At 49.8% G+C, this 81,530-nt stretch carries 73 protein-coding genes; 33 read left to right on the top strand and 40 right to left on the bottom strand.

Features of this window, described 5'->3' with window-relative positions; translation table 11 throughout:
- Nucleotides 1-369: 369 nt before the first annotated feature.
- The 6 genes from H6F86_RS18335 (at nucleotide 370) to H6F86_RS18310 (ending at nucleotide 6,491) form a co-directional block, all read left to right on the top strand.
- Nucleotides 370-867, top strand: coding sequence for a DUF2231 domain-containing protein (locus tag H6F86_RS18335; protein WP_190450158.1), 498 nt, complete (start codon nucleotides 370-372; stop codon nucleotides 865-867).
- On the top strand, nucleotides 864-1,460 hold the full coding sequence (locus tag H6F86_RS18330; protein ID WP_190450157.1) for a DUF2231 domain-containing protein: 597 nt from the start codon (nucleotides 864-866) through the stop codon (nucleotides 1,458-1,460). Before H6F86_RS18335 ends, H6F86_RS18330 begins: the two co-directional genes overlap by 4 nt.
- 139 nt (nucleotides 1,461-1,599) lie before the next feature.
- Nucleotides 1,600-2,589: a cytochrome c oxidase subunit II gene (locus H6F86_RS18325; RefSeq protein ID WP_190450156.1), complete on the top strand. Its 990-nt coding sequence runs from the start codon at nucleotides 1,600-1,602 to the stop codon at nucleotides 2,587-2,589.
- Nucleotides 2,590-2,664: 75 nt separating this feature from the next.
- Nucleotides 2,665-4,374 carry a cytochrome c oxidase subunit I gene (gene ctaD / locus H6F86_RS18320; RefSeq protein ID WP_190450155.1) on the top strand — a complete coding sequence of 570 codons (1,710 nt, stop codon included), beginning with the start codon at nucleotides 2,665-2,667 and terminating at the stop codon, nucleotides 4,372-4,374.
- Nucleotides 4,371-4,979: a heme-copper oxidase subunit III gene (locus tag H6F86_RS18315; RefSeq protein ID WP_190450154.1), complete on the top strand. Its 609-nt coding sequence runs from the start codon at nucleotides 4,371-4,373 to the stop codon at nucleotides 4,977-4,979. The genes ctaD and H6F86_RS18315 overlap by 4 nt, the downstream gene beginning before the upstream one ends.
- A gap of 9 nt (nucleotides 4,980-4,988) precedes the next feature.
- Complete coding sequence (locus H6F86_RS18310; protein WP_190450153.1) at nucleotides 4,989-6,491, top strand: GMC family oxidoreductase; 1,503 nt, start codon at nucleotides 4,989-4,991, stop codon at nucleotides 6,489-6,491.
- Between the two features lie 45 nt (nucleotides 6,492-6,536).
- Here H6F86_RS18310 and H6F86_RS31635 read toward each other — a convergent pair whose 3' ends face one another.
- From H6F86_RS31635 to H6F86_RS18300, 3 genes are all read right to left on the bottom strand, one after another.
- Entirely contained in the window at nucleotides 6,537-6,851 is a 315-nt protein-coding gene (locus tag H6F86_RS31635) for a helix-turn-helix domain-containing protein (RefSeq protein WP_199305363.1), read from the bottom strand.
- A 6-nt stretch (nucleotides 6,852-6,857) separates the two neighbouring features.
- Nucleotides 6,858-7,235, bottom strand: a complete 378-nt coding sequence (locus tag H6F86_RS31630; protein ID WP_199305362.1) for a Crp/Fnr family transcriptional regulator — start codon at nucleotides 7,233-7,235, stop codon at nucleotides 6,858-6,860.
- Between the two features lie 63 nt (nucleotides 7,236-7,298).
- Complete coding sequence (locus tag H6F86_RS18300; RefSeq protein ID WP_199305361.1) at nucleotides 7,299-7,778, bottom strand: response regulator; 480 nt, start codon at nucleotides 7,776-7,778, stop codon at nucleotides 7,299-7,301.
- Between the two features lie 431 nt (nucleotides 7,779-8,209).
- On the opposite strand from H6F86_RS18300, the gene H6F86_RS18295 reads away from it, so the two are divergent.
- Complete coding sequence (locus tag H6F86_RS18295) at nucleotides 8,210-8,953, top strand: hypothetical protein (RefSeq protein WP_190450152.1); 744 nt, start codon at nucleotides 8,210-8,212, stop codon at nucleotides 8,951-8,953.
- 129 nt (nucleotides 8,954-9,082) lie between these two features.
- Here the strand turns inward: H6F86_RS18295 and H6F86_RS18290 are convergent, their stop codons facing one another.
- Entirely contained in the window at nucleotides 9,083-9,895 is an 813-nt protein-coding gene (locus H6F86_RS18290) for a C39 family peptidase (protein WP_190450151.1), read from the bottom strand.
- A 398-nt stretch (nucleotides 9,896-10,293) separates the two neighbouring features.
- Between H6F86_RS18290 and H6F86_RS18285 the strand changes: the two genes are divergently transcribed.
- Complete coding sequence (locus H6F86_RS18285; protein WP_347240645.1) at nucleotides 10,294-11,454, top strand: cob(I)yrinic acid a,c-diamide adenosyltransferase; 1,161 nt, start codon at nucleotides 10,294-10,296, stop codon at nucleotides 11,452-11,454.
- Between the two features lie 36 nt (nucleotides 11,455-11,490).
- Here the strand turns inward: H6F86_RS18285 and H6F86_RS18280 are convergent, their stop codons facing one another.
- The 3 genes from H6F86_RS18280 to H6F86_RS18270 form a co-directional block, all read right to left on the bottom strand.
- On the bottom strand, nucleotides 11,491-12,252 hold the full coding sequence (locus tag H6F86_RS18280) for a hypothetical protein (RefSeq protein ID WP_190450150.1): 762 nt from the start codon (nucleotides 12,250-12,252) through the stop codon (nucleotides 11,491-11,493).
- 257 nt (nucleotides 12,253-12,509) lie between these two features.
- Complete coding sequence (locus H6F86_RS18275; protein ID WP_190450149.1) at nucleotides 12,510-13,370, bottom strand: alpha/beta fold hydrolase; 861 nt, start codon at nucleotides 13,368-13,370, stop codon at nucleotides 12,510-12,512.
- A 74-nt stretch (nucleotides 13,371-13,444) separates the two neighbouring features.
- Nucleotides 13,445-14,866 (bottom strand): amidohydrolase family protein, encoded by a 1,422-nt coding sequence (locus H6F86_RS18270; RefSeq protein ID WP_190450148.1) that lies wholly within the window; start codon nucleotides 14,864-14,866, stop codon nucleotides 13,445-13,447.
- Between the two features lie 178 nt (nucleotides 14,867-15,044).
- Here H6F86_RS18270 and H6F86_RS18265 point away from each other — a divergent pair, with 178 nt between their 5' ends.
- Both H6F86_RS18265 and H6F86_RS18260 read left to right on the top strand, forming a co-directional pair.
- Entirely contained in the window at nucleotides 15,045-15,296 is a 252-nt protein-coding gene (locus H6F86_RS18265; RefSeq protein ID WP_190450147.1) for a hypothetical protein, read from the top strand.
- Between the two features lie 645 nt (nucleotides 15,297-15,941).
- Nucleotides 15,942-16,421 carry a photosystem I reaction center protein subunit XI gene (locus H6F86_RS18260; RefSeq protein WP_190450146.1) on the top strand — a complete coding sequence of 160 codons (480 nt, stop codon included), beginning with the start codon at nucleotides 15,942-15,944 and terminating at the stop codon, nucleotides 16,419-16,421.
- Between the two features lie 342 nt (nucleotides 16,422-16,763).
- Here the strand turns inward: H6F86_RS18260 and rpoD are convergent, their stop codons facing one another.
- Together rpoD and H6F86_RS18250 are read right to left on the bottom strand one after the other, a co-directional pair.
- Nucleotides 16,764-17,903 (bottom strand): RNA polymerase sigma factor RpoD, encoded by a 1,140-nt coding sequence (rpoD, locus tag H6F86_RS18255; protein ID WP_190450145.1) that lies wholly within the window; start codon nucleotides 17,901-17,903, stop codon nucleotides 16,764-16,766.
- An 859-nt stretch (nucleotides 17,904-18,762) separates the two neighbouring features.
- Nucleotides 18,763-19,065 carry a hypothetical protein gene (locus H6F86_RS18250; RefSeq protein WP_190450144.1) on the bottom strand — a complete coding sequence of 101 codons (303 nt, stop codon included), beginning with the start codon at nucleotides 19,063-19,065 and terminating at the stop codon, nucleotides 18,763-18,765.
- On the opposite strand from H6F86_RS18250, the gene H6F86_RS18245 reads away from it, so the two are divergent.
- Nucleotides 19,057-19,230 carry a hypothetical protein gene (locus H6F86_RS18245; RefSeq protein ID WP_190450143.1) on the top strand — a complete coding sequence of 58 codons (174 nt, stop codon included), beginning with the start codon at nucleotides 19,057-19,059 and terminating at the stop codon, nucleotides 19,228-19,230. The genes H6F86_RS18250 and H6F86_RS18245 overlap by 9 nt on opposite strands.
- 157 nt (nucleotides 19,231-19,387) lie before the next feature.
- On the opposite strand, the gene H6F86_RS18240 is transcribed toward H6F86_RS18245, so the two are convergent.
- The 3 genes from H6F86_RS18240 to thyX all read right to left on the bottom strand — a co-directional run bounded on the left by H6F86_RS18240 (nucleotide 19,388) and on the right by thyX (nucleotide 21,536).
- On the bottom strand, nucleotides 19,388-20,062 hold the full coding sequence (locus H6F86_RS18240) for a polysaccharide deacetylase family protein (protein WP_190450142.1): 675 nt from the start codon (nucleotides 20,060-20,062) through the stop codon (nucleotides 19,388-19,390).
- A gap of 9 nt (nucleotides 20,063-20,071) precedes the next feature.
- Nucleotides 20,072-20,467, bottom strand: a complete 396-nt coding sequence (locus tag H6F86_RS18235; protein ID WP_190450141.1) for a hypothetical protein — start codon at nucleotides 20,465-20,467, stop codon at nucleotides 20,072-20,074.
- Nucleotides 20,468-20,813: 346 nt separating this feature from the next.
- A complete protein-coding gene (thyX, locus tag H6F86_RS18230) occupies nucleotides 20,814-21,536 on the bottom strand; it encodes an FAD-dependent thymidylate synthase (RefSeq protein ID WP_190450140.1) in 723 nt (240 codons plus the stop codon).
- A gap of 353 nt (nucleotides 21,537-21,889) precedes the next feature.
- Between thyX and H6F86_RS18225 the strand changes: the two genes are divergently transcribed.
- A complete protein-coding gene (locus tag H6F86_RS18225; RefSeq protein WP_190450139.1) occupies nucleotides 21,890-22,165 on the top strand; it encodes a UBP-type zinc finger domain-containing protein in 276 nt (91 codons plus the stop codon).
- An 11-nt stretch (nucleotides 22,166-22,176) separates the two neighbouring features.
- On the opposite strand, the gene H6F86_RS18220 is transcribed toward H6F86_RS18225, so the two are convergent.
- On the bottom strand, nucleotides 22,177-22,536 hold the full coding sequence (locus H6F86_RS18220) for a helix-turn-helix domain-containing protein (protein ID WP_190450138.1): 360 nt from the start codon (nucleotides 22,534-22,536) through the stop codon (nucleotides 22,177-22,179).
- Nucleotides 22,537-22,721: 185 nt separating this feature from the next.
- Between H6F86_RS18220 and H6F86_RS18215 the strand changes: the two genes are divergently transcribed.
- Both H6F86_RS18215 and H6F86_RS18210 read left to right on the top strand, forming a co-directional pair.
- The gene (locus tag H6F86_RS18215; protein ID WP_190450137.1) at nucleotides 22,722-23,459 is read left to right on the top strand and encodes an SDR family oxidoreductase; all 738 of its coding nucleotides are present in this window, start codon (nucleotides 22,722-22,724) and stop codon (nucleotides 23,457-23,459) included.
- 121 nt (nucleotides 23,460-23,580) lie between these two features.
- Nucleotides 23,581-24,762, top strand: coding sequence for an MFS transporter (locus H6F86_RS18210; protein ID WP_190450136.1), 1,182 nt, complete (start codon nucleotides 23,581-23,583; stop codon nucleotides 24,760-24,762).
- 71 nt (nucleotides 24,763-24,833) lie between these two features.
- Here H6F86_RS18210 and H6F86_RS18205 read toward each other — a convergent pair whose 3' ends face one another.
- Nucleotides 24,834-25,589 carry a FadR/GntR family transcriptional regulator gene (locus tag H6F86_RS18205; protein WP_206756054.1) on the bottom strand — a complete coding sequence of 252 codons (756 nt, stop codon included), beginning with the start codon at nucleotides 25,587-25,589 and terminating at the stop codon, nucleotides 24,834-24,836.
- A 260-nt stretch (nucleotides 25,590-25,849) separates the two neighbouring features.
- On the opposite strand from H6F86_RS18205, the gene eat reads away from it, so the two are divergent.
- The 8 genes from eat to glgA all read left to right on the top strand — a co-directional run bounded on the left by eat (nucleotide 25,850) and on the right by glgA (nucleotide 35,288).
- Nucleotides 25,850-27,328 carry an ethanolamine permease gene (gene eat / locus H6F86_RS18200; protein WP_190450134.1) on the top strand — a complete coding sequence of 493 codons (1,479 nt, stop codon included), beginning with the start codon at nucleotides 25,850-25,852 and terminating at the stop codon, nucleotides 27,326-27,328.
- 20 nt (nucleotides 27,329-27,348) lie between these two features.
- Nucleotides 27,349-28,788 carry an aldehyde dehydrogenase family protein gene (locus tag H6F86_RS18195; RefSeq protein ID WP_190450133.1) on the top strand — a complete coding sequence of 480 codons (1,440 nt, stop codon included), beginning with the start codon at nucleotides 27,349-27,351 and terminating at the stop codon, nucleotides 28,786-28,788.
- 34 nt (nucleotides 28,789-28,822) lie between these two features.
- Nucleotides 28,823-30,211 carry a glutamine synthetase family protein gene (locus H6F86_RS18190; protein ID WP_190450132.1) on the top strand — a complete coding sequence of 463 codons (1,389 nt, stop codon included), beginning with the start codon at nucleotides 28,823-28,825 and terminating at the stop codon, nucleotides 30,209-30,211.
- Nucleotides 30,212-30,310: 99 nt separating this feature from the next.
- Nucleotides 30,311-31,084 (top strand): glucose 1-dehydrogenase, encoded by a 774-nt coding sequence (locus H6F86_RS18185; protein ID WP_190450131.1) that lies wholly within the window; start codon nucleotides 30,311-30,313, stop codon nucleotides 31,082-31,084.
- 44 nt (nucleotides 31,085-31,128) lie between these two features.
- The gene (locus H6F86_RS18180) at nucleotides 31,129-31,833 is read left to right on the top strand and encodes a gamma-glutamyl-gamma-aminobutyrate hydrolase family protein (protein WP_190450130.1); all 705 of its coding nucleotides are present in this window, start codon (nucleotides 31,129-31,131) and stop codon (nucleotides 31,831-31,833) included.
- A 139-nt stretch (nucleotides 31,834-31,972) separates the two neighbouring features.
- Complete coding sequence (locus tag H6F86_RS18175; protein ID WP_190450129.1) at nucleotides 31,973-32,860, top strand: tetratricopeptide repeat protein; 888 nt, start codon at nucleotides 31,973-31,975, stop codon at nucleotides 32,858-32,860.
- Nucleotides 32,861-32,944: 84 nt separating this feature from the next.
- A complete protein-coding gene (locus H6F86_RS18170; RefSeq protein ID WP_242033581.1) occupies nucleotides 32,945-33,592 on the top strand; it encodes a YdcF family protein in 648 nt (215 codons plus the stop codon).
- Nucleotides 33,593-33,812: 220 nt separating this feature from the next.
- On the top strand, nucleotides 33,813-35,288 hold the full coding sequence (gene glgA, locus H6F86_RS18165) for a glycogen synthase GlgA (RefSeq protein WP_190450128.1): 1,476 nt from the start codon (nucleotides 33,813-33,815) through the stop codon (nucleotides 35,286-35,288).
- A 139-nt stretch (nucleotides 35,289-35,427) separates the two neighbouring features.
- On the opposite strand, the gene H6F86_RS18160 is transcribed toward glgA, so the two are convergent.
- Both H6F86_RS18160 and H6F86_RS18155 read right to left on the bottom strand, forming a co-directional pair.
- Nucleotides 35,428-35,952 carry a GAF domain-containing protein gene (locus H6F86_RS18160; RefSeq protein WP_190450127.1) on the bottom strand — a complete coding sequence of 175 codons (525 nt, stop codon included), beginning with the start codon at nucleotides 35,950-35,952 and terminating at the stop codon, nucleotides 35,428-35,430.
- Nucleotides 35,953-35,992: 40 nt separating this feature from the next.
- Nucleotides 35,993-36,769, bottom strand: coding sequence for an MBL fold metallo-hydrolase (locus H6F86_RS18155; RefSeq protein ID WP_347240635.1), 777 nt, complete (start codon nucleotides 36,767-36,769; stop codon nucleotides 35,993-35,995).
- A 273-nt stretch (nucleotides 36,770-37,042) separates the two neighbouring features.
- Here H6F86_RS18155 and H6F86_RS18150 point away from each other — a divergent pair, with 273 nt between their 5' ends.
- Nucleotides 37,043-37,840 carry an N-formylglutamate amidohydrolase gene (locus tag H6F86_RS18150; RefSeq protein ID WP_190450126.1) on the top strand — a complete coding sequence of 266 codons (798 nt, stop codon included), beginning with the start codon at nucleotides 37,043-37,045 and terminating at the stop codon, nucleotides 37,838-37,840.
- Between the two features lie 108 nt (nucleotides 37,841-37,948).
- On the top strand, nucleotides 37,949-39,874 hold the full coding sequence (locus tag H6F86_RS18145) for a S9 family peptidase (RefSeq protein ID WP_190450125.1): 1,926 nt from the start codon (nucleotides 37,949-37,951) through the stop codon (nucleotides 39,872-39,874).
- 27 nt (nucleotides 39,875-39,901) lie between these two features.
- On the opposite strand, the gene H6F86_RS18140 is transcribed toward H6F86_RS18145, so the two are convergent.
- Both H6F86_RS18140 and H6F86_RS18135 read right to left on the bottom strand, forming a co-directional pair.
- Nucleotides 39,902-42,748, bottom strand: coding sequence for a GAF domain-containing protein (locus tag H6F86_RS18140; RefSeq protein ID WP_190450124.1), 2,847 nt, complete (start codon nucleotides 42,746-42,748; stop codon nucleotides 39,902-39,904).
- Nucleotides 42,749-42,974: 226 nt separating this feature from the next.
- A complete protein-coding gene (locus H6F86_RS18135; protein ID WP_190450123.1) occupies nucleotides 42,975-45,170 on the bottom strand; it encodes a PAS domain-containing protein in 2,196 nt (731 codons plus the stop codon).
- 672 nt (nucleotides 45,171-45,842) lie between these two features.
- Here H6F86_RS18135 and H6F86_RS18130 point away from each other — a divergent pair.
- Nucleotides 45,843-46,523, top strand: coding sequence for a DUF6816 family protein (locus H6F86_RS18130; protein ID WP_347240632.1), 681 nt, complete (start codon nucleotides 45,843-45,845; stop codon nucleotides 46,521-46,523).
- A gap of 54 nt (nucleotides 46,524-46,577) precedes the next feature.
- Here H6F86_RS18130 and H6F86_RS18125 read toward each other — a convergent pair whose 3' ends face one another.
- The 8 genes from H6F86_RS18125 to H6F86_RS18090 all read right to left on the bottom strand — a co-directional run bounded on the left by H6F86_RS18125 (nucleotide 46,578) and on the right by H6F86_RS18090 (nucleotide 59,603).
- Nucleotides 46,578-47,177 (bottom strand): hypothetical protein, encoded by a 600-nt coding sequence (locus tag H6F86_RS18125; RefSeq protein ID WP_190450122.1) that lies wholly within the window; start codon nucleotides 47,175-47,177, stop codon nucleotides 46,578-46,580.
- A gap of 216 nt (nucleotides 47,178-47,393) precedes the next feature.
- Nucleotides 47,394-48,461 (bottom strand): LOG family protein, encoded by a 1,068-nt coding sequence (locus tag H6F86_RS18120; protein WP_190450121.1) that lies wholly within the window; start codon nucleotides 48,459-48,461, stop codon nucleotides 47,394-47,396.
- A 284-nt stretch (nucleotides 48,462-48,745) separates the two neighbouring features.
- Nucleotides 48,746-49,069 carry a thioredoxin gene (trxA, locus tag H6F86_RS18115; RefSeq protein WP_190450120.1) on the bottom strand — a complete coding sequence of 108 codons (324 nt, stop codon included), beginning with the start codon at nucleotides 49,067-49,069 and terminating at the stop codon, nucleotides 48,746-48,748.
- Nucleotides 49,070-49,351: 282 nt separating this feature from the next.
- The gene (locus tag H6F86_RS18110) at nucleotides 49,352-49,930 is read right to left on the bottom strand and encodes a hypothetical protein (RefSeq protein ID WP_190450119.1); all 579 of its coding nucleotides are present in this window, start codon (nucleotides 49,928-49,930) and stop codon (nucleotides 49,352-49,354) included.
- A 420-nt stretch (nucleotides 49,931-50,350) separates the two neighbouring features.
- Nucleotides 50,351-53,614, bottom strand: a complete 3,264-nt coding sequence (locus H6F86_RS18105; RefSeq protein WP_190450118.1) for an efflux RND transporter permease subunit — start codon at nucleotides 53,612-53,614, stop codon at nucleotides 50,351-50,353.
- A gap of 103 nt (nucleotides 53,615-53,717) precedes the next feature.
- Nucleotides 53,718-55,169, bottom strand: a complete 1,452-nt coding sequence (locus tag H6F86_RS18100) for an efflux RND transporter periplasmic adaptor subunit (RefSeq protein ID WP_190450117.1) — start codon at nucleotides 55,167-55,169, stop codon at nucleotides 53,718-53,720.
- Between the two features lie 693 nt (nucleotides 55,170-55,862).
- Nucleotides 55,863-58,697, bottom strand: coding sequence for a preprotein translocase subunit SecA (gene secA / locus H6F86_RS18095; RefSeq protein ID WP_190450116.1), 2,835 nt, complete (start codon nucleotides 58,695-58,697; stop codon nucleotides 55,863-55,865).
- A 228-nt stretch (nucleotides 58,698-58,925) separates the two neighbouring features.
- Complete coding sequence (locus tag H6F86_RS18090) at nucleotides 58,926-59,603, bottom strand: diheme cytochrome C (protein WP_190450115.1); 678 nt, start codon at nucleotides 59,601-59,603, stop codon at nucleotides 58,926-58,928.
- A gap of 209 nt (nucleotides 59,604-59,812) precedes the next feature.
- Here H6F86_RS18090 and H6F86_RS18085 point away from each other — a divergent pair, with 209 nt between their 5' ends.
- The gene (locus H6F86_RS18085; RefSeq protein WP_347240627.1) at nucleotides 59,813-60,310 is read left to right on the top strand and encodes a GNAT family N-acetyltransferase; all 498 of its coding nucleotides are present in this window, start codon (nucleotides 59,813-59,815) and stop codon (nucleotides 60,308-60,310) included.
- Here H6F86_RS18085 and H6F86_RS18080 read toward each other — a convergent pair.
- The 3 genes from H6F86_RS18080 to H6F86_RS32885 all read right to left on the bottom strand — a co-directional run bounded on the left by H6F86_RS18080 (nucleotide 60,279) and on the right by H6F86_RS32885 (nucleotide 62,043).
- Nucleotides 60,279-60,767: a DUF4112 domain-containing protein gene (locus H6F86_RS18080; RefSeq protein ID WP_190450114.1), complete on the bottom strand. Its 489-nt coding sequence runs from the start codon at nucleotides 60,765-60,767 to the stop codon at nucleotides 60,279-60,281. The genes H6F86_RS18085 and H6F86_RS18080 overlap by 32 nt on opposite strands.
- A 95-nt stretch (nucleotides 60,768-60,862) precedes the next feature.
- Nucleotides 60,863-61,855, bottom strand: a complete 993-nt coding sequence (locus H6F86_RS18075) for a ribose-phosphate pyrophosphokinase (RefSeq protein ID WP_190450113.1) — start codon at nucleotides 61,853-61,855, stop codon at nucleotides 60,863-60,865.
- A gap of 56 nt (nucleotides 61,856-61,911) precedes the next feature.
- On the bottom strand, nucleotides 61,912-62,043 hold the full coding sequence (locus H6F86_RS32885; protein ID WP_277881687.1) for a hypothetical protein: 132 nt from the start codon (nucleotides 62,041-62,043) through the stop codon (nucleotides 61,912-61,914).
- 404 nt (nucleotides 62,044-62,447) lie between these two features.
- Here H6F86_RS32885 and H6F86_RS18070 point away from each other — a divergent pair, with 404 nt between their 5' ends.
- From H6F86_RS18070 to bioD, 3 genes are all read left to right on the top strand, one after another.
- Nucleotides 62,448-62,906 carry a GatB/YqeY domain-containing protein gene (locus tag H6F86_RS18070; protein WP_190450112.1) on the top strand — a complete coding sequence of 153 codons (459 nt, stop codon included), beginning with the start codon at nucleotides 62,448-62,450 and terminating at the stop codon, nucleotides 62,904-62,906.
- Nucleotides 62,907-63,144: 238 nt separating this feature from the next.
- On the top strand, nucleotides 63,145-65,028 hold the full coding sequence (locus tag H6F86_RS18065; protein WP_190450111.1) for a serine/threonine-protein kinase: 1,884 nt from the start codon (nucleotides 63,145-63,147) through the stop codon (nucleotides 65,026-65,028).
- 154 nt (nucleotides 65,029-65,182) lie between these two features.
- Complete coding sequence (gene bioD / locus H6F86_RS18060) at nucleotides 65,183-65,905, top strand: dethiobiotin synthase (RefSeq protein ID WP_190450169.1); 723 nt, start codon at nucleotides 65,183-65,185, stop codon at nucleotides 65,903-65,905.
- A gap of 130 nt (nucleotides 65,906-66,035) precedes the next feature.
- On the opposite strand, the gene H6F86_RS18055 is transcribed toward bioD, so the two are convergent.
- Entirely contained in the window at nucleotides 66,036-66,680 is a 645-nt protein-coding gene (locus H6F86_RS18055; RefSeq protein ID WP_190450110.1) for a GNAT family N-acetyltransferase, read from the bottom strand.
- Nucleotides 66,681-66,794: 114 nt separating this feature from the next.
- Between H6F86_RS18055 and H6F86_RS18050 the strand changes: the two genes are divergently transcribed.
- Nucleotides 66,795-68,003 (top strand): M20 family metallopeptidase, encoded by a 1,209-nt coding sequence (locus H6F86_RS18050; RefSeq protein WP_190450109.1) that lies wholly within the window; start codon nucleotides 66,795-66,797, stop codon nucleotides 68,001-68,003.
- Between the two features lie 149 nt (nucleotides 68,004-68,152).
- Here the strand turns inward: H6F86_RS18050 and H6F86_RS18045 are convergent, their stop codons facing one another.
- Nucleotides 68,153-68,560, bottom strand: a complete 408-nt coding sequence (locus H6F86_RS18045) for a sulfur transferase domain-containing protein (RefSeq protein ID WP_190450168.1) — start codon at nucleotides 68,558-68,560, stop codon at nucleotides 68,153-68,155.
- A 158-nt stretch (nucleotides 68,561-68,718) separates the two neighbouring features.
- Here H6F86_RS18045 and chrA point away from each other — a divergent pair, with 158 nt between their 5' ends.
- Nucleotides 68,719-69,930, top strand: a complete 1,212-nt coding sequence (chrA, locus tag H6F86_RS18040) for a chromate efflux transporter (RefSeq protein ID WP_190450108.1) — start codon at nucleotides 68,719-68,721, stop codon at nucleotides 69,928-69,930.
- 67 nt (nucleotides 69,931-69,997) lie between these two features.
- On the opposite strand, the gene H6F86_RS18035 is transcribed toward chrA, so the two are convergent.
- Nucleotides 69,998-71,419 (bottom strand): amidohydrolase family protein, encoded by a 1,422-nt coding sequence (locus tag H6F86_RS18035; protein WP_190450107.1) that lies wholly within the window; start codon nucleotides 71,417-71,419, stop codon nucleotides 69,998-70,000.
- A 346-nt stretch (nucleotides 71,420-71,765) separates the two neighbouring features.
- Between H6F86_RS18035 and H6F86_RS18030 the strand changes: the two genes are divergently transcribed.
- Nucleotides 71,766-72,407 (top strand): GAF domain-containing protein, encoded by a 642-nt coding sequence (locus H6F86_RS18030; RefSeq protein WP_190450106.1) that lies wholly within the window; start codon nucleotides 71,766-71,768, stop codon nucleotides 72,405-72,407.
- Nucleotides 72,408-73,198: 791 nt separating this feature from the next.
- Here H6F86_RS18030 and H6F86_RS31625 read toward each other — a convergent pair.
- From H6F86_RS31625 to H6F86_RS18015, 3 genes are all read right to left on the bottom strand, one after another.
- Nucleotides 73,199-73,486: a hypothetical protein gene (locus H6F86_RS31625; protein WP_199305358.1), complete on the bottom strand. Its 288-nt coding sequence runs from the start codon at nucleotides 73,484-73,486 to the stop codon at nucleotides 73,199-73,201.
- Between the two features lie 77 nt (nucleotides 73,487-73,563).
- Nucleotides 73,564-75,645: a prolyl oligopeptidase family serine peptidase gene (locus tag H6F86_RS18020; RefSeq protein WP_190450167.1), complete on the bottom strand. Its 2,082-nt coding sequence runs from the start codon at nucleotides 75,643-75,645 to the stop codon at nucleotides 73,564-73,566.
- Nucleotides 75,646-75,860: 215 nt separating this feature from the next.
- Nucleotides 75,861-76,211, bottom strand: a complete 351-nt coding sequence (locus tag H6F86_RS18015) for a hypothetical protein (RefSeq protein WP_190450105.1) — start codon at nucleotides 76,209-76,211, stop codon at nucleotides 75,861-75,863.
- Nucleotides 76,212-76,383: 172 nt separating this feature from the next.
- On the opposite strand from H6F86_RS18015, the gene nagA reads away from it, so the two are divergent.
- Nucleotides 76,384-77,541 (top strand): N-acetylglucosamine-6-phosphate deacetylase, encoded by a 1,158-nt coding sequence (nagA, locus tag H6F86_RS18010; RefSeq protein WP_190450104.1) that lies wholly within the window; start codon nucleotides 76,384-76,386, stop codon nucleotides 77,539-77,541.
- A 316-nt stretch (nucleotides 77,542-77,857) separates the two neighbouring features.
- Here the strand turns inward: nagA and H6F86_RS18005 are convergent, their stop codons facing one another.
- From H6F86_RS18005 to H6F86_RS17985, 5 genes are all read right to left on the bottom strand, one after another.
- Nucleotides 77,858-78,115, bottom strand: a complete 258-nt coding sequence (locus tag H6F86_RS18005; protein ID WP_190450103.1) for a phycobilisome linker polypeptide — start codon at nucleotides 78,113-78,115, stop codon at nucleotides 77,858-77,860.
- 117 nt (nucleotides 78,116-78,232) lie between these two features.
- Nucleotides 78,233-79,105: a phycobilisome rod-core linker polypeptide gene (locus H6F86_RS18000; RefSeq protein ID WP_190450102.1), complete on the bottom strand. Its 873-nt coding sequence runs from the start codon at nucleotides 79,103-79,105 to the stop codon at nucleotides 78,233-78,235.
- A gap of 144 nt (nucleotides 79,106-79,249) precedes the next feature.
- The gene (locus H6F86_RS17995) at nucleotides 79,250-80,065 is read right to left on the bottom strand and encodes a phycobilisome rod-core linker polypeptide (protein WP_190450101.1); all 816 of its coding nucleotides are present in this window, start codon (nucleotides 80,063-80,065) and stop codon (nucleotides 79,250-79,252) included.
- 117 nt (nucleotides 80,066-80,182) lie between these two features.
- Complete coding sequence (gene cpcA, locus H6F86_RS17990; RefSeq protein WP_190450100.1) at nucleotides 80,183-80,671, bottom strand: phycocyanin subunit alpha; 489 nt, start codon at nucleotides 80,669-80,671, stop codon at nucleotides 80,183-80,185.
- Between the two features lie 110 nt (nucleotides 80,672-80,781).
- A complete protein-coding gene (locus tag H6F86_RS17985) occupies nucleotides 80,782-81,300 on the bottom strand; it encodes a phycocyanin subunit beta (RefSeq protein ID WP_190450099.1) in 519 nt (172 codons plus the stop codon).
- Nucleotides 81,301-81,530 lie beyond the last annotated feature (230 nt).

The following is an 81,530-nucleotide window of genomic DNA, read 5'->3' as shown; positions in this document are numbered from 1 at the left end:
CCTGAAAATCATGAAGGCATGGTTTATGTGGTCATGATTCGGTTGATGCTGAGGCGGTTAACAAACAACCGACGAACGAGGAACTTGAAACCTGCTTAACCAGCATTTACAAACACTTTCTAAATGATTACGGGCTGAATTACTGCTCATCATCTTTTGAACGGCATAGCTGAGATAAATCCTTCCCCCTTTAGACTGATTCTGTAGAGGAGAAAATGAAGATAGCCTGCAAGCGTAATCTTTTGCAGGGCAGTTGTTCTCGCTCTAAATCTACCAACCCTTTATTAAATTGCTGTGAAACCGTTAAATTATCAATATGATTTTTGGGTACTGCTCCATTTAACTGTCACTGTATGCTCCTAAAGACCTGTGTTTAACTATCTTCCGCCACTTAACGAGCACAACCTTCCTTACCCCGACACTATTCACCCGATCGTGGTGCATTTTGTCATTGCGATGGTGCTCTTTGCAGTGTTCTGCGATGTCGTCGGCTATTTCACAAAAAACTCTAGATTGCATGAGGTTAGTTGGTGGAACCTTGCATTCGCAACGGTTTCGATCTTTATCGCCATTATTTTTGGGCAGATTGAAGCGGGTCTAGCAGAACCTTATGCAGCGTCCGTGTCTACCTTAAATATCCATACAATTTTGGGCTGGTCGCTCTCAGCAATTTTGGCGATCGTCACAGCATGGCGGTATGTGTTGCGGTTACAGGAAAGACCGCAGTTACCCATCCCTTACCTCATAGCAAGTGTGCTGTTAGCTGGGCTAGTTTGTGTTCAGTCATACTTGGGCAGCGTACTGGTTTGGGTCTATGGTCTGCATACAATTCCGGTTGTAGATGCGATTAGAGGCGGTCTGTCATGAATCCAGATCTACTAAGACAGTGGGGCAGTTTAGGTGCTAACGGGTTGCCTTATCCAATCCCGATTCATCCCAACCTGGTACATCTGACGTTGGGTTTATTTATTGTGGCGATCGCCTTCGATATCGTAGCGACACTGTTTCCGATCGAAAAAGCAGTCTTTAAGTTTTTAGCGATTCCGGCTACCCGCTCTGCGCTGTTCGATGTTGGTTGGTATAACTTGCTAGCCGCCGCAGTCATTACTTTTTTTACGGTCGCTGCCGGTTTTTTTGAAATTTCTTTGGCTGTACCACTAGCCGATGTCAAGAGTGCCTGGGGCTTTCACGCCCTGGAGACGATGATTGTACACGGGGTTGGGGGAGTCATTATTTTAACGCTGATTGTGGGGATGACTGTCTGGCGGGGTTTTCAACGCTATCGCTGGCGCAAAGACATGGCAAGACAGGTGCAGTGGAGCTATTTAGCTGCTGGTTTGTTTGTTTTTGCACTGATGTTTGTGCAGGGAACGTTAGGTGCACATCTAGGTGCTGAGTTCGGTATTCACATTACGGCAGATCAACTGCTGCACCTGGGCGAAAGTCCTAATCAGCTTTAGGTAAAGAAAGGTAGAAGGCAGGAGGCAGAAGGTAAGAATATTTTTTCGCCCTTTTCCCTCGACTTCGGTTTCTGCTTCCGCCCTTTTGCCCTGTGCCTTCTGCCTTCTATCTCACGTTTAATATGATGCGATCGCTGTCATGATGAAACTCCGCGCAATTTTGATAATGACGGTCTACGCCATCCTGGTTACGTTTGCTAGCTTTTGGATGGCGAAGCAATCTTACTCCTGGTTTCCGCCAGAAGCATCAGCGGAATCGAAGCTGCTGGATGATTTATTCAGTCTCTTTACAGGGTTAGGCACATTCGTTTACCTGGGTGTGATTGGTCCCTTTATCTACTCGCTGGTCTTTCATCGAGCCAGTAAGTACGACACGAGCGATGCTCCACCGATCGAAGGCAACACCTGGCTAGAAATTATTTGGACAGCAACGCCGCTGGTTTTGGTGTTAACCCTTGCTTTTGTCAGTTATCGTACTTACGAAAAAATGTCCATTCGTGGTCCGATGGAACTGGTGCATCTGCATGTGCCACAGGTGATGGAGCCTGCTTATGCTGAACCGTTTGACAGTATGCCTCAACAGCAGATTCAAGATGCAGTAGAGGTCGCCCCCATTGAGCAGATTGATGTGATGGCTAAACAGTGGGCATGGGTATTTCACTATCCAGAGCAGGATATCACCAGCACTGAACTACATTTACCAGTTGATCGCCGTATTCGGTTCACGTTGCGATCGGAGGACGTGCTGCATGGGTTTTACATTCCAGCCTTTCGCTTGAGTCAGTATGTGGTTCCCAAACAGGATATCAATTTTGAACTCACTCCTATAAAAACGGGAACATATCGCTTACGGGACTCGATGTATAGCGGTACTTATTTTGCTGCCAATCAAACCGATGTGGTCGTGCAATCACCCAGCGATTACCAGCAGTGGTTAGCCGATGCGGCGACTCAAACGCCCAGCGCCGCTTTTAACCAGGCTGCCTACGAGTATGACCAAACTTCTGAACGGGGAGCAGGTAACACCAAGGATAAGGTTGCCGTTCGTGGTTGGGCAACGATTCCACCTGCGCCGCCACCGGTGGTGAACTATGCACCAAAGCATAAGCCTGACAGCCCAGCCATCTGATGCAGCTTGCTCTCATTTAGCGTTTGTGTAACGTCCCGTAAGGACTTGAAGGATTAGCGAAGGATTAAGGACTTTATGACGAATATTTCGATCGAGGCTCCAGACATTATTCGCGGACAACCGTACCCCGGTGCGCCCGACAACTGGAAGCGGTTTTTTACCTTCAGCACCGATCACAAAGTCATTGGCATTCAATATATCGTCACGTCTTTTGTCTTTTTTCTGGTTGGCGGACTGTTTGCCATGATTATGCGGGGCGAGCTAATTACCCCCGAAGCAGATCTGGTCGATCGCACGGTTTATAACGCGCTGTTTACCATGCACGGCTCGATCATGCTGTTTTTCTGGACGTTTCCCGTTTTGGTGGGACTGGGAAACTACCTGGTGCCATTAATGATCGGAGCGCGAGACATGGCTTTTCCTCGGCTCAATGCGGTCTCGTTTTGGATGATCCCGATCGCAGGCGTGTTGATGCTGTCAAGTTTTCTGATTCCGGGCGGTCCGTCGCAGTCAGGCTGGTGGGCTTATCCACCTGTCAGTTTGCAGAATCCAACCGGAAATTTGCTTAACGGACAAGTGCTTTGGATTCTCTCTGTCGCCATTTCGGGTGTTTCCTCGATTATGGGGGCAGTGAATTTTGTCACCACCATTTTTAGGATGCGTACGCCAGGAATGACCTGGTTTAGAATGCCTGCCTTTGTTTGGGCAGTGCTAGGGGCACAGTTGATTCAGCTTTATGGCTTGCCATCACTTACAGGCGGCGCGATCATGTTGCTGCTAGATTTAACGGCTGGAACCAGCTTTTTTGCCCCCGAACGCGGTGGAAATCCCATTCTCTACCAGCATTTTTTCTGGTTTTATTCCCATCCTGCCGTGTACGTGATGGTGTTGCCTGCCTTTGGCATCTTTTCGGAAGTGCTGCCCGTTCATGCGCGTAAGCCGTTGTTTGGTTACCGCGTGATTGCCGCCTCGTCGATCGTCATTACCATCATCAGCAGTACTGTGTGGGTGCATCATATGTTTGCCAGTGCTACCCCTCCCTGGATGCGGATGTTCTTTATGGTGACGACCATGTTGGTTGCCATTCCCTCTGGCATTAAGGTGTTTGGCTGGGTCGCGACCGTGTGGGGTGGCAAAATCCGGTTTACGACGCCGATGCTGTTTGCGCTGGGTGGCATTAGCAACTGGTTGTTTGCAGGCATCACGGGCATCTTTTTGGGTTCAGTGCCGATCGATCTTCACGTTCACAATACGTACTTCGTAGTCGGTCACTTTCATTATGTGCTGTACGGGGCGATCGTCATGGGCATCTATGCCGGGATCTATCACTGGTTCCCCAAAATGACAGGGCGTATGTATTACGAAGGTCTGGGCAAACTGCATTTTGCGCTGACGTATATTGGCACCGCGTTAATCTTTTTGCCAATGCATCCCCTGGGGCTGATGGGAATGCCGCGTCGGGTCGCTTCTTATGATCCAGAGTTTGCTTATTGGAATGTGGTCGCCAGCATTGGTGGCTTTCTACTGGGTCTGTCTACACTGCCGTTTATTCTCAACATGGTGAGCGCCTGGATTCGCGGCGACAAAGTTGGCAACAATCCCTGGCGAGCATACGGCTTAGAGTGGCTCACCTCTTCACCACCCTCAGTCGAAAACTATGAAGAAACGCCGATTGTGATTTCGGGTCCCTATGGCTACGGCAGAAACGAACCGTTGGTCGAAAACATCCCAAACCCTAACTTGACTGATTTCCCAGAATCTCTGACACAGCAGAAAACATCATGACGGCAGAAAGAGCGCTTTCCCAAGACCTCGAAGCAAACGTCCGAGAGCACCAAGAGCATGACGAAGCAGGAAACAGTAAGTTTGGCTTTATTGTGTTTCTGCTGTCAGAAAGTGTGATTTTCCTGAGCTTTTTTGTGGGTTATACCATCTTCAAAACCACGACGACTGATTGGTATCCAGCAGGCGTTACCGGGCTAGAAACCAGAGAACCATTGCTTAATACGATCGTGCTGGTCTCCAGTAGTTTTGTGATCTATGTCGCTGAACGATATTTGCATGACAAAAAGCTCTGGGGGTTTCGCCTCTTTCTCCTGGCGACAATGGTCATGGGAGGCTACTTCCTATTTGGGCAGGCAGTAGAATGGCGTGGTTTGCCCTTTACTTATCAGTCCGGTTTGTTTGGCAGCCTGTTCTATCTACTCACTGGCTTTCATGGTTTGCATGTCCTCACTGGCATTCTGCTGCAAGGGTTGATGCTGGGGCGATCGTTCCTTCCCGGTAACTACGACAATGGTTTCTTTGGTGTCGAGGCAACCTCTTTGTTCTGGCACTTTGTTGATGTCATTTGGATCGTGTTATACACGCTAATTTATGTTTGGCAGTAGGAGACTCCTATGATCGTTGACGACCAACACTATGACGTGATTATCATCGGTACTGGAGCGGGTGGCGGCACTCTAGCCCGTAAATTAGCACCAACTGGCAAAAAGATTTTGCTGCTGGAACGAGGGGAATTAATTTACCGCGAAAGCTCAGAGTTAATCGATACAGAAGTCTTTAAAAAAGAGCAATACCATGCGCCCGAATCCTGGCACGATAGTTCGGGAGAGCCCTTTTCTCCACAAACGTATTACGCAGTGGGTGGCAATACCAAAATCTGGAGCGGTGTTTTGCAGCGAAGGCGCGAACGTGACTTTGAGCAAGTGCAACATCAAGGTGGGCTTTCTCCAGCATGGTCATTAAAATACCAGGACTTTGAGCCTTACTATACGGAAGCGGAAAAACTGTATCAAGTACACGGTAAGTTTGAGGATGATCCAACCGAGCCATCCCACAGCGAAGCCTATCCCTTTTCAGAAGTTGCCCACGAACCATTAGTGCAACAAATTGGCGGTTCTTTGGCTGAGCAAGGGTTACATCCCGTTCATCTACCGCTAGGGTTAGGTGATTTTGGTCGAACGGATGCCGAAGATACCGGCATTACTCCCGTACTCAACAGCGAGAACGTGACGCTCAAAACGTCTGCCCAGGTCGTTCTCCTGCATACCAATCCATCTGGCTCAGAGATCAAAGCAGTTGAGGCAAAAATTGGGGAGCAGTCCTATTTATTTTTAGGCGATGTTGTGGTGCTTGCCTGTGGTGCTGTAAATTCGGCAGCCTTGCTGTTGCGGTCTGCTAACGAAAAACACCCTAAGGGAATTGCAAATGGCTCTGATCAGGTGGGACGCAACTTGATGAAACAACTGCTGTCTGTTGTCGTGCAGTTGACCTCTACCGCTAATTCTGGGTTGTTTTCTCGTACGCTGGGGCTGAATGATTTTTACTGGGGAGACAAGGATTTTCCGTATCCGATGGGTCATGTGCAAAACTCTGGCGGGATTCTCCAGGATGTCATTTTTGCCGAAGCCCCTCCCATTTTATCGGCGTTGTCTCGACTCATGCCTAATTTTGGCTTGCGGCAGTTGGCAACCCATTCGATCGGCTGGTGGTTGAAAACAGAGGACTTGCCCCATGCAGACAATCGGGTTCGTTATGTGGGAGATAAGCTACGAATCGATTACACGCCTAATAACGTCGAAGCGCATGATCGCCTGGTTTATCGTTGGGTTGACGCGTTGAAAAGCGTTGAGCAGTCTCAGCCCAATCTATTTAACCGCACAACGCATCCTCGTAGTGATATGCCTGTACAGGTTGTGGCGCATCAGTGTGGCACCTGTCGGTTTGGCGAAGATCCAGCGACCTCAGTCTTAAATCTAGACTGCCGTACCCATGAAGTGCATAATCTCTATGTTGTCGATAGCAGCTTCTTTCCATCTCATGCCAGTGTTAGCCCCGGTTTGACGGTTATTGCCAATGCTCTGCGAGTCGGCGATCGCCTCATTGAGCAATTGCAGTAAAAAGCCGAAAAAACCATCATCGGGTTTAAGGACAAAAAGGCAATGTTAATTTCCCCTCAGCAAGCGATCGTATTCCGCTTTAGTGGTTCTGAAACATTCACACGCAGAGGCTTCTAGCCCAGATCGATTGAGGATTTGGACTCTTCCCCGTTGATACTGAATCAGTTTTCGCTCTTGTAGCCGTTGCGCTGCCAGCGTCACCCCTGCCCGCCGCACGCCTAGCATATGGGCGATAAACTCCTGCGTTAGCGGCAGATTGTCGGAGTCAATACGGAATTGCGTTTCGAGTAACCAACGTGGTAGGCGTTGGTCTAGCGTGTGGAGCGAGTTGCAAGCCGCCGTTTGAGAGACCTGCACCATAAACGCCTAAGTGTAGCGTAGGAGTAAATTGTGAAGTTCATCATAGCGTTTGAACTCCTCCTCTAGTCTCTGCACCTCAATTCTCATCGCGTTGCCTGCGATCTGAACCATGTATGCTGTCTGTGTGGTTGCACTGTTGCCCATCAAAGCGTTAAGACCCAGCACTTCTTGATTGCCGACCATCCCGACCTCTGCTGTCGCACCATCTTGCATGGTGATGGTGATCGAGAAAAGACAGTCGAGTGGGAAAAAGATATGCAGCAATGGCTCGCCAGGCTGATGGACGATCGAACCCTGACTTAAGGTAACCTGCTCAAGATGAGGTGTAAGCCGATCGAGCACATCGGCAGAGAGCAAAGCCAATATTTGATTTTCAGCGGTCATAAAAGCCTCATAACGGCGTCGAAGTCGCCCTTTTTAGAACATTCTTTGAGAAAAAGTCGATTGCTATAAACAGGTGTTTGCTGCCATCGCTTGAACCGACCCGGTACGGCAAACGATCATAGCAAGTAGCTTGTCGATGTCTAACGGTTTGGCTAAGTGCCGACAAAACCCAGCCGTGAGGGCACGAGTACGCTCATGCACTCCAACACATACCGTTAAAGCAATTGCCGGAATCTGAACACGATAGGTCGTTTCAAAGGCTTTCACCTTATCCATGAGTGCGTGTCCATCTTCACTCGGCAGAAAAAGCTCACTAATCACAAAATCGGGGAGAGTTTGTTGCATGCGTTCGATCGCTTCACTAACGCAGGTTGCTGTAGTCGTTTCAACCTTATAGCTGTCAAATAACATCGTTAGCAAATCTCTACAATCAGCAGTACCATCGACTACAAGCACTCGTAAACCTTTTCGCAGTAGAGGTAAATGAGGCATAGCAGCGGCGATCGAGTTTATAGAAAGGTTTAATGCAACATAGATCAACAATAGTTGTTACAGAAATTGCGATCAGTACAGTTGCGTACTATGGAAACAAATTCAGTACATTCAGAGTTGGCGGTGTAGCATTTTTCGCAACGGGCAACGTTTGTGCCGCAGCTTGCCCGACGGTATCTATTCTCCAACTTGGTATCTATTCTCCAACTTAGTCACAGGCTCATTTCCACCCACCTGAGTGTCTTGCCGTTCTAACTTAACTTCGTACTCCTGGCTAAATGAGATGATGAGCAGATTAGGGTTCCCAGTTCTGCTTCTGGTAAGGGTTCTACTTAATCCTTTAGACTTTAGCCTTTTGCCATAGATGTCCTGGTTCACTTTAGCACTCAAAACTTTTAGCCCTCACCCCTCAGCCTTTCTCCTGATGGATTCAGAAACCGACGTATGATCCTAATTTGAAGTCCTCTATGGCATCACTGGTTATGACGAGATTGCTTGTGAGAAGCCTGCGCTTTGGCTGTTTGGCGATCGCTCTAGCTGCCGTTTCCGTTAGTAGCAAACCCGTTTTTGGCGATCGTTTGCTGGCGGCTGATCCCATCAAGCCGATGCTGCCTGCTAATTTGCGTGAGGTAAGTGTATGGACGCGGGCATTGGGCAAGGCTCAACCACCCTCACCGTGGCGTGTGGCACCGTGCGATCGCAGTAGCAAAGCGCCGATGCTCTGTGTGTACGATCAACAGGCTCTAGTCGGTACGGTAGAACTGGGAACACACCTCATTAGCAGCCGACCTGATTTGAGGCAAAAGCTGAAAGAGGCAGGCATTCCAGCCAAGGCAAACTACGCTGCTCCTAAATATCGCAAGCAAGTGGCGATCGCCCTTAAAGCCTGGGTCGAAGACTACTACGCCTTCTTTAAAGACGATCGCAAGACTGCATACGGTGACAGCATTACCTTTGCCTCTCAGCCGCCCGTACAAGTGTCGCTTGGTAAGCTAAAGGGATTCCGCTACGGTTTTTCAGGCATCAAGCAAGATAAGGACATCCACGAACAGCGCGTTGGCTATGTTGCCTTTGATGGTGCCACGCTGTACATCATCACAACTGCGTTTGATGCTACATCAGAGACAGGCAAGTTTAAGACGCTCGAAGACTTCCAGCGCTTTGAACCGCATTTGGCAAAGCTGATAGCACGACTGCAATTACCGATCGCCAAGCGATCACGTTGATTGATAGCTAAGTTGATTGGTGGCTAAACAGCTATTTAGCCACTAGCGCTCAGCTTTCAGCGACTAGCATCGGTTCTCGCACTAAACGCTGACCGTTCATCTAAACCAATGGCTGTTTTTTTACAAACCCTAAGCCTTAGACAAACGGTGTAGCCAAACATAGTTGGAACCTTCGGGGCTGCATTTGCTTTGAATCAGGCTGTTGGAATAAAAGAGGTTCTGCCCAGAGCGATCGGTGAGATAGCCAGAAGCCGTCCACTCGCCGTAGGGATCATTAACGTAGAAGCCGCTCTGGTTGTAGCCACGCACGACCACGATATGACCAAAGCTCGTGAAGTAACCGTGGATAATGCAGGGACGACCTTCAGCGATCGCCTTGCGAATATCTGCCAAACTACCTCGCAGGGTCAGGTTATTCTCAATGCCATACGCTCTCGCCATCCTTGCCAGATCGTCCGGCTCGTGACGGCTCAAGCCATTACCATCCATGTAACGATACAGTTCGTCCTCGTACTGGGCGGCACTGGTGCGCTGCTTAATGCGGAAGTACGCCATCACCATTGCAAAGCTAGTAACATTGCAGGCTCCGGTTGGGTTCACGGCATTGTCAAGCTGGCTTTTATACGGAATGTTGAGATTCTTGCTTTTTGGCAGTGCGCCGGGTGGTGGCGCAGGTGCAGGCTGGGGCTTACTGTAAGCCACTTTGCCCTTGCTGTCGATTAACTGCACATGATACCCATAGGTGTGCCAGGTATTGCGGGGTGGATCGCCCAGTACCTCACCTAAGATCGCGACCTTGAGATGGTCTTTCTCAACAAATTTCCAGGAACTCAACTCAAAAACCTTTCCTGCGGCTACAGACACCTTATCTTTTGCAGATAGCTTGTCAGCATCAGCAGTCGATTGCTTGAATGTAGTGTTTTGAACAACTTTGAGCCTCATATACAATGCCCCTTCCGCTAAATGAAAGCATCGAACGGTCAACACAAGCGACGTGAGTGGAAAACAGATGCCCCTCTAACGTTGTCGAACCGATCCACACAACGATTAACCCATTTAAGCTTATCAACACAAGTTGGGTGTTACAGAGGCTGATCAAGTCGGTAGCTAGCGATCGTCTTAGAGCCTCTTTCCGTCTGCGGCTGCATTGTACGCTGTTTGATCATACAACCCCACCTAAAGGTAACTCTAAAAGCGCGCCCGATTTTCCTTTATAAGACGAAGCAAGCGCCCAACTGTTTCAAACGCTCGAAGTGTTTAACGGCTACTTTATGCGCTAAACCGCTATATATAGCGTAAACTCACAAACGAATGCGCTAAAAGAGGCAGGATTCGTTAAAATGAAGCGGCAGCAAACGTTGGAGCCTATGGCACGCACAGGCATTGGAATTCGGACGGCGAATGCACGCTCCGAGCGGCTCACTGGGCAAATTCATGTTTACGATGGCGCTGGAAAGGGAAAGTCTCAAGCGGCGTTGGGCGTAGTGCTACGTTCCATTGGTTTGGGCATTCACTCCGACTTGCAGACCCGTGTATTGCTGCTGCGCTTTCTGAAGGGACCAGGACGGACGTATGACGAAGATGGGGCGATCGAGGCATTGCAGCGCGGCTTTCCGCATCTGATCGATCAAGTGCGTACGGGCAGAGCCGAATTTTTTGGGGCAGACGATATTACCCGCTTTGACACGCTTGAAGCACAGCGCGGCTGGGATGTGGCAAAAGGTGCGATCGCTTCCGGTCTTTACTCTGTCGTTGTACTCGATGAGCTGAACCCTGTATTGGATTTAGGCTTGTTGCCGGTCGATGAAGTGGTCAGTGCCCTCAAGCGCAAACCCGATCACATGGAAGTTATTGCAACGGGTCGTGGCGCACCCCAACCGCTGCTTGATGTTGCTGACTTGCACTCAGAAATGCGCCCTCATTACCACGCTGGCGCCAAAGAGCAGGGCATTGCCGGTATCGAGATTTACACTGGCTCAGGCAAAGGCAAATCGACGAGTGCGCTTGGTAAAGCGTTGCAAGCGATCGGCAAAGGCATCAGTCAGGACAAATCTCATCGTGTGCTGATTATGCAGTGGCTCAAGGGCGGCAGTGGCTATACCGAAGATGCTGCGATCGCCGCCCTTAACCAAAGCTATCCTAATCTTGTGGATCATCAGCGCTGCGGACGCGACGCGATCGTTTGGCGTGGGCAGCAGCAGGAACTTGATTACGTCGAGGCAGAGCGCGGCTGGGAAATTGCTAGAGCCGCGATCGCGTCAGGGCTGTACAAAACCATCATTTTGGATGAACTGAATCCCACTGTCGATTTAGAGTTGTTGCCAGAAGAACCGATCGTCCAGGCACTGCTACGTAAACCCCGCGATACCGAAGTCATCATCACCGGACGCTGCAAAAATCCTCCCGCCTACTTTGACCTTGCTAGCATCCACTCTGAAATGATTTGCCACAAGCACTACGCCGAAAAAGGCATTGACCTTAAGCGCGGCGTAGATTTTTAAGTGACTGTTTTTAAGTGGCTATGAAGTCCGTCTTGCTCAGCCGGTTGCTACAGCATTGCCAGCATAACGTCCTCTGCCCGTGCTTTTCCATGTGCCCTTGCTGCGACCCACTGAGAGGATATTGGCTAGGGAATTTTTCGCGCGATTGTAATCCTCTTTAGATAAGCCATCGTACAACTCAGCCATCACCTCATCCGTACTCAGCGGTGCTGAAGCGTTACTAAGAATGTCACCCACCGATTCTGTCAGTGCTTTGTCGCTCCATTGACTCTTCAAGAACCGCTGTAAGTTTGATGTTTTGCCTCGCTGGTTCGTTTTACCGGCTGACGGCGTTGCTGGTTTCGATGGTTTTTTCGCTGTGGTGGTCTGGGTCGTCGCTGATGGTTTTGGACCAGGCGGCGTTTTTGCTGGCTTGGCTTTTTGTTGGCTACCCCGCTGCTTGATTGCAGTTTTTTTGGCGGGTAACGCTGCGATCGCCGCTGCAACAGGCTCCGGCTCGTCGCTGGAGGCATCACTCCCACTCTCTGCGGCAGCAAGCTCTATAGCACTAGCAAGTTCTACAACGCTCTCAGGCGTTACTTCTGGTATGGAATCGGTTTCAGGCGTTACTAATCCTAGCGCTGAGGCTTCAGACAGGAGCGTTTCAATACCTTGGATTTGAGTAGTCTTTTGCTGCGCTTGCTCGTTCATCCACTGGAGTTCTTGACTCAAATGATCTTTTACTTTCTGCAACGAGGCAACAAATGCGATCGCTTCATCTTTGGCTAGGGTTTGGAGATAGGACGTTGACGTTGCCACAGCTAAACTCTTGTGAACAGTGATTGTTCTTGATTCTACTTCACGCTTTGAGATCAGAAGCAGAATCTGTCAAGTTTTGATTGTAAATACTTGTAGAATGTTTCCACCGTTGGCGTAATCACTTCTAAATCCAGTGATGCAGCTATGCGGTGGTGAGCCATAGCAGCCACTTACACAGCTTCAGGCTGGCAGGTTTGCTCCTGACAATCCTCTCTGTAGACCGAATTTAAAGTCATAGAAAGAGCAGTGTGGAATGGCTAGTGCTTGTAAACAAGAAAGCCCGCGATCGCGTCTAGCAGAGCTTCCGGTTCATCAGCACGGATGGAATGACCGCTATGCTCAAAAATCCGCAGATCGGCGTTGGGAATGGCGTTAGCAATTTCTTCTGAAAATTCAGGTGGGCAGATCCAATCATGCTGCGCACCAATCACTAGAGTCGGAGCGGTAATTTTGGATAATTCGCTGCGAATATCGTAAGTTCGCAGAAAGCCACCAAAGGCAACATTGATGGCATCAGGAGAGAGAATGGCACGATCCCAGGCTTTTGGCGACGAGTCTGGATCGTAAGTGATGGAATAGAGCGATCGCATTACGGTGAAATACTCACGCAACTGTTCTTCATTCTCAAAGTTGCCGTCCCAGAGGCGTTGCGCGATCGCCTTTTGTTCGTCTGTTCCCCGCTCTGCCAGAATGGCTTTGGCTCGTTCCAGAAAGCGGTAGTCGGGCACGGTGACGATCGCAATCAGATGCGACACGTTTTGAGGATAGCGGCTGGCATAGGTTAACGCTACCATGCCGCCATAGGATGCCCCAATCACAACAATCTGGTCTAAGCCAAGATGCCGACGGAGGGCTTCCATATCCTCCACATTGTTGTCTAGTGTGTAGGTTTCTTTCGCGCCTCGTGCCGATCGCCCTTGCCCACGATGATCGAAGTAAACCAACTGCATTTTTTGGCTCAACGGCGACAGCGTTGGTTTAAAGGAGGTGTGATCGGCTCCGGGTCCACCGTGAATGAGAAAGGCAACAGGCTTTTCCCGCATCCGTTTGCCATCCGGCACCAGACCCGCACCTTCTATATCAAAGTAAATTTCGGTATCGCGTAACTTAGCTCGCATAGCTATACAGATTCTAAAATGCAGCAGTCAGCAGTCAGCAGTCAGCTTTTTAGCCTTTAGCCTTTAGCCCTTCACTACGAATAGCCCTTAATCTGCTCTGGCAAGTTCATCACTGAGCGATAGTGCGCTTCCACTTGAGCAATCTTTGTCGATTGACGGTTTGTGATCCATTGGCTGCGATCGAACAATTGTTGTCGCAGGTCATCAACATTAATGGTGGTGACGCTGCCGTTAGCAACAAGACGATTGCCCTTGGCCCAAACGCTATCCACTGCTTGCGCCGGACGACCCAACACTAACAGCCCGATGGGATCAGTGCGCGGCAGTAGCGATAGATTCTTCAGGTCGTACAGCACCAGATCTGCCTGCTTACCCACAGTGAGCGATCCAAACTCGTCTGCCATGCCCAGCCCAGTAGCACCCCCGATCGCCGCTATTTCAATTGCTTTGCGGGGTGTCATCCAGTGGCGATAGTCAAAATCGGTAACGTTGTGCAAAATTGAGCCGATTTTAATTGCTTCTAACAAATCCTGAGAATCGCTGCTGGCACAGCCATCGCAACCAAACGCCACATTGATACCTGCTTGAAGATATTTGAGAATCGGTGCAATGCCACTCCCCAGACGCAAATTGCTAAGTGGATTATGCACAACGGTTGCCTGAGTTTCGGCGAGGATGGCAATGTCCGCCTCATCCAACCACACGCAATGCGCTAGAGAGGTACGACTGCTCAAGAAACCCAGTTCCTTCAAATGCTTCACTGCGCTACAGCCGTATTTTTCGTGTGCCAGCATTTGTTGCGCTTTGGTTTCTAACAAATGAGTATGGAGCGGCAGCGTGTAGCGATCGCTCAACTCAACAAACCCTTCAAACAGGGCATCGGTACCAAGCTGCAATCCCGTTGGTGCAGGCAGAATGACAACGCCCTCGTCGGGTCTATGAAACTCTTGAATGGCTTTGTGAAGCAACTCGATCGACTCCTGCGTCGATCGTTGATACGGAATATGTTCGCGCTTGACCCCACCTGATGGAATGCTGGCAGTAAGTGGCTCGTCTTGCATCAACGGGGCGATAAAGGCACGGATGCCCACTTCGCGATAAGCACGTACCGCTGCTGCGATCGACTCTACTTCCCGACCCGGAATCATCACCAGATGATCCACGACGCTTGTACCACCTGACAGCAAGGTTTCGACGGCTGTTGCTAACGCACTTAGGTAAAGTTGCTCTGGGTCAAGCGGCTCAAACTCATACAGTTCTGCAATCCACAGCTCCAGCGGCGTAGGGGGAATCATGCCCCGCTGCCACAGCTCAGGCGAATGGGTGTGAGCATTGACAAAACCAGGCAGCAGCAGCTTATTGCGCCCATCGACAACAGCTCCCACAATTTCCAAACTGGGAGCGATCGCCGCAATGCGTCCATCTATAAGCTGAACATCAACTGTTTCGTACCCTTGCTCAACTGGAACCAGGGCACTCTGAATGGTGAAATCCACAAACCTAATCCTTTCTATAATGAGAAACCGATTACTAAAGGAGAGGTTTCTCCGTTAATCTTTCTTAATTTTAGATACTGTGTTTCCTTGTTTGAAGTCAAGCAGTTAAGGTCTTAGCAGTGGTTCGTGTTGCGTTAGACGATCGAGGCGGGAACCTTACTAAAAACGGAGTTTTACTATGCAGCCATTACGACAGGGAGATGTGCTTTTGCTCCCTACTCAAGCCTTCTCTACATCAGTTCTAGACAGTCAGAAATTGCCACACCTGACGCTGGCAGAAGGCGAAGTGACCGGGCACAAGCACTGCATTAGCAAGGGGCAGGCAGAACTGTATGAAAAAGACGGCACACTTTATCTGCACGTGCTTCCAGAAACGGCTACGCTAACGCATGAAGAACACAAGGCGATCGCCATCCCCCAAGGCACCTAGATAACCCGCATTCAGCGTAAATATGAACCCGAATGCTGGCACCATGTCGCTGATTGAGGTGTGGCGAAAGAAGCCGAGTCTGTGTAGACAGAACCTGTTTGTGCTCTCGGTGGAGAAACTCGGTTCTTGGTGAGAACTGTTGGTCAGTTAGGTCGCAATTTTAGCAAGGTATCCTGTGCATTTATTTGGGTAAATTAATGCTCCAACAGCTTAGAAAATGGCTTAAAACGATGCCACCAAAAATAAAAGTGTCTTTACCCACATTTAAAGCATCAGTTACACCAGAATCTGTCAACCGCTAGAGAAGCAATTCGGTGGGTTAACTGAGATGCCGATCCAGAGGCTTTTGCGGTTCAGACCTGATCAAGCTGGTAAAGATACAGGTAAGCGTAATGTACCAACGATCGCCAAACTTTCAAGATACGTTGGCAAAGAGAAACGCGATCGTGAATGAGGGAGCGATCGCTCTGTCTAGCGTGACATTTAAGACGTATTCCGAATCTTTCAAATGTTTGGCTCACTGTCTAAGCTGACCGATCCTATTAACTTTTTTAACGGTTCTCACAGCTTTGCAAATGAAATTCCGCTCAGGACTTAAAATTGTCCTATTCTTAGAAACCTTAGATAAAGTAGGACACGTCCAATATGGCTGACCCTAGAAATGCAGAACTTATTCAACCTTACAACGGTGATCCCTTTACAGGGCATTTGTCTACTCCTATTAGCGATTCTGCGTTTACCAGAGCGTTTATTGGTAATCTGCCTGCTTACCGCAAAGGGTTAGCTCCGCTCGTACGTGGTCTCGAAATTGGTCTCGCTCATGGTTATTTCTTGATTGGACCCTGGGTCAAGCTTGGACCATTGCGTGATTCTGATGCAGCCGCGCTAGGCGGACTCATTTCAGGGCTGGCACTGATCCTGATAGCAACTGCTTGCCTTTCAATCTATGGGCTTGTGACCTTTGATGGCGAAAGCCACTCCAAAGACGCATTACAAACATCTGATGGCTGGAGCCAGTTTACAGGCGGCTTCTTTATTGGTTCAACAGGCGCAGCTCTTGTAGCATTCTTCTTGCTAAAAGAGTTTTCTACTGTTGACTCAATCTTCCGTGGCTTATTTAACTAGAGCCTCGATTCAGCTTATTAATGTAAAAGAGCCTGAGTCATTGTGACTCAGGCTCTTTTGCTATGCCTACCAACTTTAATGTAAATGCTACTAAACCACCTTTTAGATGCATCGTGGACGCATCCTACTGCAATCCTTCTACCACGTGCGCTACGAACTCGCTTCCTAACAGTCTCCACCTGCATATTTAGTTCCTTCACCCTTTCACTTCTTCACTCTCATCCTTCCTTCCTTCCCCTCACCAACAGCGATCGTGCCGCTGCCAAGCCAAATAAAAAGCCCAACAGAAAAACTCTGCTGGGCTAAAACCTTACACATCACAGGCTAGTAAAACCCGATCGCCTAACGAATGTATTCTTTCAACACACTGTTGCGGTTGGGGTGGCGCAGTTTCCGTAGCGCTTTTGCTTCAATCTGACGGATACGTTCGCGGGTAACGTTAAAAATCTGACCGATTTCCTCCAGCGTTTTCATGCGACCGTCATCTAAGCCATAGCGCAGTCTCAGAACATCGCGTTCACGAGGGCTGAGAGTGTCTAAAACACTTTCTAAGTCTTCGCGCAGTAGGTTCTTAGAAACTTGATCTTCGGGTGTTTCACCGTCAGATTCGATAAAGTCACCAAGACGGGAATCTTCCTCTTTACCGATCGGTGTTTCTAAGGAAATTGGCAGTTGAGCAGACTTGGCGATAAACCGCAGCTTCTCAATGGTCATTTCCATGCGCGTGGCAATTTCTTCTTCAGTCGGCTTACGTCCCATTTCTTGCGACAGAAGCTTGGTTGTCTTCTTGATGCGTGAGATGGTTTCGTAAAGATGGACAGGCAGACGAATCGTGCGAGATTGATCGGCGATCGCCCGTGTAATTGCCTGACGAATCCACCAGGTCGCGTAAGTAGAGAATTTGTAGCCCTTTTCGTGGTCAAATTTCTCTGCAGCACGAATTAGACCCAAGCTGCCTTCCTGAATGAGATCCTGGAACGACAACCCCCGGTTCATGTACTTCTTGGCGATCGAAACCACCAATCTCAGGTTCGATTGCACCATTTTGTCTTTGGCACGACGACCCAGGTGTAGCCGATGGCGGAAGGCTGAAAGCGGCATATTGACCGCATTAGCCCATTCTTTATCTTGAGGATCGCGGTCTAACTGAAGCAGCAAATCTTCCCGAATACGTTCGAGTTCAAGCAAATCAGCAATTTTGCGTGCTAGCTCAATTTCTTCATCAGCTCGCAAAAGCCGGATGCGTCCAATTTCCTGCAAATACAAGCGAATAGAGTCTTCGGTGTAATGCTTCTTTTTTACCGGCGTGCGACGACGGGTAGACCGAGCCTTACCAGGCTTACTATCTTCTTCATCCGTAGCAACATCGGCAGTTTCATCTCGATCTTCATCATCAATAAAGAACCCTAATTCGCTCTCAGGCAAATCGCCAGAGGCATCACTTAAAAGCTCGACTTCGAGTACGTTGTTGGCCTGGGTCATGCCGCGTTCCTCATGCTCCTTAACTAGAAAAAATCAGTCAACAGAGAAAACCACATGAAAGGTTGCACTGAGATAACCAATGCTGGATTATTTCAGCCGAACACCTTCATGAGCAAATTTAAAAACGTACCTTCCCACTCAGAGTATATCTCTAGATAGAGGCACCAATTTTAAGAGTACAGCAAAAAAAAGTGCGAGAGATGACTCTGATTGTAGCTTTTCTGACAAAAGCTGCACGCTTTTACCTTGATTTGGTAACAAACATCAGTGAGTTGCATCACACCAGTCGGCTATTTAGCCTAGCAAACGGTTAGGGTTTCCCTACCGATCGCGTCATGGCAGAGCAGGGAGGCATTAAACGTTAGAAACCAGATCACTAAAAAGCTGCATAGTTGGGCAACCTCGCAAATGAGTGATCACAATGTCTAAACGTTGGTTAGGGGCTAAGTTCTAGCTACTGCACAGATAGAAGGTTCGACCAGGTAAAGCGTAAAGATCAAACCTTAGACTAATGTTGCCTAAGCTTGCTCTCGCTTATATTCCAAAGAGGAATGAACCGTTGCTACTGATGTAACTTAGATACTCCAAGTTAACAGAGCCGTATTAAATGATCACCAAGTTTCTCTAAAATATTAAAAAATTGCTTGGGTCACCACCCACATCTTGCTGGGATAACTCAGCCATTCTAACGAATTTCCAGCCATTGCTCCAAGGAACGCAAGGATAGCTAGGAGCCAGGCTGAGAGGGGACTACAGCTATTGCAGGGTTCACATTTTTATATAATTGCGCTCCGCCGTTTGTCTTAAGTTGAACGCGCTGGGCACAAGTGTAAAACTTTGTTAACACTTCCGGTTTTCGTCAGTTATCTTCGTCCGGTAGGGACTGGGTCGATTCATTACCCGTAGGCTGACTGATGCTAGGAGCGGTTTTGGATTGAGGGTAGAGCATTGCCTCTAAAAGACTAGTTGTGTTAGCAGTGGTCAAAATTCTTTTTAACGACGGATCGCGCAGACTCCCCCAAAGACTACAGGCAACTGCGGAGCTACTGAGGACGATCGAGGTATGCTGCCGAGCAAGTTTGCAACCGAGTTGATACACCTGAGGACGTTTTTGAAGCGGAAATGACCCTAGGCGGCAGTAAAGCTCACCCTCATGATGCATCCCCCAGCGGATGCTTCCGTTAAACCAAAAGCTAAAGGTGAAGATTTGCGCTTCATGAAGAATGAGGGGCAACATAAGCATGATTTGGCAGGAACGGTAGTAGCGGCTCGACAGAACGTGTGTTCTAATGTGATGGTTTTGCGATCGAGCCGCAAGCAGCTCTAGGAAGGAGCTTAAGTTATGATGCCCAGAGGCACTACTCTTTTCAGTATGGTTAAAGCGCTTAAACCTGTAACATAACGGATGAAAAATCAGGCTTGCGGTTTCAGCGCCTTAGTGGGTTTAACGATCGTAAAACCTGAAAACTTCACCTTGCCTCATGCTAGGGATAGTGCCCCTGCCAAAGTTCATCGATGGTAACAAAGCGATAATTTTGTGCCATTAGTACGGGAATCAACTGCTCAACCGTTGCTGCAACGTCTGCACCACCGTGGTAGCCGTCGTGCAACACAATAATCGAACCGGGTTCCACTTGTTCTAAAATGCGCTGTACAACCGTCGTTACACCGGGGCGTACCCAATCTTCGGGAACAACGCTCCACATGACAGAACGATATTGCCACTGCTGTAACAGTGCCAGAGTACGGGGTGTAAAGAAACCGTTAGGCGGACGGACATCACGTATAGCAGCCGGGGACACCTGACACGCTTGTGAAATTTCGGCTTGCGTTCGTGCAAGTGTTTGCTTTAGCGCTGTTGCCGAAAGTGAAGAAAAGGCTTGGTGGTCGTAGCCATGCAGTCCAAGCCAGTGCCCTTGTTCATAAACGGTGCGGGCAGTTATAGGCGATCGCTGTACGCATTGACCTAGCCAAAAGAAGCTTGCGGTAACGCTATAGTGCTCCAGTACTGCAAGCAACTGAGGGGTATAGTGAGGATGCGGACCATCATCAAACGTGAGCGCGATCGTGCGATCAGTGGTAGCACCAGACCATAGACAACCTGGAAACAGCGGCTTGAGTGCGCGATAAAGCAGCGGGTAGGCGGGTGCAAACTCCATTCACTCGCCCTACATTGCTAAAGAAAGGGCTTGCCGGGCATGTGCCGACTCTACCAATGACGACAGCACTTCACCACCTAAGGGATAGACTAAAAAGCCATCAAAGCCAGGGGCTTCGTTTTGGTGCATCCAGCGAGGTGTATGAAAGTCGGTCAATGCTACCAGCGTGATGCGATGGACATTAGCAGCGTGTCGCAGTTTTCTTAGCAGCGGCTGAGACCAATGCTGAGTGTCGCCAGCCAAAATAATTAGGAACGGTGGTTTGCGATCGATTTGAGCCAGCGCCTGCTCTTCTAAGCTAGTACTGGCAACTGTGTAATGAGAGTGCTTTAGCAGCGAGGACAGTACGCGCACCACATGGGGCTGTTTCGCTAGCAAAAGAATATCGCTTTGTGTAAATGGCATAATGCGAAACGGCGCGTCAAACGCCAGTGTCCATAGAAGGGCATACGATTAGACATGACTATATCGTTTGCAGAAGACGTGGTTTTGCCGCTCAAAAGACTGAAACTTCTTGGCTAATGACCTTTAGCGCTGTTTAGCTATCTTGGGCTGCTTCCATTTTTCTTAGCCTTTAGCTTGCTTTGACGCTGCTCATTAGCAACTTTTCTTAAAGGTTGCTGTAACGTTCCTATATTCTCTATGCCGCGTTTTTCGTGGAACGTGATGACCAAGCAGTGACGGTTTGAAGGCGTTTGCTAGTGCGATCGTGCTTTGTGCGGTGCTAAGTTCTTTTCGTGATCAGAAGACCTTACGGTGACAAGCGAGCTTTTTTGAGTCGGTTCGCTTCGTACCAGTCGGCGATCGCGGGCACCCAGGCTTGAAAGTGAGGCCAGATGGCTTCGCACAGTTTTTGCGCTTCCAGTTGAGCATCGAGCTTCCAGCGCAGATCGAGCAGGTGCATGAGCGATCGAACGTTGGCAGACATCACCCAATGCTGCCGCACATCAAAGGGAATGAGTCCCCTCGCGTGTTCTTCAGAGAAGCCTTGATGAATCCGCTCCTGGTAGCGCTTGCAGGCAGCCAGGCACCATTCTACGTCCTGCTGGCGAATGGCTTCAGTGTATTCGTAGCGCTTACCCTGGCGATCACTGTAGACTCCCAACGGACGCAAATAGAACACTTCTTCCACGTCTTGCTTTCCCTCTGCCACATCAATAATTCGTTGCCCGGTATAACGAAACGACTGAACATCAAAACTCACGCCAACCCGATGTGTTCGTATCTGCTGCATCGTACTATGCGGAAACCAACCGCAGTTAAGTACGATTTGGGGGTGTTCCAGCGGTCCATAGTGACCTCGATTGCCTGATAAGAGATTTTTGACCACAATTTCGCCACATTTGGTTTCGTCGGGCCAGGTGTCGCGATCGTCCCACACAAAAGCTTCGGCATAGTCCTGGTGCATCGCCGCATAAATCGCTTGCTGGGGCTTCGGCGTTTGGGTGATGACAGCGACAGTAAAGCGATCCATGATTCAGCGCAATAGAAGTTAGGCTATCTAGAATACTGTAGAACGCCCCTGCTCCCCTTAAAGTTGATTCTTCAAGTAAGAGTGCAAACTTAAGGGATAAACAACTGACGCACGCTGGCTTTAGCGAAACTCAAACGAGGCATAACGTTTCACTCGAAGCATTGGCTCACCAGTGTGCTCAATTCATCCCTTCATACTGCAACGCCCATACCTACACATCGTCCATCATTGTTGCGATTCAACCTTGTAGAACTCAACCGTTCCAGATAGACACCCCATTCGCTTCACCCTATTATCTTGAGATGTGACGACTTCGAGTCTCACTTTCACCTCATTCACGTACTGCAAAATTTATGCCCTGCCAACACCTGAATGAACTGACTCTAGAAAATCTGATTTCAAAAGCCAATTACCCCGTCTTTCGGTGCGAGGAGTGCATTCGTATCAACGATCGCTGGGTGCATCTGCGAATCTGCCAAACCTGCGGCAAGATGTTGTGCTGCGACTCTTCCAAAAATCAACACGCCCGTCGTCATTATGAGGAGAGCGGACATACTGTAATCAGTTCAGCAGAATTGGGAGAGCAATGGCTATGGTGTTTCACCGATGAACAGGCGAAGAACTATTGATTAATCCAGTTCTAAGGCAGGGGGCTTTCGGCTTGATCGTCCTGCAGGGAACTGCGTTGGAGATGATTTTCTCCCCAGTTGCAAAGCACCTGCAAAACAGGTTTTAGGCTCAGACCATAGGCTGTAAAGGCATACTCTACTTTGGGCGGCACTTCTGAGTGAACGTTACGACTCACAATGCCATCTTTTTCTAATTCTCGCAGTTGTTGAATCAGCATCTTTTCTGTAATCTCTGGCATCAAGCGTTTGAGCGCGCTAAATCGTCTCACATGATCTTTTAGATGCCACAGAATTAAAATTTTCCATTTGCCACCTAACACTTTGAGTGTGGCTTGCACAAACACGGTGCCTTGAGTGAGTTCATCGCTCATCTACTATTACTTCCCTGTTTGTGGAATGAGCTTACAAAAAAGTAAGTACTTCCGAAAAAGTCAGTACGAGTATACCCTGGTCATGGCTACTAGTTACTGGTTATGAGTCACTGGTCATTGATTTTGGTTGTTGCAACTGACAAACCATTAACGGCTAATGGCAACCCCTATGAGGACAGAACAAAATGCAGGTTCAAGGTGCGATCGCATTGGTGACAGGGGCAAATGGTGGCATTGGGCAATACTACATTCAAGGCTTACAGGCTGCTGGCGCGACTCGCATTTATGCAGGGGCACGGAATCTAGATAGCCTTAAAGACATTGCAGCGGCAGACCCTGATCGCATCATTCCAATTTCCCTCGATATTACCGATGAGGCATCGGTGAAAGCAGCGGTGGAGGCGTATGCTGATGTCACTCTCTTGATCAACAATGCTGGCGTTGGCTTCAATCAGCGATTGGTAGCAGACGTGAATTTTGACAAGATGCGATCAGAGATCGAGGTGAATTACTTCGGGATGCTGCGGATGTGTTTGTCGTTCGCTCCGGTTTTGGCAATGAATGGGGGTGGTGCGATCATCAATATGCTCACCGTTTTGGCAAAAATCAATTTTCCGCTCAACGCTTCCTATTGTGCGTCTAAAGCAGCGGCGCTATTGGCAACGCAGGGCATTCGAGCTGAGCTTGCTTCGCAAAAAACGTTGGTGGTTGGGGTGATGCCTGGAACGGTGGACACAGGGATGAGCAAGGATTTTCCGCCCCCAAAAGTTGCGCCCGAAACAGTTGTGCGGGAAGCACTTCAGGCAGTTGTGGATGAGGTTGAGGATGTTTATCCAGGAGAGCAGGCACAAGAGATGCAGGCTCAATTGCTTAAAGATCCGAAAGCGCTTGAAAAATGGATGGCGGGCATTTTATCGAGTTAACCTGAGTGCAAGGTAACGTCCTGGCTCTGATGAGCAATCCTTCTCAAGCACAAATTATGAATAGTGGCATCATTGGCTCAAGCGATATGGATTGTGCGTTAAGCAACATTTGGGCAAAACGATGACCCTTAAAACGGACGCTCTCAGAACGGACTCTCTTCTCGTCAAAGCGACGCTGCTACTCAGCAGTAGTCTCACTGTCATGGCAGGAGCCACGATCGCCCCTTCTCTCCCTGCCATGCGCGATCATTTTGCCGCTACACCCAATGCTGACTACTGGGTACGGCTTGTTTTGACGGCTCCAGCACTGTTTATTGCGCTCGGTGCGCTGTTTGTTGGTACGCTGATCGATCGCTTTGGACGCAAACCACTCCTGGCTGTAACTGTGGTGGTGTATGGGCTAGCAGGCGCTTCTGGAGCCGTCCTGAACGATCTTGGCATGATCCTGGTAGGGCGGGTGCTTTTGGGACTGAGTGTGGCAGGCATTATGACGACTGCGACTGCCTTGATTGCCGACTATTACATTGAAGCAGCCCGCGCTCAGTTTCTCGGCTTTCAAGCTGCGTTTATGGGCTTAGGTGGAGTAGTGTTCTTATCACTAGGTGGTTTCCTGGCAGATATCAACTGGCGAATGCCATTCCTGATTTACCTGCTGGCACTTTTAATCTTTCCGCTTGTGGTGTTTGTGTTGCCAGAACCCGATCGCACCGCCGATACTCAACGCTTGGGAGATGCGGCTCCTGCTGTTTTTCCCTGGCGCATTGCAGGTGTAACCTATGTCGTGGCGCTTTTATCGCAGATTGTGTTTTATCTGATTCCGGTGCAGTTACCGTTTTATCTAAAGCAACTGTTTGATGCGAATGCCTCGCAGAGTGGTCTGGCGATCGCCTTTGCTACGTTGTTCAGTGCAGCCAGTGCGTTCGCTTACAAACAAATCAAGGCGCGACTGTCGTTCATGGGCATCTATACGGTCGCGTTTCTGTCGATGGCTGTTGGCTACCTCGTCATTGGCTTTTCAACAACGTATGCAATAGTTTTAGTGGGGCTGGCGCTTGCTGGAACTGGATTAGGGTTACTGATGCCAAACATGAATGTTTGCTTAACCTCCGCCGTACCTGGCAGCTTCAGAGGGCGAGTATTAGGTGGATTGACGACTGCATTTTTCTTGGGTCAGTTTGTTTCGCCCATTCTCAGCCAACCACTCAGTAGTGCCTTTGGGTTAGATGTCACGTATCGCTTGGCAGGTGGCTTGCTAGTAGGGATGGGGGCGATCGCCCTTGCGCTAGGCTGGCGTTGGAAGTAAACCAAGCAGCACTCAAATAAGTTTGTGCTAGAACACAATGAGTTAGTAAGCAGTTTAAGACACTGAGCCAGTCACCCCAGCAAACCATTGAGCAAGCGTTGGGTGCGATCAATATGATCAGCCATTAGCCGTCTGGCGCGGTCTGCTTGTTCTTCACAAAGGGCATCGAGAATCTGCTGATGTTGGGCAGTGGAACTCAGACAGGCAGCAGGACTGTGAGGAATGATTGCTAGTAAATCCGAGAGTTCCGCATGAATGCCTGCCACGATCGTAGTAAGCCGCCGCGATTGGGTGGCGCTAGCAATCAGCAAATGAAATTTAGTATCCAGATGGCGATGGTCATTAAAGTGATTGGCTGCTTGCTTCATTCGATCAACCAGCGATTGCAGTTCATCAAGCTGCTGGCTGTTAGCTCGCTGTGCTGCGAGTTCTGCCACTCCGGGTTCCATTACCAGTCGATAATCTAAAATTTCGTTGAGGGTTGTGCCTCTCTGCTCAAGTCTCTGCTTCAGTTCACAGACGCTCGGTAATACGAGTCCCTCGCAGACAAAAGTGCCGCCTGTGCGTCCGCGCTTGACGCTTAAAAAGCCTTGCGCTGCTAGTACCCGAATGGCTTCTCGCACGGTTGTGCGGCTGACTCCCATAATGTCTGCTAAATCTCGTTCCGTCGGCAATTGATCACCTGGACGGTACAGCCCCATTTTGATGGCAGCGCTTAAGCGCTCTACGGTAATTTCATACGCATTTACCGTGGTCTTGAAGCCTTGAATCACAGTTTCTGCTGCATTTAAAGCTTCGATGGGAGAGACATTGCAGGGTTTATACATGGACATTGCTATGAGTTTTTAACCAACCCCAGTGAGAGCCTGCTGGCGCTTTTGCAGCTTTTTGTTTAGTTGCTGCCACACCACCAGGCAAAGTTTTGAAGAAAGTATATTGAGTCACAATCTTGAACTTCTTAAGGTCTAATACTAAACCTTAAAGCTTGGCGTTGAAGAAAGCTTGATATTCAGGTTTCCATTTTTGCGATCGCAGGGCAGGGTTAGTTTCCACGCTTGATTCATACGCTAGACATGGAGCGCATCGTATGGCTAAGAATCGGAATCGGGGCGGAGTTTCCTATGAAGATGTGGATGATGCTTATCTAGAGCGTCGGCAATTACGACGGAGCGCGGGTTGGATATTGCTTTGGGCGTTGGGTGTCGGTGCCGTGATTTCGGGCGAGTTTTCGGGATGGAATTTGGGGTTGGCAGCGGGTGGTTTTTGGGGTTTGGCGATCGCTACCGTGTTGATGGCAATCATGTATGTGTGCATGGTTTTCAGCATTGCCGAAATGTCATCTGCCTTGCCTCACGCTGGCGGCTCCTATTCGTTTACACGCAATGCGTTTGGTCCCTTTGGTGGTTTTCTTAACGGCATTACCGATGCCTGTGAGTTTGTGCTCACCCCAGCCGTTATTGTGTACTTCATTGGGTCTTACCTGAATACCTTGGAGCCGCTCAAGGGCGTACCCATCCCGGTGTGGTGGGTACTGTTTTATGTGGTTTTTGTGGGCATTAACATCATTGGTGTAGAACTCACGCTGAAGTTTGGGCTGTTTATTACAGTGATGGCAGCCAGCGTGCTAGTGATTTTTTATCTGGGTGCCATTGGTAAATTTGACCCAGCACTACTGACTAACATTGCACCTGATCCCGGTCAGACGGCGTTCTTGCCCAAAGGGTTTGGTGGGATTTTTGCTGCCTTACCCTATGCCATCTGGTTCTTTTTAGGCATTGAGCAGTTGCCCCTGGCGGCTGAGGAAGCCCACGACTCCGGGCGCGATGTACCCAAAGCGTTAACCTGGGGGATTTTTACGCTGTTGATTCTGGCTTTTCTAGTGCTGATTTTGAACTCCGGCGTTGCCTCTGGAGCCGATGGTATTGGCAAATCGGGGGCACCGTTGGCAGATGGCTTGCAGGCAGTGTTTGGCGCCGGCATTTTCACCAGTACACTGATTGTCATTGCGATCAGCGGCTTGATCGCCAGTTTCCATACCATTATTTATGGCTATGGACGAGTATTGTTTTCGTTATCGCGTGCTGGCTATCTGCCTCGCTGGCTATCGCTTACAGGTAAATATCATACGCCTGCTCTAGCGCTGATTTTGGGCGGTGTGATTGGGCTAGCGTGTGCAGCAGCAATTCAGTTTGCTGGGAAAGCCGTGGGTGCAGCCTTGCTGAATATGGCAGTGTTTGCAGCGGTGATTTCCTATTTTCTCAATATGATCAGCTACATCCAGTTGAAAATTAGCCGTCCCAATTTGGCTCGCCCGTACCAAAGTCCACTGGGTATTCCTGGGGCAATCGTCGGTGCAGGACTTTCGCTGATAGCGCTGGTTGCCTGCTTTGCCGATCCTGGCTACCGTCCAGGCGTTTGGGGTGTGGCAATTTTTCTGGGAGCAATGATCGTGTATTTCTTCCTTTATTCTCGCCGAAAGCTCGTTTCTAGAGCGCCAGAAGAGGAAAACGCGCTGCTGTCGTATGCATTGCAGGAAATTGATCAGCCAGATGGGTTGCCACGGTAATTTAGGTTGGTGTGAGTGGTATGGGGTTAACGGAGCATTTACTGATTGATGGCGATCGCCGTCCTGCCATTGCTGGGCAATACTCAACGCTGATCGATCCGGCGACGGGAGAAGAGTGGGCAACGATCGCCGCTGGTGATGCTCAGGATGTGGATGCAGCAGTGCAAGTGGCAGAGCGATCACGGGTAGCCTGGCGCAAGGTCAATTCACGCGATCGCACCCAGATTTTGACCCGGTTAGCAGCGTTAATTCGCACTAATCTGGAGCCATTGGCACAGCTAGAAAGCCGCAACGTGGGTAAACCCATTGGCGAAGCGCGGGAAGAAGTTAATCTAGCCGCCGATTGCTTTGAATACTATGCTGGAGCCATTAATAAAGTAGGTGGGCAAACCATTCCCGTTGCTGCTGCTGGCACCTGTCTGACGTTTCGGGAACCGATCGGCATTTGTGGATTGATTGCCCCGTGGAATTTTCCCATCGCCATCACCGCCTGGAAGGTAGCCCCCGCGTTGGCAATGGGCAACACGATTGTCCTCAAGCCAGCGTCCCAAACCCCACTGACAGCGCTGCGGTTGGCAGAACTGGCATTGGAAGCCGGGGTGTCTCCGGGTGTGTTTAACGTGGTGACAGGCAGCGGCGCTACGGTGGGTGAGGCTCTAGTGCGTCATCCTTTAGTACGAAAGGTTTCCTTTACTGGCTCTACAGAAGTGGGCACCCAGGTAATGAAATTGGCGGCAGATGACATCAAGCGGGTGACGCTGGAGCTAGGCGGCAAGTCTGCCAACGTGGTGTTTGCCGATGCTGATCTAGAGCTGGCGGCACCAAAAGCCATGTGGAGTGTGCTGGGCAATGCCGGACAAGATTGCTGTGCCCGCTCACGCCTTTTGGTACAGCGCCCTGTGTACGACACCTTTCTAGAAAAACTCACTCAGCATTTTGAGTCCCTTACTATTGGTGAGCCACTAGAGGAAGCGACGCAGGTTGGCTGCCTCATTTCTACCGCCCACCGCGATCGGGTGCTGAACTACATCCACCTTGGTAAAGCGGAAGGCGCAACCTTACGCTACGGTGGCACAATTCCCATCAATCCTCAACTGGCTCAGGGAGCTTATCTCACCCCCACAATTTTTGCCGATGTGCAGCCGACCATGCGGATTGCCAAAGAGGAGATTTTTGGTCCTGTGGTTTGCGTGATCCCGTTTGATACCGAAGCAGAAGCCGTGGCGATCGCCAACGATAGTCTGTATGGCTTATCCGGTTCCATCTGGACGCGGGATATTGGTCGAGCCTTGCGTGTAGCAAAGGCGATCGAAACCGGTGTGCTTTCCATCAACACAGGGCATAGCGTTCACTTAGAAGCGCCCTTTGGCGGTGTCAAGCGTAGCGGTCTCGGTCGCGAGCTAGGCATGGCAGTTTTAGACCACTACAGCGAATACAAAAGCATTTTCATTGCCGAATAACCGATTACCGCATAAACCATCGCCCCCTAAACCGATGACAAACCACGAAGTGCGTGGGCTGCTTACTGTCGATGCCCTGAAGGAACTGGTCGAAACGGAAGCGATCGAAACGGTGCTGACTGTGTTTCCTGACCTTTATGGGCGGCTAGTCGGCAAGCGCATTACGGGCGACTATTTCATCCATGATGTGCTGCCTCACGGCGTTCACGCCTGCGACTATTTGCTTGCTTGCGATATGGAAATGGATCCCGTACCGGGCTATCAATTTACCAGTTGGGCAAGTGGCTATGGTGATTTTCGCCTGATTCCCGACTTGACAACCCTGCGTCTTGCCTCCTGGCTAGAGAAAACCGCGATCGTCCTCTGCGACGTATTGAATGAAGAAGAAAATGTTCCCGTCAGTGTGGCACCGCGCAACATTCTGCGAAAGCAAGTGGAAGCAGCAGCAGCCTTGGGGTATACGGCTATGGGCGCATCGGAATTAGAACTGTATGTTTTTGCCGATTCTTACGAAGAGGCGCGTCGCAAGCATTATCACGATTTGCAGCCGATCGGTGCCTACATTGAGGACTACCACATCTTTCAGGGCACCAAGGAAGAGTTTGTCATTGGTGCCATTCGCAAACATCTCGATCGCTCTGGCGTTCCCGTAGAGTTTTCCAAAGGCGAGTGGGGACCGGGGCAGCAAGAAATTAACCTGCGCTATACCGACTTCTTGGAAATGTGCGATCGTCATGTGCTGTACAAACACTTGGCAAAAGAAATCGCATGGCAAAACAATGTTGCCGTCACCTTCATGGCGAAATGGGACGAACGCTACGCAGGCTCCAGTATGCATATCCATGCCAGCCTGTGGGATAGTGCGGGCAAAGCCCTCTTCCCAGGCGATGAGTCCTTCGGTTCTGTTCACAGCTCCCCGCTCTTTCGCTGGTTTTTGGGCGGCTGGATGACCCACATCCGCGAAATTTTTGCCTTTTATGCGCCCTACCCCAGTTCCTACAAGCGTTATGTCGCTGGCTCTTTTGCACCCACTGGTATTGCCTGGTCTTACGACAACCGCACCGCTGGCTTTCGTGTGTTAGGGCATGGAGCGGCTCTACGATTGGAATGCCGTGCCCCCGGAGCCGATGCTAACCCCTATCTGGCGTTTGCCGTCACCCTTGCGGCTGGGCTGGATGGTATCCGCAACCAGATCGAACCGCCGTCTATGTTTGAGGGTGACGTCTACGCTGCCCAGGAGTTGCCGCAGGTGCCCTCTAGCCTGAACGAATCCATTCACGAGCTAGAGAAAAGTACCTGGGCACGGGATGTTCTGGGAGTGGATGTGGTGGAACACTACCTCCACTTTTTCCGCACGGAGCAGCGAAAATTTGATGAAGTGGTGACAAGCTGGGAACGATCGCGCTACTTTGAGCGGGCTTAAGCCACTTCCGGGCAAACGGTCTGACTGGGCAAGGTTTGCGCTCCATCAAATTTTCCGCTCCACCAATGCTTTGAACGAACGATTTGAAAGGAATAAGTGATGCGTTTAGACCATAAAGTCGCCCTGATAACCGGAGCCGCCAGCGGTATTGGGCGTGAATCTGCCCTGCTCTTTGCCAAAGAAGGCGCAAAAGTAGTGGTCAGTGATGTGAATGAGGTAGCCGGAGCCGAGACGGTACAGCAGATTCAGGCGCAGGGAGGCGAAGCCATTTTTGTTAGAACTGATGTGTCTAAGGGGGCGGATGTGGAAGCCGCGATCGCGACTGCCGAAGCGACCTATGGGCATCTAAACATCCTGTTTAACAATGCTGGGATTTTTCACCCTGCCGATGGCTCTGTCCTGGAGACCGAAGAAGCGATCTGGGATTTGACTCTAAATGTCAACCTGAAAGGGGTGTTTTGGGGCTGCAAATACGGCATTCCAGCATTGCTACGTGCCGGTGGTGGTTCCATTATCAACACCGCTTCCTTTGTTGCAGTGATGGGCGCTGCTACTCCACAAATTGCCTACACTGCCAGCAAAGGTGGGGTGCTCTCCCTCACTCGCGAGATCGCTGTAGAGTTTGCCCGTCAAAGGATCCGTGCGAATGCTCTCTGCCCTGGTCCCGTGCAAACGCCGCTACTGGATGAATTGCTAGCTGATCCAGCACGACGACAGCGACGACTGGTGCATATTCCCCCGGGTCGGTTCGCGCAGGCAGACGAAATTGCCAAGGCGGCACTCTTCCTTGCCAGTGATGAGTCTGCCTTTGTTAATGGCTCTACGTTTCTAGTGGATGGCGGCATCACGGCTGCCTATGTCACGCCCGAATAGGTTACAACAGGTTAGAACCGCATCAGGCGATCGCTCCCCTACCCATGTCCCATCCTGCTCCTATCATCGGCATCACAACTTACGGTCGTAATGAAGCCGGGGATGTCTCTTTACCGGGAGCCTACCTAGACGCAGTGCAGCGAGCAGGAGGAGTGCCGATCTTGCTGCCGCCCCATCAAGCACCGTTAGAACGCCTTCTAGAAAAAATTGATGGCTTCATTCTTGCAGGCGGCGGCGATATTGATCCATCACTTTATGGGGGCGCGCCTCATCCCACCATTTATTCAGTAGACGCAGAACGCGACGCCTTTGAACTCACTCTAGCTAAGGCTGCTTTGGCAAAGCAAATCCCTGTTCTAGGCATCTGTCGGGGTATGCAGATATTAGGTGTAGCAAGCGGTGCAGCGCTCATTCCTCATGTGCCAGCTGTTTATGGTGATGCGATCGCCCATCGCCTAGATGCTCCCCGTCGCCCCACGCCTCATCCCTTGCAGCTTGAAGCCAACAGCCGCCTAGCTGCACTCATGCAAGCCATTCAGATTGATGTGATGTCCTGGCATCATCAAGCGGTCAAAACGCTGCCTTCTGGTTGGCGCGTCGCTGCCCAAGCTACCGATGGTTTACTAGAAGCGATCGAGTGTGAGCATCATCCCTGGGCGCTCGGGGTGCAGTGGCATCCTGAACTATCGCCTAACGATCCCGCCCACCAAAAGCTCTTTAGAGCCTTGATTCTGGCAGCAGCGCAGTAGCCTCCAACTCCCTCTTCTTAGCGGCTGGAGAAATAGGGCTGAGAGACATTTTCGGGGCATTTTTACAGTTTTATGCCACCATAGACAGCAGATGAATTAAGCTATCTGTCAACTTACTACAACGTTCAAAGGCTGACCCGTGCCCAATCGTAATGCGTTCCTTTCGTTACTGTTTCTGCTTGGTTTGTGGGGGTCTGCCCAACCCACTTTGGCACAACATTTGGTGCCTCATAGTGTGCAACTAGACCCAACAAAATTAGAGCGACAGGGGCTCAATTTGGCTCAAGAAGCAGCCCAGTTAGCACAGTTTCAGCAGTATGAGTTGGCATTACCCAGAGCACGCCTTGCGACCCAGCTTGCACCGAAGAGTCCAGAGGTTTGGTCGCTATTGGGCGGGTTATATCTGCAAACGAATGAGCTTGACAACGGCATTACAGCATTAAAAACGGCACAAACTTTAGACGCTAAAAGTTCGGCGGTGCTCTTTGCGTTAGGGTCAGCTTATTTTCAGAAAAGCAGCTATGCAACCGCGATCGACTATCTTAAAGCAGGCTTAAAGCTGAAACCGAATGTTCCGGGTGCTTTGTTTGATCTGGGGAATGCATACCTTATGTTGAACCAGACTCCGGACGCGATCGCCCAGTATGAGAAAGCAATTGCCCAAGACAAAACCTTCTGGCCTGCTATTAACAACATTGGGCTGCTGAAGTATGAAAGTGGAGATGTGGATGAAGCTATTCGTCGCTGGCGGGCAGCCGTAGCTATTGACGCGAAGGCTGCCGAGCCACAGCTAGCAATGGCAGTGGCGCTCTACGCAAAGGGCGATCGCGAACAAGGCTTGAAGCTAGGCGAAACAGCGATTCAAACTGACAGCCGATACAGCGATTTGAAGTTTCTAAAAGAAAACCTTTGGGGTAATCGCCTGCTAGCCGACACCAAGAAATTTTTGGAAACGCCTCGCATTAAAGCGACGATCGCTCAGGCACAAGAAAAAGGGCCGTCACAACCTCAGTCTATGCCGCAGTAAAGCAACCTAACAGTAGGGCGTTACCTTAACGCCTTGCTTATGATTTAGAAAGAGCATTTTTTTGGCAGGCGCAGAAGCAAAAGCATGATAGCCTGCCCAGTAACGCGATCGATGTATGCACTTATGGGGCTGAGGGGACGGTTCGACTTAAAGCACAAACGCACCAGGACCTCGAAACGTCGAGGTTTTAAGGCGCGATCATTGCTCTGGTTTTTTGTCTTAATACTGCTTTGGTTGGGCTACCGCGAGGTTAAAAGCTATTTCTTGAAACCCCAAGCCATACTGGTCTTGGGCGGTACGCCACAGCGAGAAGATTTTGCGGCTGAGTTTGCGCGTCAGCATCCCGATATCCCCATCTGGGTGTCTGGCGGTAGCCCACCTGAGTATACAGAAAGCGTTTTTGAAGACGCTGGCATCAGCCTGTCACGCCTTTATGTCGATCGAGATGCTGTGGATACCGTCACCAATTTCACAACGCTGGTCGATAAGTTTCAAGCCAGAGGTATTCATAGCGTTTACTTGATTACATCGGACTACCATATGCGTCGCGCTCGCATTATTGGTGAGCTTGTTTTTGGCAGTCGAGGGATTGAGTTTAAGCCCGTACCGATGCCGTCTAACCAGGCAACCGAACCTCTTTCAAAAGCGATTCGTGATGGAGCGAGAGCAATTCTGTGGCTGACAACAGGTCGTACAGGTTCGACGCTTGTTCAACGTTTTGACGATCGCTAGAGAAACTGAGTAAAGGCGCACCGAAACAACTTTAACGCGGCAACGGCTCCATCTCTTCGTGGTTTAACGTTAGTAATGTTCAGCGCGAGTGCCACCGCTTAAGCTAGCCCTCAATATGCCAGAGGGTAGAGATGCCGATAGATTCGGTTGCGAGTATGCTAGAAATTCTATACTTTTGTGAGCGTAGAAACAGTTATTCTCCCTTGAGCGAGGAGCCACTATGTATATCGTACAGATCGCTTCTGAATGTGCCCCAGTGATTAAAGCTGGTGGGTTGGGAGATGTTGTCTATGGGCTTAGTCGAGAGTTAGAACTTCGCGGTCATACGATCGAGCTGATTTTGCCGATGTATGACTGTATGCGCTACGACCATATCTGGGGCTTGCACATAGCCTATCAAGACCTATGGGTGCCCTGGTATGGCGGTGCTATCCACTGCTCCGTTTATTGCGGTTGGGTACATGGGCGGCTGTGTTTTTTCATTCAGCCTCATTCGCAAGACAAATTTTTTAATCAGGGACGCTACTACGGCTGTGTGGATGACAACATTCGTTTTGCCTTTTTTAGCAAAGCTGCGCTGGAGTTTCTGCTACAAAGCAACAAGCGCCCGGATGTCATTCACTGTCACGACTGGCAGACTGGCTTAGTGCCCGTCCTGCTGTTTGAGATGTATCAATATCAGGGGATGGAAAACCAGCGCGTGTGTTACACCATCCACAACTTCAAGCACCAAGGCATGGGTGGCAGTGATGTACTGTGGGCAACGGGGCTAAATCGAGAAGAGTATTACTTCCACTACGATCGCCTGCGCGACAACTTCAATCCCTTTGCGCTCAACTTTATGAAAGGGGGCATTGTTTATTCAAACTATGTCACTACTGTTTCACCGCATCATGCCTGGGAAGCCCGTTGTACTGAGATTGGCTACGGTTTAGGGCACACGCTGCATCTGCATCAAGCTAAGTTTACAGGCGTACTGAATGGTATTGACCATGATGTGTGGAATCCAGAGAACGATCGCTATGTGCCCCACTCGTACACCAAGGATGATCTAACGGGCAAGGCAAAAAACAAGCAAGCGCTACGAGAACGGTTGCTGCTGCGTGATCGCGAGCGACCGCTCATCTGTTTTATTGGGCGGTTGGACGAGCAAAAAGGCGTACACCTGGTACATCACGCCATTTACCATGCTCTCAGCCGTAGTGCTCAATTTGTACTGCTAGGTTCTGCAACTGAAGCAGGCATTAACGACCATTTCTGGCACGAAAAGCAGTTCCTCAACGACAATCCAGACGTCCATATGGAACTGGGTTTTGATGAAGAGCTATCTCACTTAATCTATGCAGGAGCCGATTTTATTATTGTGCCCAGCAACTATGAACCGTGTGGTTTGACGCAGATGATTGGGCTGCGGTATGGTACGGTGCCGATCGTGCGCGGTGTCGGTGGGTTGGTCAATACTGTGTTCGATCGCGACTACGATGAAACCCATTTGCCCGAAGAGCGCAACGGTTATGTCTTCTACGAAACTGATTACGTGGCACTAGAATCAGCGATGGATCGAGCACTGGATCTCTGGTACGACAATCCTGACGCATTCCAAAAGTTTCAACGACAAGGCATGAACTGTGACTATTCATGGAACTACCCTGGTAAGGATTATTTAGAGATCTACGATCGTGTTCGTCACAAGTAGTAGAGCTATCAGCGGTCAGCCATCAGCGATTAGCGTAGGAAAAGGCTGAAGGCTGAGTAAAAGAGCCATCAACGGTCAGCGATCAGCGTAGGAAAAGCCTGAAAGCTAAAGGCTAAAAGCTAAAAGCTAAAGGCTAAGTTTATGCATCAAATAGTGTGGCTTGATATGCCTGTGCGGGAGCCGTGAGTTTGGCTTGCAGATGCGCGATTAGCTGTCGATCGTCTTCACTCCACACCCTTGGCGTCTCAAACACAGAGCACTCTAGAATGCCAATCAGCGCCTTATCAACATAAATCGGTGCATGAATCAACGCGCGATGCCGAAAGGTTTCTCGCTCATAGGCGCGATCGACCACATCACTACCCGCCGTCTCAATATCTTCCACAAACACGGCAATAGGGGTACGTAGCGCGAGCGTCATGAGCGGATCTGGCGGTGCATTCGCACCTTCTAACCAATCGGCACCCAGCCAATCCGCCGCCCGACCATCACGTGCCCAGCAGTGCGTAATGATTCCATGTTGTTTGACTGGCTCTCGTAAATAGAGGAAAGAGCGATCGCACGGCAACACCTCTCCCAACGCTGGCATCAATGCCGTAAACAGCTCATCCGGCTCCAACGCTCCCTCAAACAACCGTCTTAAACCATCCGGCAAATGCTCCATCTCCCCCTGCTCCCTTTCTCCCCCATCCCTCTTCACTCCTTCACGCCGTTACCCTTACCTCCCCTGGGCACCCCGGTTGCCGCTTTGCCTCCAGATACTCTGCCATAATTTGCTGATAGCGATCGCGCCCAAACGTAGCGTAGTGACCAGGATAGACTGTTTCGATCGGTAGCTTCTGCAAGCGCTCATATGTGGCAATGTAAGTAGGAATGTCGCTTCCTGGTAGTTGGTCGAGCAAGTCGCCATCATAAATTACATCGCCAGAAAAGAGTTCTTGATTTTTGGCATCGTACAGCGCAATGCAGCCCGGTGAATGTCCTGGTAGATGCAACACTTCAAGCGCACGATCGCCCAAATCTAGCACGTCGCCTTCCTGCAAAAGCTGCGTTGGTTCGGCACTATGGAGGGTATATTCCATCGCGGTAAACCCTGCATAGGGCAACTGCTCAAAATGCTCATCCAGCACCCAGCCAAACTTGGAGTCACATAATGCCATGTGGTTGTCGCCCGTCCGTAAAGCCTCTGCTTCAGCCGCGTGAATAGCCCTGTGGTCAAATTCGTGCAGTCCGCCTGCATGGTCAAAATGGACATGAGAGGCGATCGCCAGCAGTGGTTTATCCAGCAAGGACGCAAGATGTTGGCGCAAGCTCGCCACGCCCAACCCAGTGTCAATCAACAAATCCTGCTTTTGCCCTTTGATAAGCCACAGGTTCGCACGATTCCACTCCCAATAATGCAGTTCGCCAATGCAATAAAGACCGGGATTAACTTGGTGCGTGGCAAACCAGCGATCGCAGACAGGTTTAGAGTTCAACACATTTGTAGATGCTACGGATATAGCCCTTATACCAAAACGATCGTAGTTATGGTTCGCCAAGTTTCTAGATTCGTCCCAGACTGCCGCTCTTTTCAAGCATGGATTCAAGCATGGGCGATCTAAAGCCGTTAGACCAATGCAGAGGCTGGCTATAGATTTTTCCGCTTGCTCCCTCTCAAGCGCTCTTATCTAGGGGAATCCGCAGGTAGGGGAATCTTGCTTGGTAGCGTGTAAAAGGGGCATTGGTTTTCAATCCGTCTTATGCTGATGCATATGAAGCCCTATCTTTTACATTTACCATCGGGGCAAGCAGTGCCGATCGTCGCGAATCTGCCGCATAGCGGGATGATCGTTCCCGACGCGATCGCGGCTCAGTTTCTACCGGAACACCTCCAAGCGCTACCCCACACAGATTGGCATCTTGATCAACTATACCGATCGCTCCCGGCCTTAGGCATTACAGTTCTGCAAGCTACTCATAGCCGCTACGTCGTTGACCTCAACCGCCCACTGCAAGATCCCATCTTTGGCAACTTTTGGACAGCGGTGATGCCGGAGAAAACTGCCTTCGACAAACCAATTTATGCTACGCTTCCCAGCCCTGAACAACTACAGGAACGCATCGACACCTTCTACCTTCCATACCATCAAAAATTAACTGAACTCCTCCAAGAACGTATTGCGGCGTTCGGGCACGTTTACCTGCTGGATCTGCATAGCTTTGGAGTGCCATTGACAGAGTCCGTTTGTTTGGGCAACCGCAATGGCAAAACCTGTTCAGACGCTTTAATCACAACTGTAGAAAAACATTTCCTGAGCAAAAGCTATCAGACGGTACGAAATAAAGTGTTCAATGGTGGCTACATTACGGGACACTATGGTCAGATGGCAGGCGTAGAAGCGCTCCAAATTGAGCTTCGTTATCACGTCTATCTCAACGATGATGAACTGGAGCGATCGCAGCCCCCCGCTTGGAATGTGCCAAAGTTTCATACCGCTAAAGAAACGATCGATAAGATCTTTACTGCGATTGTTCAAGATCTCAGCCTTAAGAAGACCTCGTTACAATAGTTGCTGGCTGGCTCAGGAGTTAAAAGGCTAAAGGCTAACTCAAAACTCCCCTTGCTCCCCCTGCCTCAAAACTCCCCTTGCCCCTCTTCCCCCCTCACTCCCCACCTTATGACCTCTTCTCGCATTGACTCTTACGGTTCCTGGAAATCTCCCATCTCGTCTGATTTGATTGTGGCTGGCACGATCGGGTTGGGCAGCGTCCGGTTGGATGGCGAAAATGTGTACTGGACAGAGTTGCGTCCAACTGAAGCGGGTCGTAATGTGCTGGTGCAACGCACCTCGAATGGTCAAATTGCAGACGTTACACCAGACCCTCTAAACGTACGGACGCGGGTGCATGAGTATGGGGGCGGGTCATATCTTGTCCATCAAGGCACTGTCTATTTTTCTAACTTCGCCGATCAGCGTTTGTATCGCCAGGAAATCGGTGCTGAACCTGTCGCCATTACGCCTGAAACAGCCTGGCGCTATGCCGATGGTGTGGTTGATGTCCAGCGGCAGCGACTGATCTGTGTGCGAGAAGACCATACGGGCGAGGGCGAGGCAGTGAATACGATCGTCAGCCTCAGCCTAGATGGCAGCACTGATCAACAAATTCTCGTTTCTTGCAGCGACTTCTACTCATCGCCACGCCTTAGTTCCGATGGTACTCAACTAGCGTGGATTAACTGGAACCACCCAAATATGCCCTGGGATAGTACTGAGCTGTGGGTAGCAACCATCGCAGCCGACGGGACGCTAGAGGAACCCCAAAAAATTGCGGGTGGCAGGGACGAGTCGGTGCTAGAACCAAAGTGGTCGCCTGATGGGGTGCTGTACTTTATCAGCGATCGCTCTGGCTGGTGGAATCTCTACCGTTGGCAGGCAGAAACCGAGGCGCTTTGCCCGATGGAAGCCGAATTTGGTTCGCCCCATTGGGTCTTTGGCATCTCCAACTATGCCTTTGAGTCTGCAACCCGTTTGATTTGTACTTACAGCAAGGATGGTATTTCGTATCTTGCCAGTTTGGATACACAGACGAAGCAATTGGAGACGATCACCACACCCTACACCGAAATTGGCGGTATTCGCGCGGCAGCGGGTCGAGTGCTGTTTAATGCCGGTTCGGCAACAGAACCAGGCGTCATTGCCCAACTGAATTTGGCAACACAGAAACTTGAGATACTGCGTCGCTCCAGCAATTTAACGATCGATCCAGGCTACCTCTCCGTACCAGAGCCGATCGCCTTTCCCACCGAAAACGGCTTAATTGCTTACGGCTTTTTCTACCCGCCTACCAATCAGGACTACACTGCGCCTGATGATGAACGTCCGCCGCTCTTGGTGAAAAGCCACGGTGGTCCGACTGGTTCAACCTCAACTGTTTTTAATCTGAAGATCCAATACTGGACGAGTCGTGGGTTTGCGGTGCTGGATGTCAATTATGGCGGAAGCACAGGCTATGGGCGCGCCTATCGCGAGCGCTTGAAAGGTCAGTGGGGCATTGTGGATGTAGATGACTGCGCGAATGGTGCCAAGTATCTTGCTGACGCTGGTAGGGTCGATGGCGATCGCCTGGTCATCGACGGTGGCAGCGCGGGTGGTTATACCACGCTGGCAGCACTGACATTTCGCAAGGTCTTTAAGGCAGGTGCCAGCTTTTACGGCGTGAGCGATCTCGCAGCGTTAGCAAAAGACACCCACAAATTTGAAGCCCGTTATCTGGATGGGTTGATTGGTCCTTACCCCGAAGCTGAAGCACTGTACCGAGAGCGATCGCCCCTCTATGCCACCGATCGCCTCTCCTGTCCCGTGATCTTTTTCCAGGGAGACGAAGATAAAGTTGTGCCACCCAACCAGGCAGAAATGATGGTCAATGCCCTCCGCGCTAAAAAACTTCCCGTGGCGTATGTTCTCTTTGCAGGCGAACAACACGGCTTTCGCAAAGCCGAAAACATCAAACGGACGCTGGATGGTGAGTTTTACTTTTACTCCAGGGTGTTTGGTTTCATGATGGCGGATGCGGTGGAACCGGTGGCGATCGACAATCTCTAGTAGCTTCAACCCCTAGTTGCTCTTCACTTAACAAGGCAATTTAATGATAAACTCGGTCCCCTGCTCTGGTTGGGACTGACAGATTAACTGTCCCCCATGCTTTTCAATGATTTGGTAGCTAATGAATAAGCCCAACCCGGTGCCTTTCCCCATCGGCTTGGTGGTAAAGAAAGGATCAAACAGCTTGGCTTGAATATCTTCTGCTATGCCGCGACCATTGTCCTTAATCGAGACCTCTACCCAGCCAGCCTCAGCACAACGGGTTGAAACGGTCACTACTCTGGAAACTGGTTGGTCTTTTTCAGTGGTCTCTAATTCATCGATCGCATTACCAATCAAATTCATAAACACCTGATTGAGTTGCCCTGCATGACAATGAACTGGAGGTAAGGTTTCGTAGTGCTTTTCAATCTCGATCGGCGTACCTGAAACTAATTTCAAGCGATGCTGCAAGATCAAGAGCGTACTTTCTAGCCCCTCATGCAGGTCTACCGCTTTTACCTCTGCTTCATCTACCCGTGAAAAATTCCGCAACGATTGAACAATCTCCCGAATGCGCTCAGTTCCCATCCGCATTGAGGCGCAGAGCTTAGGAAAATCTTCTTCAATATAAGCCAAATCGCTGTCTTCCAAAAGCTGAAGCAAATCTGGTGATGGGGTTGGTATCTGTTGCTGGTAAGCCTGGAGCAGCTTCAATAAAGTGTGAGTATACTCATGAATGTGAGTTAGATTGCCACCAATAAAGTTGATGGGATTATTCACCTCATGGGCAATTCCAGCAACTAATTGTCCCAGGCTAGACATCTTCTCACTATGGAATAACTGCACTTGTGTTTGCTTCAAATCATTCAAGGTCTGTGCCAATTGGTCAGCCTGATGTCGTGTCTGAGCCAGCAACTCTGCATGTTGCAGGGCAACTCCCAATTGTTCTGCAATGTGGCTGACAAACTTAATTTCAGACGTTCTCCATTGACGAGTCGCAGAGTGTTGGTAAACACCCAGTAAGCCCCACAGCGTTTGACCGGCAAAGATGGGAATAGCCATAAATGCCCTCACTTGGAACTGTTCAAGGAGGTCAAGATGACACTGAGCGTAACCCTGCTGGTAAATGTCATGTACAACTGAGTTAGCACCTGTACGGTATCGCCCGCCTTGAGTGTCTTGTAGGTGTGTATCGTTCCAAACGGTGTTTACCCCAAGCTGTCCATTGCTTTGCCATTCAGGTGCAACGGCTTCGTAATTGCTGACAAACTCTCCTCCCCAATCGGCATTAAAGCGATAAACGGCAACGCGCTCTGCCTTAAGGACAGTATTTAGTTCCTGCGTGGCAGTTTGAAAGATTGTGTCGATGTCTAGGGATTCACGAATTTTGGCAACGATTCGAGACAGTGTCATTTGCCGTTCCACTACCCGTTCCAGCTCGGTATTAGACTGCTGAAGTTGCCCAGATTGCTGTTTGAGTGCTTCTGTTCGCTCTTCTACTTGTCGTTCTAAGTTGGTGTTGAGCGCTTGCACCTGCTGATACAGCCGATACTGTTTGATTGTTGCCGCAAAGCGTTCTCCGAGAGCCTGAGCATACTTAATCTCTTCTTCTGTCCAGTGCTGTGCCTGTCCTTTCTTAAGTTGCCGCCAGCCTTCAAAGGATTGACGCGGCATCAACTGACGTGTATCTGGATCGTGGTACCCAGCCCACTGAGTTTCTGTCTGTATTTCGCTACGGAAGAAGGTTAAGCAGCCAATGATTTGGGCACCGTGCTTAAGAGGAATAATGAGAGCGCTGCGAATGCTTGTGCCATCAAAGAAGGGAGCAAGGGTGCGGCATAAAGGCTCTTTATAAAGATCATTCACTGCCCAAGATGACGCGATCGGCTTGAAGTTATGAGCAGGGTCTGCCAGTTCGTAAACGGCTCGCATCCACTCAACCGACCAGGGTTTATGCCCTGTTTCATCCGAAGGCTGCTCCAAGGCAGAGTGTAGATATTGCTGCCATAGCAAGTTCTCTTCAATTGAACGGTTCTGGGCGGGATCAATGAGAGCGGGCTGCTCCCCATTAGTGTAAATTTCTTTTGGTGAACAACTATCTCCAAAGAGATACAACCGACCACCTGCACTAAGGGTATCAGAAGCTGCTTCAAGTGCATCCTGCCAATTGACCGTCGGAGACATTTGTAGCTGTGCCGTAACCTGATTCATATTGGCTTCTTGGCGTGCCTGAGCACGCACCTGCTCCAGCAAAACCGATTGAGCGATGGCAACCGCTACCTGATCTACTACCGCCTGAATAAATTGCAGCTCTGCTTCCGTAACAACACGAGGGTTAGCGTGATGCGAGACTAAAAGCCCCCAAAGTTGCTTGGAAGACTGGAGTGAAGGCAGGTTGTACGATCCAGCAGCTTCGCCTTCAAGCACGATTGGCACCACAACAGAGGATTTGACTCCCATCGCTGTCAGGTACTCGCGATGGCACGGATCAACGGGACGGTACCGAATATCAGCCGTGGTGATCGCTTCTCCAGTTTCGGGACAGTTGAGTGGACTAATACCAATCTCATGGCTACCAAGATCAACGATCGAACGCTGCCGCGCGCGTATAAACAGTTCACGGGCGTAACGTGGAATATCGTCTGCGGGAAAGTGCAGCCCTAAAAGCGATGGCAAGCGATCGCCTTGCAGTGACTCTGCTACAACAACCCCATGCTCATCTGGTCGGAATTGATAAATTTTGACTCGATCGGTGCCCAGGTAAGCGCGAACTTCTGCTGCTGTCGTACTTAAGATCGTCTCAAGCTCTAAGGATTGGCGAATGCGATTGGCAATACGGTGGAGTAACGCTTCCTGAGTGAGAGGTAGTGTAGCGTCTTGTTGTGACAGCATATAAGACTTGATCCACGAAAGTGTTTAAGTTGCCTAGCTTAGAGTGCCCCTGAGTCTCTAATTCAAACAGTTAGTTCTGGCTATAGATGTACTCACCGCAAGGTCTAAGTCATACTCTTCAAGCGATCGAGGGTTAAACAGGAGACAGATAGCATTCGCGGGGCAGGTGTAACTAAGTAACAACAGCACTCAACGCGCTATCTGGCGATCGCGCTGTGACCAGCACTTACTTTCCATGACTTTTGTGCAAATGTCTAAGAGGCAGATCAATCACAAAGGTTGTTCCTTGCTGCGGTGTAGACTGATATTGCAGCTTACCTCCATGCGTTTCAGTCACGATCTGATAGCTAATTGATAGCCCTAACCCTGTACCTTGACCAATCGCTTTTGTTGTAAAGAACGGGTCAAATAAGCGTGGTTGAATGGCTTCTGGGATACCTGCACCATTGTCTGCTATTTGAATGCGAACCCACTCTGAATTCAACTGTTCCGTTTGAATATGAATGGTTGGGAGAGCGATTTGAGTCGGCTCTTCGGCGTATTTTTCTTCCAATGCATCAATCGCATTGGTCAGCAGATTCATCAACACCTGATTGAGCTGTCCAGCATAGCATTCAACTAAAGGCAGGTCGGCATAGTCTTTAAGCACTGTAATTTTTATCTGGTCTGGTTTGGCTTTAAACCGATGTTGCAGCAGGAGCAGGGTGCTATCAATCCCTTCATGAAGGTTCACTGTCTTACGTTCAGCCTCATCTAAGCGTGAGAAGTTGCGTAAAGTCAGCACAATTTGGCGAATACGCTCTGCACCTGTTTTCATTGATGACAGCAGTTTGGGCAGGTCAGCAACAATAAAGTTAAGGTCGATCGCCGCAATCTCAGCTTCGATCATTGGCAGTGGCTTTGGGTAATGCTGCTGATAAAGTGCCAACAGTTGAAGTAAGTCCTGAATATAGTCACCCGCAGGAATCAGATTGCCGTAAATAAAGTTGACCGGATTATTAATCTCGTGGGCTACGCCAGCAACAAGTTGCCCTAAGCTAGACATCTTTTCAGTCTGTACGAGTTGCGTTTGAGTCCGCCGCAATTCCAGCAAGGTTTGTTCAAGTTGCCGTGCTTTTTCTCGCAGTTGCGCTTCCGATTGTTGCAACGCCACCTCTGTTTGCTTGCGCTCTGTAATATCAGTAGACATACCGCAAACTGCATAGGCATTCTCGTCGGCATCAAACAGGGGAAATTTTAGTGATAGGTAAGTGTGCAAGCCATCTTCCTGTAGAGCCTCTTCTTCCCACTGAATCGCGGCGCCTGCTTGCAGGACGCTTTGGTCATTCGCATGAAAGGCGGCGGCTAAAGCAGGCGGAAAAATATCGTGGTTGCTCTTCCCAACAATTTCAGTCTGACTCAGGCGAAAGATGGTTTGAAATTGACGATTGGCTGAGAGGAAGCGCCCTTCAGTGTCTTTCAAGTAAATCACGGCAGGCGAGTTATCCAAAATTGCTTGTAGTCGACCCTCGCTTTCCTGAAGTGCCTTTTCTGCCTGCTTGTGCCTGGTGATATCGCGAGCGAAGCCCAGAACTGCAAAAATCTGACCTTTGGCATCAAATAAGGGAAATTTTTGAGTATCAAAAATATGTAAGGAACCATTAGCATCAGTCGCTGGATCATGGGGATTATGAATAATTTGACCGGCTAGAACACGTTGGTCATCCGCCCGAAAACCTTCTCTGCCTTGCTCAAGATTTCCTAAAACTAGTTCTTCAGGAAAACCCAACTCCAGGTCATCCTTACCCAGCATCATCTCTGGTGTTTGATTGAGTGCAGACGCATACCCCTGGTTAACAAAGATATAGCGAAAGTTGTGGTCTTTAGCAAAGATCCAGTCAGGGGTTGAGTCGATTACGGTACGCAGGAGTTGCGCTTGTTGTTCGGACTGCTCTAAAAGCTGCTGCGAAGCCGTCTCTGCTTGCTTGCGTTTCGCAATTTCGTATTCTAATTGCTCATTCGCCTTGGACAGTGCCATTGTGCGCGTTTGAACCATTGACTCTAAATTTTCATTCATATGCGCTAGTACGTCTAGCGTTTCTGTTAATTGGTCTTGAGTCTGCGTCAACAGCAATGGCCCATTAATTAAGGAAGCATAAGAGTGCCGTAATGCAATATAGATTCCCGCAATCATGGCAGTGCTTAGATCAATTCCTACTTGAAGTGGCAGCAAGAGCGAGGTACGGGTTTGATGCCCCTGCTCTAGCAAGAGCAAGACGTGTCCACCATGCCCCAAAGCGCAACTGAAAAACACCAGAATCGTGACTAATACCAGCGGTGTTTTTTGCTTTCCCTTCAAGAAGGGTAGCAGGAGCAAGGACGCAATGATGAAATAACTTAACGAGATGAAGGCATTTGAGACCATCATCAGTGCGTTTAGCATCCGTTCTACTCTCTCTATATGTGAACTTCTTCTAATTAATTGTTGTATGAAGCAATTTCTAAACGGTCTTACAGCTAGCCAAAACTGCTCGCTGCTTCCTTTGCTCTTGCCTTTGTTCTTGCTAGTGTTGACAATCACTATAAAAAAACTCTCGCAGAAAACGCTGAAATCGCTCCGCACTTTTACTGGATCTCTGCTTTTGTGGAGGAACTGTCTGAACAGGCATTTAGGAAATGTCTCACGGTGTGTGATTGAGTTAAAGTTTTTAAGCCTATCTGCACTTTTGCCCGTATGCTGGCTCAACCCTTGATACGATTGAGAATAATCGCAGCAGCAGGCAGCATGAAGAAAAGGTGGCAACACGTTAAATTGAGGGCGTTGCTGGAAGCGTCATCTTACTCACCATTCCAACTGTCCTACATTGAAAGACGGGTGTTGAAGCGCTTATCTCTTTTCCTACAGGAGAACACTGGGGTGCGGGTTAAGGCAGTACAAAGCGTACGAAGCCGAGCACTATGCAGCAACGTTAAGTGCAGTTTTCCTTCACTCCAGCCACTTTTGCAGGTTGTCTGTTGCACCTTGGTCTGCTGGCTGTGGTTGAGTAGTAACGCTCAAGCTGGATTGCTCGCTGACCGCCTTGCGGCTTTTCCGCATTGGGACGATAAACCAGCTGTGCAGCCAGCTAACGGCGATCTGGAGTACCCCGACTGGCTGGCTGGCACCTGGCAGCTAACCAGTACATTGGTGGAACTGGCGGCACCCTTAGCACCTGAGATCGTTACACCAGGTTTTGACAGCAATCAAAAATATTTGAATCAGGCGATCGCCTGTAACGTTCGCTTTGTGCCGTCTCGTTCACTGTCAACAAATTCTACTGTGTTCTCGTTGCTGCCGTTGAAAGGGCTTGTTAAAGATGCTGTGGTATCCGATCGCGCCTTTAACGGCTTCAACTTAGCAAAAGCTTATTTGGGCGATAGTGTGCTGGCTGTTACCGTTGATCCGCGATCGCCCAACCGCCAGATCACACTAATGCAAGGTGGACGACAACTTATTTCTGTTGTGACTGCCCGTGCTATCGAAACGCCTGCTGCTGACGACTTTCTTACAAGCGAGTTGTTTCAGCAGGTCTTTCGTGGTGTACCCAATCCTTACTTGAACCAAGTCGAAACGACTACGGCTTATCACCACCTAGCAGCCGAGGTCGCTACTACAGGACAGCCAGCAATCACGGCAGATCAAGTCACAGCCATTTATCTCTCGCCGCAGGATGAAGATTACTTTAAGGCAGGCGATCGTCCGGTAGCACTTTATCGGTATCGACTAGAGTTCGTTCCTGTAAAAGATGAGGGATAAAGTCTTAAGGCTAAAAAATGCTACTTAGCCTTTAGCCCTTAGCTTTCATATTTTTCATTGATGCTTCATTGCCTTTAATAACGCCACTAAAGCTTGATCTTCAGAAGCATTCACCTGGCGATCGAGCATCGCAATGCTAACCGCTTTCGGCAATGCTACAGCCGCTACATCAGAATCTAAACCATCTAGCAAATCATCAAGCGCTTGCGGCACCTTCAACGCCGATCGAATGCCAAGCACCATTGGTTCACTCAGCCCTAATGCCTGTAATTGAGGCTGGAGGCTTTCCCAATCAACAGAGCTATCCGGTGCGCCCACTTGAATGAGGTAGGCTAGCAAGCGCTGCATCTTGCTTTGCTGTTGCGGCGTAAACTCTGCCGGATTGATAGAGACGACCTCTGCCTCTGTTCGAGCCGTATTCAAATTGTGAAGAATTTGCTGCCAGTCATGAGCATCACACCCTTCAGGCTTATCAACCGAAAGGGAAATGTGAATTTTGCCAGCACCCGCATCAAGATGCGTTACCTGAGCCCGGACTCCCAAAAAGCCAAGCCAGTGAGCAACCGTCGAGACCATTGTGGGGCGCGTGGCACGACTATTTGCCAGCAGTCGAATCTGGGTTTGAACCATCGGACGCACAATTTGCGAAAGCATAGCAAGGGCTTCATCGTTGACTGTTTACTAGCCCCTAGAATAGCCAACTTCTTTCCTCGATGCGGTATTTTAACCACATTCTTTGCGGTATACGGCAGTTCTCACTCAGATCAAACACACCTTGACCTTACAGCCATTGACGATCGCCCACGCCGTTTCTCTTTACTTCTTCACTCCTTCACCTCTTACCTCTTCTCCTCTTCTCCCCAGCAGTACCTACTTCCGTTCTGGGTGAGTACGTTCTTCTGTCGGTGCGCCAAATTGATTGAGTGCAGCGATAAATTGATACAACCGCCCCAGGTCGCGCTGGTTGAAATACATCACCAAATGAGAGTAGCCATCAGCCATATCCTGCTTTTCTTGAGGTAAAGGTTGACTTTTTTCGATGCGACCTTTTACTAAGATATCGCTGAAGTTTTCATTCAACTGCTCGACATCAGCATCCGATAGTTCCGAATTAAGACGAATGACAAGCCGATTGCCAAAGTAGCGGCAGGAGTGAAAAACGCGGTAGAAGTTGGCGATCGTCTCACACGCAACATCCAGGCGATCGGTAATAGTGTACAGGCTAGGATCGTCAGCACTGATCAAACCACGTTTGAGCAATTGCTTCTGAATATAGTCGTGCCAGTCATGCCAATAATTGCCACCAGGTTTATCAATCAACACTAACGGTACTGGCGATGATTTTCCCGTTTGGGTCAGCGTAATGCACTCAAAGGCTTCGTCTTGAGTACCAAAACCACCGGGAAATAGCGCTAGCGCATCGCTTTCACGTAAGAAAAAAAGTTTGCGTGTAAAGAAGTACTTGAACGGAACAAGTTTTGGATCGCCTTCAATAAACGGATTTGCGCCCTGCTCAAACGGTAGCTGAATGTTAAGACCAAAGGACTTTTCGCGTCCGGCTCCTTCATTACCCGCTTGCATAATGCCGCCGCCTGCCCCCGTAATGACCATAAAGCCATCCTGTGTCACACGATGTGCAAACTCTGCTGCCAGAGCATACTCAGGTGTATCGGGCATAATACGGGCGGAGCCAAAGATGGCAATCTTCCGCACGTGCCGATAGGGGTAGAACGTCTTAAAGGCTCGTTCCATATCTTGAAGCGAGGCAGCGCAAATCTTCCAGTCCAGACGGTCAATATCACTCTCCGCCATTCTGACGATCGTTGCCAACACAAGCTGAATCAGTTCTCCATGCTGTGAATTTGGTAAACGATCGAGCAAACGCAGCACATCAGCATGAAGCGATTCAGATGGGTTTGATGACAGAGATGAAGCCATGAATTCCTCCAACAGCCAGCATCCTATTCTATCGAGATTACAGCGACCCTCGTTCAGTAAATAAACTAAAAACGCCGCAAGAATCTATTTTCTGCGGCGTTAATGCAATATGCTTGATGACTGATCGCTACTTAGTGAAGTAAACCCTAGTTACTCACTAGACGCTTATTGCCAAGCAATCAGAGCTTAGAAATAAGAGATGACCGCATTTAGAGTCTGAAATAGTTGTCCATGAGTGATCATGTCCCTATGTCCAGATTCAATTAGGGCTTTGCCCATCCACATTAAAGGTATTTTTCTAACGTATTGGACAGAGTGGTTTTTGGTACTGCACCAACCACCATGTCAACGCGCTGTCCGCCCTTAAAGATCATCAGCGTCGGAATGCTGCGGATGCCATACTGGCTAGCAACGCTAGGATTTTCGTCAGTATTGAGCTTTACGACCTTTACCTGACCATCATATTGAGCAGCGATTTCGTCGACGATCGGAGCCACCATACGACAAGGACCGCACCAGGGTGCCCAAAAATCGACTAAAACTGGAATCTCGCTCTCAAGAACATCTTGTTTAAAAGAAGAATCCGTCACTTGCACTGCTGCTGCCATTCTAGGAATCCTTGCCTACATCGTTATCCCGAAATTCTACCATAGCGATAACTGGTGCTTTCGATACAACTGCCCACTCATTTAGACATAATTTTTGATGTTTTGTCAGTAGTGCCTCAAAAAGGAACCGCCCGAACAAACGTTCAGGCGGAATGTGGTGTGAGGAGTGAACGGAAACTTGCGTCTCCGCTACTTTTATTGTAGACGACCCTTTATTTTTTTCCAGTCATTCTTAAGCTGTAGGAAAAAAGTCTTAAGAATCCTACAGTCTATAGCTACCACCTAGTTACCACGGATCTGATTAATGCGATCGCGAACCCGCTTTTCGTCTGCAATTTGTCCACTTGCCTTGTAAAGATCGGCAGCCCGCAACAAGGAAAGAAGACTGCCTCGGATGTCGCCTTCAGTTAGTAGTTTGCGGGCAATTGTCTCGTAGTCGGTTGGGAGTTGTGGTGGGGGTGGTAGCGTCACTGGAGTTCCACTGACGGTTCCCTTAATGCTGGGCGTTGCCTCTGTAATAAAGAGGCGGCTAGGAAAGGTTGTAAAGGTGCTGCCATCCCAACTGGCAACTCGTCCCACAATGCAGATTGGACCTTCATCAACTTGAATGCCCCAATCGCTGCTGTAGTTATCGATGCCTAGCAGATAGCCCTCGCCAGGCTCCGCATACCAATATTTAAAGACTCGCTTTGGCGCATCAGGATGGTACAGCGAGATGAGTGTTGCGTTTTCGGTGTTGTTAATCACCTTGATGCGTCCCACTCTGCCATCAAACAAACCCGTAGTAACCCGCTGTGGCTGTGCTCCAGGTTCGTAGGAGGTGGTGCATTGTGCCTGTACGGGTAGAGTCGCGGCAAGCATAACCAGGACGGTCGCCGGTAACAGGCTGCGTCTAACATTATTCGTTTGGACAAGTGTGAAAACTCTTGCAATGGAAAACGGTTGGAAAAAGCACCTTGTTGGAGGAGAATCCTTTTTGTCAATCATTTTTGCATTCGTGAACACGATCAGCAGCACAGAGCTACCGTGGCTCACCGATCGCTCACCCCCCTAAGGGTCTTCGGTTTACCTGTACCTTACTCTAGCTGCCACTTCTTTCTACAGAAAAAGTGATCGCTATCAGGATTCTACAGCCCCGCTTTAAGAGCGTTTCGCATCGCTGACTGCCAAGACCGCGTAGCATGGCCAGAGCTTCATACCGTTTAAAAGAACAGAACCCTACAGCGCCACCAATAGGTTTCAGGGCAATCGCTGTAGGGCTGTCTGCTTAACGTTATCTGTCTAACGCTTAGAGGTGGCTTCCTTACTGGTAGGGGTCGAACTATCAGGTTCCGCATCGGGACCGCCTGCGAGCGCGGGTTTATAAGGCCCACGACGGTAACGCGCTTCAGCTGTTTTAATGACGATGTAAAGGATAGGTACGACAAACAGGCTGAGCACTGTAGCAACGCACATCCCACCGACGGTTGCTGCGCCCAACGATCGACGAGCGGCAGCACCTGCACCCGTTGCAATAAGAAGGGGCACGGCACCCACGATCGCAGAGATGGCAGTCATCAAAATCGGTCGTAGTCGCTCTTGCGATGCTTCCACTGCTGCTTTTGTAATGCTCCATCCTTCCTCATAGAGCTGATTCGCAAATTCCACGATGAGAATACCGTTTTTACTTGCCATCCCAATCAGCATGACAAAGCCAATCTGGGTGTAAACATCGTTAGCCGTGCCATTCAGCAAAATTGCAACCAACGCGCCCAGAATTGCCAGCGGCACCGTCAGCAGAATAATGAAAGGATCGATGTAGCTTTCATACTGAGCTGCCAGGGTGAGGTAAACGAAGACAACCCCCAGCGCAAAGATAAAGATCGCACTGCCGCCAGACTCAATTTCTTCCAGCGATAACCCAGACCACTGATAACCGAAGCCCCTGGGTAGTGTTTCTTTTGCCACCGCTTCCATTGCCTGTAGCGCCTGCCCTGAACTAACGCCCGGGGCACCGGCACCAGTAATTTCAACGGAGCGATACAGATTGTAGTGGGTGATGATAGACGGACCGATCGTCTGAGTAATGGTCACCAAGTTACTAAGCGGAATCATCCTGCCCGTCTGCGATCGCACATACAGCCGCTTAATATCTTCAGGGTTTGAGCGAAACTGCTGGTCAGCCTGCACATACACTCGATAGGTGCGTTCAAACTGGTTGAAGTCATTAACGTACGTTGAACCCAACGACGTTTGCAGCGTGTTGAAAATATCCTGTAGCGGCACCTGAAGTTGGTTTGCCCGCGTACGATCGACCTCCACCGAGATTTGCGGCGTATTTGCATTAAAGGTGGGGCGTAAGCCAGCCAGCAGGGGCTTGTCTGCTGAAGGATAGGTCGCAGCACGACCCATAAACTTGTTGAGGTTCTCACCCAGCACATCAAAGCCTAGCCCAGTGCGATCTTGCAGTTGAAAATCAAAGCCACCAAAATTCCCTACACCCTGCAATGCTGGTGGCGCTACCGGAATGACTATTGCTTCTTTGATGCCTAGCATTTGGGGGAACAGTCCCGATGGTTTTGGGAAAAAGCCGCCAATAATAGACTTCACCGATTGCTCGGCTTGTTTGCGTTCACCCCAAGGTTTGAGGGTTGTAAAAATCAAGCCGTTGTTTGGGGTTGAACCACTGAAGCTAAAGCCGCCGACCGCAAAAATATTTTCAATTTCTGGCTGCTGCTTCAAGATCGCCTCAGCTTTCTCCAGTACATCACGGGTGTAATTGAGCGACACGCCTTCAGGTGCCTGGACAATCGTGATGAAATAGCCCTGATCTTCATCGGGGATAAACCCTCCTGGCACGATCGTATAGACCCAGTACGTTAGTGCCAATGCGCCTGCAAACAGTCCAACGACCAGCCCTTTACGTCGTGTGAGACCATCCAGTGAACGAATGTAACGATGCCGAGTGCTGTCAATGGCTGAGTTAATTCGATTAAAGAACCAGTTATCGGGCATCTGTCCGCGTCGTAGCAAAAGCGCCGACAGAGTTGGTGTAAGGATGATGGCGCTAAAGGATGAAACACCAACTGAAAAGGCGATCGTCAACGCAAACTGCTTGTAAAGCTGCCCTGTGGTGCCAGGGAAAAAGGCAACGGGCACAAAAACCGTCATGAGCACAATGGAGGTGGCAATCACCGCACCCGTCAACGCGTCCATAGAGGCAATTGCCGCATCTAGCGGTCGCATTCCATCCTCCTGAATGCGTCGAGTAATGTCTTCCACAATGACGATCGCATCATCCACCACCAACCCAGTTGCTAGCGTTAAGGCAAAGAGAGTCAGTGTGTTGATGGAGAAACCAAACAGCTTCACAAAGACAAAGGTGCCGAGCAAACCGACTGGAATAGTAATTGAGGCAATGAGCGCCGATCGCCAGCTTTGCAAGAAGACAAAGATAATGAGTACCACTAACCCAATCGACAGGATTAGCGAAACAACAACCTCTTCTGCGCCCGCTTCAATGAAGGTCGTAGTGTCAAAGGCAACAGCGTAACGCATTCCAGGTGGAAAGCTTGCCTCTAGACGCTTCATTTCGTCTTTGACAGCCTGAGCAGCATCCAGCGCATTACTGCCAAATTGTTGAGTAATACCAAGCCCAATGCCTTGGTGTGTAATGCGATCTTTAGGGGTGAAGCGCAGGAGAGACCCATAGTTTTCAGCCCCTAGTTCGGCTCGACCCACATCCCGCAGTTTAACCAGAGTGCCGGTTTCGGTTGTTTTTACAACCAGATCGTTGAATTCCTCCGCGTTCTTAAAGCGCCCCTGAGCGGTGACGGCATACTGATATTGCTGTCCATCATCAACAGGTGGTTGCCCGATTTGCCCTGCACCAACCTGGAGGTTTTGCTGTTGCAGTGCTGTGATGACATCCTGGGCTGTCAGTCCACGACTGGCGAGGCGCTCTGGGTCAACCCAAAGACGCATGGCGTATTTCCGTTCGCCAAACGTTTGCACACCCCCTACGCCTTTAATCCGCTTGAGTGCATCTACTAAATAGAGATCGGCGTAATTGCTGAGGTAGGTACTGTCGTAGACATCCTGTCCTGTTTTTTCGTCCCGATCGGAATAAATTCCGATCGCTAGCAAGAAGTTGCTGTTCGCTTTTGCTACCTGGACACCTGTTTGGGTCACAGGACCCGGTAAGCGCGATTGCACCGTCGACACCTTATTCTGCACATCTACCGCTGCCAGATCCTGGTTGCGACCGAGTCCAAACGTCAGGTTGATGATGCTGGTACCGTCGTTAGCACTTGTAGACTTGATATACCGCAAGTCACTGATGCCGTTTAGTTCTCGCTCCAGAATATTGGTCACGGTTGATTCGACCGTTTCCGCGCTAGCACCAATGTAGTTAGACGTAACCGTTACCTGTGGCGGCGCAATATCGGGATACTGAGCGATCGGCAGTGTTGGAATACACGCAATCCCTAAGAGCGTCACCACGATTGAGCAAACCGTCGCAAAGATCGGACGACGAATAAAAAAGGTTGAAATGGAGAGAATCATAAAGCACAGGTGTCCTGAGGAAACTGCCCGCTGTCAGAGGTGAGAGATTATGGACTACAGAAAGGCGACTGCCTGCTAGCCCAATCAGGTTAAGCCATGAACATTACTTTGGTGCTGCCGCTTGAATGAGCAAACAATTTTGCAGGCTCAGGATGCCGGAGGTGGCAATGCGATCGCTGGCACTAAGACCGTCTAGCACTTCCTGGTCGTTGCCAACAATCCTGCCTAGCTGCACTGGCTTTTGAGCTATGACCAGTTGGTTAGGGTCAACATTGGTCGGTGGCGGTGCCCCCTCTCCTGCCGAGGCGGCTTTGCAGCCCGATGCCTTGAACGGCGTACCAACAAACACAAAATTCTTACCGGCTAAGCGCGAAATGGCAGTCGTTGGTACTAAAACGCCTGGACGAGTTGCCCAAACAACCCTGACGCGAGCAAACTGTGAGGTTCGCAGTGCGCCGCTCGAATTGTTAAACACCGCTTTTGCTTGTACAGACTGTGTAGATGCGTCAACATCGGGCGCAATAAAAGATAGCTTACCGGTTTGCAACACCTTACCTTTCTCATCCAGTAATTGCACAGGCAACCCCAAGCGTAGAGCAGAAGACCGTTCTAGAGGAATTTGCATTTGCACCTCAAGCTGCTCATTCTGCGTAATGCGGAGCAGTGGGGATGCATTATCGACGAAATCGCCTACCTTAACAGGAATGTTTCCAACCACTCCCGAAAAAGGAGCTTTGATGGTGTAGTACTGAAGCTCTGCCTGCCCTTCGGTCACATTTGCCTGCGCTTGCTGTAAGGCACGCTGGCTTTTTGCAACAGTTGCCTGCGATCGCGAAATGATTGACTGCTGCGCCTGGATATCTGCCTCTGTTTGGCTGAGGTTTGCCCGCGCGGTTTGCAGCGCATTGAGCCTTTGATCAAGCACTTGCTTGCTGCTGGCTCCCTGAGTAAATAGATCCTGATAGCGCTGATATTCGCTCTGGTTTAACTGAACGTCAGACAAATTTGCGATCCGTCTTGCCTGTAACGATCGCAGCGTTTCTCTAGCACTGACAACCTCTGCCTGCGCCGCAGTGATGTCAGTCGCGGCTGACTCTACTGCGGCATCGCGACCGGCAACCTGAGCACGCTGTTGAGCGGCATCAATTTGAATAATGGGTGTGCCTGCCTCAACGCGATCGCCAGCTCTAACATAGATAGCTGCAATCTGACCAGATACCCGTGGCTGCAAAGTGACAGACTGCCGTGAATCAAGGTTAGCTGCATAGTCTGAGCTATCCGCGATCGGTGCTGTCTTTGGCTGCGATAACTCGACCTCTGTTAGCTGCGGTTTCATGCTGGTGAAGATCAGTATTGGCATGATGAACCGATTGAATACAATCCAGCCAACGCCCCCCAAAATTGCTGCCATGATGAGGGCAGGCACTAAAAAGCGCCGCCACCCTTTACGTGGCGGTTGAGGATCACGTTCGGAGTCTCCTCCCTGCTTGATGCCACCCCTTTCATTCGGAAACGGTTGGCTATTGTGATTTTTGCTTGTCCCTTCGACATTCATAGGGGTTGTCTACTCACTTTAAAGAACTGACAAAGCGTAACCGGATGCTTTAGACACGCCGCTTCAGACAAATACAAGCCGTATAGAGTCAAGCACTCAACGTTTAGGCAGCGCATTGGAGTGATTAGGGCTGCATAAAAGGCGGATTTTCTCAGGTAGGTGTGAAGTATTAATGTGGCTAGATTATCGCAAGAGCATACAGCAGGCTTCACCTATTCAAGTCGCCCGATCGGAGGATTTCAAACTTTTGAACTAGAGAATATTTTTGGCAACTTTGGTTCAAGTGTACCAAAACCTCTATGATTACGACTATCCAGCGCTTCCGAAGAGGCTCGATCGCCAGCAAAGACCTTCTTCAATTGATAACTTGGCGATCGCTCATTCAGCTTCAGGTTGTAAACTTGTAAACTGTAACCTTTAAGACATATCAAGACAGTTCTTGTTGATACAACTTCTGCCCAGCGTCGATATAAGCATTAAGGCATGAAATATATAGCGCCTTTTAGATAATTGCAGTATTGCTTATGAGATTAGGTGTAAGTGTATTTTATCTGAGTAACGATCGCCCTAGAAGCGTCCGTTTGTCAAAAGCGTAGATTCATCACGATCGCGTTTTTAGCGACTTCCTCATTCGCTAGGTTCAAGTTTCTAAAAGGTTTGTAGGGGCGATCGCGATCGCCCCTACAAACTGCTCTAAATCGTTTCTGAAGCAACGGCAGCGGTAGGCTGTGCCTGCGGTTGGAACTGGAAGACCGAGTAGACCACATCGCGGCGGATTTCGGTCATCATTTCGAGGAAAATTTCGTACCCTTCGCTCTTATATTCAATCAGTGGGTCTTTCTGACCATAGCCGCGTAGCCCAACCGATTCACGCAGGGCATCCATCTGCTGTAGATGTTCGCGCCAGAGGGTATCAATGCGCTGGAGAATGAAAAAGCGTTCAGCCTGACGCATTAAACCGGGTTGAATTTGGTCAATCTGAGCTTCTTTAAGATCGTAAGCAATACGGACTTGCTCGTGCAAGAAGGTTTTGATTTCACCGATCGTCATGTCAGTCAGATGATCCGGCTCCAGGTCAGCCAGCAGGTAAACAAATTCCTGTACTTTGCTAACCAGGCTTTTGAAATCCCACTCTTCCGAGGGCAAATCAGGGTTCACCTTGGCATCAACAATATCGTCCATTGTGCGCTCGGCATATTTTACGACTTGTTCTTTTAAGTCTTGCCCTTCCAACACACGACGACGCTCAGCATAGATCGCACGACGCTGGTTGTTCATCACTTCGTCGTACTCGAAGACCTGTTTCCGAATGTCGTAGTAGTAGGTTTCTACTTTACGCTGGGCACCTTCGAGCGATCGCGTTAGCATCCCTGACTCGATCGGCATATCTTCTTCGACACGGAAAGCATTCATCAAGCCTGCTACGCGATCGCCACCAAAAATTCGCAGCAAGTTATCTTGCAAGCTGAGGAAAAACTTGGTAGAGCCAGGGTCACCTTGCCGTCCGGCTCGACCCCTTAGCTGGTTGTCAATGCGGCGCGATTCATGTCGTTCTGTTCCAATGACGTGTAACCCGCCTAATTGCACGACATCATCGTGTTCACGGCTAGTAAACGCTTCATATTCCTGGCGGATCAGGTTGTAAATCTCGCGCAGCTTTTGAATGACTGGATCATTAGTTGGCGCTTTTTCAGACGCAACAGCCACCCGATCTTCTGCTTCGAGTTCAGGCAGCGATCGCTCACCGTATTGCTGCACACCAACGTCTACAGCAGCTTTTAGCTGTTGTTCCGCCTCTTTAGAGAGTTGAGTCGGGTAGATCTGGGGTGAGGCTTTCCAGGATTTAACTTTCTTACCAGGGACAAAGCCTTGACCGCCCCCACGACCACCACCTAGCGCTGGGACATCGGTGACACCAAAGGTATCTTCGTCCTCTGGCTGCACAATCCGAGGCATGAAGTACTCACGTACCTTCAGGCGTGCCATGTAATCAGCGTTACCACCAAGAATAATGTCTGTTCCACGACCTGCCATGTTAGTGGCGATCGTGACTGCACCTTTGCGTCCCGCTTGCGCGATAATCTCAGACTCCCGTTCAACGTTCTCTGGTTTCGCGTTGAGTAGATTAAAGGGAATATTACGGTCTTGTAGCAGCCTTGCCAGCAGTTCAGACTTTTCAACGCTGGTGGTGCCAACAAGGACGGGACGACCGACTTCATGCATTTGGGCGCATTCTTCCGCGATCGCGTTCCATTTAGCGTCTTCGGTTTTATAGACCACGTCGGATAGATCGCGCCGTCCCGTTGGGCGATTCGTCGGAATAGTGGCAACTTCCAGGTTATAGATTTTGCCGAATTCTGCTTCTTCAGTTTTTGCCGTCCCAGTCATGCCTGCCAGCTTGGGATACAGCAGGAAGAAGTTTTGGTAGGTAATGGTTGCCAGAGTTTGCGTTTCAGGTTGAATTTCGACGCGCTCTTTCGCTTCGATCGCTTGGTGTAACCCATCGCTCCAGCGGCGACCTGGCATCACCCGACCTGTAAACTCATCCACAATCACAATTTCGTCATTGCGAACGATGTAGTTCACATCGTTGATAAACAGTTCTTTTGCCTTGATGGCATTAAAAATGTAATGTGCCCAGGGATCTTGCGGGTCAAAGAGATCCGTTACGCCCAGAAATTGCTCTGCCGCGATGAAGCCTTCATCTGCAAGAATCACGTTGCGCTGTTTTTCGTCTACCTCGTAGTGACCATTCGGGTCGTCTTCATCCACTTTGCGGGTGAGGGATGCAGCCACTTCAGCAGCTCTCATGTACTTCTCACTAGGACGCTCTACTTGTCCTGAAATAATGAGCGGTGTGCGGGCTTCATCAATAAGAACCGAATCTACCTCGTCAATAATGCAGTAGTTAAACGGGCGCTGCACTACATCTACCATCGCCGTTGCCATATTGTCGCGCAGGTAGTCGAAGCCAAGTTCGCTATTCGTAGCGTAGGTGATGTCGCACTCGTAATTACGCTTGCGATCGGTTGGGTTCATGCTCTGCTGAATTAGCCCTACACTCAAGCCCAAAAAGCGGTGTACCTGCCCCATCCACTCAGCATCACGTCGTGCCAGATAATCGTTCACTGTCACAACGTGAACGCCTTTACCTGCGATCGCGTTCAGGTAGGCAGGCAGTGTCGAAACTAGAGTTTTCCCCTCTCCCGTTTTCATCTCGGCGAGGTGCCCTTTTACCCGTCCACCTTCGTTATCGTGCAGAAGAATGCCGCCCAAAACTTGCACATCAAAGTGACGCATCCCTAAAACGCGTCGTGCCGCCTCTCTTACAACGGCAAACGCTTCGGGCAGCAAATCGTCCAAACTCTCGCCTTTTTCAATGCGCTGCCTAAATTCTGCTGTTTTACCTTGCAATTCATGATCACTTAGAGGCTGCACTTCTGCTTCCAGCAAAGCAACCTCAGTAATTAGCGGTTGATATTTTTTGAGTTTGCGTGCGTTGGGATCGCCCAGCAGAGTCTTAAACATGGCAGGAGTATAAACGTTCCTAATCAAATGGGTGCGAACAAAACTTTTAAGCGCTTCAAACTGCCTCAGTAAGACCCTCAAGCGCCAGGGCATACTTCTAAGCAAAAACTATAGCTGTGCCCCCATCCTATCACTGCAACTAGCAGCAAGGGGGCTAGAGAAAAAGGCTAAAAGCTTAAGTATAAAGGCTCAATTCTTCATACTTAAGCCTTTAGCCTTCAGCCTTTCTTAGGGTGCATTCTGCCACTCAGCACTAAGGGTGCGGAAGTCATATTTGTCACCACCAGGATGGCAAGAGACGCAGCTAGACAGACCTACTCGCGTTGGCAGCTTGACTTTGGGATGCAAAACTTTGAAGTAGCGCGACTGGTAGATGCGATACGGAATTTCTTCTTCTGCCGCCTGAGGACGCGAAAAGTTGCGGAGGTATTGCCAAATTATTTGCAAGTTCGGTCCAACCAGGGGCTGAAGCTGTGCGCCGTAGTGCTGGGAGTCTTGTATAAGCTGCCGCCAAGTTTCAGTTGGCAAGATCTGAGGTGGCAAACCAAGATGGCAACTTGCGCAGTTTTCCAGGTAAAGCTCTTGACCCAGTTTTAAACCAGGCGGCACAACATCAACTGTGCCGATTGCGGCTGGCTGTAACGCACTTGAGGCTGGCGTTGTTTGATTTACAGGTGTTGGGCGTACAGGTGCCGGACTTGAAGGGCGTTGTGCGGGCGGTATCTGAGCGATCGCGCCCATCGATCTTGGCTCTTTGGCTTGTGCCAAGCCCCACCCCAAACAAAGGCTCCAGATCAGCAACAGCAGCAGCAAGACAACAACTGATCGCCCTCGCTTACGCGAACGATGTCGATCGCCACTTGCGATTAGGATGCGGCGCAAATTTTGTCTGACGGGATGGGACATAAGGATGCTAGAGAGTCTGAGCCATCAGTGTTTTGCGTTGAATGCAGATGCTTTGAATGCAGTGAAGCGAGGGCAAAGCTAAACACTGAGCGCTACTGTATGTATTTTAGCTGGCAGAGGTCAGCTTTCATCATGAGAAGCAAAATTAAGCCAATGTGTTCCTCCTGAACAGAGGCATTGACACTTGATGAAGTTGAATTATGTTAAAGATGCAAACCTTTACATACGATGTTGGGATGGATGGTCGTCATATTCGGTTCTCTGACCAGAAGATTGTAGACCTGCTGCAACTGCAAGCGTTGTTTCAGACAGCAGCGTTCTGGGCGATGGATCGTAGCGCTGAAGATTTAGCGATCGCGGTCGCCAACAGCGATCCAGTTGTGACTGCCTGGGATCACGATTTAATGATTGGCTTTGCCAGAGCCACCTCTGATGGCATCTATCGGGCAACTGTTTGGGATGTGGTCATTCACCCCAATTACCAGGGTGCTGGGTTAGGTCGGAAGTTAGTAGAGACGGTTTTAAGCCATCCTAAGATGAGCCGTGTTGAACGCATCTACTTGATGACAACCCATCAGCAGTCGTTCTACCAGCGTATTGGCTTTGAGCCAAATGAGAGCACAACAATGGTGCTACACAACCGACCGATCGATGCACCGCGAGCCACTTTAGTTGCTACCCAGCAAGCGTCCGCACCACCCAACTAATCAGGAGAGTGGCAACGACACCAATGCCAATGAGCAGTAGCAGCAGCGCCAGAACAATAAAAATGACGAAGCGGCGATCGGCTGCTTTTGCTGGCTCAGGCGTTGCAACGTGCGCTTCTAAAAGTGCCAGATTACGACTGTTGGCTTTCCACGTGGCATCAAAGACATCACCCAGTATAGGCACCGAGCCACCCACAGAATCCAGCACTAGATTAGTAACCATTTGCACCAACGTTTTTCGCGGCAAGCCAAAGCGAACTGCCTCGATCACGATGTAAACAGAGAGCGCTGCTCCTACAAAATCGCCTGCGCCAGGCAAGAGTCCTAAAACAGGATCAAGCCCTAACCGAAAACGAGTGCCAGGAATCGGGATCGCGTTATCTAGAAGACGGCTTACCGTACGAACCCGCCGCAATGCTGGATGGTTCGGCGCAACCTTTAAAGGGCTATTGTGCATGGACAGAGCCAGGAAGATTTCTTTTAGAATACCTGCCTTACATACTATTGCCCTATGACGATCGAGAGATTTAAGCAGCGTTGCCCTACAGTTCTCTAGCGAAACATGCTGCTTACAGAGGTATCTTCGTGGATGCGCCAGATTGTTTCACCAAGCAGATTCGCGACGGAAAGAATGGTCAGTTGTGGGAACTGATCGCTCTCTGGAATTGGAATAGTGTTGGTTACAATCACTTCCTCAAACAAACCGCTAGAGAGCCGTTCGATCGCCGGTGGTGAAAAGACAGCATGGGTCGCGCAAGCATAAACTTGTCGCGCGCCTTCCTGCTTTAGCAGCCGTGCGCCCTCAATAATGGTGCCTGCCGTATCGATCATGTCATCGACTAAAACAGCAGTTTTGCCTTTTACATCGCCAATCAGGTTCATGACTTCTGCCACGTTGTGCGCCTGTCGTCGTTTGTCAATGATTGCTAACGGTGCATCACCCAGCTTTTTGGCAAAGGCGCGTGCACGTGCTACACCACCGACATCAGGTGAAACAACAACTAAATCCGACAATTGCTTGCTGGAGAGATAATCTATCAGCGTCGGCGAACCGTACACGTGATCAAGCGGAATATCGAAGTAGCCCTGAATTTGCGCTGAATGCAAATCCATTGCCAGCACACGATTCGCACCTGCCTGGGTGATCAAGTTGGCTACCAATTTGGCACTAATTGACTCTCGCCCAGCAGTTTTGCGATCGGCTCTGGCGTAACCGTAATAGGGCATGACTGCTGTGATCTGCCGTGCGGAAGCCCGACGACAGGCATCGACCATAATCAGCAGTTCCATCAGGTTGTCATTCACCGGACGGCATGAGGGCTGAAGTAAATAGACATCGCAGCCCCGAATCGATTCTTGAATTTGAATGTAAAGTTCACCATCGGCAAACCGTTTCCGCACCATAGGGCTGAGATCCATGCCCAGATAACGCGCAACTTCCTGAGCGAGCAGCGGGTTGGCTGACCCAGAAAGCAGCCGCAGTCGATTTTGGTCGTTCAGGGGCGACAGCGCAGCTTTAGGAGTAAGAGTTGCAGAGCGGATCACGGCGTACCCTCAATCGTAGTCATCGCAATAGTACCATTCAGGTTTGAAATCAGCCCTCAGGATATATCCCTTGGAGCGATCGTAACGCGATCGCGAAAGATGAAAAACGAGCGAGTGCCTTTAGCATCCACATTATCGCTTCCAACGATCGCATCTTGGCGATCGCTAATTAATACAGTTTGAGGCATTGAGAACATCAATCAAATAAAGGCTCAGTGGGGCAAAGCGATGGTATAAGCAGTATCGCCACCTAAGGCTAAACTGCCGCTATCTCGCTTTTCGTTCAATGCCGTCCAGCTACTTGCTAATCTCATTTATGATTGTCCTTCACTACTCATTTTCCCGTGATTCTAAAAAAACAAATCAGTGAATCTACAGAAACTACTATGACAATCCTATTCAATTTGACCTCTACCTTTGTGTAGTAAGTCTCTTGGATGGGTGAACCTTAGCCTGGACTCATCATCTTGGGCTGGTGGACAGCTTTGAGCAGTCAGCAGTCAGCTCTAGACTTTACGCTAGATGTCTAACTTCACCGAGTCCATGTCATAGTTTGGAACGCAACGTACTCGACGCAATAAAGGATAACGCTATGAGTTTGAACGATCGCGTTAGTGAAGCGATTAAAAGCGCTATGAAAGCAAGGGACAAAATTCGGTTAGAAACGGTTCGTAGTATTAAAAAGGCAATTTTAGAGAAAGAATCTAGCGTTCGTCCTTCTGGTCAAGAAAATTTAACCGAAGCGCAGGAAATTGAGTTGCTGGTGCAGTTGGCGAAGCAGCGACGAGATTCGATTGCTCAATATCAGCAGGCTAATCGCGATGATTTAGCCGCTCAGGAAGCTCAGGAATTGGCAATTCTGGAGGAGTATCTACCTCAGCAACTCTCGGATGAAGAGATCGAGCGTGCGATCGACCAAATTATTGCTCAAGTCGGTGCCACCGCTGCCAAAGATATGGGTAAGGTGATGGGACCCGCTATGCAGCAGCTTAAAGGTAAGGCAGATGGTAAGAAAGTACAGGATCTGGTGAAAGCAAAACTGAGTAAATAGGGCAAAGAGGCGATCAACTGACCCGTTCACGGGCTTCTTTTCGTCTTGCTTATGCTTTGCTAGAAGAAAACTGCGATCGTGCTACAGCCCTTAACTTCGTAGCAGCCTCAAAGACAGGGCATCCCTCTGCCAGAATAGGAGTGTCTGAAGAGACAGCAGACAGCCTAGTGACCTAAATACCTCGATCACTTCAGCAGTAACACTCTTTCTTCACCCTTTACCCCGTCCCTACCCTGTTATGCGCCCACCGATCCCCATTGGCATTACGTTACAAAACCGCTACCGTGTCCTAAGCGTGTTGGGTCAGGGAGGGTTTGGTCGCACCTATCTGTCAGAAGATCAGGGGCGGTTTAACGAACTTTGTGCCCTTAAGGAACTGATTCCAGCTCAGGGAAGCGCCTATGCACTGGACAAGTCGAAAGAACTGTTTCAGCGAGAGGCACAAATTCTGTACCAGATTCAGCATCCGCAGATTCCTCAGTTTCGGGCAACCTTTGAGGAAGACCAGCGCCTGTTCTTAGTGCAGGATTATGTCGAAGGACAGACGTATCGCGCCTTGCTGGAACAGCGGCAGGTGCAAGGAATAGCGTTTTCGGAAGCAGAGATTTTACAGCTCATGCGGCAGCTTTTGCCTGTGCTGGCTCATATTCATAGCAAAGGCATTATTCACCGCGATATTGCGCCAGACAACATCATATTGCGGCAGCAAGATGGCAAACCTGTCTTGATTGATTTTGGTGTAGTGAAGGAACTGGCAACTCGGTTTCAGTCGCCAACGATGACCGCGCAAAATACAACCGTTGGTAAACCAGGGTTTGCGCCTAGCGAACAGATGCAGTCGGGGCGAGCATATCCCAGCAGCGATTTGTACTCGCTGGCAGTGACCGCAGTAGTGCTGCTGACTGGACGAGATCCACAGACCTTGCTGGACGATACGACGATGACCTGGTATTGGCAGCGCTGGGTAACGGTCAGTCCGGGTTTTTCTCAGGTGTTGAACAAGATGTTGAGCTATCGTCCGGGCGATCGCTTTCAGTCTGTTGCCGAAGTGGCGCAGGCGCTTCAGTCGCCCCTGGTTACTGCTCCTACTGTGCCGCCACCCTACCAACCCCCAGTACCGACCGCAGCACCGCAGCCCGATATGTCGCAGATGGCAACGATGGCAGTGGGTCGACGAGTAGACCCAGCACCCGTGGCTGCAACTTCTAATCGTGCAGTACCAACCGTGCCTGCACCCCGAAGCTCAGTGTGGGATGACCCGCTGGCAGTAGTGGCGATCGGTCTAGGGCTAGTCGTGCTGACTGGCGTTGGCACTTGGGCAGTCGTGCGGGCATTTTTGAATAACCAGCCGACACCCACACCGACACCGACGATTACAACATCGTTTAGCCCAACCCCATCGCTTGAGCCTACACCTACGTCTAAACCAACGAATGAGCCGATCGCCTATAGCCAAAATCTAGACCTTAGCCCTGATGGTGGCAAGGTATCGAAGACGGGCACTCTGCGATCGAACGAAACGGTTAACTACATTCTCGCAGGTGAACAGGGTCAGCAGTTGAGTGCTGTGCTTTCGGGCGAAGGAGTACTGATGACGTTGCTAGGTCCTGATCAACAGCCTCTTAGTGGACAGTCTAATCGCGTGTCGCTTTGGCAGGGCACGTTGCCTTATACAGGTAGCTACTCGATTCGGCTCAGCCCCGTTAAAGGGTTGGATAAGAGCGATTATCGGCTGGATGTAAACCTCAGAAGTGCCGTTGTACCTAGTCCTACGCCAATCCCAACGACTCCGCCCCCTAGCCCATCGCCATCAGCCCCCAGCATCCAAATTCATCGTGTGCAGTTTGAAACGGGTCAAACGTCAACGACAGTTAGCGATCGCGGTAGCCCACAGGTTGTTCATCGTTATTTAGTACGAGCAAGCGAGGGACAAATCTTTAAAGCTGCCGTGCGTGATGGCTCTATTACCCTCAATATCACTGCCCCTGATGGGCAACTGATTCAAGCTGCCGCAAACGTCTTGTCATGGGAAGAACAACTGCCCCTAAGTGGCACCTATCAAATTGATGTCATTGCCGCTCAGGATACAGACTTTAGCCTGGACATTAGTGTGCGGGACTAGAATAGATTCTGGCTCAAACTAGTGGCGGTGCTGCGTTTTTTAAGGGCGATCGCTCGATGTTAAACAACCAGTTACAGCTAGACACGTTCCATTGAGCCAGTATATTTGTTATGGGTTATCCATCATCAGCAACCAACCACTACACGCTATTCTCTTGAACGCTTTATTGATTACTGGAACTGACACAGACGCAGGCAAGACTGTTTTAACAACAGCGCTGGCAGCATATTGGCAAACTTATTGTACGGCTCAGACCCTGGGCATTCTAAAGCCCATTCAAACAGGTGATAGCGGCTTGGACGGGGTAGCTGAGAGCGATCGCGCACTTTATAGCCGTTTGTTTAAGCGTGACCCTAATGAAGTAACGCCCCTACCGTTTGTAGCGCCACTGGCACCACCGATCGCTGCCGCACAAGAAGGTCGCCGCATTGAGCTGGACAAACTGTGGCAGGCATTTGAAGCCATGCGTCAGAAATACGACTGGGTTCTAGTGGAAGGCTTAGGCGGACTTGGTTCACCTGTTACCAATGAAACAACTGTGGCAGATCTGGCGTGGGATTGGCACGTGCCAGCCGTGTTAGTGGTGCCCGTGAAGCTGGGCGCGATTGGGCAAACGGTCGCGAACGTTGCGCTTGCCCGCCAAACTCGCGTTCATCTCAAAGGCATTGTGCTCAACTGTGTTCAGCCTTGTACAGAGCAAGAAATTGCTAACTGGGCACCGGCTGACTTGATACGATCGCTGACCAGTATCCCAGTTTTGGGGCTAATGCCTCACTTACCAGATCCGACTAATTTAAGCGCACTGGCTCAAATTGCTTCAGACCTTGATTTAGAGAGCCTGCTGCCGTTAGCAAGTCTGCTTTCTGGTATCGCTTAACAGCTTGCGGGAGGTAGGGAATGAGGGGTAAGGGATGAGGGATAGGAAATGAAGGATGAATTTCTCTGTCTCCCTTTGTTTGCCTTCTCTTGCTGGCTGCTGACCTGCTCTACGTCTCTAGTCTTTGGTTTCAGCCGTTTGCTGTTTGGTTATCGCTTTCTGTTATCGATCGCCCAAACACCATTGTCACCAGTCCGTATGCTTGATAGAGATCGACGCCTAAGCGGCTACGGATTGGCGTTGGCAATGTGTCTGAAGGCACTGTTACAAAGCCTAGCTGCCGATAGAACTTTACTCGATGCGGTTGGCTTGCTAGATAGAGCGGTAGGGTTGCCTCTTCCTTCAATCGCTGCATCAAAAATGACCCATAGCCTTGTCCTTGCGAGGCTGCATCCACACAGACCAAATATGCCTCAGAATGGGTTTTGTAACGCAACAGTTTGGCACAACCAAGCACTTCTCCATCACACTCTACAACCCAAAAATTTGTGGGTGATTGGGACACCTGCCAATAATCCTTTAGCGTCAGCAGAGACAGCACTGTTAAGGCTAAGGCGTGCGAGTAAAAGCCATGCAGCGTTAGCAAGAGGAGCAATGTGCCGATCGCAAGAACGATCATCCCTAAAACCTGACGAGACAGAGGCTTTGGTTTTGTAACATAAGGAAGCTGAAGCGACTGGTGAAACTGGCTGACGAGCCGCTCGACAACGCGGCGATCGCCTGCTTGAGCCGGACGGGTAAGACATTGAGGTCTTTCGGAAAAAGGTTGAGTCATAGAAAAACAACGGTAAAAACCAAATCACCTGTTTAAAGTCGTTAAAGTAGGAAGATTGAATCGGCAATCCCTTTCAGGGTGCCCAAGGTTTTATTGAGAGGCACAGCGAGCACTATGGTTGCAACTTCATTATTCCCACACCCTGTTGATACATCCCGTATTCGCGCTGCCATTCAAGCGTTGCAGCCAGAGCTTGTTGAGTGGCGCAGACAGCTACACCAAAAGCCTGAGCTAGGGTTTCGTGAGCAATTGACCGCCGCCTTTATTGCTCAAGAATTAGACGAATGGGGCATTGAGCACCAAACAGGGATCGCGCAAACGGGCATTGTCGCCATCATTCAGGGCGATCGGTCTGGTGGTGTGCTGGGTATTCGTGCGGATATGGATGCACTCCCGATCCAGGAAGAAAACGATGTGCCTTACAAATCTCAGCATGATGGTGTGATGCACGCTTGCGGTCACGATGGGCACGTGACGATTGCCCTCGGCACTGCTTACTACCTGTCGCAACACCGGGACTTTGCTGGCACGGTCAAAATCATCTTCCAGCCTGCTGAAGAAGGACCCGGCGGCGCGAAACCAATGATTGAAGCGGGTGTCCTTAAAAATCCAGATGTGGATGCCATCATTGGCTTGCATTTGTGGAACAACCTACCACTGGGCACGATCGGCGTTCGTAGTGGTGCGCTGATGGCAGCGGTAGAGCTATTTAATTGCACCATTATTGGTAAAGGCGGACATGGTGCCATTCCCCAACAAACGATCGACTCGATTGTGGTGGCATCGCAAGTTGTCACCGCGCTACAAACGATCGTGGCACGGAATGTAGACCCGACCGAATCAGCCGTGGTGACAGTGGGTAAACTCAACGCTGGCACTGCTCATAATGTCATTGCAGCCACCGCCAAGATGAGTGGCACCGTGCGGTACTTCAATCCTCAGTTTGACGGCTTTTTTAAGCAGCGAATCGAACAAGTTGTCAGCGGCATCTGCCAGAGCCACGGTGCTAGCTATGAGTTGGAGTACTACAGCTTGTATCCACCTGTGATCAACGATGAGCGCATTGCCAACCTGGTACGATCGATTGCTGAAACGGTCATCGAATCGCCGCTCGGTATTGTGCCCGAATGCCAAACAATGGGGGGTGAAGATATGTCGTTCTTCCTTCAAGAAGTTCCCGGTTGTTATTTCTTCCTCGGTTCTGCAAACGCCGATCGCGATCTGGCATATCCGCATCACCATCCCCGATTTAACTTCGACGAAACAGCGTTGGGAATGGGCGTTGAAATTTTTGTTCGCTGCGTTGAGCAGTACTGCCGCTAAGGTTAGTTGTGGTGTGGTTAAGAACGTCGAAAGAATCAATCCCTCCTTCTGCTGTCAACCTCTTCCTGACTCGAAATAACGTTCCGTTTTTTGGTTTTGCAAAGGCTTGATACGGATTGCATGAACTGTTTGAAGAAGGCTGGATTTACTTACACAAGACCATCTAAGAATTGTTGTAACTGCGGCTGCTCTGGATTAATGCCTAAGGTAGCGGCTTTTTCTAAAACAGCTTTGCGACTTAATTTTTGCTGCGTGGCGAAGGTGATTAAGGCAGCGGCACTAGCTCGTCCACCAGCACCACAATGAAAAAACACGGGAGTTGGTAATAGCTCAACGGCTGCAAGCACTGCTGCTGTCAGATCGGCATTCGCTTCTGTGGGTTGCAGTGGCACATTGACATATTGCAGACCAACATTTTCAGCCTGTTGTTGTTCATCCACTAACGCGCCCACTTCATTAGATGAACGTAGATTTACCACTGATTTAAAGCCTTGATCCGCAAGCTGTTTCAGGTCTACTGGGGTCGGTTGCCCTCCGGCTGAAAACTCATCGCTGATTTTTTAACATCCGTCATACAATACTCCTAAATCACGATTGACTTACCGATCTTTTTGCTTGACGGCATCATAGCAAAACTTGCTTTGTCAGTGTAGAGTGGCGTGATCGAAGTTTAGTAGTCGTACGGTTGATCACTGGCAGTCGAAGGAGAGCATTCGTGTTAGAGGCGGAGGATGTGCAACAGGAACCAGAGTCAGTCGCTTATGCCACGTTGTCAGCTTCACAACAGCACCAGCGTTTAACAGAACTGGCAACAGTATTTTTGCGCCTGGGTACGATCGCCTTTGGTGGTCCAGCAGCTCATATTGCCATGATGGATGAAGTGGTGGTGAAGCAGCGGCAGTGGGTGAGCCGAGAAAAGCTTTTGGATTTGCTTGGAGTCACAAACCTACTTCCTGGTCCTAGCTCGACTGAACTCGCGATTCATATTGGTTATGAACGAGCCGGATGGCGTGGTTTATTCATTGCAGGAAGCTGTTTTATTTTGCCTGCGATGCTGATTGTCTGGGGATTGGCAGCGCTCTACGTTCGGTACCAAGCCGTTCCTCAACTCCAATGGCTGTTGTATGGGATTAAACCTGTCATGATAGCGATCGTGCTTCAGGCACTTTGGAATCTGGGTCAAAAAGCAGCAAAAGATGTGCCGACTATCCTTGCTGGGCTGGCAGCAGTTGCCGGTTATTTTGCTGGCTTAAATGAAGTGCTGCTGCTGTTGCTTTTGGGGCTTGCGGTCATGCTGGCGAAGTGGCAGCGACACAGTACGACCATTGGCGCGTTTTTACTACCCTTTTCTGGGGTTTTGTCACAGACTGGGGGCACCACGATCGCCACTGCCTCCGTCGGTTGGGTCAGTGTCTTTTTGTTTTTTCTTAAAATTGGGTGTGTGCTGTATGGTAGCGGCTATGTGTTGTTAGCGTTTCTACAGCAAGATTTAGTAGAGCGCAATCAGTGGTTAACGTCTCAGCAACTTTTAGATGCTGTAGCGATCGGGCAATTAACACCGGGTCCTATATTTACTACTGCTACCTTTATTGGCTATTTACTGGCTGGCAATGCTGGAGCGATCGCGAGCACCCTTGGCATTTTTTTGCCAGCTTTTTTGCTGGTTTGGTTGGTAAACCCTTTTGTGCCAAAGCTGCGTCAATCACGCTGGGCAAGTGGCTTTCTGGATGGTGTGAATGCTGCCTCACTTGGACTTATGGCAGGGGTTGCTTATACTCTGGGACAAACTACCTTAACTGATGGACTAACCGTCGTTTTGGCAATGTTGAGCGCGATCGCAGTTTTTCGCTTTAGGGTTAATTCTGCCTGGTTAGTGCTGGCAGGTGGAGCGATTGGTCTTGCCTCTTACATCCTGGGCGCTAGCTGAAGCATCCTCCTTACAGATGGAAGGGTGCGATCGCTCAGATCCATGCTGCTTCCAGGCTCACCATCACTCACTCTGCTACTAAATCGCCACATTCAGGCAAACCCATCACACGACGATAATGCGCTTCGACGGTGTGGATTGTTTGGTAGTGGGGCTTGCTGGCGGTCTGACTGTTAAAGGCCGTTTGTGCAAAATCGTTTGCATTGACCGTTTGCAAGGTGCCACCAGCGACCACTCTCTGTCCACGCACCCAGACGCTATCGACCACACCGTTGGGTCTACCGAGAACGAGCAGCTTCACCGGATCAGTGCGCGGCAGCAGAGACAGATTTTTGAGATCATACAACACCAGGTCAGCCTGCTTACCCACCGTGAGGGAACCAACTTGGTCGGCTAAATTGACCCCTGTGAAACCACCGATCGCAGCCATTTCAACAGCTTTGTGGGGCGTAATCCAGTGCTTGTAATCTAGATCGGTGACGTTATGGAGTAGGGAACCAAGCTTGATCGCTTCGAGCAAATCTTGACCATCATTGCTGGCGGCTCCATCACAACCAAACGTAACGTTGACTCCAGCTTGCAGATACTTCAGCACGGGCGCAATGCCGCTGCCCAGACGCAGGTTGCTGGGGGCATTGTGTACAACGGTTGACTTGGTTTCTGCCAGAATTGCTATATCTGAGTCCTCTAGCCAAATGGAATGGGCAAGCGACGTACGGTGATCCAAAAAGCCAAGCTGCTGGAGATGTTTAACGCCGCTGCCACCGTAGCGCTCCTGTGCCAGCATTTTTTGTGCTTTTGTTTCGAGCAGGTGCGAATGACGGCAAAGATTATGGCGATCGCTCAGGTCTCGACACCCCTCAAACAGTGCATCCGAACAGCGATGAAAGCCTGTGGGTCCCACTGCAATCTGAATGCCCGCGTCTGGTTCGTGAAATTGAGCGACGATCGCTTCTATCAGTGCCAGAATTTCAGTGGTGGATTGATGAAAAGGCTTGTGGGGCAGTGTTTTTAGCCCTTCAGGATAACCTCCTACAAAGGGCAAATCTTGAATCAACGGTGCAATAAAGGCACGAATGCCAATTTCTTTGTAGGCACGGACGGCGGCAGCCACGCTTTCGAGTTCGTGTCCCGCAATGAGATACAGATGATCCATTACGCAGGTGCCACCCGACATAAGGGTGTTGATGGCGGTGCCTAAAGCACCCAGGTATGCCTGCTCTATTTGTGTTGGCGATGTATCAAAGACATCTGCTAGCCATAGCTCTAGAGGCAGTTGGGGAATCAATCCGCGCTGCCAGAATTGGGGTGAATGGGTATGCCCATTGACGAAGCCGGGCAGCAACAGCTTGTTTTCAGCATTGATCGCCGTTCCCACTATTGGCAAACTGGCTCCGATCGCCGCGATGCGATCGTCCTCAATTTGCACATCGACCGTAGTGTAGCTGTCCTTAACAGGAATGAGAGCAGAACGAAGGGTATAAGTCACAAGCAATCCTAGCGACGTTGCTCGGTTTCTCCATGCGTTGCAAGGCAGCGAGCTTATGCCGGTCTAGAATACCAGGTTTGGCGGCTGTTATATGTAGCTTTGTAACCATTCTGGCAGCTAGCGCTGTGAGGCAGCTTGCTCAAACAAAACTGCTCTTGTAGGCTTCAGGATGCCTGTGTTTCAACCGATCGTTCAAAGTGTTCAAAAGCTGATAGTGAGCTTTTCAATACCAATGCAAGCTGTAAAATAGCGATCGAACTATAGATGCTAGACTCGGAGACAAAGAGCGGTTCAAGCTTTCGTAAGCTATGTTCGCAAAATTCACTTTAGTGTATGGGTGTTAACTATGGTCTTTTGGGGTGATCACACAGGTGAGCCAAGCTCTTACAGAGGTTGGAAAGTGCTAGCAGACACAAGCAAAATCAACACACCATCGGAGCTTGATAAATTCTGTAAAAAGCTATTTCAGTGGCTGCAAGTGCATATGGCTGTGGATACTGTCACCCTCCTGCTGCCAGACTCAGGCAACCAGGATCTAACCGTGCGGTCTACTATTGGGCTAGAAGAAGAGATAAGCCAACAAATTTTTATTCCGATCGGGAAAGGTTTTGCAGGTAATATTGCTGAAAACAAATTACCAGTAGTTGTTGAAAACTTAGCAGCAGTAGAAGTTGTTAGCCCAGTTTTGCGAAACAAAGGTTTGCAATCTATGGTTGGGGTGCCGTTGCAGCTTGTACATAGCGTTGTAGGCGTGCTGCACGTTGGCACGTTTCAGCCTCGCAAATTTAATGAACGAGATATTCAGCAGCTACAGCTAGTTGTTAACCTGCTTCAACCAGTTATAGCTAACGCAGGAGTTTATAATTTTGACCAACGTTACTATAGCCAAGCAGCCTGTAATAGTTGGAAAGGTAAATATTACCAGCTCGTTAAAATGCTTCTCGGTAGTAAGCAAGCCCAATCATTACAATACGACATTAGTTATTGAGCGGTCGCATAACTTTTGAATGGTAAAAGATGTAAAGGCGATCACACAACGGTAGTATTTCAAAAAGATTAACGTTAGATTTTCTGCTAGCAACTCCATCTAACAGAATATTGCTTATGTTAAATGCTTATAAATATAGGAACTGTTGCTGTCATTCAAAGCTAGCTAACAGTGGAAGAATCGTTATTCCAGCTTGTGCTTAGGAGTCCATAGGAACGAGAGAATAAGCGTTGCAGACTAGAACTGAACGGTGATGTTTGCCAAATCTAGTCCAGCGATGTGGCTCGGTCATAGAAGCATAATACTTAATTTCTGTTGTGTTCAAAATTTTTCTTGGCTTCGCGTCCTTCTATATTCGAGGTGCCTTAAAGTAGGTATAGCATCTAGCTAATTAGTAAGCTGCATCCACATACAAGTATGGACATATGGATCACTTAGTCAGTTCGATTAGGAAAGGGCTGACTGAGCAAAACTGGTACGCATCTCTCGGTTTAGCGCTAACCTTACCTGACATTTGTGGATTTCTTGAGTCACCAACGTTCGGTTCTAAGCAACGATATGTTGCATGGTGTAATCGCTTTCTTGTGCCCAAGTACACAAGTTCGGTTGGTGCTGGGGCTTTTAAACACGTATTCCTTAGCGGAGAGGACTGCTATGCGCTGCGATGCGCGTTTCTCCATGAAGGTACTAATGAAATAGTCCGCCAACGCGCTCGGCAGGCGCTCGAATCGTTCTTCTTCACCACCCCTCCACCACCTGGTGGCAATTCCGCTCACTGTAAGTAAAGGAACTCAAGGCTTCAGTTGCAGGTCGATAACTTCTGCAATGATGTTTGTGATAGCGTTGAGGCTTGGAATGACACAGTGAAGGACGATACAGATCTTCAGCAGCGAATGGGCGAGCTCCTGATAATCTGGCAGTCTGACGGAACAGTTCGTTTGTAGCGCACTTATTGGCATCGTTCCTTGTCGTCTTATAGTTCCACTTTTGTCGTCAATTTCGTGCCAGCGATGCTCCCGTAACAACTGTGTGGTTTGAGCAATCCACGCATCAAAGTCTGCCAAATATGAGTCACTCATTATTTGATGCCTGCTCTAAACACAGCATGACAGCGAGATCGCTACACTTTCATCATAAAACCGATGCACTCCGACAACTAGCTTTCGATCGCCAATACCTTCACCAAAAACGCCCATTTATCGGCACTTTCTTCGATGATTTTGGCGGTGGGTTTGCCTGCGCCGTGTCCTGCCTTCGTTTCAATGCGGATCATGACGGGTGCATCGCCTTTGTGAGCGGCTTGGAGGGCAGCGGCAAATTTGAAGCTGTGGGCAGGCACCACGCGATCGTCGTGGTCGGCAGTGGTAATCAGCGTCGCGGGATAGGCTGTGCCTGCTTTGAGGTTGTGCAGGGGCGAGTAGGCGTAGAGTGCTTTGAATTCGTCGGCATTTTCGGGTGTGCCGTATTCCGAGATCCATGCCCAGCCGATCGTAAATTTGTGGAATCGCAGCATATCCATCACGCCAACGGCTGGTAGCGCCGCACCAAAGAGTTCAGGGCGTTGCGTCATGCAGGCACCGACGAGTAAGCCACCGTTACTGCCGCCTGCGATCGCCAGCTTTTGGGGAGACGTGTATTTGTGGTCAATCAGCCATTCCGCCGCAGCAATGAAATCATCAAACACGTTCTGCTTTTTCAGCTTGGTGCCTGCCTGATGCCAGTCTTCGCCATATTCGCCACCACCGCGCAGGCTCGGTTCTGCAAGAATGCCGCCCATCTCTAACCAAACCAGTGTGCTGACGGAGAAACTGGGTGTGAGAGAAACCCCAAAGCCCCCATAGCCATAAAGGAAGGTGGGATTCGTCCCATCCAGCACCAGTCCTTTTTTGTGGACGATGAACATGGGAATTTGCGTGCCGTCTTTGCTGGAGTAAAAGACTTGTTTCGTTTCGTAGTCGTCAGGGTTGAAATCTACGTTTGGTTGGCGAAACACGTGGCTTTCGTTTTTCACCAGGTCGTAACGGTAGATCGTGGCTGGTGTGGTGAAACTGGTGAAGCTGTAGAAGGTTTCGGTATCGTAGCGTTTGCCGCCAAAGCCACCGACCGAGCCAAGCCCAGGAAACTCAACGTCGCGTATGGGAGTGCCGTTCAGGTCAAAGAGCTTTACCTGACTATGCGCATCTTTTAGGTAGGAGGCAACGAACTGGTTGTTGAGAATGCCTACGCCTTCGAGCGTTTCTGCTGCTTGAGGAATAACTTCTTGCCAGTGGGCACGATCGGGATTGGTGGTATCGATCGCCACCACACGACTGCGCGGTGCCTCTAGATCGGTGCTAAACCAGAAGCGATCGCCATCATTGTCGATGAAACTATAGCTAGCTTCAAAGGTGCTGATGAGTTCGACGATCGGTGCATTGGCGATCGTCAAATCCTTGTAGAACACCAGATTGCGCGGATCGGTGCCTAGCCAAACGGAGATGATGAGAAAACGCCCATCTTCACTCACACCACCACCAAAGCCCCAGTCTTTCTGGTCAGGACGTTCATAAATGAGAGTATCATCGCTCTGCGGTGTGCCGAGACGATGGTAATAAAGCTTCTGGTAATAGTTAACGGCTTCAAGCTTAGACTTTTCGTCTGGTTCGTCGTAGCGAGAGTAGAAAAAGCCCTTGCCATCATGCGTCCAGGAGGCACCAGAGAATTTCACCCACTGCACGCGATCGTCTGTATCCGTTCCGGTTTCCACCGCTCGCACTTTCCACTCTTGCCAGTCGGAGCCAGATGTGGACAGCCCATAGGCGAGGTGCTGCCCATCTTCGCTGATGGAGAGTCCCGATAGCGCCACGGTGCCATCTTCCGAAAGGGTATTGGGGTCAAGCAAGACAACAGGTTCATCCTCCAGAGCCTTTAGCGTGTAGAGGACGCTCTGGTTTTGCAAACCATCATTTTTGAAATAGAAATAACGTTCACCCTGTTTAAAGGGAATGCCGTACTTTTCGTAGTTCCACAGTTGGGTGAGGCGTTGTTTGAGGCGATCGCGCGCTGGAATCGTTTCCAGTAACCCAAACGTTAGCTTGTTCTCTGCCTCAATCCAGGCTTTTGTCTCGTCAGAATCCGGATCTTCAAGCCAGCGATACGGGTCGGCAACCTGCGTACCATGGTAGTCGTCAACCTGATTTGCCTGATGGGGCTGAGGATAGACGAATGTTTGGCTAGAGAATTGGTTGGGTTCTGTCATGGCGGCGGATATGGAGCAACTTTGTCCATAGTGACAGATCAGAACGAAAAGGGCGATCGCACCAACCAGCAAAACGCGCTTTTTTACAGATAAATGCATAGACACTTTCTGGACGATCGCGACAAGCTGTGTCGTTAACCAAGCCTAGCAAAGCACAACCAGATCCCTGACTTCTTGAAGAAGCCGGGGATCTAAGTAAAGACATTGAGTTGTAGTTAGCGGACTCTTACCTGCGTTTGCAGTTGGGCATCCACCAGGTTCAAATATGCCTGATCACTTACGGCTGTCACTGGTAGCAATTGGGCATTGACGGCACCTTGTACCACTTCTTTGGCACCAATCTGACCCAGCGTATACGCCGAAGCCAAGCCTAAGTAGCCCGGAATCCCTTGTGACTTGAGCCCACCGCGTTGCGCGATCGTCACAAGGTCAGAGGGTGCGATGCGATTGTTCGCAATACTGACGGCAGGATAGGGATTATAAGCCGTTGGATCAGCGTTTGCAGTCGAAACCATAGCAGTACAGAGCGTGAGTGTGGTTAAACCAGCAAGAATGAAGCGTTTCATGGTCAACCTCCCAATAGTGGTTAGAACTAAGATTATCGGCGTTCGTTTAGTGGCTACCTGAACTGTCGATGAATTTATTATTGTACTGCAAACTGTTTAATGTCAAACAATTATTGACATCCTTGCAGACGATCAGGCACCCTATTGCTTAACCTGCTATCACTGCCTTCTCATGGCTCACCCAACGCTGGAACTGATCAATGCTCGTCTGCCTGGCTATGAAGGGCTACAGCGGCTTGCGATCGAGCAGCACACAATTCAAGCGATCGCGCCTATGAGTGCAGCCACTTACTTGCCGTCGCTGGATGTACAGCAAGTGGATGTGGCAGGCGATTGGCTTTCCCTGGGCGGCATCGACCTGCAAATTAACGGCGCACTTGGGCTAGCATTTCCCGATCTCAGTGACGACAATAGCGACAAACTCGATGCCATCAGCCAGTTCCTCTGGCAGCAAGGCGTTGATGGCTTTCTACCCACGATCGTCACCACCTCAATTGAAAACATCCAGCGATCGCTCGCCCTTCTTTCCTCCCACTCCCCACGCCCTACTCCCCGCTCCCCCATTTCCCGAATCCTCGGCGTTCACCTCGAAGGTCCTTGCCTCAACCCTGACAAACGGGGCGCACATCCCGCCGAATATTTGCTGCCACTGACGATCGACACTATTAAACGCCTTCTTGGTGACTATGCCAGCGTTGTCAAAGTAATGACCCTCGCGCCCGAATTGGACCCAACAGGCAGGGTAATTCCTTACTTGCGATCGCTGGGTATTACCGTTAGTCTGGGGCATTCTCAAGCAACGGCAAGTCAGGCACAGCAAGCGTTTGACCAGGGCGCGACGATGGTGACACATGCTTTCAACGCCATGCCGGGACTTCACCATCGGGAACCAGGACTATTAGGTGCGGCGATCGTTCATCCCCAGGTGTATTGTGGTCTTATTGCCGATGGTCAGCACGTTTCGCCGATCATGATGGATCTTTTGCTGCGAGCCAGTCAGTACGATCGTGGTGTTTTTCTGGTCAGTGATGCGCTCTCACCGCTGGGCTTACCTGATGGCATTTATCCCTGGGACACCCGCCAGATTGAAGTCAAAAACGGTACGGCTCGCTTGCCGGATGGCACCTTATCGGGAACGACTTTATCGCTGTTGGTAGGGGCACAAAACCTGGTGAAGGGAGGCATTTGTGATGTTGAAACAGCGATCGCCCTTGCTACTATTGCGCCTCGTCGAGCGATCGGCTTGCCAACGAATCTGATCGGGCAGACTGCTAATCTGCTCCAGTGGCACCAGTCAGACTGTGGCGAACTTTCATGGCAGCGACTTTAAGGAGATTTCTAGCAAACAAAATACCCGTAGGGGCAGGTTTGATACCAGCGTGGTCAGTTATTCGCAAAGCTTCTGGCAAAACCTGCCCCCGACAAGCGGTACTAGAGTAAGGCTCTGCAACTACCCGTTCAAAAAAAAGGTGCAAGAAGTTTTAGCTTCCTACACCGTTGAACTCAAGGGCTACTTGATGTTTAGAGAATGAATAAAAAAGTGCGACGTAAGGATTAAACCAGATGCCGAGCTAATTGTGTGACCAGGCAAATTCGTGCCTCAGCTTGCCTAACCCGCGATCGCGGTCAACCGCTTATAGTGGCGGCTACTCTGCGTGAGACGACGATGTCGATGCAGTCAGGGGGCGGATATTTACAATCTTGCCACCCAGACGAGTAATGCGACGCATCTCGTCATTCATGCGACTGTAGGGCACCTGAAGCAGGATAGTGCTGCTGTTACGAACCGGATAGCTCTGGTTCTGCGTTTGTGAGTTCTGCCGTAAGCCTTCGACTTCATAGATAAAAACGCGATTGTCCGCATTTGAAACAGACGCGTTAATTAAGGTGGGCTGTCCCGACATGGTGCTTCTTTCTCCTAATGAATGAGTCAAATTACTAACGTGCAGCAACAACAGGGAAGGGTGCGTTGGGTTGAGTCTTAAGCATTTTTGACCCATTCAACGCACCTTGGCCAAACACTATTGCGCGAGGGTAACGCTGGCGACTCTTCCCCCCAGCTTGTTGATTTGCTGGAGTGTACTTGTCAGTTGCTCGTAGGGGACAATAAACTCTTTGTTACTACGGCGGACTTTGGGATAGCGAGGTAGGTTAATACCTGCAACCTCAATCCGGTAGAGCCGAGATGTAGCCCCCTGCGAGGATCTACCAAACGATCGACTGGGTGCTGTGCCCTGCTTCGATGGTTGGTAAGCCCACCCTTCACCACTACCAGATGGAGCCGTGATGTGAGATGCACTATTTCTCGCTAGATCGGTTGCCAGCCGAGAATCAGGACCGCCAAGCTGGGCGCGATCGCTATTGGCATAGCCACGGTACAGGCGGAACATACGGGTAAAGCCGACTGTTCTTTGACCCACACCTGTTGTCACCAAATCACGGTAGTAGGGCACAACGGCTTCACCAAAATAGGTGGTGTATTCTTCAGAGTCGATGTAAGAATCGATATCTGCTTCAAAGCCTTCATTTTGGTAGCGATCAAGATGCTCAATCACTTCAGATTCATCATAAGGAGCGCGTCCCAGTAGATGCTTGAAGTTCAATTCAATCACTCGTGTTTGAAAGTGGGGGTATAGAAACTTCGTTTTGTAGAGTTCTGATTTAGCCACTGCTCGGACAAAGTCCCGCACGGTCAGTTGACCATTCATAAGCAACGACTCTAAGCCAGTCAGACGTTCCGACTGCATCAAATAATCGTTTCCCAAGACCTGCCGATAGATTGCCTGAATAATTGTCTTGGCTTCGTCCGCAGTCCAGCTTGCACGCAATTCAACTGGGCGTGTTTCATTAAAAGCAGCGGTTCCTAGACGAGAGGCTGCGGTTGTAATTGGCACGATGACGCTCCTTAATGCTTTGGTACTATGAAAAATTGGGTAGATGAGCCGATGGGTTAATGGGGAAACCCACTCATCCACGTACTGGCTCTCCTACCCATCCACTTTTCTATCAATCCTTTCTACCGATTCACGTCTTTCAAGTTACGCGATCGTTAGACTCACAACTTTGCTACCCCGCTGGTTAAGCCGTTGCAAAGTGGGTGAGAGTTGATCGTAAGTGACGAGGCAGGCGCTCACGCTACGCCGGATCTGGGGAGCCCGTCCCCGATTAGCCTGTGTAAAGCGCACCCGGTATAGCTGACCGCGATCGTCGCCTGCCGCCCCTGCCAAACCCCGACCAAAGGACGCTGTTTGAATAGGTGTAGCCTGATTACGTGCGAGATCTTGGGTTAACCAGGCAGACTTGTTTTTGCCTTGAGCGCGATCGCTATTGGCATAACCCCGGTAAACCTGAAACATCCGGCTGAAGCCTACCGTTTTTTGTCCCTGCTGTGTAGCAAAGCCCCGGTAATAGGGGACGATCGCTTCTCCAAAATTGGTTTGATATTCTGGTGAATCAAGATAGGAGTTGATCTCAGCCTCATAGCCTTTTTGAGTGTAGAGATCAACGTGGTAGGCAATCTCTGCTTCATCATAGGGCGCACGACCCAGTAGATGTTTATAATTCAACTCAATAAAGCGAACCTGAGGCGTGGAGTAAAAAAACTTTTGTCGATATAACTCCGACTGTGCTAAAAGACGCACAAAATCTCGAACCCGAATGTCACCCTGACGCAACAGTGATTCGGCGCTAGTCAAGCGTTCGCTCTGCATCAAGTGATCATTGCCAAACACCTGCCGATAAGCAGCGCGAATGACGGCTTGCACATCTTCTTCTGTCCAATTTGCCCGTAGTTCTGTTGGTACGTTTCCTACAAATGGCTCGATTCCTAACTGTCTAGCTACCAAACTAGTCATGACTTCTCCTTAATTTCAATGAAATTTTAAGCAGAAAAATCATGCCCAGAACCCCAAAAACTGTTCATGCCAGACCCCTAGCAGTAACAATCTTTCGTTGTTCTGGGCAGCAAGAAACTAGCTCAGTGCATTGATAGCGTAGTCAATGTAGGAATTTGCTTCAACAGCAGGATCACCACTCAGACCGTGGTTTGCCCGCACGTGCTTCAGCGCTTCAACATACCAGCTTGGGGACAAGTCAAAGGTGCGGTTGATTTCTGCCAAGCCACCGATCAAATACTCATCTAGAGGGCCTGTACCACCTGCAATGAGGCAGTAGGTGATGATGCGGAGGTAGTAGCCGATGTCTCGGACGCACTTTGCCTTACCGCGAGCATCAGATGCGTAGTTAGGACCCTGCATTTGGGTGGTGTAGGGAAACTTTTGGTACACTGCATTCGCTGCACCTTCAGCCAAGCTCTGTGCCTTGCTGCTCAATGCTTTTGCAGCATCAAGACTGGCAGCCGCTTGACGGAAGCGTCCAAAAGCGACTTGGATTTCGGTAGAGCTAAGAAACCGTCCTTGAGAATCGGCGGTTGCGACGGCTTCGGTTAAAGGGGTTTTCATGCTGAATTCTTCCTCTTCAATGATTTTGCAAGTTGACGTTAAAAGAAGGGTGCCATCCATCATGTGTCTTGTACAACGTGACCCATGACTAATGACGAGTGGTTAAAGCATTAACCGACGGCAGCAGCAGCTTGATCAAAGTAGCTGCCCAATTCAGACATCAGAGCACTGCAATCGCCACGAGTAACGTTGTTGGGGTCGTTGGCAAGCGCGATCGCAGCTTCTTTCATTTTTTGCACACCAGCTGCAACGGAACCACCAGGAACGCCTAGCGCTTGGTAGGTTTCGCGCAAACCATTGAGGCAGCGATCGTTGAGTACGCTAGCATCGCCAGTAAACACAGCGTAGGTCACGTAACGCAGGATGATTTCCATGTCACGCAAGCAAGCTGCCATGCGACGGTTGGTGTAAGCATTGCCACCGGGTTGAATCAATTGGGGCTGCTCTTCAAACAAGGAGCGGGCTGCATTTGCAACGATCGTGGATGCGTTGCCAGTAATGCGGTTAACAACATCCATGCGCTTGGTACCAGCATCGACCATAGCCTTCAAGGCATCGATTTCAGCATTGCTAGCGTAAGCGCCACGAGTATCTGCTTGAGAGACTACTTTTGTAAAAGCGTCGAGCATTTCAGCTTCTCCTAGTATTTTTGACATTAAAAACACAAATTCTTAAAGCCTTACTGTCTGCAAACCTATCCCCCACAATTGAGCAACGAAACTGTCAGGCTGAAGAAACAAGCTCTCTTTTGCACATAAACCTTGCGTGTTTATAAACAAAGTTGATGCAACAAAATTCAGAAGTAATTCTAATAGAGCTGCCTGGTTGCAGCCAACCAACGGTGCGTCAATCAACACGG

Source organism: Phormidium sp. FACHB-592 (assembly GCF_014695795.1).
Lineage (GTDB): Bacteria > Cyanobacteriota > Cyanobacteriia > Leptolyngbyales > Leptolyngbyaceae > Stenomitos.
Note: the sequence above shows the minus strand (reverse complement) of the source record. Positions and strands in the feature narration are given on the sequence as shown.

Excerpts from the sequence above, each read along its gene's own strand:
- H6F86_RS18210 (WP_190450136.1), top strand. The coding sequence starts at position 23,581 with ATGACCCTTAAAACGGACGCTCTCAGAACGGACTCTCTTCTCGTCAAA.
- H6F86_RS18050 (WP_190450109.1), top strand. The coding sequence starts at position 66,795 with ATGGTTGCAACTTCATTATTCCCACACCCTGTTGATACATCCCGTATT.
- H6F86_RS31630 (WP_199305362.1), bottom strand. The coding sequence starts at position 7,235 with ATGACCGCTGAAAATCAAATATTGGCTTTGCTCTCTGCCGATGTGCTC.
- glgA (WP_190450128.1), top strand. The coding sequence starts at position 33,813 with ATGTATATCGTACAGATCGCTTCTGAATGTGCCCCAGTGATTAAAGCT.
- H6F86_RS17995 (WP_190450101.1), bottom strand. The coding sequence starts at position 80,065 with ATGACTAGTTTGGTAGCTAGACAGTTAGGAATCGAGCCATTTGTAGGA.
- H6F86_RS31635 (WP_199305363.1), bottom strand. The coding sequence starts at position 6,851 with ATGGTGCAGGTCTCTCAAACGGCGGCTTGCAACTCGCTCCACACGCTA.
- H6F86_RS18110 (WP_190450119.1), bottom strand. The coding sequence starts at position 49,930 with ATGCTTGCCGCGACTCTACCCGTACAGGCACAATGCACCACCTCCTAC.
- H6F86_RS18295 (WP_190450152.1), top strand. The coding sequence starts at position 8,210 with ATGACGAGATTGCTTGTGAGAAGCCTGCGCTTTGGCTGTTTGGCGATC.
- H6F86_RS18005 (WP_190450103.1), bottom strand. The coding sequence starts at position 78,115 with ATGTCGGGACAGCCCACCTTAATTAACGCGTCTGTTTCAAATGCGGAC.
- secA (WP_190450116.1), bottom strand. The coding sequence starts at position 58,697 with ATGTTTAAGACTCTGCTGGGCGATCCCAACGCACGCAAACTCAAAAAA.
- H6F86_RS18150 (WP_190450126.1), top strand. The coding sequence starts at position 37,043 with ATGAAGCCCTATCTTTTACATTTACCATCGGGGCAAGCAGTGCCGATC.
- H6F86_RS18085 (WP_347240627.1), top strand. The coding sequence starts at position 59,813 with ATGCAAACCTTTACATACGATGTTGGGATGGATGGTCGTCATATTCGG.
- H6F86_RS18055 (WP_190450110.1), bottom strand. The coding sequence starts at position 66,680 with ATGACTCAACCTTTTTCCGAAAGACCTCAATGTCTTACCCGTCCGGCT.
- H6F86_RS18285 (WP_347240645.1), top strand. The coding sequence starts at position 10,294 with ATGAAGCGGCAGCAAACGTTGGAGCCTATGGCACGCACAGGCATTGGA.
- H6F86_RS18215 (WP_190450137.1), top strand. The coding sequence starts at position 22,722 with ATGCAGGTTCAAGGTGCGATCGCATTGGTGACAGGGGCAAATGGTGGC.
- H6F86_RS18015 (WP_190450105.1), bottom strand. The coding sequence starts at position 76,211 with ATGAAACGCTTCATTCTTGCTGGTTTAACCACACTCACGCTCTGTACT.
- H6F86_RS18235 (WP_190450141.1), bottom strand. The coding sequence starts at position 20,467 with ATGCCATTTACACAAAGCGATATTCTTTTGCTAGCGAAACAGCCCCAT.
- rpoD (WP_190450145.1), bottom strand. The coding sequence starts at position 17,903 with ATGACCCAGGCCAACAACGTACTCGAAGTCGAGCTTTTAAGTGATGCC.
- H6F86_RS18205 (WP_206756054.1), bottom strand. The coding sequence starts at position 25,589 with ATGTATAAACCCTGCAATGTCTCTCCCATCGAAGCTTTAAATGCAGCA.
- eat (WP_190450134.1), top strand. The coding sequence starts at position 25,850 with ATGGCTAAGAATCGGAATCGGGGCGGAGTTTCCTATGAAGATGTGGAT.
- H6F86_RS18275 (WP_190450149.1), bottom strand. The coding sequence starts at position 13,370 with ATGCGAGCTAAGTTACGCGATACCGAAATTTACTTTGATATAGAAGGT.
- H6F86_RS18225 (WP_190450139.1), top strand. The coding sequence starts at position 21,890 with ATGCCCTGCCAACACCTGAATGAACTGACTCTAGAAAATCTGATTTCA.
- H6F86_RS18145 (WP_190450125.1), top strand. The coding sequence starts at position 37,949 with ATGACCTCTTCTCGCATTGACTCTTACGGTTCCTGGAAATCTCCCATC.
- H6F86_RS18105 (WP_190450118.1), bottom strand. The coding sequence starts at position 53,614 with ATGATTCTCTCCATTTCAACCTTTTTTATTCGTCGTCCGATCTTTGCG.
- H6F86_RS18250 (WP_190450144.1), bottom strand. The coding sequence starts at position 19,065 with ATGCATCATGAGGGTGAGCTTTACTGCCGCCTAGGGTCATTTCCGCTT.
- H6F86_RS18240 (WP_190450142.1), bottom strand. The coding sequence starts at position 20,062 with ATGGAGTTTGCACCCGCCTACCCGCTGCTTTATCGCGCACTCAAGCCG.
- H6F86_RS18125 (WP_190450122.1), bottom strand. The coding sequence starts at position 47,177 with ATGCTTTCGCAAATTGTGCGTCCGATGGTTCAAACCCAGATTCGACTG.
- H6F86_RS18220 (WP_190450138.1), bottom strand. The coding sequence starts at position 22,536 with ATGAGCGATGAACTCACTCAAGGCACCGTGTTTGTGCAAGCCACACTC.
- H6F86_RS18330 (WP_190450157.1), top strand. The coding sequence starts at position 864 with ATGAATCCAGATCTACTAAGACAGTGGGGCAGTTTAGGTGCTAACGGG.
- nagA (WP_190450104.1), top strand. The coding sequence starts at position 76,384 with ATGGCTCACCCAACGCTGGAACTGATCAATGCTCGTCTGCCTGGCTAT.
- H6F86_RS31625 (WP_199305358.1), bottom strand. The coding sequence starts at position 73,486 with ATGAGTGACTCATATTTGGCAGACTTTGATGCGTGGATTGCTCAAACC.
- thyX (WP_190450140.1), bottom strand. The coding sequence starts at position 21,536 with ATGGATCGCTTTACTGTCGCTGTCATCACCCAAACGCCGAAGCCCCAG.
- H6F86_RS18030 (WP_190450106.1), top strand. The coding sequence starts at position 71,766 with ATGGTCTTTTGGGGTGATCACACAGGTGAGCCAAGCTCTTACAGAGGT.
- H6F86_RS18160 (WP_190450127.1), bottom strand. The coding sequence starts at position 35,952 with ATGGAGCATTTGCCGGATGGTTTAAGACGGTTGTTTGAGGGAGCGTTG.
- H6F86_RS18090 (WP_190450115.1), bottom strand. The coding sequence starts at position 59,603 with ATGTCCCATCCCGTCAGACAAAATTTGCGCCGCATCCTAATCGCAAGT.
- H6F86_RS18065 (WP_190450111.1), top strand. The coding sequence starts at position 63,145 with ATGCGCCCACCGATCCCCATTGGCATTACGTTACAAAACCGCTACCGT.
- H6F86_RS18080 (WP_190450114.1), bottom strand. The coding sequence starts at position 60,767 with ATGCACAATAGCCCTTTAAAGGTTGCGCCGAACCATCCAGCATTGCGG.
- H6F86_RS18290 (WP_190450151.1), bottom strand. The coding sequence starts at position 9,895 with ATGAGGCTCAAAGTTGTTCAAAACACTACATTCAAGCAATCGACTGCT.
- cpcA (WP_190450100.1), bottom strand. The coding sequence starts at position 80,671 with ATGAAAACCCCTTTAACCGAAGCCGTCGCAACCGCCGATTCTCAAGGA.
- H6F86_RS18185 (WP_190450131.1), top strand. The coding sequence starts at position 30,311 with ATGCGTTTAGACCATAAAGTCGCCCTGATAACCGGAGCCGCCAGCGGT.
- H6F86_RS32885 (WP_277881687.1), bottom strand. The coding sequence starts at position 62,043 with ATGCCTCAAACTGTATTAATTAGCGATCGCCAAGATGCGATCGTTGGA.
- H6F86_RS18325 (WP_190450156.1), top strand. The coding sequence starts at position 1,600 with ATGATGAAACTCCGCGCAATTTTGATAATGACGGTCTACGCCATCCTG.
- H6F86_RS18140 (WP_190450124.1), bottom strand. The coding sequence starts at position 42,748 with ATGCTGTCACAACAAGACGCTACACTACCTCTCACTCAGGAAGCGTTA.
- H6F86_RS18190 (WP_190450132.1), top strand. The coding sequence starts at position 28,823 with ATGACAAACCACGAAGTGCGTGGGCTGCTTACTGTCGATGCCCTGAAG.
- H6F86_RS18170 (WP_242033581.1), top strand. The coding sequence starts at position 32,945 with ATGATAGCCTGCCCAGTAACGCGATCGATGTATGCACTTATGGGGCTG.
- H6F86_RS18260 (WP_190450146.1), top strand. The coding sequence starts at position 15,942 with ATGGCTGACCCTAGAAATGCAGAACTTATTCAACCTTACAACGGTGAT.
- H6F86_RS18245 (WP_190450143.1), top strand. The coding sequence starts at position 19,057 with ATGATGCATCCCCCAGCGGATGCTTCCGTTAAACCAAAAGCTAAAGGT.
- H6F86_RS18195 (WP_190450133.1), top strand. The coding sequence starts at position 27,349 with ATGGGGTTAACGGAGCATTTACTGATTGATGGCGATCGCCGTCCTGCC.
- H6F86_RS18315 (WP_190450154.1), top strand. The coding sequence starts at position 4,371 with ATGACGGCAGAAAGAGCGCTTTCCCAAGACCTCGAAGCAAACGTCCGA.
- H6F86_RS18020 (WP_190450167.1), bottom strand. The coding sequence starts at position 75,645 with ATGACAGAACCCAACCAATTCTCTAGCCAAACATTCGTCTATCCTCAG.
- H6F86_RS18180 (WP_190450130.1), top strand. The coding sequence starts at position 31,129 with ATGTCCCATCCTGCTCCTATCATCGGCATCACAACTTACGGTCGTAAT.
- H6F86_RS18265 (WP_190450147.1), top strand. The coding sequence starts at position 15,045 with ATGCAGCCATTACGACAGGGAGATGTGCTTTTGCTCCCTACTCAAGCC.
- H6F86_RS18100 (WP_190450117.1), bottom strand. The coding sequence starts at position 55,169 with ATGAATGTCGAAGGGACAAGCAAAAATCACAATAGCCAACCGTTTCCG.
- H6F86_RS18135 (WP_190450123.1), bottom strand. The coding sequence starts at position 45,170 with ATGCTAAACGCACTGATGATGGTCTCAAATGCCTTCATCTCGTTAAGT.
- H6F86_RS17985 (WP_190450099.1), bottom strand. The coding sequence starts at position 81,300 with ATGCTCGACGCTTTTACAAAAGTAGTCTCTCAAGCAGATACTCGTGGC.
- H6F86_RS18310 (WP_190450153.1), top strand. The coding sequence starts at position 4,989 with ATGATCGTTGACGACCAACACTATGACGTGATTATCATCGGTACTGGA.
- ctaD (WP_190450155.1), top strand. The coding sequence starts at position 2,665 with ATGACGAATATTTCGATCGAGGCTCCAGACATTATTCGCGGACAACCG.
- trxA (WP_190450120.1), bottom strand. The coding sequence starts at position 49,069 with ATGGCAGCAGCAGTGCAAGTGACGGATTCTTCTTTTAAACAAGATGTT.
- H6F86_RS18070 (WP_190450112.1), top strand. The coding sequence starts at position 62,448 with ATGAGTTTGAACGATCGCGTTAGTGAAGCGATTAAAAGCGCTATGAAA.
- H6F86_RS18120 (WP_190450121.1), bottom strand. The coding sequence starts at position 48,461 with ATGGCTTCATCTCTGTCATCAAACCCATCTGAATCGCTTCATGCTGAT.